Origin of the sequence: Pantoea sp. AG1095, from assembly GCF_003208415.1 — a bacterium.
Classification (GTDB): Bacteria; Pseudomonadota; Gammaproteobacteria; order Enterobacterales; family Enterobacteriaceae; genus Pantoea; species Pantoea leporis.
Genome location: NZ_QKMJ01000013.1, coordinates 1 through 103,954 on the forward strand (window position 1 = coordinate 1; position 103,954 = coordinate 103,954).

General features: G+C 54.4%; 99 protein-coding genes, 1 rRNA gene and 1 riboswitch. Of the genes, 56 read left to right on the forward strand and 44 right to left on the reverse strand.

The window, feature by feature from the left end; translation table 11 throughout:
- The 3 genes from DEU53_RS20160 to btuB all read right to left on the reverse strand — a co-directional run.
- Positions 1 to 214, reverse strand: a 16S ribosomal RNA gene (locus DEU53_RS20160); the annotation flags it as partial.
- A gap of 396 nt (positions 215 to 610) precedes the next feature.
- The gene (murI, locus tag DEU53_RS20165) at positions 611 to 1,462 is read right to left on the reverse strand and encodes a glutamate racemase (protein WP_110868173.1); all 852 of its coding nucleotides are present in this window, start codon (positions 1,460 to 1,462) and stop codon (positions 611 to 613) included.
- Positions 1,407 to 3,293, reverse strand: a complete 1,887-nt coding sequence (gene btuB, locus DEU53_RS20170; protein WP_110868174.1) for a TonB-dependent vitamin B12 receptor BtuB — start codon at positions 3,291 to 3,293, stop codon at positions 1,407 to 1,409. Before btuB ends, murI begins: the two co-directional genes overlap by 56 nt.
- 68 nt (positions 3,294 to 3,361) lie before the next feature.
- Positions 3,362 to 3,544, reverse strand: a riboswitch (cobalamin riboswitch).
- A 112-nt stretch (positions 3,545 to 3,656) separates the two neighbouring features.
- On the opposite strand from btuB, the gene trmA reads away from it, so the two are divergent.
- On the forward strand, positions 3,657 to 4,760 hold the full coding sequence (trmA, locus tag DEU53_RS20175) for a tRNA (uridine(54)-C5)-methyltransferase TrmA (RefSeq protein ID WP_110868175.1): 1,104 nt from the start codon (positions 3,657 to 3,659) through the stop codon (positions 4,758 to 4,760).
- Positions 4,761 to 4,792: 32 nt separating this feature from the next.
- On the opposite strand, the gene DEU53_RS20180 is transcribed toward trmA, so the two are convergent.
- Together DEU53_RS20180 and fabR are read right to left on the reverse strand one after the other, a co-directional pair.
- A complete protein-coding gene (locus DEU53_RS20180) occupies positions 4,793 to 5,149 on the reverse strand; it encodes a YijD family membrane protein (RefSeq protein WP_061720276.1) in 357 nt (118 codons plus the stop codon).
- A gap of 18 nt (positions 5,150 to 5,167) precedes the next feature.
- The gene (gene fabR / locus DEU53_RS20185) at positions 5,168 to 5,812 is read right to left on the reverse strand and encodes an HTH-type transcriptional repressor FabR (protein WP_008109648.1); all 645 of its coding nucleotides are present in this window, start codon (positions 5,810 to 5,812) and stop codon (positions 5,168 to 5,170) included.
- A gap of 194 nt (positions 5,813 to 6,006) precedes the next feature.
- Between fabR and sthA the strand changes: the two genes are divergently transcribed.
- Positions 6,007 to 7,407 (forward strand): Si-specific NAD(P)(+) transhydrogenase, encoded by a 1,401-nt coding sequence (gene sthA / locus DEU53_RS20190; RefSeq protein ID WP_101760632.1) that lies wholly within the window; start codon positions 6,007 to 6,009, stop codon positions 7,405 to 7,407.
- On the opposite strand, the gene oxyR is transcribed toward sthA, so the two are convergent.
- From oxyR to argC, 5 genes are all read right to left on the reverse strand, one after another.
- Positions 7,390 to 8,307 (reverse strand): DNA-binding transcriptional regulator OxyR, encoded by a 918-nt coding sequence (oxyR, locus tag DEU53_RS20195; protein WP_008109652.1) that lies wholly within the window; start codon positions 8,305 to 8,307, stop codon positions 7,390 to 7,392. The genes sthA and oxyR overlap by 18 nt on opposite strands.
- Before the next feature lie 340 nt (positions 8,308 to 8,647).
- Complete coding sequence (argH, locus tag DEU53_RS20200) at positions 8,648 to 10,021, reverse strand: argininosuccinate lyase (RefSeq protein WP_101760728.1); 1,374 nt, start codon at positions 10,019 to 10,021, stop codon at positions 8,648 to 8,650.
- A gap of 75 nt (positions 10,022 to 10,096) precedes the next feature.
- Positions 10,097 to 11,314, reverse strand: coding sequence for an argininosuccinate synthase (locus DEU53_RS20205; RefSeq protein ID WP_101760634.1), 1,218 nt, complete (start codon positions 11,312 to 11,314; stop codon positions 10,097 to 10,099).
- Between the two features lie 14 nt (positions 11,315 to 11,328).
- Entirely contained in the window at positions 11,329 to 12,102 is a 774-nt protein-coding gene (argB, locus tag DEU53_RS20210; RefSeq protein WP_007885411.1) for an acetylglutamate kinase, read from the reverse strand.
- 15 nt (positions 12,103 to 12,117) lie between these two features.
- Positions 12,118 to 13,122, reverse strand: a complete 1,005-nt coding sequence (gene argC, locus DEU53_RS20215; protein WP_110868176.1) for an N-acetyl-gamma-glutamyl-phosphate reductase — start codon at positions 13,120 to 13,122, stop codon at positions 12,118 to 12,120.
- 167 nt (positions 13,123 to 13,289) lie between these two features.
- On the opposite strand from argC, the gene argE reads away from it, so the two are divergent.
- Both argE and ppc read left to right on the forward strand, forming a co-directional pair.
- Positions 13,290 to 14,438 carry an acetylornithine deacetylase gene (argE, locus tag DEU53_RS20220; protein WP_101760637.1) on the forward strand — a complete coding sequence of 383 codons (1,149 nt, stop codon included), beginning with the start codon at positions 13,290 to 13,292 and terminating at the stop codon, positions 14,436 to 14,438.
- Between the two features lie 247 nt (positions 14,439 to 14,685).
- Complete coding sequence (ppc, locus tag DEU53_RS20225; RefSeq protein ID WP_101760638.1) at positions 14,686 to 17,337, forward strand: phosphoenolpyruvate carboxylase; 2,652 nt, start codon at positions 14,686 to 14,688, stop codon at positions 17,335 to 17,337.
- Positions 17,338 to 17,462: 125 nt separating this feature from the next.
- Here the strand turns inward: ppc and metF are convergent, their stop codons facing one another.
- From metF to metB, 3 genes are all read right to left on the reverse strand, one after another.
- A complete protein-coding gene (gene metF / locus DEU53_RS20230) occupies positions 17,463 to 18,359 on the reverse strand; it encodes a methylenetetrahydrofolate reductase (RefSeq protein ID WP_110868177.1) in 897 nt (298 codons plus the stop codon).
- A 218-nt stretch (positions 18,360 to 18,577) separates the two neighbouring features.
- Entirely contained in the window at positions 18,578 to 21,010 is a 2,433-nt protein-coding gene (locus tag DEU53_RS20235) for a bifunctional aspartate kinase/homoserine dehydrogenase II (RefSeq protein ID WP_008109663.1), read from the reverse strand.
- A gap of 2 nt (positions 21,011 to 21,012) precedes the next feature.
- On the reverse strand, positions 21,013 to 22,173 hold the full coding sequence (gene metB, locus DEU53_RS20240; RefSeq protein ID WP_101760640.1) for a cystathionine gamma-synthase: 1,161 nt from the start codon (positions 22,171 to 22,173) through the stop codon (positions 21,013 to 21,015).
- Positions 22,174 to 22,447: 274 nt separating this feature from the next.
- On the opposite strand from metB, the gene metJ reads away from it, so the two are divergent.
- Positions 22,448 to 22,765, forward strand: a complete 318-nt coding sequence (gene metJ / locus DEU53_RS20245; RefSeq protein WP_007885403.1) for a met regulon transcriptional regulator MetJ — start codon at positions 22,448 to 22,450, stop codon at positions 22,763 to 22,765.
- A gap of 77 nt (positions 22,766 to 22,842) precedes the next feature.
- Here the strand turns inward: metJ and rpmE are convergent, their stop codons facing one another.
- Positions 22,843 to 23,058: a 50S ribosomal protein L31 gene (rpmE, locus tag DEU53_RS20250; protein ID WP_007885402.1), complete on the reverse strand. Its 216-nt coding sequence runs from the start codon at positions 23,056 to 23,058 to the stop codon at positions 22,843 to 22,845.
- Between the two features lie 210 nt (positions 23,059 to 23,268).
- On the opposite strand from rpmE, the gene priA reads away from it, so the two are divergent.
- From priA to rraA, 6 genes are all read left to right on the forward strand, one after another.
- Entirely contained in the window at positions 23,269 to 25,467 is a 2,199-nt protein-coding gene (gene priA, locus DEU53_RS20255; protein WP_110868178.1) for a primosomal protein N', read from the forward strand.
- A 166-nt stretch (positions 25,468 to 25,633) separates the two neighbouring features.
- A complete protein-coding gene (cytR, locus tag DEU53_RS20260) occupies positions 25,634 to 26,671 on the forward strand; it encodes a DNA-binding transcriptional regulator CytR (protein ID WP_061720292.1) in 1,038 nt (345 codons plus the stop codon).
- Positions 26,672 to 26,822: 151 nt separating this feature from the next.
- Positions 26,823 to 27,731, forward strand: a complete 909-nt coding sequence (gene ftsN / locus DEU53_RS20265) for a cell division protein FtsN (RefSeq protein ID WP_110868227.1) — start codon at positions 26,823 to 26,825, stop codon at positions 27,729 to 27,731.
- Between the two features lie 89 nt (positions 27,732 to 27,820).
- Positions 27,821 to 28,357 carry an ATP-dependent protease subunit HslV gene (hslV, locus tag DEU53_RS20270; RefSeq protein WP_101760642.1) on the forward strand — a complete coding sequence of 179 codons (537 nt, stop codon included), beginning with the start codon at positions 27,821 to 27,823 and terminating at the stop codon, positions 28,355 to 28,357.
- A 5-nt stretch (positions 28,358 to 28,362) separates the two neighbouring features.
- Positions 28,363 to 29,700, forward strand: coding sequence for an HslU--HslV peptidase ATPase subunit (gene hslU / locus DEU53_RS20275; protein ID WP_007885388.1), 1,338 nt, complete (start codon positions 28,363 to 28,365; stop codon positions 29,698 to 29,700).
- A gap of 154 nt (positions 29,701 to 29,854) precedes the next feature.
- Positions 29,855 to 30,340 carry a ribonuclease E activity regulator RraA gene (rraA, locus tag DEU53_RS20280; RefSeq protein WP_061720294.1) on the forward strand — a complete coding sequence of 162 codons (486 nt, stop codon included), beginning with the start codon at positions 29,855 to 29,857 and terminating at the stop codon, positions 30,338 to 30,340.
- 50 nt (positions 30,341 to 30,390) lie between these two features.
- Here rraA and zapB read toward each other — a convergent pair whose 3' ends face one another.
- On the reverse strand, positions 30,391 to 30,630 hold the full coding sequence (gene zapB, locus DEU53_RS20285) for a cell division protein ZapB (RefSeq protein WP_007885384.1): 240 nt from the start codon (positions 30,628 to 30,630) through the stop codon (positions 30,391 to 30,393).
- A 420-nt stretch (positions 30,631 to 31,050) separates the two neighbouring features.
- Between zapB and DEU53_RS20290 the strand changes: the two genes are divergently transcribed.
- From DEU53_RS20290 to glpX, 3 genes are all read left to right on the forward strand, one after another.
- Positions 31,051 to 31,899 (forward strand): MIP/aquaporin family protein, encoded by an 849-nt coding sequence (locus tag DEU53_RS20290; RefSeq protein WP_061720295.1) that lies wholly within the window; start codon positions 31,051 to 31,053, stop codon positions 31,897 to 31,899.
- 30 nt (positions 31,900 to 31,929) lie between these two features.
- Positions 31,930 to 33,438: a glycerol kinase GlpK gene (gene glpK, locus DEU53_RS20295; protein ID WP_110868179.1), complete on the forward strand. Its 1,509-nt coding sequence runs from the start codon at positions 31,930 to 31,932 to the stop codon at positions 33,436 to 33,438.
- 96 nt (positions 33,439 to 33,534) lie between these two features.
- Positions 33,535 to 34,545 carry a class II fructose-bisphosphatase gene (glpX, locus tag DEU53_RS20300; RefSeq protein ID WP_110868180.1) on the forward strand — a complete coding sequence of 337 codons (1,011 nt, stop codon included), beginning with the start codon at positions 33,535 to 33,537 and terminating at the stop codon, positions 34,543 to 34,545.
- Here the strand turns inward: glpX and emrD are convergent.
- Positions 34,535 to 35,731 carry a multidrug efflux MFS transporter EmrD gene (emrD, locus tag DEU53_RS20305; RefSeq protein WP_110868181.1) on the reverse strand — a complete coding sequence of 399 codons (1,197 nt, stop codon included), beginning with the start codon at positions 35,729 to 35,731 and terminating at the stop codon, positions 34,535 to 34,537. The genes glpX and emrD overlap by 11 nt on opposite strands.
- A 283-nt stretch (positions 35,732 to 36,014) precedes the next feature.
- Here emrD and fpr point away from each other — a divergent pair, with 283 nt between their 5' ends.
- The 3 genes from fpr to tpiA all read left to right on the forward strand — a co-directional run bounded on the left by fpr (position 36,015) and on the right by tpiA (position 38,346).
- On the forward strand, positions 36,015 to 36,761 hold the full coding sequence (gene fpr, locus DEU53_RS20310) for a ferredoxin--NADP(+) reductase (RefSeq protein ID WP_110868182.1): 747 nt from the start codon (positions 36,015 to 36,017) through the stop codon (positions 36,759 to 36,761).
- Positions 36,762 to 36,867: 106 nt separating this feature from the next.
- Positions 36,868 to 37,458 carry a YiiQ family protein gene (locus DEU53_RS20315; RefSeq protein ID WP_110868183.1) on the forward strand — a complete coding sequence of 197 codons (591 nt, stop codon included), beginning with the start codon at positions 36,868 to 36,870 and terminating at the stop codon, positions 37,456 to 37,458.
- Positions 37,459 to 37,578: 120 nt separating this feature from the next.
- A complete protein-coding gene (gene tpiA / locus DEU53_RS20320; RefSeq protein ID WP_008109693.1) occupies positions 37,579 to 38,346 on the forward strand; it encodes a triose-phosphate isomerase in 768 nt (255 codons plus the stop codon).
- Between the two features lie 83 nt (positions 38,347 to 38,429).
- Here tpiA and DEU53_RS20325 read toward each other — a convergent pair whose 3' ends face one another.
- The 5 genes from DEU53_RS20325 to DEU53_RS20345 form a co-directional block, all read right to left on the reverse strand.
- Positions 38,430 to 39,188 carry a CDP-diacylglycerol diphosphatase gene (locus tag DEU53_RS20325; protein WP_110868184.1) on the reverse strand — a complete coding sequence of 253 codons (759 nt, stop codon included), beginning with the start codon at positions 39,186 to 39,188 and terminating at the stop codon, positions 38,430 to 38,432.
- Positions 39,189 to 39,251: 63 nt separating this feature from the next.
- Complete coding sequence (gene hisD, locus DEU53_RS20330) at positions 39,252 to 40,550, reverse strand: histidinol dehydrogenase (protein WP_110868185.1); 1,299 nt, start codon at positions 40,548 to 40,550, stop codon at positions 39,252 to 39,254.
- Complete coding sequence (locus DEU53_RS20335) at positions 40,547 to 41,701, reverse strand: ester cyclase (protein WP_110868186.1); 1,155 nt, start codon at positions 41,699 to 41,701, stop codon at positions 40,547 to 40,549. Before DEU53_RS20335 ends, hisD (DEU53_RS20330) begins: the two co-directional genes overlap by 4 nt.
- A 152-nt stretch (positions 41,702 to 41,853) precedes the next feature.
- Positions 41,854 to 42,822, reverse strand: coding sequence for a nuclear transport factor 2 family protein (locus DEU53_RS20340; protein ID WP_110868187.1), 969 nt, complete (start codon positions 42,820 to 42,822; stop codon positions 41,854 to 41,856).
- Positions 42,822 to 43,889: a LacI family DNA-binding transcriptional regulator gene (locus DEU53_RS20345; protein ID WP_110868188.1), complete on the reverse strand. Its 1,068-nt coding sequence runs from the start codon at positions 43,887 to 43,889 to the stop codon at positions 42,822 to 42,824. Before DEU53_RS20345 ends, DEU53_RS20340 begins: the two co-directional genes overlap by 1 nt.
- A 298-nt stretch (positions 43,890 to 44,187) precedes the next feature.
- Here DEU53_RS20345 and DEU53_RS20350 point away from each other — a divergent pair, with 298 nt between their 5' ends.
- The 8 genes from DEU53_RS20350 to DEU53_RS20385 all read left to right on the forward strand — a co-directional run bounded on the left by DEU53_RS20350 (position 44,188) and on the right by DEU53_RS20385 (position 52,838).
- The gene (locus DEU53_RS20350) at positions 44,188 to 45,423 is read left to right on the forward strand and encodes an MFS transporter (protein ID WP_110868189.1); all 1,236 of its coding nucleotides are present in this window, start codon (positions 44,188 to 44,190) and stop codon (positions 45,421 to 45,423) included.
- Positions 45,420 to 46,721: an amidase gene (locus DEU53_RS20355; protein ID WP_110868190.1), complete on the forward strand. Its 1,302-nt coding sequence runs from the start codon at positions 45,420 to 45,422 to the stop codon at positions 46,719 to 46,721. The genes DEU53_RS20350 and DEU53_RS20355 overlap by 4 nt, the downstream gene beginning before the upstream one ends.
- Positions 46,722 to 46,891: 170 nt before the next feature.
- Positions 46,892 to 48,211: a histidinol dehydrogenase gene (hisD, locus tag DEU53_RS20360; RefSeq protein ID WP_110868191.1), complete on the forward strand. Its 1,320-nt coding sequence runs from the start codon at positions 46,892 to 46,894 to the stop codon at positions 48,209 to 48,211.
- A 10-nt stretch (positions 48,212 to 48,221) separates the two neighbouring features.
- Positions 48,222 to 48,983, forward strand: coding sequence for an SDR family NAD(P)-dependent oxidoreductase (locus DEU53_RS20365; RefSeq protein ID WP_110868192.1), 762 nt, complete (start codon positions 48,222 to 48,224; stop codon positions 48,981 to 48,983).
- A gap of 10 nt (positions 48,984 to 48,993) precedes the next feature.
- Positions 48,994 to 50,175, forward strand: a complete 1,182-nt coding sequence (locus DEU53_RS20370; RefSeq protein WP_158527643.1) for an MFS transporter — start codon at positions 48,994 to 48,996, stop codon at positions 50,173 to 50,175.
- 2 nt (positions 50,176 to 50,177) lie between these two features.
- A complete protein-coding gene (locus tag DEU53_RS20375) occupies positions 50,178 to 50,894 on the forward strand; it encodes an alpha/beta fold hydrolase (protein ID WP_110868194.1) in 717 nt (238 codons plus the stop codon).
- Positions 50,876 to 51,658: an HpcH/HpaI aldolase/citrate lyase family protein gene (locus tag DEU53_RS20380; RefSeq protein ID WP_110868195.1), complete on the forward strand. Its 783-nt coding sequence runs from the start codon at positions 50,876 to 50,878 to the stop codon at positions 51,656 to 51,658. Before DEU53_RS20375 ends, DEU53_RS20380 begins: the two co-directional genes overlap by 19 nt.
- A 10-nt stretch (positions 51,659 to 51,668) precedes the next feature.
- A complete protein-coding gene (locus DEU53_RS20385) occupies positions 51,669 to 52,838 on the forward strand; it encodes a cupin (RefSeq protein WP_110868196.1) in 1,170 nt (389 codons plus the stop codon).
- A gap of 45 nt (positions 52,839 to 52,883) precedes the next feature.
- Here DEU53_RS20385 and DEU53_RS20390 read toward each other — a convergent pair whose 3' ends face one another.
- The 4 genes from DEU53_RS20390 to cpxP all read right to left on the reverse strand — a co-directional run bounded on the left by DEU53_RS20390 (position 52,884) and on the right by cpxP (position 56,809).
- A complete protein-coding gene (locus tag DEU53_RS20390) occupies positions 52,884 to 53,873 on the reverse strand; it encodes a sulfate ABC transporter substrate-binding protein (protein WP_101760661.1) in 990 nt (329 codons plus the stop codon).
- A gap of 146 nt (positions 53,874 to 54,019) precedes the next feature.
- Positions 54,020 to 54,982: a 6-phosphofructokinase gene (gene pfkA, locus DEU53_RS20395; RefSeq protein WP_101760662.1), complete on the reverse strand. Its 963-nt coding sequence runs from the start codon at positions 54,980 to 54,982 to the stop codon at positions 54,020 to 54,022.
- Between the two features lie 209 nt (positions 54,983 to 55,191).
- Positions 55,192 to 56,094, reverse strand: a complete 903-nt coding sequence (gene fieF, locus DEU53_RS20400) for a CDF family cation-efflux transporter FieF (RefSeq protein ID WP_110868197.1) — start codon at positions 56,092 to 56,094, stop codon at positions 55,192 to 55,194.
- A 202-nt stretch (positions 56,095 to 56,296) separates the two neighbouring features.
- On the reverse strand, positions 56,297 to 56,809 hold the full coding sequence (cpxP, locus tag DEU53_RS20405) for a cell-envelope stress modulator CpxP (protein ID WP_101760664.1): 513 nt from the start codon (positions 56,807 to 56,809) through the stop codon (positions 56,297 to 56,299).
- A gap of 150 nt (positions 56,810 to 56,959) precedes the next feature.
- Between cpxP and cpxR the strand changes: the two genes are divergently transcribed.
- The 3 genes from cpxR to trmL are packed head-to-tail and all read left to right on the forward strand — an operon-like array spanning position 56,960 to position 59,540.
- Positions 56,960 to 57,658 carry an envelope stress response regulator transcription factor CpxR gene (cpxR, locus tag DEU53_RS20410; protein ID WP_007885339.1) on the forward strand — a complete coding sequence of 233 codons (699 nt, stop codon included), beginning with the start codon at positions 56,960 to 56,962 and terminating at the stop codon, positions 57,656 to 57,658.
- Positions 57,655 to 59,031 (forward strand): envelope stress sensor histidine kinase CpxA, encoded by a 1,377-nt coding sequence (gene cpxA / locus DEU53_RS20415; protein WP_101760665.1) that lies wholly within the window; start codon positions 57,655 to 57,657, stop codon positions 59,029 to 59,031. The genes cpxR and cpxA overlap by 4 nt, the downstream gene beginning before the upstream one ends.
- Positions 59,032 to 59,066: 35 nt before the next feature.
- Positions 59,067 to 59,540 carry a tRNA (uridine(34)/cytosine(34)/5-carboxymethylaminomethyluridine(34)-2'-O)-methyltransferase TrmL gene (gene trmL / locus DEU53_RS20420; protein ID WP_101760666.1) on the forward strand — a complete coding sequence of 158 codons (474 nt, stop codon included), beginning with the start codon at positions 59,067 to 59,069 and terminating at the stop codon, positions 59,538 to 59,540.
- On the opposite strand, the gene cysE is transcribed toward trmL, so the two are convergent.
- The 5 genes from cysE to DEU53_RS20445 all read right to left on the reverse strand — a co-directional run bounded on the left by cysE (position 59,537) and on the right by DEU53_RS20445 (position 62,650).
- Complete coding sequence (gene cysE, locus DEU53_RS20425) at positions 59,537 to 60,352, reverse strand: serine O-acetyltransferase (RefSeq protein ID WP_007885334.1); 816 nt, start codon at positions 60,350 to 60,352, stop codon at positions 59,537 to 59,539. The two genes, trmL and cysE, sit on opposite strands and share 4 nt — an antisense overlap.
- 69 nt (positions 60,353 to 60,421) lie before the next feature.
- A complete protein-coding gene (gpsA, locus tag DEU53_RS20430; protein WP_101760667.1) occupies positions 60,422 to 61,441 on the reverse strand; it encodes an NAD(P)H-dependent glycerol-3-phosphate dehydrogenase in 1,020 nt (339 codons plus the stop codon).
- Entirely contained in the window at positions 61,441 to 61,905 is a 465-nt protein-coding gene (gene secB / locus DEU53_RS20435; protein ID WP_101760668.1) for a protein-export chaperone SecB, read from the reverse strand. The genes gpsA and secB overlap by 1 nt, the downstream gene beginning before the upstream one ends.
- A 40-nt stretch (positions 61,906 to 61,945) precedes the next feature.
- Positions 61,946 to 62,200 (reverse strand): glutaredoxin 3, encoded by a 255-nt coding sequence (gene grxC, locus DEU53_RS20440; RefSeq protein ID WP_007885328.1) that lies wholly within the window; start codon positions 62,198 to 62,200, stop codon positions 61,946 to 61,948.
- An 18-nt stretch (positions 62,201 to 62,218) separates the two neighbouring features.
- A complete protein-coding gene (locus tag DEU53_RS20445; RefSeq protein ID WP_110868198.1) occupies positions 62,219 to 62,650 on the reverse strand; it encodes a rhodanese-like domain-containing protein in 432 nt (143 codons plus the stop codon).
- A 249-nt stretch (positions 62,651 to 62,899) separates the two neighbouring features.
- Here DEU53_RS20445 and envC point away from each other — a divergent pair, with 249 nt between their 5' ends.
- The 3 genes from envC (at position 62,900) to DEU53_RS20460 (ending at position 66,308) form a co-directional block, all read left to right on the forward strand.
- Complete coding sequence (gene envC / locus DEU53_RS20450) at positions 62,900 to 64,201, forward strand: murein hydrolase activator EnvC (protein ID WP_110868199.1); 1,302 nt, start codon at positions 62,900 to 62,902, stop codon at positions 64,199 to 64,201.
- A 3-nt stretch (positions 64,202 to 64,204) separates the two neighbouring features.
- Entirely contained in the window at positions 64,205 to 65,101 is an 897-nt protein-coding gene (locus DEU53_RS20455) for a divergent polysaccharide deacetylase family protein (RefSeq protein ID WP_110868200.1), read from the forward strand.
- Positions 65,102 to 65,231: 130 nt separating this feature from the next.
- On the forward strand, positions 65,232 to 66,308 hold the full coding sequence (locus tag DEU53_RS20460; RefSeq protein ID WP_110868201.1) for a glycosyltransferase family 9 protein: 1,077 nt from the start codon (positions 65,232 to 65,234) through the stop codon (positions 66,306 to 66,308).
- 94 nt (positions 66,309 to 66,402) lie between these two features.
- Here the strand turns inward: DEU53_RS20460 and DEU53_RS20465 are convergent, their stop codons facing one another.
- From DEU53_RS20465 to rfaD, 4 genes are read right to left on the reverse strand one after another with little or no spacing between them, the layout of a single operon-like run.
- The gene (locus DEU53_RS20465) at positions 66,403 to 67,302 is read right to left on the reverse strand and encodes a sugar glycosyltransferase (RefSeq protein WP_110868202.1); all 900 of its coding nucleotides are present in this window, start codon (positions 67,300 to 67,302) and stop codon (positions 66,403 to 66,405) included.
- Positions 67,303 to 68,265, reverse strand: coding sequence for a lipopolysaccharide heptosyltransferase RfaC (gene rfaC, locus DEU53_RS20470; protein WP_110868203.1), 963 nt, complete (start codon positions 68,263 to 68,265; stop codon positions 67,303 to 67,305).
- 2 nt (positions 68,266 to 68,267) lie between these two features.
- Complete coding sequence (rfaF, locus tag DEU53_RS20475) at positions 68,268 to 69,311, reverse strand: ADP-heptose--LPS heptosyltransferase RfaF (RefSeq protein WP_110868204.1); 1,044 nt, start codon at positions 69,309 to 69,311, stop codon at positions 68,268 to 68,270.
- Between the two features lie 17 nt (positions 69,312 to 69,328).
- Positions 69,329 to 70,261 (reverse strand): ADP-glyceromanno-heptose 6-epimerase, encoded by a 933-nt coding sequence (rfaD, locus tag DEU53_RS20480; RefSeq protein ID WP_101760676.1) that lies wholly within the window; start codon positions 70,259 to 70,261, stop codon positions 69,329 to 69,331.
- Between the two features lie 231 nt (positions 70,262 to 70,492).
- On the opposite strand from rfaD, the gene DEU53_RS20485 reads away from it, so the two are divergent.
- Positions 70,493 to 71,701, forward strand: coding sequence for a glycine C-acetyltransferase (locus tag DEU53_RS20485; protein WP_110868205.1), 1,209 nt, complete (start codon positions 70,493 to 70,495; stop codon positions 71,699 to 71,701).
- Positions 71,698 to 72,726 carry an L-threonine 3-dehydrogenase gene (gene tdh, locus DEU53_RS20490; RefSeq protein ID WP_110868206.1) on the forward strand — a complete coding sequence of 343 codons (1,029 nt, stop codon included), beginning with the start codon at positions 71,698 to 71,700 and terminating at the stop codon, positions 72,724 to 72,726. The genes DEU53_RS20485 and tdh overlap by 4 nt, the downstream gene beginning before the upstream one ends.
- 35 nt (positions 72,727 to 72,761) lie before the next feature.
- Here the strand turns inward: tdh and DEU53_RS20495 are convergent, their stop codons facing one another.
- Complete coding sequence (locus tag DEU53_RS20495; protein ID WP_110868207.1) at positions 72,762 to 73,844, reverse strand: glycosyltransferase; 1,083 nt, start codon at positions 73,842 to 73,844, stop codon at positions 72,762 to 72,764.
- Between the two features lie 205 nt (positions 73,845 to 74,049).
- Here DEU53_RS20495 and DEU53_RS20500 point away from each other — a divergent pair, with 205 nt between their 5' ends.
- Positions 74,050 to 75,015 carry a polysaccharide deacetylase family protein gene (locus tag DEU53_RS20500; RefSeq protein ID WP_110868208.1) on the forward strand — a complete coding sequence of 322 codons (966 nt, stop codon included), beginning with the start codon at positions 74,050 to 74,052 and terminating at the stop codon, positions 75,013 to 75,015.
- On the opposite strand, the gene DEU53_RS20505 is transcribed toward DEU53_RS20500, so the two are convergent.
- Positions 74,996 to 76,027, reverse strand: a complete 1,032-nt coding sequence (locus DEU53_RS20505) for a glycosyltransferase family 9 protein (protein WP_110868209.1) — start codon at positions 76,025 to 76,027, stop codon at positions 74,996 to 74,998. The two genes, DEU53_RS20500 and DEU53_RS20505, sit on opposite strands and share 20 nt — an antisense overlap.
- 166 nt (positions 76,028 to 76,193) lie before the next feature.
- Between DEU53_RS20505 and DEU53_RS20510 the strand changes: the two genes are divergently transcribed.
- The 6 genes from DEU53_RS20510 to coaD all read left to right on the forward strand — a co-directional run bounded on the left by DEU53_RS20510 (position 76,194) and on the right by coaD (position 82,081).
- On the forward strand, positions 76,194 to 77,183 hold the full coding sequence (locus tag DEU53_RS20510; RefSeq protein ID WP_110868210.1) for a glycosyltransferase: 990 nt from the start codon (positions 76,194 to 76,196) through the stop codon (positions 77,181 to 77,183).
- A 73-nt stretch (positions 77,184 to 77,256) separates the two neighbouring features.
- Entirely contained in the window at positions 77,257 to 78,333 is a 1,077-nt protein-coding gene (gene rfaQ, locus DEU53_RS20515; protein ID WP_110868211.1) for a putative lipopolysaccharide heptosyltransferase III, read from the forward strand.
- Entirely contained in the window at positions 78,326 to 79,459 is a 1,134-nt protein-coding gene (locus DEU53_RS20520; RefSeq protein ID WP_110868212.1) for a glycosyltransferase family 4 protein, read from the forward strand. Before rfaQ ends, DEU53_RS20520 begins: the two co-directional genes overlap by 8 nt.
- Positions 79,460 to 79,544: 85 nt before the next feature.
- Positions 79,545 to 80,819 (forward strand): lipid IV(A) 3-deoxy-D-manno-octulosonic acid transferase, encoded by a 1,275-nt coding sequence (waaA, locus tag DEU53_RS20525; RefSeq protein WP_101760684.1) that lies wholly within the window; start codon positions 79,545 to 79,547, stop codon positions 80,817 to 80,819.
- 3 nt (positions 80,820 to 80,822) lie between these two features.
- On the forward strand, positions 80,823 to 81,599 hold the full coding sequence (locus DEU53_RS20530) for a glycosyltransferase family 2 protein (RefSeq protein ID WP_101760685.1): 777 nt from the start codon (positions 80,823 to 80,825) through the stop codon (positions 81,597 to 81,599).
- Complete coding sequence (gene coaD / locus DEU53_RS20535; RefSeq protein ID WP_110868213.1) at positions 81,596 to 82,081, forward strand: pantetheine-phosphate adenylyltransferase; 486 nt, start codon at positions 81,596 to 81,598, stop codon at positions 82,079 to 82,081. The genes DEU53_RS20530 and coaD overlap by 4 nt, the downstream gene beginning before the upstream one ends.
- Position 82,082: 1 nt before the next feature.
- Here coaD and mutM read toward each other — a convergent pair whose 3' ends face one another.
- From mutM to radC, 4 genes are all read right to left on the reverse strand, one after another.
- Positions 82,083 to 82,892 carry a bifunctional DNA-formamidopyrimidine glycosylase/DNA-(apurinic or apyrimidinic site) lyase gene (gene mutM / locus DEU53_RS20540; RefSeq protein ID WP_110868214.1) on the reverse strand — a complete coding sequence of 270 codons (810 nt, stop codon included), beginning with the start codon at positions 82,890 to 82,892 and terminating at the stop codon, positions 82,083 to 82,085.
- Between the two features lie 69 nt (positions 82,893 to 82,961).
- Entirely contained in the window at positions 82,962 to 83,129 is a 168-nt protein-coding gene (gene rpmG / locus DEU53_RS20545; RefSeq protein WP_001051798.1) for a 50S ribosomal protein L33, read from the reverse strand.
- A gap of 11 nt (positions 83,130 to 83,140) precedes the next feature.
- The gene (gene rpmB, locus DEU53_RS20550) at positions 83,141 to 83,377 is read right to left on the reverse strand and encodes a 50S ribosomal protein L28 (RefSeq protein WP_007885297.1); all 237 of its coding nucleotides are present in this window, start codon (positions 83,375 to 83,377) and stop codon (positions 83,141 to 83,143) included.
- A gap of 243 nt (positions 83,378 to 83,620) precedes the next feature.
- Positions 83,621 to 84,277, reverse strand: a complete 657-nt coding sequence (gene radC, locus DEU53_RS20555) for a DNA repair protein RadC (RefSeq protein WP_101760688.1) — start codon at positions 84,275 to 84,277, stop codon at positions 83,621 to 83,623.
- A gap of 185 nt (positions 84,278 to 84,462) precedes the next feature.
- Between radC and coaBC the strand changes: the two genes are divergently transcribed.
- The 3 genes from coaBC to slmA all read left to right on the forward strand — a co-directional run bounded on the left by coaBC (position 84,463) and on the right by slmA (position 86,832).
- Positions 84,463 to 85,683 (forward strand): bifunctional phosphopantothenoylcysteine decarboxylase/phosphopantothenate--cysteine ligase CoaBC, encoded by a 1,221-nt coding sequence (coaBC, locus tag DEU53_RS20560; RefSeq protein WP_110868215.1) that lies wholly within the window; start codon positions 84,463 to 84,465, stop codon positions 85,681 to 85,683.
- Complete coding sequence (gene dut / locus DEU53_RS20565) at positions 85,661 to 86,119, forward strand: dUTP diphosphatase (RefSeq protein ID WP_167391166.1); 459 nt, start codon at positions 85,661 to 85,663, stop codon at positions 86,117 to 86,119. Before coaBC ends, dut begins: the two co-directional genes overlap by 23 nt.
- Before the next feature lie 116 nt (positions 86,120 to 86,235).
- Complete coding sequence (slmA, locus tag DEU53_RS20570) at positions 86,236 to 86,832, forward strand: nucleoid occlusion factor SlmA (RefSeq protein WP_110868216.1); 597 nt, start codon at positions 86,236 to 86,238, stop codon at positions 86,830 to 86,832.
- Between the two features lie 41 nt (positions 86,833 to 86,873).
- On the opposite strand, the gene pyrE is transcribed toward slmA, so the two are convergent.
- Both pyrE and rph read right to left on the reverse strand, forming a co-directional pair.
- A complete protein-coding gene (gene pyrE, locus DEU53_RS20575; RefSeq protein WP_008109749.1) occupies positions 86,874 to 87,515 on the reverse strand; it encodes an orotate phosphoribosyltransferase in 642 nt (213 codons plus the stop codon).
- A 49-nt stretch (positions 87,516 to 87,564) separates the two neighbouring features.
- On the reverse strand, positions 87,565 to 88,281 hold the full coding sequence (rph, locus tag DEU53_RS20580; protein ID WP_101760691.1) for a ribonuclease PH: 717 nt from the start codon (positions 88,279 to 88,281) through the stop codon (positions 87,565 to 87,567).
- 144 nt (positions 88,282 to 88,425) lie between these two features.
- Here rph and DEU53_RS20585 point away from each other — a divergent pair, with 144 nt between their 5' ends.
- Positions 88,426 to 89,610 (forward strand): NupC/NupG family nucleoside CNT transporter, encoded by a 1,185-nt coding sequence (locus tag DEU53_RS20585; protein WP_110868217.1) that lies wholly within the window; start codon positions 88,426 to 88,428, stop codon positions 89,608 to 89,610.
- Positions 89,611 to 89,640: 30 nt separating this feature from the next.
- Here DEU53_RS20585 and DEU53_RS20590 read toward each other — a convergent pair whose 3' ends face one another.
- Positions 89,641 to 90,084, reverse strand: a complete 444-nt coding sequence (locus DEU53_RS20590) for a DUF3574 domain-containing protein (protein WP_110868218.1) — start codon at positions 90,082 to 90,084, stop codon at positions 89,641 to 89,643.
- A gap of 156 nt (positions 90,085 to 90,240) precedes the next feature.
- On the opposite strand from DEU53_RS20590, the gene DEU53_RS20595 reads away from it, so the two are divergent.
- Positions 90,241 to 91,104, forward strand: a complete 864-nt coding sequence (locus DEU53_RS20595; protein ID WP_061720336.1) for a YicC/YloC family endoribonuclease — start codon at positions 90,241 to 90,243, stop codon at positions 91,102 to 91,104.
- A 60-nt stretch (positions 91,105 to 91,164) separates the two neighbouring features.
- Here DEU53_RS20595 and DEU53_RS20600 read toward each other — a convergent pair whose 3' ends face one another.
- Positions 91,165 to 92,094: a haloacid dehalogenase-like hydrolase gene (locus tag DEU53_RS20600; RefSeq protein ID WP_110868219.1), complete on the reverse strand. Its 930-nt coding sequence runs from the start codon at positions 92,092 to 92,094 to the stop codon at positions 91,165 to 91,167.
- A 479-nt stretch (positions 92,095 to 92,573) separates the two neighbouring features.
- On the opposite strand from DEU53_RS20600, the gene DEU53_RS20605 reads away from it, so the two are divergent.
- The 11 genes from DEU53_RS20605 to DEU53_RS20650 all read left to right on the forward strand — a co-directional run bounded on the left by DEU53_RS20605 (position 92,574) and on the right by DEU53_RS20650 (position 103,856).
- Positions 92,574 to 93,101, forward strand: a complete 528-nt coding sequence (locus tag DEU53_RS20605) for a fimbrial protein (protein WP_101760694.1) — start codon at positions 92,574 to 92,576, stop codon at positions 93,099 to 93,101.
- A 72-nt stretch (positions 93,102 to 93,173) separates the two neighbouring features.
- On the forward strand, positions 93,174 to 95,702 hold the full coding sequence (locus DEU53_RS20610; RefSeq protein WP_110868220.1) for a fimbria/pilus outer membrane usher protein: 2,529 nt from the start codon (positions 93,174 to 93,176) through the stop codon (positions 95,700 to 95,702).
- A 72-nt stretch (positions 95,703 to 95,774) separates the two neighbouring features.
- Positions 95,775 to 96,524, forward strand: a complete 750-nt coding sequence (locus DEU53_RS20615) for a fimbria/pilus periplasmic chaperone (RefSeq protein ID WP_146222857.1) — start codon at positions 95,775 to 95,777, stop codon at positions 96,522 to 96,524.
- An 11-nt stretch (positions 96,525 to 96,535) separates the two neighbouring features.
- Positions 96,536 to 97,039 (forward strand): fimbrial protein, encoded by a 504-nt coding sequence (locus tag DEU53_RS20620; RefSeq protein ID WP_158527644.1) that lies wholly within the window; start codon positions 96,536 to 96,538, stop codon positions 97,037 to 97,039.
- Between the two features lie 11 nt (positions 97,040 to 97,050).
- On the forward strand, positions 97,051 to 97,542 hold the full coding sequence (locus DEU53_RS20625; protein WP_110868222.1) for a fimbrial protein: 492 nt from the start codon (positions 97,051 to 97,053) through the stop codon (positions 97,540 to 97,542).
- Positions 97,543 to 98,010 (forward strand): fimbrial protein, encoded by a 468-nt coding sequence (locus DEU53_RS20630; protein WP_110868223.1) that lies wholly within the window; start codon positions 97,543 to 97,545, stop codon positions 98,008 to 98,010.
- 5 nt (positions 98,011 to 98,015) lie between these two features.
- Complete coding sequence (locus DEU53_RS20635) at positions 98,016 to 98,534, forward strand: fimbrial protein (protein WP_158527645.1); 519 nt, start codon at positions 98,016 to 98,018, stop codon at positions 98,532 to 98,534.
- Entirely contained in the window at positions 98,534 to 99,331 is a 798-nt protein-coding gene (locus tag DEU53_RS22965; protein ID WP_146222858.1) for a hypothetical protein, read from the forward strand. The genes DEU53_RS20635 and DEU53_RS22965 overlap by 1 nt, the downstream gene beginning before the upstream one ends.
- Complete coding sequence (locus DEU53_RS20640; protein ID WP_110868225.1) at positions 99,270 to 101,057, forward strand: PglL family O-oligosaccharyltransferase; 1,788 nt, start codon at positions 99,270 to 99,272, stop codon at positions 101,055 to 101,057. Before DEU53_RS22965 ends, DEU53_RS20640 begins: the two co-directional genes overlap by 62 nt.
- A 297-nt stretch (positions 101,058 to 101,354) precedes the next feature.
- Positions 101,355 to 102,278 carry a kdo(2)-lipid IV(A) palmitoleoyltransferase gene (gene lpxP / locus DEU53_RS20645; protein WP_101760701.1) on the forward strand — a complete coding sequence of 308 codons (924 nt, stop codon included), beginning with the start codon at positions 101,355 to 101,357 and terminating at the stop codon, positions 102,276 to 102,278.
- Positions 102,279 to 102,416: 138 nt separating this feature from the next.
- Entirely contained in the window at positions 102,417 to 103,856 is a 1,440-nt protein-coding gene (locus DEU53_RS20650; RefSeq protein WP_110868226.1) for an efflux transporter outer membrane subunit, read from the forward strand.
- The last annotated feature ends 98 nt before the right edge of the window (positions 103,857 to 103,954 follow it).

Below are 103,954 nucleotides of genomic sequence, written 5' to 3' on the forward strand. Positions count from 1 at the left end.
AGGCCCGAAGGTCCCCCACTTTGGTCTTGCGACGTTATGCGGTATTAGCTACCGTTTCCAGTAGTTATCCCCCTCCATCGGGCAGTTTCCCAGACGTTACTCACCCGTCCGCCACTCGTCACCCGAGAGCAAGCTCTCTGTGCTACCGTTCGACTTGCATGTGTTAGGCCTGCCGCCAGCGTTCAATCTGAGCCATGATCAAACTCTTCAATTTAAGTTTGATTTGCTGAAACAAGTTCAGCGGTGCTCATCTGTAAAACGTCATAATGAATTTCATTATGTGTTCACTCGTGAGGCTTTGATATTTTTTTGCGTCCGGAGACGCGGATATCAATCCTGCGAGTGCCCACACAGATTGTCTGATAAATTGTTAAAGAGCATGCCGCGATTTCTCTAGCGGCGCGGGATGCGTATATTACGCTTTCCGCATTCTCAGTCAAGCATTTATTTTTGCTTTTCTGAAGGTTGCCTTGAAGACCACCTCCTGAACACTTCACTTCGTAAGCCGTTGTTCCGTGTCAGTGGAGGCGCAGTATAGGGATTTCTTCGGAGCTGACAAGCGCTAATTTCAAATTAATTTCCGAGTGCTGATTTTTTCGTCGAAACGCCACTAAACTGCTAATTTTTCCAGCAACGGGAAGCCATAACGCTGCAAAATCGGTGACAATTTCGTCACTTCATCATCTATACGCGTACAGAACGCTAAATTCTGACCGGATGAAACCGCCTGCGGTGCTTCATGCTCTAATAACCAGACGGTACGACGCGCAATCGCCGCGCCCGAATCCACCAACCTTGTCCCTTCCGGCAGCACCAGCTGCAGCTCATCACGTAGTAAAGGGAAATGCGTACATCCGAGAACCACGGTATCAGGTGGCTCTTTCATCCGTAGCCAGGGTTGCACAGCACGGCGTACATCAGCGAGCTCAACATCTTCGCCATGCAGCTTGGCTTCCGCCAGCTCCACCAGCTCAGCAGAGCCGAGCATTTCGATTTTGCAGTCACGGGCAAATTGCGCCACTAACTCATGGGTATAAGGACGTTTCACCGTGCCGCGCGTGGCCAGCAATCCCACTACGCCGTTACGCGTCAGACGCGCAGCAGGTTTTATCGCAGGCACCACACCCACAACCGGGAATTCGAAACGTTCACGCAGAGCCGGCAAAGAGATGGTGCTGGCCGAGTTACAAGCAATGATCACCAACGCAAGCGGGAAACGCTGAGTGATAGCCGTCACCACCGCCACCACGCGCTCGACAATAAAGTCTTCGGATTTTTCGCCGTACGGGAAACCTTCATTATCAAAGGCGTAGAGATAGTGAAGATCCGGCAGTAAATGCCGGACCTCATCATAAACGGAGAGCCCACCCACGCCGGAGTCAAACACCAGCACGGTGGGACGCAGATCAGAAGCTGTAGCTGGCGCTGAGGTAATACTCCGTTCCTGGAGTTGGATAGCCATACGCTGTCTCATAATCTTTATCGAACAGGTTGGCAATTCTACCACGAACGGTGAGCTGTGATGTGACCGGATACGAGACCGCGAGATCTACCGTGCTGTAACTCGATAAACGACGCTGCTCGCTGGCATATTCGCTGGTGTTGTTATCGTAGCGCTTACCGAAGTACTGGTAGATGACATCAATATCAAAGTCATACACCGTCATACCCAGCTGATATTTGGCCTGCTCACGCGCACGACGCGCCAGCGTTTCACCATCTGAATCACGACGCGCATCCAGATAACCCAAGGTGATCTGGTGATGAAGGAAGCGGGTATCAAAATCAGCGGTGGCTTCAATACCTTTCAGCGTAACGGCTTTTTCATTGTAATAGCCGCCCTCAAAAGTCACAGGATCAGAAGCATAGGTAATGAGATTGCTGACTTTATTGTGATACGCAGCAACACGCCAATTAACCGGACCGGTTAAACCTTCCAGCGCGGCTTCCCACTGTTTTGATTTCTCAGGATTGAGATCGGGATTAGAGCTAATACCAAAGCGCTTCAGACCATATAGCTGGCCTAACGTCGGCGCCTGGAAACCCGTGCCGTAAGAGAGTGATGCCTTGTAACCCGGCACAAACTCCCAACCCGCAGCCGTTTGCCAGGTGCCATGACGGCCAAAGTCCTGGTTATCATCGCCACGCGCCGAACCTTCAAGCGTAACATTGCCAAACTGCTGCTGAGCCGTCAGGTAAGCACCGGTGTTGTCTTGCTTGTAACCATCTTCATCACGCGGTGCGCCAGAATAAAGTTGTCCAATCGAACTCAGTTTCTGCTGCTGCCAATCCAGACCCGCGCTGACCATGCCATGCCCCACCGCAAAGGTGTTGCCCCATTGCAGGTTGCGCTGCTCCATGTCATCCAGGCTATTGGAATCCGCATAGCGGCCGTCAGACCCAACGTAGTTATAGATTTTGTACTTTTGATAACTGGCGGTCAGCTGCGAGGAGTATTCCTCTTTATTAAAGCGCAGACCGGTATCAAACGAGTGATTATAGATCTGTTGCTCATCCTGACCACCGACATAACCCGCATCGTAATCTGAGTTCGCGGCGTAACCGTAACCCCGGAAGAAGCCAGAAAACGCCTCGTTAAACTTGTGGTCAACGCCAGCCCAGAACGCCTTATTGCGCCAGCCATCACGATCGCGATCGGTCGGAGACGTTGAGCCCGGCTGAACGTTGTAGCCGTTGGTGGCCTGATAAGAGCCCGCCACCGTTACGCGCGTCTGGTCCGTGACATTTTGATTGATGCCGCCGCTGTATTCCTGATAGCCCTTCGAACCAAAGCCAGCCGTCAGCGAGTTTTGATTGTTCGGGTTTTGCGTGATGACATTCACCACGCCGCCAATCGCATCTGCGCCGTAAACCGCAGACCGCGGGCCACGAATGAACTCAACGCGCTGGATGATGGAAACAGGGATTTGGTTGAAGTCAGCAACGCCGGTAATGCCAGGCTTAGAGAACGGCACACCGTCAACCAGAATTAGCGTATGGCGCGCTTCAGAACCACGTACATACATAGAAGCGCTTTGCCCAATGCCGCCGCTTTGCGCGATATCCACGCCCGGCAAGCGGCGTAACACTTCCAGTAGGTTCTTGGATTGCCACTGATCGATCTCATCACGGGTGACAACAGAAGTCGAAGCCAGCACCGACGAGACAGGCTGCGCGAAGCGGTTAGCGGTAACGATTTGCGTATCATCATTCTGCTGCGCGTAGCCAAATTGCGCCCAGAGAGACAACGCCGTTGCACTGAAGGCAAACAGCGAAGCATGTGTTTTTTTCATTGTTATAGCATCCAAAAGACGAAGCAGGATGCCGCACGACTACAACCAATAGCTCGCGATGGTCGTATGTATTGCGACGTCACACCGGCAGGTCTTCGGGCTGAGAATCATAAATGGTGAAAAAACTTCCCATCCGGCAGGACAGTGTTTGTAATTGCCATCACCACGACATTCTTTACCGCTGCGCGTCAGCTCCAGATTCACACTGGATTCCCTTTTAACTCAAGGAGGCCGGCAGGCGCAGTCTACGGCCAGGAAGGCCGGAAATCCAGACTTCCAGCCATCTTGTTTTCCGCAGGGCTGGACATCAGCAGTTGAATGCCTACAATCGCCCGGCAAGCCAGCTTATTACCAGGATTAAAGATGACACCCGAACAGCTCCCGATTGAACAATACGACGCGCAACTGGCGGAAAAAGTCAGCCGCTTACAGGCGATGATGATGCCCTTTGCCGCGCCCGACGTGGAGGTGTTCCGTTCGCCGGTCAGCCACTATCGGATGCGTGCCGAATTCCGCATCTGGCACGACGGAGACGATCTCTACCACATCATCTTTGATCAACAGACCAAGCAACGTATCCGCGTCGATCAATTCCCGGCGGCCAGTGAATTGATCAACCAGCTGATGCCAAAACTGATCGCGGCGATCCGTGACAACCGCACGCTGCGTTTCAAACTGTTCCAGATCGATTACCTGTCGACGATGAGCAACCAGATTGCTATCTCGCTGCTCTATCACCGCAAGCTGGAAGAGGAGTGGACCGCCGCCGCCAGCGCCCTGCGCGACAGCCTGCGTGCCGAAGGCTTTGATGTGCAGCTGATTGGCCGCGCTACCAAAACCAAAATCTGCCTCGATCGCGATTACGTGGATGAGCGCCTGCCGGTCGCGGGGAAAGAGATGATTTATCGTCAGGTGGAAAACAGCTTCACCCAGCCAAACGCGGCGATGAATATTCAGATGCTGGAGTGGGCGCTGGACGTCACGCAGGATTCGCAAGGCGATCTGCTGGAACTCTATTGCGGTAACGGCAACTTCTCGCTGGCGCTGGCGCGTAACTTCCGCAGCGTGTTGGCCACGGAGATTGCCAAGCCGTCGGTCGCGTCCGCGCAATACAACATTGCCGCCAACCATATTGATAATGTGCAGATTATTCGTATGGCCGCTGAAGAGTTTACCCAGGCGATGACGGGCGTTCGCAGCTTCAATCGTTTAGAAGGCATCGACCTGAAGAGCTATCAATGCGAAACCATTTTTGTTGATCCGCCACGTAGCGGGCTGGATGAGGAAACTGTGAAGATGGTGCAGGCCTATCCGCGCATCCTTTATATCTCCTGCAACCCGCAAACGCTGTGCGACAACCTCGCGGTGCTGGGAGAAACGCATGATGTCACGCGTCTGGCGCTGTTCGATCAGTTCCCGTATACCCATCATATGGAATGCGGCGTGCTGCTGACGCGCAAGGCCTAAACAACAACGGGAACCCCAAGGTTCCCGTTTTTTCACTGCTTGCTCTTCGCGCGGCGAAAACGCATACCAATCCAGAACACCAGCGCCACCATCAGAATGGTCGGGATGAAGTTAGAGCCGATATCCGGATATTCAGCCCGCACCAGCGCGCTATAAACCAAAATACCCAGCAGGAAGAACGCCGCCGCCAGTGAAGGCATGCCGTCTGGCATATTGCGGTTGAGATAACGCTGATGCAAACACCAGGCCGCGAGGCCAAGCGCAATCAGCGGGAATATCGAAAAGGGAACAAACGTGCTGAACAGCACCGAAAAGGAGCCGTTGATCGCTAAACCGGTGATAAAAGCCAATAAAAGCGTTCCTTTATCGCGTGGGTTTTGCTCAATCATTTCATTATCCTTATCACATTACTCTTCGGGTTTTTCCAGGGTAACCGCCAGACGCTCTTGCTCCCGGCGATACCAGTAATAAGCGCCTTTGGCGATCATGCGCAGCTGCAGCACTAATCGATCCTCAAGCTTACGGCGCTGCTCAATATCAACGTCCAGCGCTTCGGCACCCGCGCTAAACACAATCGTCACCATGGCTTCGGCCTGCGCTTCGGTGAAGCTGCGCGGCATGCGATTTTCTAATTCAAGATAATCGGCCAGTTCGGCGATGAAGTGCTGAATCTCACGCGCGACTGCGGCACGAAAGGCCGCCGAGGTTCCGGAGCGCTCGCGTAGTAAGAGCCGAAAAGCGTTGGGATTGTTCCCGATGAACTCCATAAAAGTTGCCACCGAGGTTTTGATAATGCTGCCGCCCTTGGCAATACGCTGGCGCGCCTGACGCATTAACTGGCGCAGCATCAAGCCGCTTTCGTCCACCATGGTCAGGCCCAGCTCATCGACATCGCGGAAGTGACGATAAAATGAGGTCGGCGCAATCCCCGCTTCGCGTGCAACTTCGCGCAAACTCAGGCTGGCAAAACTCCTTTCTGCACTTAACTGACTGAAGGCAGCCTCAATCAGTGAACGTCGTGTACGTTCTTTTTGTAGCGCTCTGACGCCCATTTTCCCGGCCTTTTAGGTGATTTGGCAGGCACTATAACAAACTTTTCAGCGTACAGCGGTGCAAACTTTGTGAACGCCTGTGAACCTCACGCTTTGTCAAACTTCAGCAATTTACGCTGTTAGAATTCAGATGTGCGCGGCGAGATGTTAGAATCTCGTTGTAAAAATGTGATAAAAAAATAGGACGTACTGGTATGCAAAAGTCTTACGATTACGATGCCATTGTGATTGGCTCCGGTCCGGGCGGCGAAGGTGCGGCGATGGGGCTGGTGAAGCAGGGAGCGCGTATTGCAGTGATCGAACGCTACCACAACATCGGCGGCGGTTGTACACACTGGGGAACCATCCCTTCCAAAGCCCTGCGTCACGCTGTTAGCCGTATCATCGAGTTCAATCAAAACCCACTTTACAGCGATCACACTCGCCTCCTGCGCTCCTCATTCGCCGACATTCTCAACCACACCGAGAACGTGATCAGTCAACAAACCGCGATGCGTCAGGGCTTCTACGAGCGCAACCGCTGTGAACTTTATCAGGGCGATGCCCGATTTGTTGATGCCAACACCATCGAAGTGGAACAACCCGACGGCACCCGCGAGCGATTAACCGCGGCGAAATTCGTGATCGCCTGCGGTTCTCGTCCGTATCATCCCGCAGATGTCGATTTCACCCATCCGCGCGTTTACGATTCCGACTCCATCCTCAACCTGCATCATGAACCTGGTCACGTCATCATTTATGGCGCCGGCGTAATTGGCTGTGAATATGCCTCGATTTTCCGCGGCCTGAACGTCAAGGTTGACCTGATCAACACCCGCGACCGTCTGCTGGCGTTCCTCGATCAGGAGATGTCAGATTCCCTCTCCTATCACTTCTGGAACAGCGGCGTGGTGATTCGTCACAACGAAGAGTTTGAGAAGATTGAAGGCGTTGATGACGGGGTGATAATTCACCTTAAATCGGGCAAAAAAGTGAAAGCCGATTGCCTGCTGTACGCAAACGGTCGAACCGGTAACACCGATTCACTGGCGCTGGAAAACGTCGGACTGGAAGCGGATGGTCGTGGCCTGCTGAAGGTGAACAGCATGTATCAAACTGCGCTGCCGCATATTTACGCGGTTGGCGACGTGATTGGTTATCCAAGCCTGGCTTCTGCTGCTTACGATCAGGGCCGCATTGCCGCGCAGGCGATCATCAAAGGTGAAGCTACCGCGCACCTGATCGAAGATATTCCAACCGGGATTTACACCATTCCGGAGATCAGCTCAGTGGGTAAAACCGAACAGCAGCTGACGGCGATGAAAGTGCCGTATGAAGTGGGTCGTGCGCAGTTTAAACATCTGGCGCGTGCGCAGATTGTTGGCATGCATGTCGGCAGCCTTAAGATTCTGTTCCACCGCGAAACCAAAGAGATTTTAGGGATTCACTGCTTTGGCGAGCGTGCTGCGGAGATCATTCACATCGGCCAGGCCATCATGGAACAGAAGAACGGCGGCAACACGATCGAGTACTTCGTGAATACCACCTTCAACTATCCCACCATGGCCGAAGCTTATCGCGTGGCAGCGTTAAACGGCTTAAACCGCCTGTTTTAACGAGGTATCCAGATAACCCTTCATGTGGGTTTTGATTGCTTCTGCCAACTGCTCATAGCGGCTGCGCAGAGGCGATCCTGGACGATAGACCAACGCGATGGTGCGCTGCGGCACCGGCTTGTAGCACGGTAAATAGCAGACGCCATCACGTTCGCGTTCATTCGGCACGGACAGCGCAGGTAACAAGGTAATGCCGCTACCGGCGGCAACCATGTTGCGCAGCGTTTCCAGACTGGTGGCGCGGAAATGCGTATCTTCATCGGCACCGGCTTCGAAGCAGAAGCCCATCGCCTGATCGCGCAGGCAGTGCCCATCTTCCAGCATCAGTAATTTCTCACCGGCCAGATCCGACATCGGCACGCGATCGCGATCGCGCCACGGATGATCGGCATACACCGCCAGCGTCATTGGCTCATCAAACAGCGGCACCTCAATAAAGGCTTCACTCTCTTTCACCAACGCCACGATGGCGCAATCCAGCTTGCCGCTGTCGAGCTGTGCCAGCAGTTGCTGCGTCTGCGCTTCATGCAGGTACATTTCGAGTTTGGGGAAGGTTTTGTGCAGCATCGGAATGATGTGCGGCAGCAGATACGGCCCGGTGGTTGGAATCAAACCAATGTGCAGCGGTCCAGACATCGCTTCGCCTTGCTGGCTCGCCATCTCCTTCAGCACTTTCACTTCGCGCAGCACGGTTCGCGCTTGATCCACCAGCAACAGTCCAGCCTGAGTAAACAACACCTTACGGCTGGTTCGCTCCAGCAGCATCACGCCAAGTTCATCTTCCAGCTTACGAATCTGTCCACTTAAGGTAGGTTGGCTGACATGACATGCGTCAGCTGCACGCCGGAAATGGCGATGCTCCGCAAGTGAAACCAGGTATTCGAGATCACGAATATTCATTGAAATCCTCCAAACCACGATAGCCCGTGGCGATAGATAGAATAGCAATGAACGATTGGCCCTATCAAGGCGTGAGCGGGAATAATGCGCGCATCAAATGATCTGGAGCAGAACCTGCAAACTGCTTAAAACCAATCACTGTGCTGGCCGGGAGTGGCCTGCCCTTGATGATGTGCCTATAACAAAATGTAATTCCGAAGCTAGAGGTTGGCGGGCTACCGAAGAGGTGCCCGCTTTTTTTGCTTGTCGCTCGCCTGCTGGATATCAACAGAGCGCGATAAATCGCGCCGCTACGCATTCCTGCATATACCGCAGCGGCGCAATCTAATGCGCATAGCTTTTAACCCAAACGCTTCTGCGCTTCGCTGATGGCGAAGGCGACCTGTTGAGGAGCGACACCACCTTGCGCATTACGCTTATCCAGGCAAGATTGCAGCGACAGAATTGGATACACGTCATCCTCAATCACCGCGCTGAACTGCTTCAACTGCGCCAGAGTGAGCGCTTCCAGCGCCACGCCTTGCTTGATCGCTTCCACCACGGTTTCACCCACAATGTGGTGGGCTTCGCGGAACGGAACGCCTTTTGCCACCAGATAATCGGCCAGCTCGGTCGAGTTGGCGTAGCCCTGCTCAGCGGCTTCCTGGCAACGCGGACGTTTTACCTGAATGCCGTCCAGCACCAGCACCGACATATGCAGGCAGTCGAGCCAGGTATCCAGCGCATCGAACAGCCCTTCTTTGTCTTCCTGCATATCTTTGTTGTACGCCAGCGGCAGGCCTTTCAGCGTCATCATCATGCCGGTCAGCGCACCTTGCACACGGCCACATTTGCCACGGATCAGCTCCAGCGCATCCGGGTTTTTCTTCTGCGGCATCAACGACGATCCGGAAGTGACTTTATCCGACAGCTCAAGGAAGCCCGCTTCACCGGTGTTGAAGAAGATCAGGTCTTCAGCAAAGCGCGACAGATGCACCATGCCAATCGAGGCGTCTGACAGCAGCTCGAGCACGTGATCGCGATCGGAAACGGTATCGAGGCTGTTACGCGTGGCAGAGGCAAAACCTAACCAGCCGGCCAGCTGCTGACGATCGATCTCGTAGGCGGTACCCGCCAGCGCGCCGCAACCCAGCGGACTGACATCCATACGCTTCAGTGCATCCTGCAGACGGCTCTCGTCACGCGCCAGCATCTCAACGTACGCCAGACACCAATGCGCGAACGTCACCGGTTGCGCACGCTGCAGGTGCGTGTAACCCGGCATCACCGCGTCCTGATTGGCTTGTGCCGTGGCGACCAGCGCCGATTGCAGCTCGCGCGTCGCCTCCAGCAGCACGGCAACCTGCTCTTTGCACCACAGTTTCAGATCGGTCGCGACCTGATCGTTACGGCTACGGCCGGTGTGCAATTTCTTGCCCAGCGCGCCGACTTTGTCGATCAGCTTGCCTTCCACCCAGCTGTGAATATCTTCCGCATCGCTTTGCAGAATCTGCTCAGGATTGGCGCGTACCTCAGCCAGCAGTTCATTCAACGCGCTTTCCAGCTGTTGCTGCTCTTCATTGGTCAGCACGTTGACCGTCACCAGCGCTTTTGACCAGGCAATCGAGCCGGTAATGTCCTGCTCGGCCAGACGATAGTCAAAACGCAGCGAGTCGTTGAACTGTTTGAACCGTTGGTCTGCTGCCTGCGAAAAACGTCCGCCCCAAAGTGCCATCTGCATTACTCCTGAATCTGTTATAGAAAAGGCGGCCCGAAGCCGCCCTTGCAAAATATGTCGATTGCCGCGGTATTACTTCTTCTGCTCGTTCAGCGCGCGAATGCGTGAAGAGAGTGAGAACAAGCGGATAAAGCCGCCCGCGTGACGGTGATCGTAAACTTCGTCTTCGCCAAAGGTGGCGAACTCTTCTGAGTACAGGCTGTTAGCAGAGGTTTTCTGAATCGCCGTGGCCTGGCCTTTATACAGCTGGAGTACCACTTCGCCATTCACCTCTTCTGCCAGGGATTCAGCTGCGGCCTGGATAGATTTACGCAGCGGCGCGAACCAGCGACCATCGTAAACCACGTAAGACATTTCATGGCCCAGCTGCTCACGCCATTTGAAGCTATCGCGATCCAGCACCAGTTGTTCAACCGCACGCAACGCGTTAACCATGATGGTGCCGCCTGGAGTTTCGTAGCAGCCGCGGGACTTGATGCCTACCAGACGGTTTTCCACGATGTCGATACGGCCGACGCCGTGTTTGGCGCCCAGCACGTTGAGTTTTTCCAGGCACTGGAACGGGCTAAGCGTCTCGCCGTTCACCGCCACCACGCGACCTTTCTCCACGGTGACCGTGACATTTTCTGGCTGATCGGGCGCTTCCAGCGGATCAACGGTCCACACCCAGCAATCTTTGTTCGGTGCATTGGCTGGGCTTTCCAGCACGCCGCCTTCGGTAGAGATGTGCCATGCGTTCTCATCACGGCTGTAGATTTTTTCCAGCGACGCAGTGGTCGGGATATTGCGTTCTTTCAGGTAATCCAGCAGCGCTTCACGTGAACGCAGGTCCCACTCACGCCATGGCGCAACCACTTTCAGTTGTGGCGCCAGCGCGGTGTAGGTGGTTTCGAAACGCACCTGATCGTTACCTTTACCGGTTGCGCCGTGGCACAGCGCATCTGCGCCCACTTTCAGCGCCAGCTCAACCTGGGCTTTAGCGATAATCGGACGCGCCATAGACGTACCCAGCAGATAAGTGCCTTCGTACAGGGCACCAGTCTGCAGAACCGGATACACGTATTCGCTGATGAACGCTTCACGCAGGTCAACCACGTGGCACTCAGACGCACCTGACTGCAGCGCTTTCTTCTCAACGCCTTCCAGATCGGCTGGATCCTGGCCAATGTTCGCCACGAACGCCACCACTTCACAGCCGCCATAGTTCTCTTTCAACCATGGAATGATGGCTGAAGTATCCAGACCGCCGGAGTAGGCCAGAACGATTTTTTTGATGTTTTGCGTGCTCATGTCTTAATCCTTGATTATGCGAGAATCCGGGTGCCAATCGACACGCCGTTGAAAAGGGTTGGCAGTTGTTCAGCATGACGCCAGCTGGCGATATCGACCGGGCGACCGAGCGTGCGGGCGGCATCAAGCGCCGCGTTCACTTTCACGATCATGCCATCGGTGATGATGCCCTGCGCAATCAGCTGCTCCGCTTTCGCGGCGGTCATCTCTTCGATGCGCTGACCTTTGCCGTCGAGAATACCGCTGACATCAGACAACAGCACCAAATCGGCACCGATGGTCGCAGCCAGCGCGGTTGCCGCCTGGTCGGCGTTGACGTTCATCAACTCACCGCCGTCGGTGATGCCAATCGAGCTGATCACCGGCATGTAGCCCGCCGCCAGCAGCGTGTTCACCAGCGCCGGATTGCCCGGCGTCGCGTTGCCAACGTGTCCCAGCTCTTCATCGAACTGCGCCACGTTGACCAGACCGGCATCGCCGAGGCACAAACCCACCGCGCCGATGCCATATTTCTTCGCCCACGCCAGCAGCGTTTTGTTGGCGGTACCGGCTAACGCACCGGTAATAATGTCAATCTGATCGGCTGGCGTCACGCGCAAACCGTTCTTCTTTTTCACCGGCAGCGCGAGCTTCTTCATCAGCTCGTCCACCACGCAACCACCGCCGTGCACAATGATCAGCGGACGCTGATGTTCATTGCGGTACGCCAGCAGGGCATCAAACAGACGGGCCAGCGCTTCTTCGCTATCCAGCAGCACGCCACCCAGTTTAATGATTAATGGATTCATTGCGTTATCCGTTCGTTAAATCAGAGACAGCGTTTCGGGGAAGCCGAAACGAATGTTTAAACACTGAACCGCCTGCGATGAGGCGCCTTTCAGCAGGTTATCTTCGGCAGCCACCACAATCAGGTGCTCGCCTTGCATGGCGAAGCCGATGTCGCAGAACGGTAAACCGACCACCGCTTTCAGCGCCGGTACGCCTTTGTCATAGACGCGCACCAGCGGTTTGTCGTGGTAAGCGTTATGGAAGGCATCCGCCACATCCTGCTGCGTCACGCCCGCTTTCAGGCGGCAAGTGGTGGTCGATAAAATCCCGCGTGGGAAGCTGCCCAGATGTGGCGTGAAGATCACCGGCGTACCGAGATGCGCCACAATTTCCGGGTGATGACGATGATTAAACAGGCCGTACGGCTGCAAGCTCACTTCACAGAAGCTGGTGCCAACGTTGGCTTTGCGCCCTGCGCCGCTCACGCCGCTGGTGGCATTGATTACCGGCCACTGTGCATCGTTAAGCAGACCCGCTGCGATCAGCGGTTTCAGCGAAAGCTGGGCTGCGGTTGGGTAGCAACCCGGCACCGCAACCAGCTCCGCATCTTTGATTTTGTCGTGCTGCCATTCGGCCAGGCCGTAAACCGCCTTGTCCAGCCAATCCTGATGCTGATGGCTGAAACCGTAATATTGCGTATAGAACGCATCGTCGTTTACGCGGAACGCGCCGGAGAGATCGAACACCACGCAACCAGCTTTGAGGAATTCAGGTGCCAGATCGTGGCTGACTTCGTGAGCCGTGGCGAGGAACACCACATCCACTTTGTCGGCCCATTCAGCGGCGTCGCTCAGCGGCTGCAGCGGCAAATCGACAATGCCTTTGAGCTGCGGATGCAAATCCGACAATAACTTTCCAGCATCCGGGCTTTGCGCTGAAACCGCCAAAGCGGTTATGTTCATATGCGGATGGCGATTCAGGTAGGTGGCAAGCTCTACGCCAGCGTAACCACTGGCACCAACGATCAGCGTATTCAACATCAGGCTGTATACCTTATTACAGTCACGTATCGGGTCGCGGCCTTGCCCCGTTGCCCAGAATGCCGTTTGCAGAAGATTTGATGCTTCACATGCAAGCGACGTTATTGTATTTTTATTCACTATTAATGCATGAATATTGATACATCCTAACCCAAGGACCGTCAACAGTGAAGACAAAATTACCACCTTTTATCGAACTCTACCGCCAGTTGATTGCCACGCCATCAATCAGCGCAACCGATAGCGCACTGGATCAGAGTAATGAAACTTTAATCAATTTGCTGGCCGGCTGGTTCCGCGATATTGGCTTCAGTGTCGAAGTGCAGCCGGTGCCTGGCACGCGGCATAAATTCAACATGCTGGCGCGCAGCGGATTGGGCGCAGGCGGCTTGTTATTGGCGGGTCATACCGACACTGTGCCTTACGATGATGGCCGCTGGACGCGCGATCCGTTCACGCTGACCGAACACGACAACAAGCTGTACGGCCTCGGCACCGCCGACATGAAAGGCTTCTTCGCCTTTATTCTGGACGCGCTGCGTGACGTTGACGTGACCAAACTCAGCAAGCCGCTCTACGTCCTCGCCACCGCCGACGAAGAGACCACCATGGCGGGCGCGAAGTATTTCTCTGAATCCACCCAATTGCGTCCGGATTGCGCCATCATCGGCGAGCCCACCTCACTTAAGCCGGTGCGCGCGCATAAAGGTCATCTGTCGAATGTGATTCGTATTCAGGGGCAATCAGGCCACTCCAGCGATCCGTCACGCGGCGTTAACGCCATTGAACTGATGCATGAATCCATTACCCAGCTGATGCAGCTGCGTAACACGCTGAAAGAGCGTTACAACCACGATGGTTTTGCCATTCCTTATCCAACCATGAACTTTGGTCATATTCATGGTGGCGACGCGGCCAACCGCATCTGCGCCTGCTGTGAATTGCACATGGATATTCGTCCGCTGCCGGGCTTAACCCTGAGCGATTTGGATGGTCTGCTAAATGACGCGCTGGCGCCGGTAAGTGCGCGCTGGCCGGGACGTCTTACCGTGGGCGAGCTGCATCCGCCGATTCCAGGCTATGAATGTCCGGCCGATCATGAGCTGGTGCAAGTGGTGGAGAAGCTGCTGGGCGTGCCAACCGAAGTGGTGAACTATTGCACTGAAGCGCCTTTTATCCAGCAGTTGTGCCCAACGCTGGTATTAGGCCCGGGATCTATCAATCAAGCCCATCAACCTGATGAGTTTATTGATACCGCATTTATCAAGCCGACTCATGCGCTTATCACCCAAGTCGTACAGCATTTTTGTCATTGATGAACAACAAATGGGGCATTTCACTGTTAAATCAGCAAATTGCCCCCTCATTGTTCGGGATTTGATAATAAGAATAACTTATCTCGCTTCGCTGCAAGCAAATTCTTTGAATTTCCGCCATTTAGCAGCACATTTACGTAGATTTAAGGCAATTGACGCGCAGGAAGATACGTGGCTAGATAAAAGACGATGTTATGCCCGTTGGGCGTAAGAGTATTAAAAAAGACGATAAGGGTGTCAGGGTCCAATGAACGAACAATATTCCGCAATGCGAAGTAATGTCAGTATGCTCGGCAAACTGCTCGGGGATACGATTAAGGATGCACTAGGAGAGAACATCCTCGACCAGGTGGAGACCATCCGTAAACTCTCTAAGTCATCCCGCGCGGGAAATGACACTCATCGTCAGGAACTGCTGACCACGCTGCAAAATCTCTCGAACGACGAGCTGCTGCCGGTGGCGCGTGCGTTTAGCCAGTTCCTTAATCTCACCAACGTCGCTGAACAGTATCAAACCATTTCGCGTAGCGGCGATGGCGCGAACCATCCTGAACTGCTGAAAAAGACTTTCGAACGTCTGAAACAGCAAGGCGATATCAGCGAAGCGGCGATCCGCCAGTCGATTGAAGAGCTGTCGCTGGAGCTGGTGCTGACTGCGCACCCCACCGAAATTACCCGCCGCACGCTGATCCATATGCTGGGCGAAGTGAACAGCTGTTTGCAGCAACTCGATCATAGCGATATCTCTGACTACGAACGTACCCAGGTGATGCGCCGTCTGCGCCAGCTGGTGGCACAAGCGTGGCATACCGACGAAATCCGCAAATATCGTCCAACGCCGATCGATGAAGCCAAATGGGGCTTTGCCGTGGTGGAAAACAGCCTGTGGCAAGGCGTGCCAGCCTTCCTGCGTGAGCTGAATGAGCAAGTGGAAGAGACTTTTGGCATTAAGCTGCCGGTCGATTTCGTGCCGATTAAATTTACCTCGTGGATGGGCGGCGACCGTGACGGCAACCCGAACGTCACTGCACCGATTACCCGCCACGCGATGCAGCTGAGCCGCTGGAAGGCCGCGGACCTGTTCCTGCGCGATATCGGCGTGCTGATTTCCGAGCTGTCGATGTCCGAATGCAGCGACGAAGTGCGCGAGCTGTGCGGCGATGCGGAAGCGCTGGAGCCGTACCGCATGGTGCTGAAGCGCCTTCGCGGCCAGCTGATGACCACGCAGGCTTATCTTGGCCGTCGTCTTAAAGGCGAGCGCCTGCCGCGTCCGGCCGATTTGCTGGTCTCTAACGATCAGCTGTGGGATCCGCTGTTCGCTATCTATCAATCTCTGCAGCAGTGCGGCATGGGCATCATCGCCAATGGTCAGCTGCTGGACACGCTGCGCCGCGTGAAGTGTTTCGGCGTGCCGCTGGTGCGCATCGATATCCGTCAGGAGAGCACCCGCCATACCCAGGCGATTGCCGAAGTAACGCGCTATCTCGGCCTCGGTGATTACGAAAGCTGGTCAGAAGCGGATAAACAAGCCTTCCTGATTCGCGAACTGAATTCCAAGCGTCCGCTGTTGCCGCATCAGTGGGAACCGGGCGATGAGACGCGCGAAGTGCTGGATACCTGCAAAGTGGTGGCCGAAGCGCCGCAGGGTTCAATTGCTTCCTACGTGATCTCCATGGCGAAAACGCCGTCGGACGTGCTGGCCGTGCATCTGCTGCTGAAAGAAGCCGGCATTCCTTACGCCATGCCGGTTGCGCCGCTGTTCGAAACCCTTGATGACCTGAACAACGCCAACGACGTGATGACGCAGTTGCTGAACATCGACTGGTATCGCGGCTTTATCAATGGCAAACAGATGGTGATGATTGGCTATTCCGACTCGGCGAAAGATGCCGGCGTGATGGCCGCCAGCTGGGCGCAATATCAGGCGCAGGACGCACTGATCAAAACCTGTGAAAGCGCGGGCATCACGCTGACGCTGTTCCACGGACGCGGCGGCTCAATCGGTCGTGGCGGCGCGCCAGCCCATGCGGCGCTGTTGTCACAACCGCCGGGCAGCCTGAAAGGTGGCCTGCGCGTGACCGAACAGGGCGAGATGATTCGCTTCAAATACGGTTTGCCCGAAGTCACCATCGCCAGCCTGTCGCTGTACACCGGTGCGATTCTGGAAGCCAACCTGCTGCCACCGCCGGAACCCAAGCGCGAATGGCAGGAGATCATGAATGGTCTGTCGGCGCACTCCTGCGCGATGTATCGCGGCTATGTGCGTGAGAATCCGGACTTCGTGCCCTATTTCCGCTCAGCCACGCCAGAGCAGGAGCTGGGCAAATTGCCGCTGGGTTCACGTCCGGCTAAACGTCGCCCAACCGGCGGTGTGGAATCGCTGCGTGCCATTCCGTGGATCTTCGCCTGGACGCAGAACCGTCTGATGCTGCCAGCCTGGCTGGGCGCGGGTGCCGCGTTGCAGAAAGCGATGGATGAAGGTCATCAGGATGAGCTGGAGAACATGTGCCGCGAGTGGCCGTTCTTCGCCACACGTCTTGGCATGCTGGAGATGGTGTTCTCGAAAGCCGATTTGTGGCTGGCGGAGTACTACGATCAGCGTCTGGTGGATAAATCACTGTGGTCGCTCGGCAAGCAGCTGCGCGATCAGCTGGATGCGGATATCAAAGCGGTGTTGACCATCGCTAACGATGCCCATCTGATGGCTGACCAACCGTGGATTGCTGAGTCCATCGCGCTGCGTAACGTTTATACCGATCCACTGAACGTGTTGCAGGCTGAACTGCTGCATCGTTCACGTGCGCAGGAAGAGCGCGGTGATGAGCCAGATGCGCGTGTAGAACAAGCGCTGATGGTGACGATCGCGGGTGTTGCAGCGGGTATGCGTAATACCGGTTAATTTTTCCCCTCACCCTAACCCTCTCCCGCTGGCGGGAGAGGGAACCAATCAAGCACAGGTGTTTCAACATTGCTCCACCTAACCCTTCCCTCGCCCGCTGGCGGGAGAGGGACAGGGTGAGGGCATTAACCTCCCATCGCCGGACGCACACCCAGCGTGTGGCAAATGGCGTAACTCAACTCGGCGCGGTTCAGCGTATAGAAATGAAAATCCTTCACCCCTTCGCGCGACAGGATTTTCACCATGTCCATGGCGACGCTGGCACCCACCATTTTGCGCGTTTCCGGATCGTTATCCAGACCTTCAAACATTGCACTCATCCAGCCCGGCACCCGCACATTGGTCATGGTGGCGAAGCGTTGTAGCTGTTTAAAGTTAGAGACCGGCAAAATACCCGGCACGATCTCCACGTCGATACCGGTTGCGACACAGCGATCGCGGAAGCGCAGGTAGCTTTCCACGTCGAAGAAGAACTGCGTGATGGCGCGGTTAGCACCGGCATCAATTTTGCGTTTCAGGTTAATCAGGTCGGCCTGCGCGCTTTTTGCTTCGGGATGCACTTCCGGATAGGCCGCCACCGAGATGTCAAAATCGCCAACGTCTTTCAGCAGCGCCACCAAATCCGAACCGTACATCTCCGGCTTGCCGCTGCCCGGCGGTAAATCACCGCGCAGGGCCACGATATGACGAATGCCGCTATCCCAGTAATCACGCGCGATACCGCGCAACTCATCACGCGTGGCATCGATACAAGTCAGATGCGGTGCGGCTTCCAGACCGGTACGATCTTTGATGCCTTTGATGATGCTATGTGTACGATCGCGCTCGCCCGAGTTGGCACCGTAGGTGACGGAGACGAATTTTGGCTTCAGGCTGCTCAGTCGATCGATTGAGCTCCACAGGGTTTCTTCCATTTCGCTGGTACGTGGCGGGAAAAATTCGAAAGAGACATTAATTTGCCCGTTCAGCTCAGCCAGGCTCTGGTTCAACGCTTCGCGTTGATTGGCGTGAAAGAAACTCATCCTAATCCCTCGTCATCACATATCGATTATTTTGCGGCCTTCGAACATCCATACGTTTAGACGTCCAGATGCACAAAATGAACGATTCCCACGTTAGCGTCAACTGAAAATTAATGAATAGGCGTGACAAATCTTCACTCAAGGTGAAAGCGTTTCATGATGCGCGGGGGGAAGGTGAAGAATGCAGACGGACGATGCCGTCTGCAGAGTGAGGCAGATTACAGCAGCTGTGCGAGGCGATTGATATCCGATTGCAACGCGCCCGCCGTAACATCACGGCCTGCGCCCGGTCCGCGAATCACCAGCGGATTATCGCGATACCAGCGGCTTTCGATGGCAAACACGTTATCGCACGGCAGCAACGCGGCCAGCGGATGCTCTGGGCGCACCGCTTCCACGCCGACGCGCGCTTTGCCATTGGCATCGAAACGCGCCACGTAACGCAGCACTAAGCCCATCTCTTGCGCCGCTTCCAGACGCTGCAGCATCTGATCATTCAGCTCGTCGGCGTTTTCAAAGAAGTGATCAATCGACTCACCGTCGCAAATTGCCGGCACCAGCGACTCGACACGCACCTGATCCGGCTCGATGTCGTAGCCCGCTTCACGCGCCAGAATCACCAGCTTGCGCATTACGTCCTGCCCGGACAAATCCACACGCGGGTCAGGTTCGGTCAAGCCTTGCTGCCACGCCTGATCGACCAGCTCACTAAACGGCACCGTGCCGTCAAATTGCAGGAACAGCCACGACAGCGTGCCGGAGAAGATGCCGCTGATCGCCAGAATGCTGTCGCCGCTTTCGCGTAAATCGCGCACCGTGTGATTGACCGGCAAACCGGCACCGACGGTGGCGTTATACAGCCAGTGACGACCGGTTTTGGCGAAAGCATCGCGCACCTGACGCCAGCTCTGACCGCTCGACGCACCGGCAACCTTGTTGGCGCTGATAACATGGAAACCGTGACTGGCGAAATCATGATACTGCTGCGCCAGCTGCTCGCTGGCGGTGACGTCCAGCACCACTAAATCATCGAACGGGTGCGCACGCATCCACAGGAACAGCGACTCTTCATCGCGCTCGACCGCTTCATCATCGAAGAACGCCAATGCGCGGCTGGCTTCCAGACCGTCGTAGCTCAGCAAACTGCGGCTGCTGTCTGCCACGCCCGCCAGCACATATTCAAATCCTGTACGTGCCGACAGCGTTTCCTGCTCGCGGGCAAACAGTTCCAGCCAGCGTGAACCGATGTTGCCTTTGCCGAACAACATCAAACCGATGCGTTTTTCTGCGCGGAACAGCGACTGATGCAGTCCCTGAATCAGGTGCTGCGTCGGGCCGACGCGCAGTACCGCTACGATGCTGATGTGATCTTCCGATTGCCAGACAAACTCCACCGGCTGATCTTTGATCTGCTGCCAGAAGCGGTGGCTGTGCAGCGGATTACGCGTCACGCCCGCGCCCACCAGCGCCACCAGCGCTAAGCCGTCGCGCAGCTGCAGATGGCCCGGCAGTGCGGCGTCCTGCAACAGGTTGAAGGCGCTATTCACCACTTCCGAGGTGTAACACAGCTGCAGCAGGCGACGATCGGGATGCACGCCGATTGCCAGCGGACGCAGCTGCGCGCGCTTCAGCAGCAGATCGATCTCTTTCTGCTGGGTTTTGAAATCGTGATTGTCGGGAATTTGAATCTCCACCAGACACACATCATCGTGGCTGGTGACGATTCGCGCGCCGGTGCCGGAGGCTAGCACGCGTTCAATACGCGTCGAGCCTTGCTCAGGTTGATAGCTGCAACGCAGCTGCAAGTCGATGTCGCTGTTGGAAACCGGCTGCAAGGTGCGGGTGTGCAGCACCGGCGCAGCCAGACGCGCCAGCTCGCTGGCTTCATCAAGACGCAGCAGCGGCAGCAGGCACGCATCAGAGACTTTACGCGGATCGGCGCTGTAAACGCCTGCCACATCGCTCCAGATGGTCACGCGACCGACGCCCGCCAGCGCACCAATCTGCGTTGCCGAGTAGTCCGAGCCGTTACGCCCAAGCAGCACGGTTTCACCCGCTTCGCTGCGGCTGATAAAGCCGGTCACCACCAAACGCTTATGCGGATGCTGTGTTAACAGCTCCTGCAGCAGCGGCCAGGATTTGCCTTCATCAACCTGCGGCTGCGCGGCACGTTCAGCACGCAAGAAGTCACGCGCATCCAGCCAGGCGGCTTCGATCTCGCGCTGGCTCAAAACCGCAGCCATCAAGCGCGCTGACCAGATTTCGCCATGCCCCACCACTTCGGCATACACCGCGTCGGTGATGGTGCCATCGAGCAGCGCCGCCAGTCTTTCCAGATCGCGTATAAAGGAAGACGTCAGGGTTTCGGCATATTCAGCAGGCAGCAGCGCAGCAATTAATTCGCTGTGAAAACGCCGTAAAGCCTGTTGCACCTGATGGGCAGATAAGCGATCGCTCTGGCTCAATTTCAGCCAGCTGATCAACTGGTTAGTGGTGCTGCCTGCGGCAGAGACCACCATTAAGTCGCCTGGCTGGCTGTAATCCGCCATAATGCTGGCCACGCGCTGATAGCAACGTGCGTCGGCCAGGCTACTGCCACCAAATTTATGCAACTGCTTGATCGGCGTTCCCGCGCCCACTGAACTCGTCATGATTACTCCTCGGCTGCGATCCGGAATGCATTATCCAGATCGGCGATTAAATCTTCGTGATCTTCAATCCCAACAGAAATACGCAGCAGTGTTTCCGAAATTCCCGCTGCCGCGCGCGCTTCTGCAGACATGCCGGCATGCGTCATGGTCGCGGTATGCGAAATCAAACTCTCTACGCCGCCCAGCGATTCGGCCAGTGTGAACAGCTGCAGCGCTTTCAGGAAGCGGCGCAGGCGAGCCTCATCGGCATCAATTTCGAAACTCAGCATGGCACCAAAACCACGCTGCTGACGTACCGCAAACTCATGACCGGCATTTTCCGGCAGGGACGGATGATACAGTTTTTTCACCAGCGGTTGTTGCTTCAGGTAATCAACTATCGCCAATGCATTGCGTTGTGCGGCGGCGATGCGCGGTGACAGCGTGCGCAAACCGCGCAGCAGCAGATAGCTATCAAACGCGGCGCCGGTTACACCAATATTATTCGCCCACCACGCCAGATCGGTGGCCATCGCTGGATCTTTCGCAATCACCGCGCCCGCCACCACATCAGAGTGACCATTCAGGTATTTGGTGCAGGAGTGAACAACCAAGTCGGCACCCAGCGCCAGCGGGTTTTGCAGCGCCGGGCTGAGGAAGGTGTTGTCTACCACGCTAATGGCGCCAGCTTCACGCGCGGCGGCGCAGATGCTGGCGATATCGACCACACGCAGCAGTGGATTACTCGGGCTTTCAACCAGCACCAGTTTTGGCTTCTCGGCCAGAGCAGCGGCCAGCGCCGCTTTGTCGCCCTGATCGACAAACTTCACGCGATAGGCGCCGCGCTTGCTCAGGCTATCGAACAGACGATAGCTGCCGCCGTAACAGTCATGTGGCGCCACCAGCAGATCGCCCGGCTTCAGGAACACGGTTGTCACCAGATGAATCGCTGACATGCCGGTATTGGTCAATACCGCGCCTGCGCCACCTTCCAGCTCTGCCAGCGCGCGCTGAACCACATCGCGCGTTGGATTACCACGACGTGAATAGTCATGCGCACGCGGCTCATTGAAGTCGAGGAAGTTATAGGTGCTGGAGAGATGAATCGGTGGGACAACGCAGCCATATTGCTCGTCATCATTCAAACCGCTACGTACTGCGATGGTTGCCTGTTTACGCGTCATGGTGCTTACTGTTCCTGAAGAAAAAGAAGAGCAACAGGATAACATTCCGCACATAGACGTCAATACATCTGGACATCTAAATGTCTTTGCGTATAGATTGAGCAAATCATCAATAACCGCTAAAATTGTCCGTCATCGCCTGGTGTTCAGCGCGCTTTCCTTTGCAGAAGCGGTGCTCAAGCATAAAACCTGCGGTTTAAGGGGTCAGGCATCGAAAAATCGGGCATAATCAACGGATTTCCCCATATTCAACTTTTATTGATTAAGGTAACCCATGGCTGAATGGAACGGCGAATATATCAGCCCTTACGCTGAACATGGCAAAAAGAGCGAGCAGGTTAAGAAAATCACAGTTTCTATCCCGCTAAAAGTGCTGAAGATTTTAACGGACGAGCGCACCCGCCGTCAGGTGAACAACCTGCGTCACGCCACCAACAGCGAACTGCTGTGTGAAGCCTTTTTGCATGCTTTCACCGGGCAGCCTCTGCCGAACGATGTCGATTTGCGTAAAGAACGCAGCGATGAGATTCCGGAAGAAGCGAAACAGATTATGCGTGAAATGGGCATCGATCCCGATAGCTGGGAATACTGAAGCCAGAAATAAAAAAACCCAGCCGAGGCTGGGTTTTTTCTTGCTGCCGAATCGCGAAGATTCGACGGCCAAAAATCTTATTTCTTGCTTGCTGGCACGCTGAAACGCTTGTTGAAGCGATCTACACGGCCACCGGTGTCAGCAATACGCTGCTTACCAGTGTAGAACGGGTGGCATTTGCCGCACACGTCCAGGTTCAGACCAGAAGCCATGGTTGAACGGGTGTTGATCACGTTACCGCAAGAGCAAGTCATGGTTACTGCTTCGTACTTAGGGTGAATACCTTGTTTCATGGGAGAACCTCATAAAAGGCCGTGTCGCTCTCCGTGCCAGGCTCAGCCTGCACAGCACCACACGCGGTTGAACATTAAGTGTATGCTCCGACAAGTGATCTCATCGAAGGCGGCATAGTATACAGAAATTAACCGGTTTTAGCAAATAGCCGCTTCCTAATTAGCCGTGTACACTACTTCTCCTTAATTCAGAACCGGATAGAGATTCAGATGCCCGTTGTTCAGGTTGCCCTGCCCGTTCCGCTACCTCGCCTGTTTGATTACTTGCTGCCTGCCGATGCGCCGCAGCCGGTAGCGGGCGCACGCGTGAATGTGCCGTTCGGCAATCGCAAAATGATCGGCATTGTGATTGGCACGCGTGAGACCAGCGATCTGCCGCTGACGCAGCTCAAGCAGATAGAGAGCGTGCTCGACGATCAAAGTCTGTTCTCGCCCGCGCTGTGGCGCATTTTGCATTGGGCCGCCAACTATTATCATTCGCCGCTCGGCGAAGTGCTGAGCCATGCGCTGCCGGTGCTGCTGCGTCAGGGCAAACCCGCGCAGGAAGCGCCGCTGTGGCAATGGGTGATTAATGATGCTGGCCGTGAAGTGGCGATGGAGAGCCTGAAGCGCGCGCCGAAACAGCAGCAAGCGCTGGCGATGCTACGTCAGCGACCGCTCTATCGTCATCAGGTCAGCGAACACGATTTTACCGATGCCGCGCTGCAAGCGTTGCGCGCAAAAGGCTTGTGCGAACTGCGTGAACACACGCCGCAGATGCACGACTGGCGTACCAGCTTTGCCGTCAAAGGGGATCGCCTGCGCCTGAATACCGATCAGGCGATGGCGGTGGGCGCGATGCGCAGTGAAGACGATCACTATGCGCCGTGGCTGCTGGCTGGCATTACCGGCTCGGGTAAAACTGAAGTGTATCTCAGCGTGCTGGAGAACGTGCTGGCACGCGGCAAACAGGCCTTGGTGCTGGTGCCGGAAATCGGCCTGACGCCGCAAACCATCGCCCGCTTCCGTGAGCGCTTTGATGCGCCGATTGATGTGCTGCACTCGGCACTGAATGACAGCGAACGCCTCGCCGTCTGGCTGCGTGCGCGCAGCGGCGAAACCGCGATTGTTATCGGTACACGCTCGGCGCTGTTCACGCCGCTGGCGCGCCCCGGCGTCATCATCATTGATGAAGAGCACGACAGCTCGTACAAACAACAGGAAGGCTGGCGCTATCAGGCGCGCGATCTGGCGGTGTTCCGTGCGCATGAGGAAGATATTCCAATTGTGATGGGTTCCGCCACGCCCGCGCTGGAAACCTTGCACAACGTGCGCGTCGGCAAATATCGCCAGCTCAATCTCACCAAACGCGCGGGCAATGCTAAACCGGCGTTACAGCAGCTGATCGATCTTAAAGGCCAGCAGCTGAAAGGCGGATTGGCGCCAGCACTGCTCGGCAAAATGCGTCAGCACCTGCAGGCCGACAATCAGGTTCTGCTGTTCCTCAACCGCCGTGGCTTCTCTCCGGCGCTGATGTGCCACGATTGCGGCTGGCTGGCCGAGTGCCAGCGCTGCGATAGCTACTACACGCTGCACCAGAACCATCGTCAGCTGCGCTGCCACCATTGTGACAGCCAGCGCCCGCTGCCAAATCAGTGCCCGAGCTGTGGTTCAACGCATTTGATGCCGGTCGGCGTCGGCACCGAACAGCTGGAACAGCAGCTGGGCACGCTGTTCCCCGGCGTGCCGGTATCGCGCATCGATCGCGACACCACCAGCCGTAAAGGCGCGCTGGAGCAGCATCTGGCCGATGTGCATCGCGGCGGCGCGCGCATTCTGGTGGGCACGCAGATGCTGGCGAAAGGCCATCATTTCCCGGATGTCACGTTGGTGTCGCTACTGGATGTTGATGGCGCGCTGTTCTCGGCCGATTTCCGCGCCGCCGAGCGTTTCGCTCAGCTCTACACGCAGGTCGCGGGTCGCGCCGGTCGTGCGGGTAAACAGGGCGAAGTGTTGCTGCAGACCCATCATCCGGAACATCCATTGCTGCAAACATTGCTGCATCGCGGCTATTTCGCCTTTGCCGATCAAACGCTGCTGGAGCGTCAGTCCGTTCAGCTGCCGCCGTGGACCAGCCATGCGCTGTTCCGCGCTGAGGATATGGATAACCAGCAGGCGGCGGAATTCCTCACACAGCTGCGTAATTTGCTGGAAGCCAGCCCGCTTAAAGATGAGGCGATGTGGCTGATGGGGCCGGTTCCGGCGTTGGCACCGAAGCGCAGTGGACGCTGGCGCTGGCAGCTGCTGTTGCAGCATCCGTCGCGCAAACGTCTGCAACAGCTGTTGAGCGGATCGCTGCCGCTGATCGCCACCTTGCCGGCGTCACGCAAAGTGAAATGGACGCTGGATATCGATCCCACCGAGAGCTAAGCCACGCCACAACTGCGAGCCAGATCGAAAAAAGTCGCACAAGTCACAATTTTTATGCAAATTAAGTAACAACCCGACGCGACCTTGGGTTAACAATAGTGCCGACCCGGTTGAAGCCCGGTAATGTCTGAAAATCAATGCGCTGTACCGCGTCAGGAGTTATACGTTGGACCAGAAGCAACCCTCCACCGCCGCCACCATGAAAGATGTGGCCGAGAAAGCAGGCGTTTCAACCGCTACGGTTTCACGTGCGTTGATGAATCCAGAAAAAGTCTCTGCTGCTACCCGGCTCAAGGTCGAAAAAGCGGTGATTGCCGTGGGTTATGCGCCGCACGGTTTGGCGCGCAATGCCAAACGCGGTGAAACGCAAACCATTCTGGTGATTGTGCCGGACATCTGTGATCCCTTCTTCAGTGAGATCATTCGCGGCGTGGAAGTCACCGCTGCGCATGAAGGTTATCTGGTACTGATTGGCGATTGCGCGCATCAGAATAAACAGGAAAAAACCTTTCTGAATTTAATGCTGACGCGACAGATCGACGGCATGGTGCTGTTGGGTTCACAGCTGCCGTTTGAGGCGGGCATTGAAGATCAGCGCAACCTGCCGCCGATGGTGATGGGCAACGAATTTGCGCCGGAGATGGCATTACCCACGGTCCATATCGATAACCTCACCGCCGCTTTTGAAGCGGTGAATCACCTGCTGCAGCTTGGTCATCGCCAAATTGCCTGCATCACCGGGCCAGAACACATTCCGCTGAGCCAGTATCGTTTGCAGGGCTACATTCAGGCGCTGCGTCGCAGCAGCATCGCCATCGACCCAACGATGATTGTGCACGGCGATTTCACCTTTGAAGCCGGCGCGAATGCGCTTAAGCAGTTGATGAGTTTGCCGCAGCCGCCGAAAGCGATTTTCTGCCATAGCGATTTGATGGCGCTGGGCGCGATGAACCAGGCGCGTAAACTTGGCATGCGCATTCCGCAGGATCTGTCGGTGGTGGGCTTTGATGATATCGAACTGGCGCAATACTACGATCCGCCGCTGACCACCGTGGCCCAGCCGCGTTTTGCCATCGGCCGAGAGGCGATGCTGCTGTTACTTGATGAGCTGCAGGGTAAACGCGTGAATAACGGTTCGCGCCTGCTGGATGCGGAGCTGCGCGTGCGCGGCAGTACGGCACCGGCGGCAAAACGGGAAAAATAGTGCGTAGACGCCTGCATTTTCAGCGGATTCTGAAGGCAGACTGTGCTGGTCAAAGTTCCAGCCCTTGCGTAACATGGCGCACTCATTGCCGGGCAATTAACAGCACATTTACATGCCCATTGGCATTTTTTTGAAGGGTAGCAGAACGAAAGTGGCACAGAAAGATTATGTAGGCCGCGGGCGTTCAACAGGGACGCGTCGCAAAAAACCCGCCAGCCGCAGCAAGAAAAGCAAAGGCGGATCAGGCACTTCAAAGCTCATGATGGTACTGGCCGCGGCCGTGCTGGTCACCTTTGCCGGTGGTTTATGGTTTATCTCGCATCATAAGAAAGAAGAGATTGAGGTCATTCCAAACCACAAAGCCAACGGTAACGGCCTGCCGCCGAAGCCGGAAGAGCGCTGGAAGTACATCAAAGAGCTGGAAAATCGCCAAATTACCGTTCCGTCGCCGACTGAGCCTTCGGCTGGTGGCGTGCAATCACAAACTCAGCTGACCGATGAACAGCGCCAGCTGCTGGAGCAGATGCAGGCCGATATGCGCCAGCAGCCGACGCAGCTGAACGAAGTGCCGTGGAACGAACAAACCCCGGCGCAGCGCCAGCAAACGCTGCAGCGTCAGCAGGTGCAGCAACAGCAGGTTCAGCAACAACAACAGCAGCAGTTGCAACGTCAGCAGCAACAGTTACAGCAGCAGCAGCGCCAGCAACAGTTGCAGCAACAACAGGCCGCGCGTCAGCAGCAGCAACAGCAACAGCAAGCTGCGCCGATCACGCGTGAGCCAACGCAGCAAACCAAGCCGCAGGAAACGGCCAAGGCGAAAGCGGAAGCCGCTTCACAACGCTGGATGGTACAGTGTGGTTCGTTCAAAGGTACCGATCAGGCGGAATCCGTGCGCGCCGGTCTGGCATTTGAAGGATTTGAGAGCCGCATTACCACCGGCGGTGGCTGGAATCGCGTGGTGATCGGGCCGTTCAAAGATCGCAGCAGCGCCGACAGCACAGTCAAACGCTTACACAGTTCCGGCCACGGAAGTTGTATTCCCCTCGCTCTCGGGGGTTGAAACCCCTTTTTCCTACCCCATATCTGGTTGCATGATACTCCGCGCCGAGTGCGCGGAGTTCCTTTTCTACTGCAACAAGGGGTCTGCCCGTGACAACAATAGTAAGTGTACGACGCAACGGCCAGGTAGTGATTGGCGGTGATGGCCAGGCTACGCTCGGCAATACCGTAATGAAAGGCAACGTTAAAAAAGTCCGTCGTCTTTACAACGATAAAGTGATCGCCGGCTTTGCTGGCGGTACCGCAGATGCCTTCACCCTGTTTGAACTGTTTGAGCGCAAGCTGGAAATGCACCAGGGCCATCTGGTGAAAGCGGCGGTCGAACTGGCTAAAGATTGGCGTACCGATCGCATGCTGCGCCGCCTTGAAGCGCTGCTGGCGGTGGCCGACGAAAACGCCTCATTAATCATCAGCGGCAACGGCGACGTTATCCAGCCGGAAAATGACCTGATCGCAATTGGTTCTGGTGGGCCTTACGCCCAGGCAGCGGCACGCGCGCTGCTGGAAAACACCGACATTGGTGCACACGATATCGTGGAGAAAGCGCTGAACATCGCTGGCGATATCTGTATCTACACCAACCACAATATTAACTTCGAAGCATTACCGTCTAAGGCTAAGGACTAAACATCATGTCTGAGATGACTCCACGCGAGATTGTCAGCGAGCTTAATCGCTTTATCATCGGCCAGGACGGCGCAAAGAAGGCGGTCGCGATCGCCCTGCGTAATCGCTGGCGCCGCATGCAGCTCGACGAAGAGCTGCGCCATGAAGTGACGCCAAAAAACATTCTGATGATTGGTCCAACCGGTGTCGGTAAAACCGAAATCGCCCGTCGCTTAGCCAAACTGGCGAACGCACCGTTCATCAAAGTGGAAGCCACCAAATTCACCGAAGTCGGTTACGTCGGTAAAGAGGTTGATTCCATCATTCGCGATCTGACCGATTCTGCCATCAAGATGGTGCGCAGCCAGGCGATCGAGAAGAACAAGTACCGCGCGGAAGAGATGGCGGAAGAGCGCATCCTGGATGTGCTGATCCCACCCGCGAAAAACAATTGGGGCCAGGCTGAACAAGCGGCGGAGCCATCGGCAGCGCGTCAATCCTTCCGCAAGAAACTGCGCGAAGGCCAGCTGGATGACAAAGAGATTGAGATCGATCTGGCCGCTTCATCGGCTGGCGTTGAGATCATGGCGCCTCCGGGCATGGAAGAGATGACCAGCCAGCTGCAATCGATGTTCCAGAACCTCGGTGGGCAGAAGCAGAAACCGCGTAAGCTGAAAATCAAAGAAGCCATGAAGCTGCTGATTGAAGAAGAAGCGGCCAAGCTGGTGAACCCGGAAGAGCTGAAGCAGGATGCCATCGATGCGGTTGAGCAGCACGGTATCGTGTTCATCGACGAAATCGACAAAATCTGTAAGCGCGGCGGCCAGAATGCGGGCGGTCCAGACGTGTCACGCGAAGGCGTACAGCGCGACCTGCTGCCGCTGGTGGAAGGTTGCACCGTTTCCACCAAGCACGGCATGGTGAAAACCGACCACATTCTGTTTATCGCTTCCGGCGCGTTCCAGGTCGCCAGCCCGTCAGATCTGATCCCAGAACTGCAAGGCCGTCTGCCGATTCGCGTTGAACTGCAGGCGCTGACCGTTAATGACTTCGAGCGCATCCTGACCGAGCCAAACGCCTCGGTTACTGTGCAGTACAAAGCGCTGATGGGCACCGAAGGGGTCAATATCGACTTCACTGATGACGCAGTGCGGCGTATCGCAGAAGCCGCATGGCAGGTGAACGAGACCACCGAGAACATCGGTGCGCGTCGTCTGCATACCGTGCTGGAGCGTCTGATGGAAGATATCTCCTATGACGCCAGCGATCGTAACGGTGAGTCGATCACTATCGATGCCGAGTACGTTGGTAAGCATCTGGATGAGCTGGTGGCCGACGAAGATCTCAGCCGCTTCATTCTGTAAGCTTCACCCGCGAAATCTCTGCCCGGCCACTGTGCCGGGCTTTTTTTTACGCAGGATATTGATGCAACGCTTTTTTTAGCGGTTGATGATTTTGCCAACAATCGCCAGATAGCGATATACTTAGCGCTCCTGTGGCAAACAGACGAAAACCCTCATGAAATACGATACATCTGAACTCTGTGACATCTACCACGAAGCTGTGAATGTTGTTGAACCGCTTTTTTCGAACTTTGGTGGGCGCAGCTCATTCGGTGGTCAAATCACCACAGTGAAATGTTTCGAAGATAACGGCTTACTCTACGATTTGCTGGAAGAGAACGGTCGGGGTCGCGTATTGCTGGTGGATGGCGGCGGTTCGGTCCGTCGCGCACTGGTCGATGCTCAGCTGGCGAGTCTGGCGGCGCAAAACGAGTGGGAAGGCATTGTGGTGTACGGCTCGGTGCGTCAGGTTGACGATCTCGAAGAGCTGGAAATCGGCATTCAGGCGATTGCGGCGATTCCGGTGGGTGCAGCGGGTGAAGGCATTGGCGAAAGTGACGTGCGCGTTAACTTCGGCGGCGTGACTTTCTTCTCTGGCGACCATCTGTATGCCGACAATACCGGCATCATCCTGTCTGAAGACGCGCTCGACATCGAGTAAGCCGCAACAAAAACGGGTGCCGCGGCACCCGTTGGTTTAAGCATTGACGCTTAAACTTCTTCCATTTTTCCCAGCAGTGCCCGCAGACGATCCTGCCAGACATGCTGCTCTTCTTTCAGATGCTGATTTTCACGCACCAGTGCATCCTGGTTGCCTGAAGCCTGGCTGACTTCGTTTTTCAGCGTGTTGTTTTGCTCTTTCAGCTCTTCAATTTCCATCTGCAGCAGAGTGATGGTATCAATCGCCTGCTGTACTTTCGCTTCCAGTTTCTCGAACACTTCAAATGACATCTTTCTGACCTCTCCTAAATCTTGCAAGGCGTTGATGGGGCTAGTGCATGCCTTATTACAGTGCGCTCAGCCACGATGACTCGATTGTATGTAGCCAAACCCAGCAAGTCCAGCGGCACAAGGCCTGCGAGGGCAGTCTGTAACACTTTTCAGTCTATGCCTAAAAAAATGCGCATCTTCGCGCATCTGTGTGCGCGATCACGTCAGCATCGACCAGTAAAGCGCGGTGAATGGGCCTTAAAGAAACGCAAAAGACGCGAAAACGCGCATTTTTATGACGGAGTACACAGTTTTCAATTTCGCTATTTCTCGTTTATGCTCGTTAACGATAAATTCACATCAACCCTACATTGATAGCTGGGCGACTCATGGATGAGAACAAAAACTGATAAAATTTAACCTCGCTTCAGGAATGCCATTATGAGTCAGACAACTAACACACTAAAAGGTCAGTGCATCGCTGAATTTCTCGGTACAGGTTTGATTATCTTCTTTGGTGCAGGCTGCGTTGCTGCACTGAAACTGGCCGGTGCGTCATTCGGTCAGTGGGAAATTTGTATTATCTGGGGTTTAGCCGTCTCCATGGCAGTCTATCTGAGCGCAGGCGTTTCCGGCGCGCATCTTAACCCAGCCGTTACCGTCGCGCTGTGCCTGTTTGCTAATTTTGAAGGTCGTAAAGTTGTTCCCTATATTCTGGCGCAGGTTGCCGGCGCGTTCTGCGCTGCCGCGTTGGTTTACGGTCTCTACTACAATCTGTTCTTCGATTACGAAGCGGGCCATCAAATGGTGCGCGGCAGTGTTGAAAGCCTCGATCTGGCCGGTATCTTCTCGACTTACCCGAACCCGCACATCAGCGTAGCTCAGGCGTTCCTGGTTGAGATGGTGATTACAGCGGTGTTGATGGCGGTGATCATGGCGCTGACCGATGACGGCAACGGTGTGCCGCGTGGTCCGCTGGCTCCGCTGTTGATTGGTCTGCTGGTGGCGGTCATCGGTGGCTCAATGGGTCCACTGACCGGCTTCGCACTCAACCCGGCGCGTGACTTTGGTCCAAAACTGTTCGCCTTCTTCGCTGGTTGGGGCAACGTCGCCTTCACCGGTGGCAAAGATATTCCTTACTTCCTGGTTCCGATTTTTGGCCCGCTGGTCGGTGCTTGCCTCGGAGCCTTTGGTTACCGTTCGCTGATTGGCCGCCATCTGCCAGTTAACGTCGCGGAAGCCAGCACAGCAGAAAAACCGGTTGCGCGCGCTCAGCAGCGTAAAGCGTAAGTTTCATCGATACCACATCAGGACAGCACAATGACTACTGATAAAAAATATATAGTTGCACTCGATCAGGGCACAACCAGCTCACGCGCCGTGGTGCTTGATCATGATGCCAACATCGTTGCGGTTTCTCAGCGCGAATTTACCCAGATCTACCCGAAAGCGGGTTGGGTTGAACATGACCCAATGGATATCTGGGCGTCACAAAGCTCGACGCTGGTGGAAGTGCTGGCGCACGCCGATATTAACTCCGATCAAATCGCGGCGATTGGTATCACCAACCAGCGTGAAACCGCAATCGTGTGGGATAAAGAGACCGGCAAACCGGTTTACAACGCCATCGTCTGGCAGGATCCGCGCACCGCAGATTACTGTAACAAGCTGAAGAAAGAGGGTCTGGAAGAGTACATCCAGCACACCACCGGTTTGGTGATTAACCCGTACTTCTCCGGCACCAAAGTGAAGTGGATTCTTGACCACGTTGAAGGCGCACGTGAGCGTGCAAAACGCGGCGAACTGCTGTTCGGTACCGTTGATACCTGGCTGATTTGGAAAATGACGCAGGGACGTGTGCACGTCACCGATCACACCAACGCCTCACGTACCATGATGTACAACATCCACAAGCTGGAGTGGGATGAGCGCATGCTGGAGATCCTCGATATCCCGCGTGAAATGCTGCCAGAAGTGAAAGGTTCTTCCGAAGTTTACGGCCAGACCAACATTGGTGGTAAAGGCGGTACGCGTATTCCTATCGCCGGAATCGCCGGTGACCAGCAAGCGGCGCTGTATGGCCAGCTGTGCGTACAACCGGGTATGGCGAAAAACACTTACGGCACCGGCTGCTTTATGTTGATGAACACCGGCACCGAAGCCGTGACGTCTACGCACGGCCTGCTGACCACCATCGCTTGCGGCCCACGCGGCGAAGTGAACTATGCGCTGGAAGGTGCGGTGTTTATCGGTGGTGCGTCGATTCAGTGGCTGCGCGATGAGATGAAGCTGATCAGTGATTCAACCGACTCTGAATACTTCGCGTTGAAAGTGAAAGACACTAACGGCGTATATATGGTGCCGGCCTTCACCGGTTTGGGCGCGCCTTATTGGGACCCGTATGCACGCGGCGCGATTTTCGGTCTGACGCGCGGTGCGAACGCTAACCACATCATCCGTGCCACGCTGGAGTCGATTGCGTACCAGACGCGCGATGTACTGGAAGCGATGCAGAACGATGCTGGCACCCGCCTGCAGTCACTGCGCGTGGATGGTGGTGCAGTCGCCAACAACTTCCTGATGCAGTTCCAGTCTGACATTCTCGGCACGCGCGTTGAGCGTCCGGAAGTGCGCGAAGTTACAGCGCTGGGTGCGGCATATCTGGCTGGCCTGGCCGTTGGCTTCTGGGGCGACCTGGAAGAAGTTCGCGCTAAAGCGGTGATTGAGCGTGAGTTCCGCCCAAGCATCGAAACCACCGAACGTAACGTCCGTTATGCGGGCTGGAAGAAAGCCGTCGCTCGCGCCAAAGCGTGGGAAGACGAAGAGTAACATCCTGCTGACCCGCGGTGCCCTGCCGCGGGTTTTTCCCCCGTCCCGCTTCCCCGCTGTGTTAAACTGCCTGCCTGTTTTTTGTCAGGTGCCACCATGAAACGAGAACTCGCGATTGAATTTTCCCGCGTGACTGAAGCCGCCGCTCTGGCGGGCTATCACTGGTTAGGACGCGGCGATAAAAATGCGGCCGACGGCGCAGCCGTTCACGCCATGCGCATTATGCTCAACACTATTGATATCGACGGCCAGATTGTGATTGGCGAAGGCGAAATCGACGAAGCGCCGATGCTGTATATCGGTGAGAAAGTCGGTACCGGCCGTGGCGACGCGGTGGATATCGCGGTCGATCCGATTGAAGGCACACGCATGACGGCCATGGGCCAGGCCAATGCGCTGGCGGTGCTGGCGGTTGGTGATAAGGGCAGCTTCCTGCACGCACCTGATATGTACATGGAAAAGCTGATTGTTGGACCGGGCGCACGTGGCGCCATCGACCTCAATCTGCCGCTTGATATCAACCTGAAAAACATCGCGCTGGCATTGGGCAAACCGCTCAGCCAGTTAACGGTATCGATTCTTGCCAAGCCCCGCCACGATGCGGTGATTGCCCAGCTGCAGCAGCTCGGCGTGCGCGTGTTCTCCTTCCCGGATGGCGATGTTGCAGCCTCGATTCTGACCTGTATGCCGGATAGCGAAGTGGATGTGATGTACGGCATCGGCGGCGCGCCGGAAGGTGTGGTGTCGGCGGCCGTGATCCGTGCGATGGACGGCGACATGCAGGCACGCCTGCTGGCGCGTCACCATGTGAAAGGGGATAGCGAAGAGAATCGTCGTCTGGGCGAGAATGAACTGCAACGCTGCGCCGAGATGGGCATTGAAGCGGGTCAGGTACTGAAGCTGGATCAGATGGCGCGCAACGATAACGTTATCTTCGCGGCCACCGGCATCACCACCGGCGATTTGTTGAAAGGCATCACGCGTAACGGCAACATCGCCATCAGCGAAACCCTGCTGGTGCGAGGTAAATCGCGCACCATTCGCCGCATCCAGTCAATCCACTATCTGGATCGCAAAGACGCGGCGCTGCATCAATTTATCCTGTAATCGCCTGCTTGCCGCTCTCCGGATGGCGTGAGAGCGGCCACCAGCACAGCAGCATCACCAGCGATGTCACGAACATCAGCATGCCAAGGCTGGATTGATCGTGCTGCGGCAACAGCGCAGAAAGCCAAGCCACCACGCCGGAACCGAGATTCTGCAAGCCTCCGATTAACGCACCCGCGCTGCCCGCCAGCCACGCATATGGCTCCATCGCGCCCGAGGTTGCCAGCGGAAACAGCATGCCCGCGCCAAAGAAGAACAGCGCAGCCGGCACCAGCAACGTCCAGATGTTCATCACGCCAAACCAGGCCGGAACCCACATCAGCAAGCCCGCTAACAGGCAGCTGTTCACGCCGTACCACATCAGCGTGTGCCAGGATTTCTGCTCACGTCCGGCAAACCAGGCACCAAAGAACGCCGCCGGAATCGGCAGGATAAACAGGATGCTGACGGTTAATCCATCCAGCCCCAACACGCCTCCCATCAGCACGCCACAGCTGGCTTCAAACACCGCGATGCCCGCCAGCGCGCCAATCAGTAGCAGCAGATACCGCACAAAGTTGCCGTCGCTCAGCAAAGTGGCATAACGGCGCAGGAACGGCGTGGCGGGCGTATCCGCTGGACGCGTTTCCGGCAGCCAGCGCGCCATCGACGCGGTGACGCCGGCGCACAGCAGCAGCAGGAAGGCGAAACAGGCGTGCCAGCCAAACAGATGCGTCAGCAGCGCCCCAATCACCGGAGCCAGCAGCGGGCTGACCAGAATGCCCATATTAAGCAAGCTGTTCGCCTGGCGCAGTGCGATGCCGGCGTAGAGATCGCGCGGCATGGTGCGCGCCATCACGCCCGCCACGCCGGTACCTAAACCTTGTACCGCGCTGCCCAGCACCAGAATCTCCAACGAGGGCGCGAACATGGCGATCAACGCGCCGACGGCAAAGATCGTCATGCCAATCAGGATCACCGGACGTCGGCCAAAACTGTCCGACAGCGGGCCGTAGATCAACTGCGATCCGCCGTAGGTCATCAGATAGGCGGCCATCACCTGCTGGATCGCCCCGCTGCGCACATTAAGCGTTTCGGCGATGTGGGCCATGGCTGGCACATAGATGGTTTGCGCCATCTGCCCAACCGCCACCAGCACGATCAGCATGAATAACAGAAAGCGATTTTGCGTTTTACTTATCAACATGGAACAAAATGTCTGCCTGAGAAACAAAGAATAAGCAGCACAAAAAAGGCCGCCTCGGATTTATGGCGGCAAAAATATCAGGATTCAGTGACAAATCGAGAGGCGCGGGCAAAGCTGTATGTCTCAAGCCGTCAAGCTGTTTGTCCAGATTGTAAACCGCCCGCTACAGTTGCTGATCTGTGCGCTGCGTTTGTCGCTGAGAGCCCTTTGCCCGTGCATGGACTGGAAATCCGTTAGGCCGATGGCGATGATGTACCTAACTAAACAATATTAAGGAGCCAACATGGCAGAGTGGATCAATGCTGAAGTGAAAGAGGTAAAAAACTGGACCGATGCACTGTTCAGCCTGCGCGTTGCAGCGCCGATTGATACCTTTACCGCGGGACAATTTGCCAAGCTGGCTCTGGAAATTGACGGTGAGCGCGTGCAGCGTGCCTATTCGTACGTCAACGCGCCGCAGGATCCGCTGCTGGAGTTTTATCTGGTCACGGTACCGGAAGGCAAACTGAGCCCGCGTTTGCAGGCGCTGCAGCCCGGCGAGCAGGTGATGATCACCAAAGAGGCGGCGGGTTTCTTTGTGCTCGACGAAATTCCAGATTGCCAAACGCTGTGGATGCTGGCGACAGGCACGGCGATCGGCCCCTATTTATCGATCCTGCAACAGGGCGAAGATCTGGATCGTTTCGACAATATTGTGCTGGTACACGCCGCGCGCTTCGCCGATGACCTGAGCTTCCTGCCCTTGATGCAGGCGTTGCAGCAGCGCTATCAGGGCAAGTTACACATCCAAACGGTGGTGAGCCGCGAAGAGATCGCCGGTTCGCTGCACGGCCGCGTACCGCAGTTGATTGAAAGCGGAGAACTGGAGCGTGCGGTTGGCTTGCCGCTGACGGCAGAAACCAGCCATGTGATGCTGTGCGGCAATCCACAGATGGTGCGCGATACCCAGCAGCTGCTGAAAGATACGCGTGAGATGCGCAAACATTTCAAACGCAAACCCGGCCACATGACCAGCGAGCATTACTGGTAATCGGCGCGGAGCGAATAATCTGAGATTTTTCCCAGTGTGGGTTTTGACTTTGCCCGGTAAAAACCGTTCTAATCGTGGGCTAAGTGAATGATTTAGGGCCGAAGCAATGAACAACCTGCCAGTCGCGCTGCTGCTTGGCCTCGCACTGACATTTCCCGCCTGGGCGGACGATGCAGCCGCGTTGGATCGTAACGATCATCTGCCTGCAGCGCCCTATCTGCTCGCGGGTGCGCCGACGTTCGATATGACCGTTGCTCAGTTCCGTGAGAAGTACAACGCTGCTAATCCCAATGCATTGCTGCAGGAGTATCGCGCGATTGATAGTCGCGGCGATAAAAGCAATCTGACGCGTGCCGCCAGCAAAATCAGCGAAACGCTGTATGCCTCAACCGCACTGGAGCAAGGCACCGGCAAAATCAAAACCCTGCAAATCACCTGGCTGCCGGTTCCCGGCCCCGATATGAAAGCCGCGCAGGCTCGCGCCATGGATTACATGACCGCCCTGCTGCGCTTCTTCATTCCCGGCTTGTCGCCTGAAGAGGGGCGTAAAAAACTCGATTCCCTGCTGAGCGCCGGTAAAGGTGCGCGCTATTTTGCCCGCACCGAAGGTGCATTGCGTTTCGTGGTGGCAGACAACGGCGACAAGGGTTTGACCTTCGCCGTTGAACCGATAAAACTGGCGCTCGCGACGCCCTGATCGCACCGGCAAAAATGACGAAAAGCAAAGCCAGCAACACATTTGATCTCTATACTGTCTCGCAGACATCGCTGCCCGATGGCAGCGCTATTTCATGAATCGCGTTATGCGGAGGAAAGAATGCGACATCCACTGGTTATGGGTAACTGGAAACTGAACGGTAGCAAGCAGATCACCAAAGAGCTGATTGAAGGCCTGCGCAAAGAGCTGTCTGGTGTTGATGGTTGTGGCGTCGCGATTGCACCGCCAGCCATCTATCTGGACCTGGCGAAACACGCCATTTCCGGTAGCCACATTGCTCTGGGTGCTCAGAACGTTGACGTTAATCTGTCTGGCGCATTCACTGGCGAAACTTCCGCAGACATGTTGAAAGACGTTGGCGCGAAATACATCATCATCGGCCACTCTGAGCGCCGCACCTACCACAAAGAGAGCGACGAGTTCATCGCGAAGAAATTTGCCGTAGTGAAAGAAGCGGGTCTGGTGCCGGTTCTGTGCATCGGTGAAACTGACGCAGAAAACGAAGCGGGCAAAACGGAAGAAGTGTGCGCACGTCAGATCGACGCCGTGCTGGAAACGCAGGGCGCCGCGGCGTTCGAAGGCGCAGTCATCGCTTATGAGCCGGTTTGGGCTATCGGTACCGGAAAATCAGCTACGCCAGCGCAGGCTCAGGCGGTGCATAAATTCATTCGTGACCACATCGCGAAGAAAGATGCGGCTATCGCTCAGCAAGTGATCATTCAGTACGGCGGTTCGGTCAACGACAAAAACGCCGCTGAGCTGTTCACCCAGCCAGATATCGATGGCGCGCTGGTTGGCGGTGCTTCACTGAAAGCGGATGCTTTTGCGGTAATCGTGAAAGCGGCAGCAGCAGCGAAAAACGCGTAACTTAGCGTTTAGATGCAGATTAAGGCGGCTGATTAGCCGCCTTTTTTATTGGCCGCTATTAATTGCGTCCCTACGAAAAAGAGTTATTGCGGCAATATGCTGCAGTTATGATCCTGCAGCTCTTCCGCCGAACCGCTGTTCAGCTTCAGCCAGTTACGTTCCAGCGCCAGCAGCGCTAAACGGCCATCCGGCAGCTGTGCCAGCGCCAGGCCATATTTCCCCATCTCGCTGCGCGCATGCGGCACTTCATCCGCCAGACGGATAAACGCACTCTGCTGCGACAGCTCTTGCTTAGAAAGCGCCCGCACTAGATAACCATGCTTGCGCAGCGTTTCACTCTGCCACTGTGCATTCAGTCTCGGTGCCAGCGCATCCAGCTGCTGGCGCACATCCGGACGCAGACAGGAAATATGAATATGCAGCTGATTCTGCGTACGCCCGTATTGCGCATTGATGGCCAGCGACAGCGCGCTATCGGGAATGGGCGCGCCGTGCCTTTGCGCCAGTAATCCGCGCTGTTGCCAGGCTTCGGCAAACAGATTTGGTGTAGCAGGTTCAAGAATGATGGGACTTTCCATGCCGGTGATTTTTTCGACCGGCATCAGCAGATACTGCAACGGCCCGTTGAGATCTTTCAGCGTGACGTAACCCTGCGCGCTATTCACCTGCTGGCACGGCGCTGGGTTGCCCGTCGCCGCCATATTCGGCACGCACTTTTCGCTGATGATCTGCCATAAGGCGTTGGCGTTTTTATGGAAATGGATGGCGCCGGCGATCAGTCCGACAATCAACAGCACCAATAAAGCGGTAAGTAACTTCAGGGTACGACGACTGCCCTGCATAGCCCGATTCCTCTGTTCATCACCTGCCAGCATCCTCGCCTGGCAGGTGATGAAAGTCACGGACTAATCCTCCGCGCCACGCAGGATGGCGTCGAGTTTTTCTGGCTGCAAACGAATCTGCGCCGCACGACGATGCGCCTGCATCCCTTCGGTACGGCTCTGGCGCACCGCAGGAGCAGCGATGGCGACGATACCCTGATCGTCAATCCATTGATGCGTGCAGGTTTTCAGATACGCACCGACCCACAATCCGCCGGTGTAACGTGCCGCCGCCATGGTGGGCAGCGTGTGGTTGGTGCCGCAGCATTTATCAGAAAACACCACGCTGGCGTTTTGCCCGATAAACAGCGATCCGTAATTGCGGATGCGCGCCGCCAGCGCATGGGGATCGCGCGCATGGATTTGCAGATGCTCAGTGGCGATCTCATCGGTGTACGCCACCATCGCATCCTCGTCGGCACAGAGAACAATTTCGCCCTGACGCTGCCACGCCTCACCAGCCGTTTTCGCCGTCGGCAAGGATGCCAGCTGCGCCTCAATTTCCCGCAATGTTGCATGCGCCACGCGTTCGCTGGTGGTCGCCAGCCCAACACGCGTGCGCACGTCATGCTCCGCCTGCGCCAGCAGATCCGCTGCCAGCACGCGCGGATCAGCACTGTCATCGGCGACGATAAAGATTTCGCTCGGCCCCGCCAACGCATCAATACCCACTTTGCCAAATACCTGACGCTTCGCCTCATTGACGAAAGCGTTGCCCGGCCCGACGATCTTGTCCACCGCCGGCAGCGATGCGGTGCCGTATGCCATCGCGGCAATGGCCTGCGCACCACCAACTTTGAAAATGCGGTGCGCTCCGGCCAAGTGGCAAATTGCAATCATTGCCGGATGAGCGCCCGGCGGCAGACAGGCGATGATGTTATCGCAGCCCGCCACCACCGCTGGCACGATAGACATCACCGGCGCGGAGAGGATCGGATAGCGTCCGCCCGGCACATAGCAGCCCACGGTTTCAATCGGGATGATGCGATGCCCCAGATGAACGCCCGGCAACGTCTCAATCTCCAGCGGCTGCAAGGTGGCGCGCTGCGCTTCGGCGAAGCGGCGCACCTGCGCAATGGCAAACTCACTGTCCTGGCGGGTTTGATCGGCGAGTTGCGCCAGCGCCTGCTCGATCTCTGCTGCCGAAACTTCCAGCTGCTCCGGCGCGACACCATCAAATTTCTGCGAGTAATCACGCAGTGCCGCGTCTCCGCGCTGACGCACGTTGCTAATAATGTCGCTCACGGTGGCGATCAGGCTGGCATCCGCCTGCGCATCCTCGCCCGCGGCTTGCTTGATAAACTGCACGCGTTGTTTGCTCATGCTTCCGTCTCCGCCAGTTGTCCCAGTTTGATCTGCGCCAGCATCGCCAGGTGATCGTAAACCACCCATTCATCAACAATTTTGCCGTTTACTACGTGATAGTGGCTCATGCCCATCACCAGCAGACGCTGTCCCGTCGGTTTACCCAATTCGCCGTAGCCAAGATGATGCCCTTCCATTACCCAGCGCACCGCCACTTTGGTGCCGCCCTCTTCACATGGATTGGAGCAGATATGCTGCGGCATCCATGCGCCGTCTGGGATCATGCCGATCAGCGCCAGCGTCTGATGGATCACCGATGCCTGACCATATAACTCTTTCATCAGTGGGCCGTGCCACTGCACATTGCTGGCGTAAACCTCTTTCACTTTGCCCAGCATGCGTTTGTTGTAAATCTCGTGCAGCCAGCCCAGCACCTGTGCTTCGGTATCACTGTGCGCCAGCGTGTAATCCGGATCGCTTTCTGGCGGATACTGGCCGAGCAGACGACGGTTTTCGCCAATCTCCGTCAGTCGGAAACCCTTATCAAACTGCTCTTTCGCCATGTTGTACGCGATCTGGTCGGTATCCAGCCCCAATTGACGCATCAGCGACATGTTGTCGCTCACCACCCATTCGCGGTAAATCTTGTTTTCCAGAATCATGCAGTCCGCCACGGTGCGCGTGGTGAAGGTGCGGTTGGTGGGTTTACCGTATTGGCTTGATTGTGTATGGCGGCCGCTACCGGTGACCAGATGCGAGGTGTAGAAGCCGTCCACGTCGTTGCCGTTCCAAATCACCTGCGTTGCCATGCCGCGGCGTTCCGGGAAGGCGACCAAACGTTGCAAGGTATCGAGCACCACTTGTTCACGGGTATAAATGGTGCCCAATGCGTTGTATAACACGCAGTTATGGGTGTAATGGCTGTAGATCAGCCCGACATCGCGCTCATCCCAGATCTTGTGGGTACAACGCACAATGTAATCAACGATATCGGTATAGCAGGGATCGAAACCGCGCATTGGCTGCACCCGCGCACGGTTTTCTGGAACCAGATCGACAAAATCCCGTCGCTCAACCTGCAAAACCGGTTCGGCCTGGGTGCGTGCTGAGGTTTTTTCTGCGCTCTTTTCACTGGCGGTGGCTTTATTAGCCGTATCCGTTGTAGACATAAACACTCCTGCTTTTGACGAATTAAGGGTGAGCGCGGTCCTCGCAATCAAGCGCTGCCGATTCACCCGGCTGAATTCAGGGTGCAGAACGCCGTCGGTAATTAAGGGATTAATTACCGTGACGTGATGCGTTATTTAAAAGTGCTGATTAATCAGCTGAGTAGCTGTAACCAGATTGAGAGTTCATCAATACCTAAATATTCCCGCATGATGACGCCATCACGTAATTCCAAATGAGAAATACCGGAAATACACACTGGCTTGCGCGACGGCGGACCAAACTTTCCGTAGCCGTCATGCCAGCTCAACAGTGACCAGCGCAGGCTGATGCGCACCGGTTCGTTGGCATCGCGGCGCACCACCAAATGATGCAGCTGCGTTTCGCTGTCAGCGAATGAGGCGCGATAGCCGGAAAGGAAGCTGCCAATCTCCTGCTCGCCGGTAAAGCTGCTGTGGCCCGGTCCGTGCAAGGTGGCGGCGGGATGATAAACACCTGGCACCACACCGCTGTTGCCGCCGGCCCACATGCTGAGATAGCGCTCAATCAAACCCGCGATGGTTCCTTCGGCATCATCGCCATCCGGGCCGCCAGCCCAACGCGCTTCCAGCTCTTCGGGCGCGGGCATCTCCAGCCCTTGTTGCTGGCGCATCTGCGTTAGATGCTGGGCAAACTCCGCCACGTTGGTACCAATCTGCGCAAGAATGCCCGCGCGATCCTGCAGCAGCCACTCTTGCTCCACCAGCCCATCACGACAAATACGATCGGCGAAAGTACGTACCCAAACCGTTTTGCCACTCGGCGCGCCAAAGAAGCCTTCGCCCAGATGCTGAATACGTGCCTGCGTGCGCTGCGAGGCGTACCAACAGGTATCGCCTTCACGCGCGGTGAGAATATCTTCGGTCAGCACCTGACGCTGCGGGAAGCAATGTAACGCTTCCAGCGTCAAACGCATGAAATCGCTGAGTTCGGTCAGGCGCTTTTCCGGCGTGTGAAATACCACCGGCGTGGCGTAGAAATCAGCCAGCTGCCCGATATCCTTCTGCTCCCATACCACGTGGGTTAACGTCAGAATAAACTGCTGAATAGAATCAAACTGGGGACTGAAACCCGGCAATCGCATTACTCAACCTCCTCTGAACGAAATAGCAGCTGGCCGTTCTCTTCTACCACGCCGTGACGCGGACGCCGCGCGGAGTGGCGTACTACCAACGTGCCGGGAATAACAATTTGCTCGGGTGCCATCACCGCGCTGTCGATTTGCTGCATTAGCAGGCCAATGGTGCGTTGCACCATCACTTCAACCGGCTGACAGATAGACGTCAGCGCATACGAAGGCCAGCCCGCTGGACCAACATCGTCATAACCCACCACCGACACATCCTGCGGAATGCGCAGACCAAACTCGTAACGCGCCACATCCATAACCGTCAGCGCCATATGATCGTTGACGGCAAACACCGCATCGGGCGGCGTGCCGCTGCTGAACAATTGACGCGCCGCCTGTGCGGTTTGCTCGCTGTCGTTTTGACCCGCTAACACCGTGACGTCGATGTTGCGCGCGCGCAATGCCTCGCGAAAACCGTCCAGCCGTAGCTGATTTACCGAAGCGTTGTCCGCGCCGGTAATGCAGGCAAAGCATTGATGTTCGCCTGCCAACAGAAATTCGGCGATCTGACGTGCGGCGGCACGGTTATCGGTATTCACGCTTGACGCCATTTCGCTTTCGGCGGTGCGGTTGAACAGCACCACCGGAATGCCCGCGCCGTGGCACTCTTCGGATAAGGCATCGGATAACGCGCCGGATGCCAGCACAATGCCATCCACGCGGTACTGCATGATCTGATCGAAAATGCGGTCAACATTGCTATCCCGATCGCTGACGAACAGCAGCAGATGGTAGTTAAGCGCATCCAGTTCACGCCCCAACGCTTCCAGCACATGGGGATAAAACGGATTATCGAAACAGGAGATCACCACACCAACGATGCGCGAACGTGCGGTGTTCAGCGATCGCGCCAACGCGTTGGGTCGATAACCCAACTCACGGGCAGACTGCAGCACCTTTTCACGCGTGGCCGGTGAAATACTGGCGCCCGGCGTGAAGGTACGCGAGACCGCAGACTGTGAAACGCCGGCGTGCTGCGCAACGTGTTGTGAGGTCACTGGACCGAAGGTCTTACGTTTCATGGCGTTATCTTCCTGTTTAGCACACTGATGCACGGGTGACTGCCGGGCATTGTAGCCAATTTCATCAACCGGACTCACCTGCTTCGGTGTGTGTTTTTTACTCTTACACCTTTTTTGCATGCGTATGCAACACTCAATAACTTTTTTTTCACATTGCCAAGCATGCGCTTTACAAACATGAAATCATTTCGTAACTTCGCCCGTTGAATACGTATTCAATGCATGCAACATAACCGACCCGGACTCAGGATGAAACCCGCGTTTTTAGTCACTTATCTGCGTTGATAAGAGGTTTAACATGTTTCGAGCACTGTTTAGCCGTCCCGAGCTGTTGACGTTTTTCACCATGAGCGTGCTGTTTTTTATCTGCATTCACGGCTTCGATGCCTTCATGGCGCCTTACATGGTGAGATTAGGCATTGAACCGCAAACCATCGGCATGATTATGGGCGCCTCTGGTTTGGCGTCGCTGTGCATCCGTTTTCCGCTCAGCGTCATCTCTGACGTGATGAAAAATCGCAAAGTGTTTATGCAGTTCGCCCTGCTGCTGCCGGTGATTGCCTGGCCGCTGGCGTGGATGTTCCCCGCTGCGCTGACATTCTGGCTGGCCAAGCTGGCCTGCGGCATCGCTGCCGCGAGTTGGGTGCTCTATAACATCATTTTCATCCGCTATTTTCCTCGTGATGACGCGCCGGCTGCGGTGGCGCTGTTGGCATTGGCCGGGCCGATTGGCGTGTTTATTAGCAATGCCATTTGCGGTGCCGTTGCCCTATGGCTGGGCAGTACGCAGGCGTTTTTTGTGCCGGCGATTGCCGGTTGCCTGGCGCTGCTTCTCAGCCTGCGCGTTCGTGAAGAGGAAGATAGCCACAAAGCGCCGCACCTCAAAGCCTGTATCGACAGCGCTAAACGCCAGCTAGCGGACCGCTCAATTTGGTTTATTGGGCTGCTGGCGACGGTGGTGATTTTGGTCCCGTTTGCCACTCGCGACACGCTCACGCCCATATACGCTCAGCAGTTAGGTGCCAAGGCGGGCACGCTGGCAGTGCTGAGTAATATCCACTTGTTGTTTTATGGTGTGGCCGTGGCATTGTGCAGTTCCGTGTTTTATCAGCGGCTGGGCTTGGTTAACACCGCGCTGGTGGGCATCGGATTACAAATCATCTCGTCAATTTTCGTCCCTTTGACCAGCAACATGTGGCTGATTTACCTGTGGCAAGGTCTGGCCGGTTTTTCCTTTGGCATGGCGTTTGCCGTGTTTATGTCCTTGAGCGTGGTTAACACTTCGGAACATGAACAAACCACCCGGATGGGTCTGTTTCAAACCATCTATTCGTGCGGCATGTTTTTCGGCCCGGTGTTGATGGGCGTGTTGTTGCAACACGTCAATGTCTACGCGGGTTATTGGGTGATTGGTGGCTTGTGTCTGATCGCTGGCGTGTTAACACCGCTAGCGGCAAAACGGGTGCAGCAGCGTCAGTTGCCGCCAGCGGCACGTAAAGCGAGCGGCATGCTGTCGCAGGATGCGGTGAAATGAGTGCCGCGCGCCTGCAACCGCAGCGCAACAGTGCGGAAGAGGTTGAACGCCGCTTAGCCGCTATCAACGCAGGTCGCGCGCTCAACGCGATTATCAGTATTAATCCCCAGGTGATGAAAGAGGCACAGCGCTGCGATCGCTTATGGCGTAGCGGCGCGCCGGTTGGCGTGCTGCACGGCATTCCGCTGGTGATAAAAGATAATATTGATTGCGTCGGCATGGCTACCACGCTCGGCTGCCGGGCGCTGGCCGAAGCACAGCCACGTGAAGATGCGCGCGTAATTGCACGCCTGAGAACTGCGGGTGCGCTGATTCTCGCCAAAGCGAATCTGTCTGAGTTCGCCTTTGACGTACGTTCGCGCAGTTCGCTCGGCGGCGATGTGCGCAATCCCCTGAATCCACAGCTGACCGCCGGTGGCTCAAGCGGCGGCAGCGCAGCGGCGGTGGTGGCCGGTATGGCGGATGCGGCACTCGGCAGTGATACTGGCGGATCGATTCGCATTCCCGCGGCATGGACCGGTCTGGTGGGACTGCGTCCGGCATTTCGCCGCCGCCAGCTGCGCGGCGTCGCACCGCTTTCGCTCAGCAAAGACACCGTTGGGCCGATGACATGGTGCGTGGATGATGCGGCGCTGCTGCATCAGGTAACGCATGGGCTGCCGGTGCGCCCGCTAGCGCAGCGAACCTTGCGGGGTGTGCGGCTGGGTATGATTAACGATCTGTCAGGCGATGATGACGCGCAACGTCAGGCATTAGCACTGGCTTTCTCTCGTCTGCGGCGGGCAGGCGCCACACTGATTCCGCTGCGGTTACCGCTATCATCGCGCGTGGCGCAGGAACCTTGTCTCAGCCTGCGCGAATTCCATCCGGCGATGTCCCGCTGGCTAAGCAAAATGGACCATGCGCCTGCTTCGCTTTCGGATCTGCTGGCACGAGGCGAACATCTCGCCGAGTTCGATGAACTGCTGCAATTACACCTCACGCGCAGCGCGCTGGTGTGTGCCGCATGGCGCGAGCAACGCCGTTTTCAACGCCATTTGCGTCAGCAACTGCAACAGCAGATGCAGGATCAGCGGCTGGAGGCGCTGATTTATCCCACCAGCCAGCGCACTCCGATTTCACTGGAGAAGATGCCGCCGGGCTGGGCGCCGGAGCTGGCGGCCATCAGCGGCTTACCCGCCGTAACGTTGCCGTTTGGTCAACTAGCTAACGGTTTGCCGCTGGGGCTGGAACTGCTCTATCCAGCGCCTGATGAAGAAGCATTGCTGGCGCTCGCTTTGGCGATAGAGCGACTGTAAAACCAGAAAATTCATCATGTTAATCCCCGTTCTGCGGGGCTTTCTGCTGCCTGCAATTTGAAAAAACTGCGCACATTCTCACTTTTCATTTTTTCCCCTTTCAGCCTCTTTACGCTCTTTGCATACGTATGCAAATCTGATTAACAGCAATCAATGATGAGGAAAAGAGCATGGCAATCTGGTTAAAACAGGCGGCAGCGAAAGCAGAACGCCCACAGCAGCAACAGCGCGTTCGCAGCGATGTGGAAGCAGTGCTGGCGCAAATTGAAGCGCGCGGCGATGACGCGGTGCGCGAACTCTCGATTAAGTTCGATGGCTTTGCCCGCGATGATTTCCGCTTAACGCCGCAGGAGATCAATGCCTGCCTGCAACAGCTGACCAAACAAGATATTCGCGACATCGAATTCGCTCAGGAGCAGGTGCATAACTTCGCTCAGGCGCAAAAAAATTGCCTGACCGATTTGGCGATTGAAACGCGTCCGGGCGTGATACTTGGCCATCGCAACATTCCCATCAGCAATGTTGGCTGTTACGTGCCGGGCGGTAAATACCCGCTGCTGGCTTCGGCGCATATGTCGATCATTACCGCCAAAGTCGCAGGCTGCGATCGCATCGTGAGCTGCGCCCCGCCGTTTCACGGTAAACCGGCTGCAGCCATTGTTGCGGCGCAGTCGATGGCCGGCGCCGACGAGATCTATGCGCTCGGCGGCATTCAGGCGGTGGGCGCCATGGCGATTGGTACTGAGCGGATTGCGCCGGTAGATATGTTAGTCGGGCCGGGCAACGCGTGGGTGGCCGAAGCCAAACGCCAGCTATTTGGCCGCGTTGGCATCGACCTGTTCGCTGGCCCGACCGAAACGCTGGTGATCGCCGATGACAGCGTTGACGGTGAACTCTGCGCAACCGATCTGCTCGGCCAGGCGGAACATGGCCCCACCTCACCCGCGATTCTGCTGACCTGCTCGCGCCAGCTGGCGCAGGAGACCGAGCGCTATATTCACCAGCTGTTGCTGCAACTGCCTACCGCCGATGTGGCGCAACAAGCCTGGCACGACTATGGCGAAATCATTCTCTGTGCCGATCACGACGAGATGCTGGCAGAAGCCAACCGCATCGCTTCTGAACACGTGCAGGTGATGACCGATCGCGATGACTGGTATCACCAGAACATGCGCAATTACGGCGCGCTGTTTCTCGGGCCGCATACCAATGTGGCTTATGGCGACAAGGTGATCGGCACCAACCATACGCTGCCCACGCTGGGTGCATCGCGTTATACCGGCGGCTTGTGGGTGGGCAAATTTATGAAAACCTGCACCTGGCAGCGCGTCACCAGCGATGCGGCTTCGGCAGAAATCGGCGCTTACTGCTCGCGCCTGGCGCTGCTGGAGGGCTTTGCCGGTCATGCTGAACAGGCCAATATCCGCGTGCGCCGCTACGGCCAGCAGGAAGTGGCCTACGCCGCACCCGCGCCGGTTACGGTGAAATAAGGAGGCGCGCATGGTTCCGACTACCCCTTCATTTCGCCTGGATGGACAGCGCGCGCTGGTGACCGGCGGCTCGCGCGGTATCGGTTTTGCCGCCGCTATCGCGCTGGCCGACGCCGGAGCGCAGGTGTGGATTGCCGCGCGCGACGCCGATCGCCTGGCGCACGCCGTGCAGCAGGCGGCGAGCGCCGGCCTGACATTGCATCCGCTGCCGCTCGACGTCTGCAACACGCGCGCGGTGCGCCAGGCACTACACGATTTGCCGAGCTTTCATGTGCTGGTCAACAGCGCCGGGCTGGCGCGCCATCAGCCGTTTAGCGAGGTCAGCGAAGCCAACTTTGATGCGGTGATGGACGTCAACCTGCGCGCCACGTTTTTCCTGTCGCAGCAGGTCGCGACCGGCATGCAGGCCGCCGGACACGGCGGCAGCATTATCCATCTCTCTTCGCAGATGGCGCACGTCGGCGGCCCGCAGCGCAGCGTCTACTGCGCATCAAAAGCGGCGCTGGAAGGGCTGACGCGTGCCATGGCGCTGGAGTTGGGACGCGATGGCATTCGCATCAACACCTTGTGCCCCACCTTTATCGAAACCGAACTGTCGCAGGCCTCGCTGGCAGATGAAGCGTTTCGCCAGCAGACGCTGCGCCGCATTCAGATTGGTCGTCTTGGCACGCTGGAAGATGTGATGGGGCCGGTGGTGTTTCTGGCATCACCGGCCGCAGCGTTGATCACCGGCAGCGCGCTGAAGGTGGATGGCGGCTGGACGGCTTATTGAGGAACTCATTATGAAAGCGTTATTGCGTCGTGATGTGCTGCTGTTTTTCATTATTAGCTTGCTGTTTTTTATCAGCATTCACGCCTTTGATCCGTTTCTCTCCCCCTACATCATGTCGCTGAATGTCGAGGCGCGCGTGATGGGAATCATCATCGGCGCGACCGGATTGGCCTCGATGCTGTTGCGTTTTCCGACCGGCATTCTGTCGGACCGCTTTCGCCGCCGCAAACGCATTATCCAGATTGGCTTATTGTTTACGCTTATCGCCTGGCCGGTGGTTTACCTTTGGCCGACACCGGAAACACTGTTTATCGCCAAGCTCGCCGATGGCGTCACCAGCGCGACGTGGGTGGTGTATAACGTGATGTTTGTGGCTTACTTCCCGCCGCTGGAAGCCGCCGCCGCGATCGCCATGCTGAGCGTCACCTCGCCGGTAGGCACTTTTATCGGGATTTCGGTGGCGGGATTTATTGCCCGTCATTTCGGTGCCGAATCGAGCTTTTTGGTGGCGTCCGCTGCCGCGCTGCTGGCTTTTTTGCTGACATTCTTTATCCGTGAAAAACGCCCGGAAGCGATGCCCACGGCGCAACGTCTCTCTGCGGTTCGCACTCAGCTGCGTGATCCTTCGGTGTGGTATCTCGGCGGACTCTGTGCACTGGTGATGATGGTGCCATTTGCCACGCGCGACACGCTGACGCCGCTACTGGCAGAAGGCTTTGGCATGGCGGCCGCTTCGCTGGCGACGCTAAGCGGCATCCATCTGTTCTTTTATGCGCTGGCCACCGCGCTGTGCGCGCCCTTCTTCTATCGCCTGCTGGGCTTACGCAACACGGCAATTATCGGCGGCGTGCTGCAAGGGGCCGTAGCGATAGCCATGCCTTACGCGCCCAATATCTGGCTGCTGTATGGCTTGCAGGCGCTGGCGGGCTGTGCCTTCGGCATGATCTCCACCGTGCTGAATTCGCTGATCGTCACCCGCACGCCCGCCTGGCAGCAATCCACTCGCGTTGGGCTATATCAAAGCATCTACTCCGCCGGGATTTTCTTTGGCCCGGTGCTGGTCGGCTACATCAAATATTACTTCGCGATGCAGCAGGGCTTTATGGTGATTGGCATTATTTCATTGCTGTCGCTGCTGCTGGTGCGCCATGTGATGCGGATGGTGAATGCCCGTCCTGTGGCGGAGGGCTAATCATGTCACTGCCTTTGGTGTTACTGGGCGGTACCTTGTGCGACGGCGCGTTGTGGCAACCGCTTTGCCGCCATCTACCGCCGCAGCCGATGATCATTCCCGAGATGAGCGGTGCTGACAGCGCCGAACAGCTCGCGGCGCAGCTGCTAACTGACTTGCCGGCGCGCTTTTTACTGGTGGGATTCTCGCTGGGTGCGCTGGTGGCGCTGGAGATGCAGGCGCAAGCCGCGCAACGCATCGCGGGCCTCGCGCTGCTGGCGGTGAATCCGTTGGCGGATGCGCCGGTCAACGCTGCAGGACGTATTGCCTTGCTTGATCGAGCTGCGAAAAACGGTATGCGATCGGTGATTGAGCAACTCTGGCCGCGCTATGTGCATGCATCACGGCTGGCGGATCGCGAGCTGCTTGGCGCGCTGGTGACGATGGCAGAACGCAGCAGCGTTGAGCGCTTTCGTCAACAGACCGCCATCGCCCTACAACGTCGCGATTTACGGCATACCTTACCGGCGCTGCAGGCACCGCTGTTGATCCTCAACGGCGACAGCGACGCCATCTGCACCCCCGAACACCATCACCTGCTTGTCAAAGCGGCTCCCGCCGCACGCCACATCACGCTTGAGCAGTGCGGACACTTTCTGCTGCTGGAGCAGCCGCAAGCCTGTGCCCGCGCGCTGCAAACCTGGATTAAGAGGAGTGAATTATGCGTATCAACCCTTTAAAACAACGCCGTGAACCGATTATTAACGGCTGGCTGGCGATCCCCAGCAGCTACAGCGCCGAGATTGCCGGACATCAGGGCTTTGATGCCGTCACCGTTGACCTGCAACATGGCCTGATCGATTTCGCCGCAGCACTCAGCATGTTGCAGGCGCTATCCTCCACACCCGCGACGCCGCTGGTGCGCGTCTCGCACAACGAGCCGGCGCAGATTATGCGCATGCTGGATGCCGGCGCCTACGGCATTATCTGCCCGATGATCAATGATGCCGCCGAAGCGCAGCAGTTTGTCGATGCCTGCCGCTATGCGCCGCAAGGTTCGCGCTCGTTTGGTCCAGCGCGTGCGCTGCTGTATGGCGGCAAAGATTATCCGCAGCATGCTAACCAGCAAATTCTGACGCTGGCGATGATTGAAACACGCGCGGGGTTGGCCAATCTTGATGCCATTCTCGACGTCGAGGGATTGGACGGCGTGTTTATCGGCCCCAACGATCTGTCTCTTACGCTCACCGGCCAGGCCAGCGCCGAATCGCAGCATCCTGAGATGTTAAATGCCATTGAACGGGTACTGAGCCGCACCCGCGCCCGCCACAAACTGGCCGGTATTTTTTGTACCAGCGGAGAAGCCGCCGCACAGCGCATCGCACAGGGCTTTCAGTTGGTGACCCCCGCCAATGATGTGATGCAGCTAACGCATGCCGCACGCCACGCTGTCGCCACCGCGCGCGGTGAGGCATTGCCTGTTCGTTCTGGTTCGGGTTATTGAGGAGAAGAAGATGAAACAGCAAACATTGTCCGCTACAGCAGCACGTGCGCGCCTGATCGCGCCGCAAGATATGGTGTCGTGCAATCTGGCGTTTATCGACTGCAAACTGCCGGGTTCGCATCTCAAGCAGAATTACTCATTTATCGGGCCGGGCGTGACGCAGTCGTCTGAGCAGGTGATCAATATTCCTGAAGCGCACGGTTTTAATATTGGCGCGGCGGCGATGCCAAAAGGCGTGACCAATAATCTGCATCTGCATTTCACTGCCGAAGTCTTCCTGATCCATGAAGGCCGCTGGCGTTTCCGCTGGGGGAATAAAGGCGAAGAGTCGCTGGAGCTCGACGCTCCGGCGATTGTCAGCCTGCCAACATGGATTTTCCGTGGCTTCACCAATGTGTCGGCTACCGATACCGATGGCTGGGTATTTACCGTGCTGGGCGGCGATAACACCGGCGGCATTATCTGGCATCCCGATGTGATGTCGGCGGCGGCGGAATATGGACTCTATCTCAGCCCCAATAACATGCTGATCGATACCTCAACCGGCGCGGCGATCCCGCCGGTTGCAGAGCGTATGCCGCCGCTGCCCGAGGTGGAGATGGCGCAGTTACAGCATTTTACGCCCGAGCAGATGGCGCAGTTTGCCGTCACCGGTGAGCAGCGCGCCTGGAGCGATCACGCGCTACTGGATGCCATGTTGCCGGGTCACGGTGCGCGTATGGCACCCGTCATCGGCTATGGCATCAATCAGGATCGTCAGGTCGCTCCACCCATCAACACGCCACACGGCTTCTCGGTAGAGTGGCTGGCTTTGCCACAAGCGGGCGAGATGGGTACGCACCGCTGCGCACAGGTGCAAGTACTCATGGTGTTTAAGGGCACGCTTACTGTGACCTTCAATCGTGATGGTGAAGAAGTGACGATGACCGCGCCGGAGCGTTCGGTGATTTCCGTGCCGGCAGGCAGCTGGCGTCGCTATCAGGCACCCGATCATGCGTGTGAAGTGGTGATTACCACTGCGGGTGACGGACGGAAAAAACTGGAATGGGATAAAGCGATTGTCGATGCCGCCGCTGCTTTAGGTTGGGGGCTGGATCCAGATGGCTATCTGGTACGTCAGGCATTGTTGCCGCTGGTGGCGCAGCGTGCCGGACGGCGGTTGGCGACGCAAGAGGCGTAATCGTATGTAAAAAGGTCGCCATAAATGGCGACCTGACGATGTACGTTATGGCTTCATCACCTGGTCGTAGCTGCCACCATCGGCGAAGTGGGTTTTCTGGGCTTGCGTCCAGCCACCAAATTTGTTGTCGATAGTGAACAGTTTTACCGGGGCGAATTTATTGGCAAATTTCTCCGCAACGGCTTTATCACGTGGACGATAGAAATTTTCCGCCGCGATAGTCTGACCTTCCGGCGAGTAGAGATACTTGAGGTAATCTTCGGCTACTTTGCGGGTGCCCTGCTCGTCGACCACTTTATCCACTACCGAAACCGTTGGCTCCGCCAGAATCGATTCGCTTGGGGTGACGATCTCAAACTTGTCTTTACCCAGCTTATTTACCGCCAGATAGGCTTCGTTTTCCCACGCTATCAGCACATCGCCAATGCCGCGTTCCACGAAGGTGTTAGTGGCACCACGTGCGCCGGAATCCTGCACTTCTACGTTCTTAAACAGCGATTTCACGTAAGCCAGCGCTTTGGCTTGATCGCCGTTGTTCTGATCCAGCGCCCAGCCCCATGCAGCCAGATAATTCCAGCGTGCGCCGCCTGACGTTTTCGGGTTTGGCGTGATGACGGAAACGCCCGGTTTGATCAGATCTGGCCAATCATGAATGCCTTTCGGGTTGCCTTTGCGCACCAGGAACACGATGGTTGAGGTGTAGGGTGCGGAGTTGTCCGGCAGGCGCTTAATCCAGTCTTTATTGATACGACCTCGGTCAGCAATAGCATCGACATCAGATTGCAGCGCCAGCGTAACCACATCAGCACGGATGCCATTGATCACTGAGGTTGCTTGTTTACCTGAACCGCCGTGCGACTGGCGAATCACCACATTGTCGCCGGTTTCCTGCTTGTAATGCGCGCTAAACGCTTTGTTGTACTGCTCGTACAGCTCACGGGTTGGATCGTAAGAGACGTTTAACAGCTGAATATCCTTTGCCAGAACACTGGTTGAAGCCAGTAACAGGGTGACACCAATACTCCACTTATTCATTGCTTGCTCTCCCGAGGTCGTTATAGAACAAGACTGACACAAACTTATCCACGGATTAAAGAATTAAAAATAAGCTGTTATAACCGCACGGAATATGATCAGGCATAAAAAAGGCGCGAATCGCGTCGCGCCTTGGTGCTGAATAATCAGTAGAGTTTTTTCGCGGTATCCAGCCAGTCGCGTTTGAATGGACGCTTCATATTTTCAATCGCATCGATGATGTCGTGATGCACCATCTTCTCGTTCTGAATACCGACGCAGCGGCCGCCGTAGCCTTGTAGCAGCAGCTCGATGGAGTAGGAACCCATGCGCGAGGCCAGAATGCGGTCATAGGCACAAGGTGCGCCGCCACGCTGAATGTGACCGAGAACGGTAGCGCGGGTTTCGCGTTTGGTTTCAGCTTCGATGAAGTGCGCCAGATCGTCGATATCGCAGATGTGCTCGGTGATCGCCACGATGGCGTGCTTTTTACCTTTGGCAATGCCGGCTTTGATTTCAGCAACCAGCTCTTCGCGGGTATACGGGATTTCAGGCAGCACGATAAACTCGCAACCACCGGCAATCGCTGCCGCCAGGGTTAAATCGCCGCAGTAACGGCCCATCACTTCCACGATGGAGATACGCTGGTGGGAAGATGAGGTGTCACGCAGGCGGTCAATCGCTTCAACCACGGTTTCCAGCGCAGTGAAGTAACCGATGGTGTAATCAGTACCTGCTACGTCGTTATCAATGGTGCCAGGCAGGCCGATGCACGGGAAGCCCATTTCAGTCAGGCGCTTAGCACCCATGTAGGAACCATCACCGCCGATAACCACCAGCGCATCAATACCACGCTTTTTCATGTTATCAATCGCGGTCTGGCGCACTTCATCGTTGCGGAATTCTGGGAAGCGGGCGGAACCGAGGAAGGTGCCGCCGCGGTTGATCATGTCTGACACGCTGTAGCGGTCAAGGTTGATCATGCGATCTTCGTACAATCCCAGATAGCCGTCGTAAATACCAAAAACTTCCAGTCCTTCACTCAGCGCGGAACGTACAACTCCGCGAATGGCTGCGTTCATGCCTGGGGCGTCGCCGCCGCTGGTCAGTACTCCGATTTTTTTGATCATGACAACCTCTGGATTGTTCAAAAACTAAGGATTATTCCTGCCATGTGTCCGGCGTGGACCAGCTCGCGATCGCATGGCTTAATAGTTGCAAAATAGTATATCAAACGCTTGATGCTGAATTGATTCAGGTCAGACAAGTTTTCGCTAATTTTTTACAGAGTTGTTAGCGTTACGTCACTTTTTTTGTGTAATTGCATGATTTTAAGTCGCTAACCTTGAAAAAATCCATGTTGATTGCTCGGCACAACAGAACAGGGATCTTGATGGATGATGACGTCTGAGCCGGGAAACCTCTTGAGTAACGCCTGCTCAATTTGATCGGCCACCTGATGGGCCTGCACCAGCGGCAGCTGATCTTCCATCTCCAGATGCAGCTGGATAAAACGCGTGGGGCCCGATTGTCGCGTGCGTAATGCATGCGCGCCGCGTACGCCCGGCCAGTTGGTCACCACGTTGATAATCTCCTGCGTTTCATGCTCGGGCAAAACACGATCCAACAGCGCCTGTACCGCGTCATAACCCATCCGCAACGCGTTATAGAGAATGTAAACGCCGATGCCGAGCGCGAACAACGCATCCGCCCGTACAAAACCATAGCTGCTCAAACCGAGGGCGACCAATATTGCGCCGTTCATCACCACGTCAGATTGATAGTGCAGCATGTCTGCGCGAATCGCCTGGCTGCGCGTGCGTCGCACCACCCAGCGCTGGAAGGCAACCAACGTCAGGGTTGAAAACAGCGCAATCACCGTCACCACAATGCCCACCAGCGGCGCATGTAAGGTTTCGGGCGAGGCCAGATGCTGAATGCCGGTGAGAAACAGAAACAGCGCCGAGCCGGAGATAAACATGCTTTGCGCCAGCGCGGCCAGAGATTCGGCTTTACCGTGGCCGAAGGTGTGATCGTCATCGGCCGGCTGCAGTGAATAGCGCACCACCAGCAAATTGGTGAGTGAAGCGGCGATATCCACCAATGAATCCACTAACGCCGCCAACATACTGACTGAACCGGTATGCCACCAGGCGAAAATTTTTACGATTAACAGCAATGTCGCCAGCGTAGTTGCCGCCAGCGCCGCCCGATTAACTAACTTTGCATAGGAAGAATCCATGCTATGCCTCGTCGGATCGCACGCCTTATAGGTGCGGCCTTTAGGTCTCAAGATGGCTAAAGTTTATCATCGGCATAAGTGTGCTGCGTGATTGAATTTTAAGGCAATGATGTTAGAGAGAAATGACAGGCAAAAAAAACCCCCGCATCATGCGGGGGAAGACAGGGATGGTGTCTATGGCAAGGAAAACAGGGATACTATGTTACTGGTTACTGCTGGTACTACTCACTGCTTGCAGCGGTGATGATGGCTGCAATCCTGAGAGCCGACGAACTTCAGCTAATCGTCGCTCATAATTTTTCTGCAATGTCGCTTGCTGTGCAGGCGTTAGCAGGTGATACATCTGATTACGAACCCGAGCCATCTCGACTTGCTGTTCTACCGCTGCGCGGGCTTGTTTCTCTGCCTGCTGTCGGATAGCCGATTCGTTAAATTTGTCTGCAATGACAAGGTCATGCATAGTTTCTATATCTTGAACGCTGATTGTTGGGCGTTCGTGTCGCGCTTGCTGCATCAGGTCTCGCATCTGTTGCCGCTGTTGTTCAGTCAGCTCAATGCCATCGAACATGTAGCTTTGCGGATTTTGCGTCATACTGCCTGTCGTCAATCCGCTGTTCGGATGCATCTCATCAATCGTCGTCGTGTCTGCTGCTTCGGCGCTGGCGTGACTGAGAACCATCGCTGAGGCAATGACGACGGCGGTTAAGTAGCGCATCGTTAACTCCCAGTTCGTTCCGTTTTGCGATTCAACGAGAGCCAGTGTACGGCGGTGGCTGCAAACATCCGTCAGGGGGTGTAAAAGTACGTAAAGCGTTGGATTGCAAGTCAAGGAACACGGTATTTTGCCTGCGGAGGGCAATAAAAAATGAATAAAATCCTGTTGGTTGATGACGACCGCGAATTAACTTCGCTGCTTAAAGAACTGCTTGAGATGGAAGGTTTTGAAGTCATTGTGGCAAGCGATGGTGAGCAGGCGCTTAACCTGCTAGACAACACCGTGGACTTGCTATTGCTTGATGTGATGATGCCGAAGAAGAACGGTATCGACACTTTGAAAGAACTACGCCAACAGCACCAAACTCCGGTCATTATGCTGACTGCACGTGGCAGCGAACTGGACCGCGTTCTGGGCCTCGAACTGGGTGCAGATGACTATCTGCCTAAACCGTTTAACGATCGTGAACTGGTAGCGCGTATTCGTGCCATTCTGCGCCGTTCAAACTGGAGCGAGCAGCAACAGCAGCACGATAACAGCTCACCAACGCTGGAAGTCGACTGCCTGCGCCTGAATCCGGGTCGTCAGGAAGCCAGCTTCGACAGCGAAACTTTGGACCTCACCGGCACCGAGTTCACCCTGCTCTATTTGCTGGCACAGCATCTGGGTCAGGTGGTATCGCGTGAGCACCTTAGTCAGGAAGTGTTGGGCAAACGTCTGACACCGTTTGACCGCGCTATCGATATGCACATTTCTAACCTGCGTCGTAAATTGCCGGAACGTCGTGATGGTCATCCGTGGTTTAAAACCCTACGCGGACGCGGCTATCTGATGGTTTCGGCATCATGATTGGAAGTTTAACCACCCGCATCTTCGCCATCTTCTGGCTCACGCTAGCGTTGGTGTTGATGCTGGTTCTCATGGTGCCTAAACTCGATTCGCGCCAGATGACCGCGTTACTGGAAAGCGAGCAACGTCAGGGCACCATGATTGAACAGCACGTTGAAGCGGAGCTGTCTCAGGATCCACCCAACGACTTAATGTGGTGGCGTCGCCTGTTCCGCTCCATCGACAAATGGGCGCCGCCTGGTCAGCGTTTGTTATTGGTGACCAGCGAAGGCCGGGTGATTGGCGCGCAGCACAATGAAATGCAGATCATCCGCAACTTTATTGGGCAGTCGGATAACGCCGACCACCCACAAAAGAAAAAGTATGGCCGCGTGGAGATGGTTGGACCTTTCGCGGTCCGCGATGGCGAAGACAACTATCAGCTTTACCTGATTCGTCCTGCCACCAGCTCGCAGCTCGATTTCGTTAATCTGCTGTTTGACCGCCCGCTACTGCTGCTGATTGTCACGATGCTGATCAGCTCGCCGCTGCTGCTGTGGCTGGCGTGGAGCCTGGCGCGCCCCGCGCGCAAACTTAAATATGCGGCGGATGAAGTGGCAAGCGGCAATTTGCGCCAGCATCCGGAACTGGAATCGGGGCCGCAAGAGTTTCTGGCTGCGGGTTCCAGTTTCAACCAAATGGTGAGCGCGCTCGAACGCATGATGACGGCGCAACAGCGTCTGCTATCCGATATCAGCCATGAATTGCGTACGCCGTTAACTCGCTTGCAGCTGGCAACCGCGCTCCTGCGTCGCCGTAACGGTGAAGGCAAAGAGCTGCAGCGCATTGAAACGGAAGCGCAGCGTCTGGATGGCATGATTAACGATCTGCTAGTGCTGTCGCGAACGCAGCACAATAACGCGCTGGTTAGCGAAGCGATGAAGGCCAATCAGCTTTGGAATGGCGTGCTGGAAGATGCCAAATTTGAAGCCGAGCAGATGGGCAAACTGATGGAAGTGCCCTATCCGCCTGGCCCGTGGCCGCTGTACGGTAATCCCCATGCGTTGGAGAGTGCGCTGGAAAATATCGTGCGTAATGCGCTGCGCTATTCGAATTCGCACATCAGCGTCAGCTTCTCGGTAGATATTGCGGGCATCACCATTCATGTCGATGATGATGGTCCAGGAGTCAGCCCAGAAGATCGCGAGCAGATTTTCCGTCCGTTCTACCGCACCGATGAGGCGCGCGATCGTGAGTCAGGCGGCACCGGATTAGGCCTGGCGATTGTCGAAACCGCCATCCAGCAGCATCGCGGCTGGGTTAAAGCGGATGACAGCCCGCTCGGCGGTTTACGCCTCACGCTGTGGCTGCCGCTGTACTCCGCCCGTCAATAATTTGTTATGCTTCGGCCCTCGTTTCTGGGGGCCTTATGCTAAACATTGTCTTATTTGAACCTGAAATTCCGCCAAATACCGGCAACATCATTCGCTTGTGCGCAAATACCGGTTTCCAGTTACACCTGATTGAACCGCTGGGCTTTGCCTGGGATGACAAGCGCCTGCGCCGCGCCGGGCTGGATTACCACGAATATACCGCCTTAAAAAAACACGCCAATTACGCAGAGTTTCTGGCAACAGAAACGCCACAGCGCATGTTCGCCCTCACCACCAAAGGAACGCCTGCGCACAGCGCGGTGAGCTATCAGAAGGGTGATTATTTGGTGTTTGGTCCGGAGAGTCGCGGTTTACCCGCAGAAATTCTCAACGCGCTACCCGCTGAGCAGAAAATCCGCATTCCGATGATGGCGGAGAGCCGCAGCATGAACCTGTCTAATGCAGTATCAGTGGTGGTGTATGAAGCGTGGCGCCAACTCGATTATGCTGGCGCACTGATCAAAGGCTAGATGCCGTCGCCGTACTCAAAGCCTGCGCCGTTGAAGTGCTGATCCATATCCATCGACGGTTTATCGCTGGTCGGTTTACCGACAATGCGCGCTGGTACGCCGGCCGCCGTGGTATGCGGCGGTACAGGCTGCAGGACAACCGAACCGGCTCCGATTTTTGCGCCGCGCCCCACTTCAATGTTGCCCAGAATCTTGGCGCCGGCGCCAATCATCACACCTTCACGGATCTTCGGATGGCGATCGCCGCTGGTTTTACCAGTACCGCCGAGCGTCACCGATTGCAGAATTGAAACATCATTTTCAATGATTGCCGTTTCGCCGATGACAATGCCGGTAGCATGATCAAGCATGATGCCGCGACCAATGCGTGCCGCCGGGTGAATATCCACGGCAAATGAGACGGAGATTTCGTTCTGCAGATAGACAGCCAGCGCGCGGCGGCCCTCTTTCCACAGCCAATGGCCGATGCGATAGGCCTGCAAGGCGTGGAAACCTTTGAGGTAAAGCAGCGGCGTAGAGTATTTATCAACGGCGGGATCGCGCTGGCGTACAGCCTGAATATCGTAGGCCGCAGAGACAATCATCTCCGGGTCTTCACGATAGGCTTCTTCCACGATTTCGCGAATAGCGATAGCGGGCATGATCGGGTTCGCCAGCTTGTTAGCGAGCATGTAACTGAGCGCGCTGCCGAGGTTTTCGTGTTTGAGCAGTGTCGCATGGTAAAAGCTGGCCAGCATCGGTTCACAGTCGGCCAGGGCTCTGGCTTCGGCTTTGATATGGTTCCAGACCAGTTCTAACTCTTCAGACGACATTGCTGTTTGCTCCCGATAAAAAAAGCGCCTGATGGGGCGCTACAGGTGGTGACGCTGGCGCATCCTGCTTTAGCTTTGGCTGTTTTCGTCCTTCCTTGCACGGCCAAGTAAGGTCAATGCTGCCTCTCGCGCTGATTTTCCGCAATAGAGCACCTGATAAATCTGCTCGGTAATCGGCATTTCTACGCCGACGCGCGCGGCCAATGCTTTGACTTCTTTGGTGTTTCTGTAGCCTTCTACAACTTGTCCGATAATGCGTTGCGCCTCGTCTACGCTCTCGCCTTGCCCCAGCATCATGCCGAAACGACGGTTGCGCGACTGATTATCGGTACAGGTCAGCACCAGATCGCCTAAACCGGCCATGCCCATAAAGGTGGTGGCATCGGCGCCCAGCGCTGCGCCAAGACGGCTCATTTCCGTCAGGCCGCGAGTGATCAAGGCGGTACGCGCGTTGGCACCAAAGCCAATGCCGTCAGAAATCCCCGCACCAATCGCAATCACGTTCTTCACCGCGCCGCCTAACTGCACGCCGATGAAATCCTGATTGTTGTAGACGCGGAAACTTTTGCCGCAGTGCAGCTTCTGCTGCAGGTCTTCAGCGAACTCCGCATCGGTGGATGCCAGTGCGATGGCCGTTGGCATGCCGGCTGCCAGCTCTTTGGCAAAGGTGGGTCCGGAAATCACCGCGAGTGGAATCGCATCGCCGAGGATTTCACGCGCCACATCCTGCAGCAACCGGCCGGTCTCTTTTTCCAGCCCCTTAGTCGCCCAGACAATCCGCGAATCGGCACGCAAATGCGGCTTAAGCTGCGTCAGTACGTCGCCAAATACATGGCTCGGCACTACGACCAGCAGATCGCGACTGGCGTTAACCACGGTTGCCAGATCGGCTTCAGGAACAAGATTATCAGGGAAAGGGACATCGGGCAGGAAAGCGGCATTGCAGCGGTCAGCTTGCAGCTGCGCCACGCTTTGAGGATTGTGGCCCCAGAGCAGAACCGGATGGCCGTTGCGGGCCAGCGTGATGGCCAATGCGGTGCCGTACGAGCCGGCACCGATGACGCTAATTGAAGCGTTGAGTGTAGTCATCAGGCATCCTGATGTGGCGCTTCGCCTTCACCTTGCTGCTGCAGATAGTTCATGAACAGCGCATCAAAGTTCACTGGCGCCAGGTTGAGCTGCGGGAAAGTACCACGAGACACAAGGCTGGTTACGCATTCGCGTGCATACGGGAACAGAATGTTCGGGCAGTACGCGCCGAGGCAATGCGCCATCTGCGTGCCTTCGATACCGCTAATGGTGAAAATGCCCGCTTGCTGTACTTCACACAGGAATGCGGTTTCTTCGCCAACGGTTGCCGTTACGGTAACGCGCAGAACGACTTCAAAAACGCCATCAGCTAACTGAGAAGAGGCGGTGTCCAGATCCAGCTTCACTTCCGGTTCCCACTCTTTCTGGAAAACCTGCGGTGCATTTGGCGCTTCGTAAGAAACATCTTTGGTGTAAACACGTTGAATCTGGAACTGCATTTCGCTGCTGCTTTGCTCTGACATGTGACTAAATCCTGTGAGTTAAAATTGTCTGACCGAAAAGTTATGCCTGGAGTAAAGGATCAAGTCCCTGACGCCCATCCAGCGCGTAAAGATCGTCACAGCCGCCAATGTGCTGCGCATCAATAAAAATCTGTGGCACCGTAGTGCGGCCGCTGCGTTGAATCATCTCTTCACGTTTCGCCGCGTTCCCGTCAATGGGAATCTCCTGGAACGACACGCCTTTCTGATCCAACAACGCCTTTGCACGGTGGCAATAAGGACAAGTGACTTTGGTGTAGATCTCTACATTCGCCATACGGTTACCTCTGAGAAGTTATTTACCGCGCACCAGTGGCAGATTTTCACCACTCCAGCCGCTCACGCCATCTTTTAGTACGGAGACTTTTTCAAAACCCGCTGCGCTCAATTTCGCTGCAGATTCACCCGCACTTTGACCGGTCGCGCAAACTACAATTATGTGCTGTGACTTGTGCTTTTCCAGCTCGCCAAAGCTCTCTTTTTTGATGTCTGCTGCCGCTACGTTGATAGCCCCAGAAATGTGTCCTTTGCGGTAATCGTCACGTGAACGCACGTCTACCACCACCGCGTCCTCTTTGTTTATCAGGTGGGTAGCTTCACCACGGCTGATAGTTTTTACTTTAGAGAACATACCTTTAACGGTGGTCACAATCACGAGAACGAGTAAAGCGACCCATGCCAGACTGAGGATGGGGTGATTGCTTGCAAAGTGCATAATTTCTTGCATGAGGGGTAACGACTCCAAACCGGGCTGATAAGCTAAAACAAGGGTTCTGAGTATACCTGCGCCACTTCGCATGTACAGTCGCTAAGGGGACAGAGTTACGATTTGTGCGTCATTTTCCAAAAAAAGTGTTCTAATCCCAAAATTAAGACAAAGTTTATGCCGGTAAGCTCGGCACAGACATTTTTAGTAAAGTAAAACCCGGCCGGGCTAACTGGTAAGCGGCTGTTCATCGTGGAATAATTATCGACTATGAAGGGAAAAGCGACCGTTACACACACAAGGACCCGTTACAACGGCACTGCGCTTCCGTTGTCATTTCGCTGGTCCGAAATCTCCCTGAGTCTGCTTCTGGCGGGCACATTATTACTTCCTGCCGCTGCACGCAGTGCGGATGACAGTAAAACGCAGTTGAAGTCCATTCAGCAGGACATTGCCGAGAAAGAAAAGAGCGTTAAAGCGCAGAAAGTGCAGCGCAGTAAGTTGTTGGATCAGCTGCAAAGCCAGGAAAAAGTGATTGCGCAGGCCAGCCGTCAGCTGCGCGAAACGCGTAACAGCCTCAGCACGCTTGAGGGTGAAATCGCGCAGGTCACCTCTTCTATCTCGCGGCTGGAAAAGCAGCAAGCACAGCAGGAAAAACTGCTGGCACAACAGCTTGATGCCGCCTTCCGTCAGGGACAACATAATGGTCTGCAGTTGCTGCTCGGAGGCGAAGAAGCCCAGCGCAGTGAGCGTATTCTTGCCTATTTCGGCTATCTCAACGCCGCACGCCAGAAAAACATCGACGACCTCAAGCAAACCCAGCAGCAATTAGCGGAACAGCGTCAATCATTGCAGGGCAAACAGGAGCAGCAAAAAACGTTGTTGGCCCAGCAGCAGACGCAGCAAAGCAAGCTGGAAGTCGCCAGCGCGGCGCGTAAGAAAACGCTCACCATACTGGAAAGCTCGCTGGAGAAAGATCAGGCGGACCTGGTTGAAATGCGTGAGAACGAAAGCCGCCTGCAAAGCAAAATCGCTAAGGCAGAGCGTGAAGCACGCGAACGTGCGGAACGTGAAGCGCGCGAGGCGGAAAAAGTGCGTCAGCGTCAGGCGCAGGCGAAAGCCAAAGGATCAAGTTATCAGCCAACGCAGAGTGAGCGCGAGCTGATGGCGCGTACCGGCGGATTAGGCAAGCCCGGCGGGCAAGCGGTTTGGCCGGTACGGGGACGTATTGAACATCGCTTCGGTGAATCGATGCAGGGCGAATTACGCTGGAAAGGCCTGGTGGTCGATGCGCCAGAAGGTACCGAAGTGAAAGCCATCGCTGATGGACGCGTATTGATGGCCGACTGGCTGCAAGGCTATGGTCTGGTTGTCGTTCTGGAACACGGTAAAGGTGATATGAGCCTTTATGGCTACAACCAAAGCGCACTGGTGAGCGTGGGTGCTCAGGTGAAGGCAGGACAGCCTATCGCCCTTGTGGGCACCAGCGGCGGCCGCGGCACGCCTTCGCTCTACTTTGAAATCCGACGCCAGGGACAGGCCGTCAATCCACTACCGTGGTTAGGAAGATAAGTTTTGTTTCAACCCTCTAAGCTTTCGGCCGCCCTGTGCGGCCTGTTTCTGTCACTTTCCGCCCATGCGGGAAAACTCTCCATCGTGATCGATGACTTTGGTTATCGGCCAAAAGAAGAGAATAAAGTGCTGCAGATGCCCACCGCGATTTCCGTTGCGGTCCTGCCGAATGCGCCCCATGCGCGTGAGATGGCCACCAAAGCGCATCAGGGTGGTCGCGAAGTGCTGATCCACCTGCCGATGGCACCGCTTAGCAAACAGCCGCTGGAGAAAGACACGCTGACGCCCGAGATGAGCAGCACGGAAATCGAGCGGATTATTCGAGAAGCCAGCGGCAAAGTGCCTTTTGCGGTTGGCCTGAATAACCATATGGGCAGCAAAATGACCTCCAGCCTGCCCGGCATGCAGAAAGTGATGCAGGTGCTCAATCACTACAACTATTACTTTCTCGATAGCATGACGATTGGCAATAGTCAGTCGATCCCAGCCGCGCAAGGTACCTACGTTAAAGTCCTGAAACGCCGCGTGTTCCTTGATGATAGTCAGGATGAGGCTTCAATCCGCGCGCAGTTTACCCGCGCGGTGAAACTTGCGCAGCGCGATGGTTATGCCATTGCGATTGGTCATCCGCATCCGACGACGGTGCGCGTCTTGCAGCAGATGCTGCCGACATTGCCAGCCGATATCACGCTAGTGCGGCCAAGCCAGTTGCTGAATGAGCCGCTGCATCAGGGTACGACTCCGCCGCCATCCAAAACCCAGCCGCCACGATTCCGTGCGCCAGGCGTGTGTAAGCCGGGCAAACCGTTGCCGCCCGTGCCGCAGCACTATGCCGTTGAGTTGATCAGTGAAAGCATTGTGCAAAGCCCATTGTTCAAGCATTTAGAGTCTTTGTTCTAAATTAAGTCAAAGTGCAAACCGGCCTTAACGTTAGCCTCTATACGGGGCTGATGTTTTTTTCGTTATAATGGCGAAATTATTTTTTGCTATGGCTGTCGAATAGTCAGATTCTCTAGGGTAAGCCGTATTAATGAAAAAGCGTTGGAAAATAAATCTAATTAACTCCGTGCTGAGTCTGCACGCTAAACTGAGCCAAATCGACAGAAATAAGTCCCCGCTGAGCGCGACCCATGAGTTCGAGCGCATCGTTATTTTTTCGACGACGGCATTAGGTGACCTGCTGTTTAACACACCAGCAATAAAAGCGATTAAGCGCCGTTATCCATCCGCCAAAATCATGCTGGTTTCCAGCGATAAAAACCGCGATCTGGTTGAAGACAGCGAATGGTTTGATCAAGTGGCTATTTGGGACAATAAAATTGTCCGCGCGCCTAATCTGATCAGGAAACTACGCCGCTTCAAACCTGACCTAACGCTGCTACTGCACTCCAGCTTAGGCTACGATATTCTTTGCGCGCGGTTAAGCGGCTCAAAATATCTGGTTAGAGATAATTTCGGTAGCGATAATCCTGTATTTAATCATTGGCTTGATCTCTACTCACCGCGAGCAGAATCACACATTATTCAACGTAAACTGAATCTTATTGGTTCATTAGGCTGTGACACCACTGATATCCGCATGGAATTTCCTATAAAAGTTGATGATGGTCACCAGCAGGAAAGCTCAACCATTGTCGGTTTTCAAATGGGCGCATCAGGTGATAACCGTCGCTGGCCCGTGGAACACTTTGCACAATTGGCAGAGCGTATTTTTAGCCACAGTCCAGAATCCACTTTGGTTCTGACTGGAGCCGGCCAGGATCGCCCGATCGAAAGCGCCTTCTTTGCACTACTGCCAGAAAAGTATCATCATCGGGTCACTTCATATATTGGCAAAACGCGTCTGCCCGAACTGCTTCAGCTTATTAAGCGAATTGATGTATTGATAACGGGCGATACGGGACCATTACATATTGCTGTTACCGCGCAAACGCCGACGGTAAGTCTGTATGTGGGTGCCAATCCTCGCCATACTGGACCTTATCAGGATCTGGATATTCACCAGATAATCCGTATTGAGCCTGAGGAAAATGATGACCCACAATTTCCTATGCGGAAAATCAATGTGGAACAGGTCTATAACGCAGTGTTGAAAACGTTAAATTGATAATATATACCAGGTTTTAATGTGAAGCCTGGTATAGTTTTTTAGAAATTAGAAAAATAAAAAAGAATAAATAGATTTCAGGTTGTGATCTATTTTAAAAAATAGCTTCTGGTGTAGCCTTCTCAAAAATATTCTCATCAAGAGCACTTTCTAATGAAAGGTTATACGCTTTAATCCCCGCTCGTTCTAATTCCCGGCTTGCATGGATAAAGGCGGGTTTAATAACCGCGCTAAAGTTAGATTCAAGTAGGCTTGGAAGCTTATCATTGTCGCTTTCATAAAAGCGCGGCGCTGAAAAATTATTCATATCAACGCCAGCTAATAAAATACGACTGGCACCCAGCCAGACGGATATCTGCAAGGCCCAATAAGCAACCGTGCCGGCATCGAAAACCCCCTGACAAATATCCCAGGAAAAACCAGAGATGAATGGCGTTTCAGAGAGTGAGATCCCCATTTTCCCCTGATAATTGAGGGCATACTCTTCAGGGCGAACGATACCTCTGAATACTTTAAAGCTGAGATCTTCAATAATTGCCAGGCGGCACTTAACGTCCCGTAAATCAGCGCGCTGCAAGATATCATTGAAGCAGTGCACGGTTGTAAACAGAACCAGCTTTTCATCATTAATAATATCTGTGACAAGATCGAATCTTTTATCGATAAATCCCCGATCGACGATGACATAATATGCAAAGGTAATTCTATCGCGCAGATTATAGGCGCCATTAACGCCCACGAATGTGGTGCTGGCAAGTTTCTCAATGTCTAATGATTTAACCGAAGGGCCAGTAGCCAGGATTGTCACATCTCCCGTTATCGTGGCACGCAATGCGATGAGATCCTCAATCTTAACTTGCTTTCCCCAGTAGCTTAACCGCTGAATATTATCGGTTTTGGCTCGGCGAATCTTAATATGGGGCCACAAGTTTTCGTTATGTCTCAATGCCCTTGCATGAGTATAACGATAGATTTGTTTAAAAATTGAGGTCATTCAGAGCAGTTCCTTCAATTTTTCCATAACCATCTCGGCCGTAATTGCCTGCATGGTACCATCGCTTGCTTTTAATTCATGCTGATTCTTGCCATACCCGCCAATCAGTCCCGGATCGGTGGGACCAAATAGCGTGATATTCGGACGATCCAGCGCCGCCGTCAGATGACTTAAACCGGTATCTACCGACACCACCGCGCGCGCGCCAGCTAATTCTTGCGCTACCTGCTCCAGCGTTAACTTAGGCAATACCTCAACATGGTCGAAGCCTTCGGCCAGACGCTGTGCGCGTTGATGTTCATGCTCTGCGCCCCACGGCAATTTCACGCGCAATCCTGTTGGCTGAACTAACTCAATCAGCGCACGCCAGTGTGACTCCGGCCAATGTTTGTTATCACGCGTGGTAGCATGCAGAAACACCAGATAAGGCTGCGTGTCATTGGGCAGCGTAGAGCGGAAATGGCCGGCAATCGCGTAGTCGCCCTGCGTTGCAGGCTTTTCATAGCCGAGACTTTTGGCAAACAGCTCGCGCGTACGTTCGACGGCATGCTGTTGCTTGTTGATTTCATGGCGTTTGTCATACCACCAGCTGGCGAAAGGTTCGCGTGCGCTGCGGCTGTCCTGCCCGTGCTTCTCGCCTTTTGCCAGGCGCGTTACCAGCGCGGCGCTTTTGATCAAACCTTGTGCATCCAGCACCACATCATACTGACGCGATTGCAGCTCACGCTTAAATTGCACACGCTCTTCACGCTGCTGGCTACCGAACCAGTGCTTGCGCCAGCGGCGAATCGCCACTGGCAGCACTCTATCCACCGCCGGATGCCAGGCGGGGATTTGAGCGAAGTTTTCTTCAACCACCCAATCAAACTTGATGCCTGGAATCGCCTGCATCGCATCCGTGAGCGCTGGCAAGGTATGCAGCACGTCTCCCATCGAGGAGGTTTTAACAATCAAAACGTGCATCTTTACTCCTGCACCGGATGCAACAGCGCGCTCAGTTCCTGATGGACGCGCGCTGGCTGAATATCAATCAGGCTCTGGTGATAACCTTGCTCGGCATCACCTTTGCGGACTTTGTGATAGCCGGTGATCAAACGAATAATGCGCGCGTGCTGAGATAACGGCGGAGTGAAGTCCGGGCTGCTTGGGCCATACAGCGCCACCAGCGGACGATTAAGCGCCGCAGCGATATGCATCAGGCCGGAATCGTTACTGACCACCGCCACACAGTTCGCCAGCAGAATCACGGCTTGCTCGAGTTGCGTCTCACCCGCCAGATTTTTGCAGTGCGCACGCGCCGCTTCTGATAGCGTCTGCACAATGGTGTCGCCGGTTTCGCGATCTTTCGCCGAACCGAACAGCACCACCTGATAACCTTCGCCAATCAGCTGCTCTGCCAGCGCGGCATAATGATAATGCGGCCAGCGCTTCGCCGGGCCAAACTCTGCGCCCGGACAAAATCCAATCACTGGACGATCGGCGGACAGCACAAATTGCGCCGCCGTCATCCGCTTTTCATCGTCATCGACGCGCAACTGCGGCCACAGCAATGGCTGCGGCAACTGCTGCGCGGAAGCAACCGGTTTGTCATAGCCGAGCGCCACATAGCGCTCAACCATCAACGGAAAGGCCGCTTTGTCCAGCACGCGGACATCATTCAACACGCCATAGCGCATCTCGCCGCGCCAGCCGGTGCGACGTTTGATCCCGGCGAAAAACGGCACCAGCGCAGATTTAAAGGAGTTCGGCAGCACATAGGCGCGGTCATAGCCGCTGGCCTGCAGGGTTTTCCCCAAACGACGACGCTCGCCCAGCGCCAATGCGCCGTGGCCGAGCGGCATCGCCAGCGCCTGATTCACTTCCGGCATACGCGACAGCAATGGGCGGCACCAGGCCGGCGCCATCACGTCGATCACCGCTTCAGGATGCTCAGCCTTGAGCGTGCGATAGAGACTTTGCGACATCATCATATCGCCGACCCATGATGGGCCAATAACCAGAATTTTCATCGCTGCTGCCGGTTTCCTTATACGTTACGGTTCAGCCAGGCCATGTATTCGCCCACGCCTTGCGCAACGGTTTTGAACGGCTTGTCGTAACCGGCTGCACGCAGATTGGTGAGATCGGCTTGGGTAAACGCCTGATAACGGCCTTTCAGCTTGTCCGGGAACGGAATGTATTCAATCTGGCCTTTCTGATGGAAGTTCAGCACCGCATCCGCCACTTCCTGGAAAGATTCAGCACGGCCTGTTCCGCAGTTGTAGATACCGGAAACGCCGTTTTCCCAGCACCACAGATTTACCGCAACCACGTCATCAACATGGATGAAGTCGCGGCGGAAATCGTCGCTGCCTTCGAACAGTTTTGGATTTTCACCGTTGCTAATTTGCGTATTGAGGTGGAACGCGACGCTCGCCATGCCGCCTTTGTGGCCTTCACGCGGACCGTACACGTTGAAGTAACGGAAGCCGCACACCGGTGAGTCTGCTTCAGGCAGAATCTGGCGCACGTAGTGATCGAACAGCATTTTTGAGTAGCCGTACACATTCAGCGGCTGCTCGTACTGGCGCTCTTCGATGAAGTTCTCATTGCGGCCGCCGTAAGTGGCAGCAGATGAGGCGTAGAGGAACGGGATTTCGCGCTCGAGGCAGAAGTGCAGCAGATCTTTGGAGTACTGATAGTTGTTATCCATCATGTACTTGCCATCCCACTCGGTGGTTGCGGAACACGCACCTTCATGGAACACGGCTTCGATGGGGCCGAGATCTTCGCCAGACATGATGTAGCTGAGGAATTCCTCTTTATCCATGTAATCGGCGATGTCGAGATCCGCCAGATTCACGAACTTGGTGCCATCCTTCAGATTATCCACCACCAAAATGTCGGTCAGACCACGGTCGTTCAGCGCTTTAACAATGTTGCTGCCAATCATGCCAGCGCCACCGGTTACGATAATCATATGCTTTGCCTTTAAAGAGTTGGGGGGAAACAGGAGGTTTCACCCACGAATGCCTATCATCATAACATTTCAGCCAGACGCAGGCAGCCAGATGACGCCGTATGCGCTGCACAATTCCTGTTCGCAGCGTGAACTATGCTGCAAAACCGAGATATTGATGGCTGAAATGTCGTTGATTCGCTTTTCGATCAGTAATATGTGCCAAATATTTGCTATCTGAGGAGCATAATCATGTCCAGTCAGTTTTATTCGCAAATTCGTCAACAACTTGAGACAACACGTCAGGACGGATTGTTCAAACAAGAACGCACCATCACGTCGGCGCAGCAGGCAGAAATCAACGTAGCTAACAGCCCGCCCGTCATCAACTTCTGCGCCAATAACTATTTGGGTTTAGCTAATCATCCGGCATTGATCCAGGCGGCGAAAGACGGCATGGATACGCACGGTTTTGGCATGGCCTCGGTGCGCTTCATCTGCGGCACGCAGGACATCCACCAGCAGCTGGAACACAAGCTGGCCGCGTTCCTCGGCATGGAAGACGCGATTCTGTTCTCGTCCTGCTTTGATGCCAACGGCGGCCTTTTTGAAACGCTGCTCAGCGCCGAAGACGCGATTATTTCAGATGCCCTTAATCACGCATCGATCATTGATGGCGTGCGTTTGTGTAAAGCGCAGCGCTATCGTTACGCCAATAATGACATGAGTGAGCTGCGTGCGCGTTTACAGGAAGCACGCGACAAAGGCGCGCGCCACATCCTGATTGCCACCGATGGCGTGTTCTCGATGGATGGCGTGATTGCCAATCTGCAGGGCATTTGCGATCTGGCCGATGAGTTCGATGCGCTGGTGATGGTCGATGATTCCCATGCGGTGGGCTTTGTGGGTTCTGCCGGACGCGGCACGCACGAATATTGCGGCGTGATGGATCGCGTCGACATTCTGACCGGCACGCTGGGTAAAGCGCTGGGTGGCGCATCGGGCGGCTACGTGGCGGCGAAAAGAGAAGTGGTTGAGTGGCTGCGTCAGCGCTCGCGTCCGTATCTGTTCTCCAACTCGCTGGCGCCTGCGATTGTGGCTGCCTCGCTGCGCGTGCTGGAGCTGCTGAGTGAAGGTGACGGTTTGCGCCAGCGTCTGTGGGAAAATGCCCGCTTCTTCCGCGAGAAGATGACTGCCGCAGGCTTCACGCTGGCCGGCGCCGATCACGCCATCATCCCCGTAATGCTGGGCGATGCCAAAGTGGCGCAGCAATTTGCCAGCCTGTTGCAGCAGGAAGGAATCTACGTCACAGGCTTCTTCTATCCGGTGGTACCGCAAGGTCAGGCACGTATCCGCACGCAGATCTCTGCCGGACATACGCAGGCGCAGCTGGAACACGCCGTGGCGGCCTTCACCCGTATTGGTCAACAGCTGGGCGTTATTTCAGGAGCAGGGAAATGAAAGCACTCGCCAAATTAAAAGCCGAAGAAGGCATTTGGATGGTCAAGGACGCGCCAATACCTGAACCCGGCCATAACGACCTACTGATTAAGATTCGTAAAACCGCTATCTGCGGTACCGACGTGCACATCTACAACTGGGATGACTGGTCGCGCAAAACCATTCCGGTGCCGATGATCACCGGCCACGAATATGTGGGTGAAGTGGTGGGAATGGGCCAGGAAGTTAAGGGCTTTGCCGTTGGCGATCGTGTTTCCGGTGAAGGCCACATCACCTGCGGCCATTGCCGCAACTGCCGCGCTGGACGCACGCATCTGTGCCGCAACACGGTAGGCGTTGGCGTTAATCGTCAGGGCTGCTTTGCCGAATATCTGGTGATTCCGGCGTTTAATGCCTTCAAAATTCCCGACAACATTTCTGACGAACTGGCGGCGATTTTCGATCCCTTTGGCAATGCGGTGCACACTGCGCTGTCGTTCGATCTGGTGGGCGAAGATGTGCTGATCTCCGGTGCCGGGCCGATTGGCATCATGGCGGCGGCGGTGTGCAAGCACGTCGGCGCGCGCCATGTGGTGATCACCGATGTCAACGACTATCGCCTCGATCTGGCGCACAAAATGGGAGTAACGCGCGCCGTCAACGTGGCGCAGGAAAATCTGCGTGATGTGATGGCCGAACTTGGCATGACCGAAGGTTTTGATGTCGGTCTGGAGATGTCTGGTGCGCCACCGGCGTTCCGCACCTTGCTGGAGGTAATGAACCACGGTGGTCGCATCGCGCTGCTGGGCATTCCGCCGGGCGAGATGTCCATCGACTGGAATCAGGTGATCTTTAAAGGCTTGTTCATCAAAGGCATCTACGGCCGCGAGATGTTCGAAACCTGGTACAAGATGGCGGCGCTGATTCAGTCCGGCCTCGATCTCACGCCTATCATCACCCATCGCTATCACATTGATGAGTTCCAGCAGGGCTTTGATGAGATGCGCTCGGGAAGATCCGGCAAAGTGGTGTTGAGCTGGGATTAAGCACTCATAAAAGGGAGCAATGCTCCCTTTTATGATTATTCAGCCAGCGCCAGATAGCGCTGGCAAATCACTTTGGTATCAAAAGCAGCGAACTCATCAGCATGGAGCTGAGGCGGAGCCTGATAAATCTCCAGCATCTTTTCTGCCACTGATTCAGGTGTTAAATCCGCCAGTCCGCGCGCCAAATCGCCTTGTAGTAACGAAGCTGGCCCACCCGGACAGCGCGTACTCACCACCGGCGTACCGCACAGCATCGCTTCAATCAGGACATTACCAAAACCTTCGCTGTCCGAGCTGACTATCAGCATTGTTGCCCGGCTAATCCACGCATAAGGATTGAGCGTAAATCCCTGAAAGATGACGCGATCCGCAATACCCAACTGCTGGGCCAGCGTCTGCAGCGCAGCTTTACGCTGCGGTGATCCCTGGCCTAATAACACCAGCGGCAGCGGTATGTTGCTCAGTGCATAGGCTTGCAACAAGCGATCATGACGTTTGGTTTCGTGAAATCGCCCCACATGCACCAGAAATCCCTGCGGCGGCACATCAGCCGGCTCGGCTGCACGTTGCTTAATATCTTCGATATCGAACGGATTACCAATCACGGCCTCGCGCGCCGGCGTAACCGCAAAAGCAGTCTTTAGGTCTTCCACCACCGCAGCAGAGACGCCAATCACGTTGCGTGCCTGATAGACACGGTGAATTTTGCGTGCTTTTAACCAGCGCGATAGTCCCGCACGATGGCCCAGATAGGAGGCGGAGAATACACCGTGTAGACAAAACCAGGTTTTACGAGGCAAGAGCGTCCGACAACGGCGCACAATACGATCGGTTTTGTGTAAATGAGATACCACTAAATCGTACTTACCGGCGATCTGCTCCGCCCGCAGAACAGCGTCATCCAGCAATCTGGCGCGACGCGTTAATTCGGTCAGCTTGCGCCAGGGCTGACGATTCGTATCCTGGATGACCTGATAATCAACGCCGTCAGGCAAAGGGTAATCGCATACTTTGCGCAGCGAAAACAGCGACACCCGATGTCCCAACTCAAGCATACCGGTCACCAACGTCAGCACGACTTTTTCGGCTCCACCGCCCGGTAAACCATCAATCACCATCAGTATGCGCTTTGACAAAATGCTCCACCTGTCTGATTTTAAAACTCTGTTTGACTAAATATTGCCGCGTGAATCTTAACGCAGTCTGCTAGCAAATCCGATTTTTCACGGCGCTATTTTCGCTCTAAGCATCCGCAGCAATTAGTTTTGCGTCACTGAAAAGCACAGCGTAACATTGCGATTTTATTGGCCTCAGGCGGCAAACATGACCCGGCATGCTTTCCTTATTACCATAGACACCGAAGGCGACAACCTTTGGCGCAATCATCGCTCCATCACCACTGAAAATACCGGCTATTTGCCACGCTTTCAGGCTTTATGTGAGCGCTATGGTTTTAAACCTACCTGGCTAACCAACTATGAAATGGCAACGGATCCTGCTTTTGTCGAATTCGGCAAAGATGTGATTGCACGCAAGCAGGGCGAAATCGGCATGCATCTTCACGCCTGGAACAGCCCACCGGAAGCGCCACTCACCGATGATGACTGGCGCTGGCAACCTTTTCTGATTGAATATCCCGATGCAGTACTGCGGGATAAAGTTGCTTATATGACTGATCTGCTGGAGGAGAAGTTCCAGACAAAAATGCTCAGCCATCGTGCCGGACGCTGGGCTTTTGATGAGCGCTATGCGGCGATCTTAACTGAACTGGGCTATAAGGTAGACTGCTCCGTCACACCGCGCGTTAACTGGGCCTTCACCCGTGGTGCGCCGCAGGGGAAAGGCGGCACGAACTACACTCACTTCCCGCATAAACCTTATTTTATCGATCCTGACGACATCTCACGCAGCGGTCGCTCCTCGCTGCTCGAAATCCCCATGAGCATTCAATACAAGTATTCACCGCTGATGAATACGGTCAAACAGGGTCTGTACCGCTTACGCGGCAAACAAAAGAGTCCTGCCGTTTATTGGTTACGTCCATCAGGCGGGAATCTGGCTGACATGAAACGCGTGGTTGAAATGTCGCTGGCCGAAGGCCAGGATTACGCCGAGTTTATGCTGCACAGCTCAGAATTTATGCCTGACGGCAGTCCAACGTTCAAAAACCAACAGGATATCGAGCGACTGTACGAAGATTTAGAAGCGTTGTTTAGCTGGTTAGCCCCCCGCTTCGTCGGACAAACACTGTCGGAGTATCACGACAACTTCAAACTGCAACAGGCTTAACGCTGAGTTGTTGCCATGCTTCCCATACTGCTTCTGGCGAGACATCCTGACATTCGCCTGAAGCGGTCTGCATGATCCGATATTCCCCTGACCACGGATGCCACTGGCTGGCATTGGTATCACCAAAAAACACCACCTGCTTTTTGTGCAGCCCGGCGGCAAGATGCATCTGCCCGCCATCGCTACACAGAATCTGCTCACAGCGATCAAAACCCGCCACCAGTTCGCGCACAGATGCGGTGGGATAGCGCGCCACCCGCGGCGAATTGACCAACTGCATCAGCTCATCGGTGCGTGCTGCATCGCCTTTATCATTGAGATCGAGCGTTCCCTGCGGCGACCAGAATACCAGCACGCGCGCCTGCTCATCTTCCAGCAGCTTATTGATAAAAGCCGCATAGGATTCCGCCGGCCAGCGGCGCTTTGGGCTGCGACTACTGATGTGCACGCCATAAACCTTGCCCAATGAGGGGAACAAAGCGCTGATGCGTTTGCCAGCTGCTTCACGTTCGCTGGTGGAGAGATAGAGATTCACAGCGGGTATAGCAGGCGGCGTGCTGGTTAGCGCAGAGAGATAAGAGTAGGTGTGTTCAACCTGATGCTCGCCGTGGAAATCACTTTTCTGGAACGGATGATCAAGCTGTGCGTCATTCTGAGCCGCGCCAATCACATTCCCTGCACCGGCCATTTTCGCCAATCGCAGACTGTATTTACACGGCACAGGATTCGCCAGAATGGTCGCATCAAAGCGCGTTTTACGCAGCGCCAGCATGACCTTTATTCGCTGCCAATAGACACCTAGCGTGGTTTCGTTTTTAGCGCGGTGCTTAGCTTTCTTGTAAACATACAGGCGATCAACATGCGGATTATGGCTCACCACATCCTCAGCAACTTTGTTTACTAACAAGGTAAGTTTTGCCTCGGGAAAGGCCCGTTTTAATCCTTCCAGTAGCGGGGTGGTACACACCATGTCGCCAATGTTATCGCGCCTAATCACGAGAATATTTTTCATGCTGATGCCCAGATTGAGGAGCGTTGTCTCGCTTATCCACTAAGACAAACTCAAAAAAAAATGCGGAAAACCAGGGAACAAAAGGCTTTTGACCATTAATGTGCAAAAAGTTCTGAATTCCCTACTAATAATTGATGTAATAAATTTGTAAATTATTAGATGAACAATGTCGCAAACTATCCCTTTGCTCTCGGTCATCACGCCCCTGTTCAACGCTGGTGTGATGTTTGAGACGTTTATGAATTCGCTACTGGCTCAAACTCTCACCTCACTGGAAATTATCATTGTCGACGATGGTTCCACTGACGGTTCGGGGGAGCGTGCTGATGCTTATGCGCAGCAGCATCCCCATGTTCGCGTTATCCATCAGACCAATGGCGGCGTATCGCGCGCGCGCAATGCGGGCTTAGCGGTGGCGCGCGGTAAGTACGTTTCGTTTCCGGATGCTGACGACACCATGGATGCCGCGATGTATCAAACGCTGGTTGAGATGGCGGAGCGCGACAATCTGGATGCCGCACAGTGCAACGCGGAATGGTTTTTCAAAGCCAGCCAGCAAGTAAAACCGCTGATTCCGCTCGATCGCCTCACCAGCACCGAGGTACTGAGCGGCCCTGAGTGGCTTAATAAGGCGCTGCAAACGCATCGCTACATGCATGTGGTTTGGCTGGGCATTTACCGCCGAGAGTTGATCGAACAGCTCAAACTCTACTTTGAACCCGGCCTGCATCATCAGGACATTCCATGGACCACCGAGTTCATGCTCAACGCACAACGTGTGCGTTACACCGATAAAGTGTTGTATTGCTACTACATGCATGATGCTTCCATCAGCAACCGTAAGCGCACCGGCCAGCGTAATGTGGAATATCAGCGTCACTACCTGAGAATCGCGCAGGTGCTGGAAGAGCTCAATGCACGCTACCGTCATAAGGTAAAAATCTACCCGGCATTTCACTACCAGATTACGCATGAGGCGCTCAGCGTCTGCCACTGTATCCGACGCGAACCCGAAGAGAGCGCACGTCAGGCGATGATTGCCGATTTGTTCGCTACGCAAACTCACCGGCGCATGCTGCGTAACGCGCGCGGTATAAAGCAATGGTATCAACTGCTGCTATGGCTAAGCCGGATTTACCGCTGGCGCAAGAAATAAGCGCCGCGTCCGGCTTTCACGCCTTTGGGGTTTGCCTTACAATCAGCTGACTGAATTCTGAGATCATTTGAGTATGGCAAGCCCGATTCCAGACCAATTTGCACCGAAAAATATTCTGCTGATCAAGCTGCGTCATCACGGCGACATGCTGCTGACCACGCCCGCGATAAACGCGCTGCGCCAACGCTATCCTCAGGCGAACATCGACGTTCTGCTCTACAAAGAAACCTGTCCAATGCTGGAGGCGCACCCGGCCATTCGCCAGTTGCACATCATTGATCGCAACTGGAAGAAGGAAGGCGGCTGGCAGAAATTCCGGCATGAAATGGCCCTGCTTTCCGCGGTGCGCGCGTGCCATTATGACCTGGTGATTAACCTCGCCGATCAGTGGCGCAGCGCCATCATTACCGGATTCTCTGGCGCGCCGGTGCGTATCGGTTTTGCCTTCCGCAAACGTGATAACGCCTTATGGCGCTGGATGCACAACCATCTGGTCAGTACGGAAGATCATCATCAGCTGCATACGGTTGAACAGAATATGGCCGCGCTCAAGCCGCTGGGCATCAGCGCCGCCGGCGCAAAAGCCTCGATGCATTTCAGCACAGCCGATCAACAAAAAGTGCAGGATGTACTGGCTCATCATGCGGTGAAAATGCCGTTTGTTGTGCTGCAACCCACTTCACGCTGGCTGTTCAAATGCTGGGAAGATGAAAAAGTCGCACAGCTAATTGATGCGCTCGCTGCCGAAGGCCGCACCGTGGTACTCACGGCGGCGCCGGACCAGAAAGAAATGGCAATGATCGCCAATATTCAATCGCTGTGTCGCAGCCACAACGTGGTGTCGCTGGCGGGAGAATTATCCTTGCCGCAGCTGGCGGCGCTGATTGATGCGGCACAGCTGTTTATCGGCGTAGATTCTGCGCCGATGCACATGGCCGCCGCGCTGGAAACGCCGTGTCTTGCGCTGTTTGGACCCACCAAGCTGCAACACTGGCGTCCGTGGGGCGATCACAATCGCGTGATTTGGGCCGGTGATTATGGCCCGCTACCCTCGCCAGACGACATCGATACCAACACGCAACAGCGCTATCTTTCTGCCATTCCCGTTGAGGATGTGGTGGCTGCCGCCCGGAGTTTTTTGCATGAGTAAGTTACGCCTGGCGATTGTCCGGCAGAAATACCGCCCAGACGGCGGCGCCGAACGCTTTATCTCGCGTGCGCTGGAAGCGCTGGACGGTGAGCAGCTCGATCTCAATATCATCACTCGCAGCTGGCAGGGCACGCCGAATCCGGCCTGGCATCTGCACATCTGCAATCCAGCGAAATTCGGTCGCATCTCGCGCGAGCGCGGTTTTGCGCGTGCCGCGCGTGAATGCTGGGAACGCGAAAAGTTCGATATTGTGCAAAGCCACGAACGCATCGCCGGTTGCGATATCTTTCGTGCGGGTGATGGCGTGCATCGCATCTGGCTGGAGCAGCGCGCGCGCATCGTGTCGCCGTGGCAGCGCTTAAGCGCCCGCCTCAGTCCTTATCATCGTTATGTGTTACAGGCAGAAGCCGACATGTTCAACGCGCCATCGTTGAAAGCGGTGATCTGTAATTCAGAGATGGTGAAGCAGGATATTTTGCGTCACTTCTCTCTTGATGCCAGCAAGATCCATGTGATTCACAACGCCATTGATAGCCAACGCTTCCAGCCAGCTAGCGAAGCGCTGCGTCATGCGGCACGTCAGCAGCTCAAACTGCCGCAAGATGCCACGGTGATGATTTACGTGGGTTCGGGCTTTGAGCGCAAAGGCTTAAAAGCGGCGATTGAAGCGGTGGCGAAAAGCGATCGCTATCTGGTGGTGGTCGGCCAGGATAAGCAGCTGTCGCGCTATCAGCAGCTGGCAAACCAGCTCAATTGCCTTGATCGCTTACGCTTCGTCGGCGTGCAGCAGGATGTGCAACCGTTCTACCATGCAGCCGATGCGCTGCTGCTGCCCACGCTTTATGATCCCTTCCCAAATGTGGTGCTGGAAGCAATGGCTTGCGGCCTGGCGGTGATCACCAGCACCGGCTGCGGCGGCGCAGAGTTTATCACTGCGGGTCAGGAAGGTTTTGTCTGCGATGCATTAGATATCAACGCGTTAAACGAAGCCGTACTGGCAACACCGGCGCTTACGCACAATTCTGCCATGGGCGAAGCCGCACGTCGCAGAATTGAACCTTATGGTCCGCAGCGGCTGGCGCAAGCGCTGACCTCACTGTATCAGCAAGTGCTGCAGACCAGCTGACGAAGTGGTATGAGCAGGCGGTTAATTTCTGATAACATGCCGCCTTTCATCTGTTTTTTGACGCGATTCTGTCGTAACGGTAACTATGACGACTCTATACACAGCCTTGCTCTACCTGATTCAGCCACTAATCTGGTTGCGCCTGTGGCTGCGCGGTCGAAAAGCACCGGCCTATCGTAAACGCTGGGCAGAACGCTACGGCTATTGCAGCGGAAAAGTGCTGCCACATGGCATTGTGCTGCACTCGGTTTCCGTCGGCGAGACGCTGGCGGCAGTGCCTCTGGTGCGCGCGTTGCGCCACCGCTATCCAACGCTGCCGATTACCGTCACCACCATGACGCCAACCGGCTCCGAACGTGCGCAGTCCGCGTTTGGCAAGGATGTGCACCATGTTTACCTGCCCTACGATCTGCCTGGTTCGATTAACCGTTTCCTCGATACCGTCGATCCGCGACTGGTGATCATCATGGAAACCGAGCTGTGGCCAAACATTATCCGTATTCTGCATCAGCGCAAGATTCCGCTGGTGATTGCCAACGCGCGCCTGTCTGAGCGCTCGGCCAAAGGCTACAAAAAGCTCGGCGGCTTTATGCGCGACCTGCTGCAGCGCATCACGCTGATTGCCGCGCAAAACGCCGAAGATGGCGACCGTTTCCTCAGCCTTGGCCTGAAACGTTCGCATCTCACCGTTACCGGCAGCCTCAAGTTTGATATCTCCGTAACGCCAGAGCTGGCGGCAAAAGCGGTCACGCTGCGTCGTCAGTGGGCGTCGCGTCGTCCGGTGTGGATCGCCACCAGCACTCACGAAGGCGAAGAGGCAATTGTGCTCGATGCGCATCGACGTCTACTGCAGCAGTTCCCCGATCTGCTGCTGATTTTGGTGCCGCGCCATCCGGAACGTTTCAAAGATGCCTGCGATCTGACACAAAAACGCGGCTTCAGCTTTATCCTGCGTAGCAGCGGCGAAATTCCATCAAGCTCCACGCAAGTGGTGATTGGCGACACCATGGGCGAACTGATGATGCTGTACGGCATCGCCGACCTCGCCTTTGTTGGCGGCAGCCTGGTTGAGCGCGGCGGCCACAATCCGCTGGAGCCGGCCGCGCATGCTATTCCGGTGCTGATGGGCCCGCACATCTGGAACTTCAAAGATATCTGCGCCAAGCTGCAGCAGGCCGAAGGGCTGATTACCGTTACTGACGTGGTATCGCTGCAGAAAGAAGTCGCTAACCTGCTGCAGGATGACGATTATCGCCGCTATTACGGCCGTCATGCTGTGGAAGTGCTGCATCAAAATCAGGGCGCATTACAGCGTCTGCTACAGTTACTCGAACCTCACTTACCGCCGCGAGCTCACTAATTCATGTCGCAACGCCAACGTCTCTCCGTGGTGATGATCGCCAAAAACGAAGCTGAACTGCTGCCGGAGGCGCTGGCTTCTGTCAGTTGGGCAGATGAGATTGTGGTGCTCGATTCCGGCAGCAGCGACAACACGATGCAGGTCGCTCGCGAACAGGGCGCGCAGGTTTTCCAGGCTGAAGGCTGGCAGGGATTTGGCAAGCAGCGCCAGCGCGCGCAGGCCCATGCGCAAGGCGAGATGATTTTGATGATCGATGCCGACGAGCGCGTTACACCCGAATTGCGTCGCGCTATCGAGCAGGTTCTCGCACAGCCCGCCTCGGACAACGTTTACAGCCTCGGTCGCAGCAACCTGTTTCTCGGCCGCTTTATGCGCCACAGCGGCTGGTATCCCGATCGCGTTATGCGCCTCTATCCGCGCAAGTTCAATTACAACGACAATCTGGTGCATGAATCACTGGAGACGCAGGGTGCGCCGGTAGTGAAGCTGGCGGGCGATCTGCAACATCTCACCTGTCGTGACCTGATGGCGTTTCAGCGTAAGCAGATGAACTATGCCGAAGCCTGGGCAAATGAGCGTTTCCAGCGCGGCAAACGCTGCGGCTTGTTCTCGATCTTTAGCCACACGCTCGGCGCATTTGTTAAAACCCTGCTGCTGCGTGCGGGTTTTCTCGATGGTAAACAGGGCTGGATTCTGGCGGTGGTTAATGCGCAGTACACTTTCAACAAATACTCGGCGCTCTGGGCGCTGCATCACACCTCAACACAAGGTCGCGTATGAGTACGAAAGCGATTTATCCCGGCACCTTTGATCCCTTCACGTTGGGTCATCTGGATATTGTGACGCGTGCAGCGAAGATGTTTGACCGCATCGTCGTGGCGATTGCCGCCAGCCCGAGTAAAAAGCCGCTGTTTAGTCTCGATGAGCGCGTGGATATGGCGCGTCAGGTGACGGCACATCTGCCGAATGTCGAGGTGATCGGGTTTAGCGACCTGATGGCGAACTTTGCTCAGGCGCAGAATGCCAATGTGCTGGTGCGTGGATTGCGTGCGGTTTCGGATTTCGAATATGAGCTGCAGCTGGCGCAGATGAATCGTCATCTGTTGCCCACGCTGGAGAGCGTGTTTCTGATGCCGTCAGAGGGTTTCTCGTTCGTCTCTTCTTCGCTGGTCAAAGAAGTCGCGCGCCATGCCGGTGACGTGCAGGCATTTCTGCCTGCCGTTGTGCATAAGGCGTTACTGGCGCGACTGGCACAGCCTTAACTCAGTGCTGGCAGCGTGGACACCAGAAGGTGCTGCGCTGACCATGTTTGCCGCTGACAATCGGCGTACCGCAGGCACGGCAAGGTTCGCCGGCGCGGCCATAAACCTGCAACTGCTGCGCGAAGTAGCCGGGTTTACCGTCCGTTTGCAGGAAATCACGCAGCGTGGTGCCGCCCTGCTCAATCGAGCGTAACAACACCGCTTTGATGGTGTTAACCAGCAGCTCGACCTCTTCCTGACTCAAACTCATTGCCGAACGATCGGGCAAGATCCCGGCAGTAAACAGCGATTCGCTGGCGTAGATGTTTCCGACGCCCACCACCACTTTGTTATCCATCAGCCACTGTTTAATCACGGTGCGTTTGCCGCGTGACTTTTCAAACAGATAGGCACCATCAAATTCGCTGCTGAGCGGTTCCGGACCGAGATGGGCCAGCACGCTGCTGCCTGCGAGGTCATTGCTCCACAGCCAGGCGCCAAAGCGACGTGGATCGGTGTAGCGCAACACTTTGCCGTTGCTCATCACTAAATCGACATGGTCATGTTTGGCGGCCGGTTGTTCGCCGGGTAGCACGCGCAGACTGCCGGACATGCCGAGGTGAATGATGATCCAGCCATGCGGTAGTTCGAGCAGCAGATATTTAGCGCGACGCTGCACGCTCAATACGGGTTGGTCGCTCAGCGCGTGGATTTCATGCGAGACCGGCCAGCGCAAACGTGAATTGCGCACCACCGCATGCAGAATCGTGGCACCCACCATGTGGGGTTCGATACCGCGACGACTGGTTTCTACCTCAGGTAATTCAGGCATCTCATCTCCTCAACGAATCGCAGAAACAAAAAACCCGGCCGAAGCCGGGTTTTTCACAGAACACTAAAATTACTTAATTTTAGCTTCTTTGTAGATCACGTGCTGACGTACAACCGGATCGAACTTTTTCAGTTCTAATTTCTCTGGTTTAGTACGTTTGTTCTTCGTGGTGGTATAGAAGTGACCTGTACCAGCAGAGGAAACCAGCTTGATCTTCTCACGAATACCTTTAGCCATGATTCAGTTCCTTAGTACTTCTCACCACGGGCGCGGATTTCGGTCAGAACCGTATCGATGCCCTTTTTATCAATAACACGCATACCTTTAGCAGATACACGCAGAGTAACGAAGCGCTTTTCGCTCTCAACCCAGAAACGGTGAGAGTGCAGGTTCGGCAGGAAACGGCGTTTCGTCGCGTTCATTGCGTGGGAACGGTTGTTACCCGTTACCGGACGCTTTCCAGTTACCTGGCAGACTCGTGACATTTCTATTCTCCAAAAATCAAATCAGCTCGAGCTTTAAAAACTAGGTTTTGGCCGCCTCGTCAGGCCTTAGCCCGCCCAGGCGAGTTCCATGTGAACCCGCTAAGCTGGCCCAAACGCCAAACCCGAGATTCTCAAAGGTGGCGTAGTATACGCCGCTCAGCCCGAGTGCTCAAGTCCCGAACAGATAAAGATCCCTCTGGATCGCGCAAAAATGCCCTATTTCTGTTCAGTTGAATCGATGAATTACAACCAACCGCGCTCGGCGAAAGAGGTAAACTCGCCGTGACCGATCACCAAATGATCAAGTAAACGGATATTGAGCAGCGCGCACGCTTGCCCGACTTTTCCGGTAATATCGCGGTCGGCGCGACTGGGTTCAGCGATTCCCGACGGATGATTGTGCGCCAGAATCACCGCCGCCGCGTTAAGTTTCAGCGCTTCGCGCACGATTTCGCGCGGGTGAACTTCCACGCTGGCAATCGAGCCGGAAAACATCTTCTGCGCCTGCAACACGCGGTGCTGATTATCGAGGAACAGCGCCATAAACACTTCGCGCTCCTGATGCGCCAGCACGCTTTGCAGGTAATGGCGTGTCACCTGCGGATTCTCCATCACGTTTTCCCGCGCCAGCTGGCTGGCAAAAAATCGCCTTCCCAGCTCGGCGATGGCATACAGCTGCGTCATTTTGGCACTACCCACGCCTTTAATCTGCCCGAGTTCCTCTTTGCTGGCCGTCATAATGCGATAGAGCGAACCAAACTCGTTCAACATCTGATGCGCCAACAGCAGCACGCTGGTGCCGCTGATGCCGGTACGCAAAAAAATCGCCAGCAGCTCAGCATCACTCAACACTTCAGCGCCCATTAACATCAGTTTTTCCCGTGGTGCAAGTTCCGTCATGACCATCTCCTCCCTGCAATGCGGCGATTCTGCGCGTCAGCCACCGTCAGCGCCAGCACGCGCTGAACGATTTCAGAGCCAGCTCGCAAAGGCCGCAGGCAGTGAAAAGGCGCACTGTGGATTTTGTGATAAAGTTGCCTGCATCTGCCGCCCCTGACGCGGCAATTTGCTTTGAGGCGAACAACATGACGGGATTAGCTGGAAAGAAAATTCTGCTGGGCGTGAGCGGCGGCATTGCTGCATACAAAGCGCCGGAGCTGGTGCGTCGGCTGCGCGATCGCGGTGCTGATGTGCGCGTAATGATGACCGAAGCGGCCAGGGCCTTTATTACTCCGCTGAGCCTGCAGGCGGTTTCCGGTTATCCGGTATTTGATGATTTGCTCGACCCGGCAGCCGAAGCGGCGATGGGCCATATTGAACTGGCGAAATGGGCCGATTTAATTGTGCTGGCGCCGGCTACCGCCGATCTGATTGCCCGCGTCACTGCCGGCATGGCGAATGATTTGGTCACTACCGCGAGCCTGGCAAGCGCAGCGCCGGTTGCCATCGTCCCGGCCATGAATCAGCAGATGTACCGCGCGCCGATCACGCAAGATAACCTGCAGCGTCTGCAGCAGCGCGGCATGCTGATCTGGGGCCCCGACAGCGGCAGCCAGGCGTGCGGCGATGTGGGTCCCGGCCGCATGCTCGATCCGCTGGCGATTGTGGCGCACGCGCTTGAATGGGCTGCGCCCGTCAACGATCTGCAACATCTCAGCATTATGATCACCGCCGGTCCAACCCGCGAAGCGCTGGATCCGGTGCGTTATATCAGCAATCACAGCTCGGGCAAGATGGGCTTTGCGATTGCTGCGGCTGCGGCCAAACGCGGTGCGAAGGTGACATTAGTTACCGGCCCGGTGGCGCTGCCAACGCCAGTTGGCGTGCAACGCGTGGACGTCGACAGCGCGCTGGAGATGGAAGCGGCGGTGATGGCGCAAATCCAGCAACAACATATTTTCATTGCCAGCGCAGCCGTGGCAGACTACCGGGCGGCTAACATTGCCGCAGAGAAAATCAAAAAGCAGGGTGGCGACGATAGCGTCACGCTGCAGTTGGTGAAGAACCCCGATATTGTCGCGGGCGTCGCGGCGCTGCAGGAAAATCGCCCTTATGTTGTGGGATTTGCTGCCGAAACCCAGAATGTGGAAGAATACGCGCGGCAAAAACGGGTGCGAAAAAACCTGGATCTGATTTGTGCCAACGATGTGGCGCAGGCGGGTCAGGGCTTCAATAGCGACACCAATGCTCTTCACCTTTTTTGGCAGGAAGGAGAAAAAGTCTTACCGCTCAGTGATAAGACGCTCCTTGGCCAACAATTAATAGACGAGATTGTCAGCCGTTATGATGAAAAAAATCGACGTTAAAATTCTTGATGCACGCGTGGGCAACGAATTCCCGCTGCCGACTTATGCAACCTCTGGTTCCGCAGGCCTCGATTTACGCGCCTGCCTGGATGATGCGCTGGAAATCACACCAGGCATGACCACGCTGGTTCCCACCGGTTTGGCGATTCACATTGCCGATCCTGCTCTTGCCGCCGTGATTCTGCCGCGCTCCGGTCTTGGCCATAAACATGGCATCGTGCTGGGTAATCTGGTTGGTTTAATCGACTCCGATTATCAGGGCCAACTGATGGTTTCCGTGTGGAACCGCGGCCAGGACAGCTTCACGCTGCAGCCAGGCGACCGTTTAGCACAGCTGGTCTTCGTGCCGGTCGTGCAGGCCGAATTTAACCTGGTGGAAGATTTTGACACCAGCGACCGCGGCGCAGGCGGCTTCGGTCACTCAGGCCGCCAGTAATACGCGACACTTTTCGCTTAGCCATCTTTTTATTTCTTGTCGCCACAGGCCGCTATGTCTGTGGCAGATGAGGCAGTATTGCCTGTTTTTGGTGAATTTCAGGGGTGTTGAAGGTCATGGCAGAAAAAAAAGTCGCGAAACGGAATCGTCGCGAAGAGATTTTGCAGGCGCTGGCGCAAATGCTGGAGTCGGGCGATGGCAGTCAGCGCATCACCACCGCGAAGCTGGCCGCTAATGTCGGCGTGTCGGAAGCGGCGCTTTATCGCCACTTTCCCAGCAAAACGCGCATGTTTGACAGCCTGATCGAGTTTATTGAAGACAGTCTGATTACCCGCATCAATCTGATCCTGAAAGATGAAAAAGAGACGCTGACGCGCCTGCGTTTAATCGTGCAGCTGATTCTGGGATTTGGTGAGCGTAATCCGGGGCTGACGCGTATTTTGACCGGCCACGCGCTGATGTTTGAACAGGATCGCCTGCAAGGGCGTATTAATCAGCTGTTTGAGCGTATTGAAGTGCAGCTGCGTCAGGTGATGCGCGAGAAGAAAATGCGTGATGGTGAAGGTTTCCAGAACGACGAAACGCTGCTGGCGAGCCAGTTACTGGCGTTTTGTGAAGGGCTGTTGTCGCGCTATGTGCGCTCGGAGTTTCGGTTTCGTCCGACCGTGGATTTCGATAGCCGCTGGCCGCTGATGGCTGCACAGTTGGTTTAAAAGACCAGGTCGGCATAAATGCCGACCTCATTACCGAATAATTAAATCCCGTACTCTTTACGATACGCGCGCACTTTCGCCAGATGGTCAGCCATCTCCGGCTTCTCTTCCAGGTAATCAATCAGCTCAGCCAGGGTAATAATCGCCGTGACTTTGCACTTATAGTCACGTTCCACTTCCTGAATCGCCGAAATATCGCTGCGACCGCGTTCCTGACGATCCAGCGAAATCAACACGCCCGCCAATGTCGCGTTATGTGCACTGATGATATCCATTGATTCACGAATCGCGGTACCGGCAGTGATCACATCATCCACCAGCATCACTTTGCCTTGCAGCGGGCTGCCCACCAGCAAACCGCCTTCGCCGTGATCTTTGGCTTCTTTGCGGTTGAAGCAGTAAGGCACGTCACGTTCATGATGATCGGCCAGCGCCACCGCGGTAGTGGTGGCAATTGGGATGCCTTTGTACGCCGGGCCAAACAGCAGATCGAAATCAACGCCGCCATCAACGAGCGCCTGCGCGTAGAAACGGCCTAACAGCGCCAAATCGCGACCGGTATTAAACAGACCGGCATTGAAGAAATAGGGGCTTTTACGTCCCGATTTCAGGGTGAACTCACCAAACTTCAGCACCCCTTTGTTCAGGGCGAATTCAATAAACTGACGCTGCCAGGCTTTCATTTCTCACTCCTCAAATAAAGAAAAGGCGACTCTATGGTCGCCTGTTACATCAATTAGTTAGCGCCGCTTTCTGCGCCTGAATCAACTGCTCAATGCCGCCTCGCGCCAGCGCCAGCAGCTGCAGTAACTCGTCGTGGCTGAAGGGCTCACCTTCTGCGGTGCCCTGCACTTCAATCATGCGGCCGTCTTCGGTCATCACCACGTTCATGTCAGTTTCTGCGGCGGAATCTTCCACATACTCCAGATCGCACAGCGCTTCACCGCCGACGATGCCCACAGAAATCGCCGCCACCATGCCTTTCAGCGGGCTGGCTTTCAGCTTGCCCGCCGCCACCAGCGCATTCAACGCATCGGCCAGCGCCACGCAGGCACCGGTAATGGATGCAGTACGCGTACCGCCATCGGCCTGAATCACGTCGCAATCCAGCGTGATGGTGAATTCGCCTAGCGCTTGCAAATCCACTGCTGCACGCAGTGAACGGGCGATCAGACGTTGAATCTCCAGCGTACGTCCGCCCTGTTTGCCTTTGGCGGCTTCACGCGCCATGCGGCTGTGGGTCGAACGCGGCAGCATGCCGTATTCCGCGGTGATCCAGCCTTGACCTTTGCCTTTGAGGAAACGCGGCACGCTCTCTTCGACGGTTGCGGTGCACAGCACTTTGGTTTCGCCGAATTCAACGAGCACAGAGCCTTCTGCATGTTTGGTGTAGTGACGAGTGAGTGTGACGGGACGTGTTTCAGATGCACTACGGCCTGCTGGACGCATGGTTTCTCTCCGGCTTGCTTAGGTTTGGCTGCGCATTATACGGACTTCAGCTGCGGCTGTCCCGCCCGCGATCGCCACAATCCTGGATGAAATTCTCTGGTGGCTGTGGCTAAATGCGCGTTTCCTCCCTTAAAAAGATAAATGATGATCGCGATACTCCATTTCCTGCTGGCGCTGGTGGTGATATTTGCCCTTGCGCTGTTGGTCAGCCACGACCGCAAACGCATTCGTCCCCGCTTTATTATTCAGCTGCTGGTTGTCGAAGCCGCGCTGGGCTGGTTCTTCCTGCACTCGGCGGGCGGACAATCGGTGGTCACTGCGGTGGGCGGCTTCTTTGAAACCTTATTAACCTACGCCGCGCAAGGAACCAACTTTGTCTTCGGCAATATGGCAGATCAGGGATTAGCCTTTATTTTCCTCGGCGTGCTCTGCCCGATTGTGTTTATTTCCGCACTGATCGGCATTTTGCAGCACTGGCGCATTCTGCCGCTGCTGATTCGCGCCGTAGGCACTCTGTTGTCAAAAGTGAATGGCATGGGCAAGCTGGAATCGTTTAACGCCGTCAGCACCTTGATTCTCGGCCAGTCGGAAAACTTCATTGCCTATAAAGGCATTCTCGCCGATATTTCCGCGCCACGCATGTACACCATGGCGGCGACGGCGATGTCGACGGTTTCGCTGTCGATTGTTGGCGCGTATATGTCGATGATTGATGCCAAATATGTGGTTGCGGCGCTGCTGCTTAATATGTTCAGCACCTTTATTATCCTGTCGATCATTAATCCCACCCGCCCGGAAAACGAAGAGCAGATTGCGCTGGATAAGCTGCATGAAGATCAGAGCTTCTTTGAGATGCTGGGCGAATACATTCTCGCCGGCTTTAAAGTGGCGATGATCATCATGGCGATGCTGATTGGCTTTATCGCGCTGATTGCAGCAATCAATGCGCTGTTTTCTGCGGTATTTGGCTACAGCTTCCAGCAGCTGCTTGGCTACGTTTTCTATCCATTTGCGTGGCTGGTTGGCATTCCCTCCGCCGATGCTTTGCAAGCGGCGAGTATTATGGCCACCAAACTGGTAGCGAATGAATTTGTCGCGATGATCGAGCTGAAGAAAGTGGCGGCTGAAATGACGCCACGCGGACTGGGGATTCTGTCAGTGTTCCTGGTGTCGTTCGCTAACTTCGCCTCAATCGGCATCGTTGCCGGTGCGATTAAAGGCCTGAACGAGAAACAGGGCAATGTGGTTTCCCGTTTTGGCTGGAAGCTGGTGTATGGTTCCACGCTGGTGAGCTTGCTCTCGGCCGCGTTCGCCGGGCTGTTTATCTGATAACGCATGGCGGCTGCATGGCCGCCATTTTTAAAACGCCACGCACACCAGCGAATCAACCCGCATCACCGATTCCTGCTCGAAACGCTGTTTATAAACGTCACGAAGCTTATTGATGCTGTCAGAACTCGCCACATCCGGAGTGTGAATCAGCATCAACGCTTTGCTGTTTTCCCGCGCCAGCTTACCGTTCTCGCCCAGCCACTGACCTTTGGCGTCATATACCGATAAACCGTCTTTGAAACGCGGCGTCACATCGTTATCGACAAACTGCTGCCATTCGCTGCTGCTGACGATGCCACCTTTCGGTTTATTCATGCCAAACCACAACGTAGTTTGCATCATCACGTCACCAGAACCGCATACCGCAACTGGCGCGGTGTTGGGCGGGATCTGATGCATTTTCGTCGACGGAGCCTGACAGCCAGCGAGCAGTAAGGTTAATAAAGCAGGAAGAGCCAGAGAGCGGAACATCACTTCATCCTTTTAAGCGAACCAGCGCTAAGCATAAGTGTCTGTCGGTAAAAGAGGTAATTTTTTGTTATTCACGCTTAAGTGCGCTTATGCCTGTTAGCGTCGAGGCTGCCTCGCTATACTTCACCCAACATTTCTGAAAAAGAGAAGACGATTATGATCCGCAGTATGACCGCTTACGCCCGCCGCGAAGCCAAAGGCCACTGGGGCAGCGCCGCCTGGGAAATCCGTTCGGTTAACCAGCGCTATCTGGAAACCTATATCCGTCTGCCGGAGCAATTTCGTGGCCTGGAGCCGGTCATCCGCGAGCGCATCCGTAATCGCCTGACGCGCGGTAAAATCGAATGCAACCTGCGTTATGACGCCGATGCCAGCGCACAAGGCGAACTGCAGCTGAATGAATCACTGGCCAAACAACTGGTGCAGGCCGCCAATTGGGTGAAGATGCAGAGTGATGAAGGCGCGATTAATCCGCTGGATATTCTGCGCTGGCCGGGCGTGATGTCTGCGCAAGAGCAGGATCTCGATGCCATCAACGCCGAACTGCTGGTGGCGCTGGATGGCGCGTTAGATGACTTTATCGAAGCGCGTGAAAGCGAAGGCACCGCGCTGAAAGCGATGATTGAACAGCGTCTGGAAGGCGTATCGCACGAAGTCAGCAAAGTGCGCGCGCAGATGCCAGAAGTGATTAAATGGCAGCGCGAGCGTCTGGTCACCAAGCTGGAAGAAGCCGAAGTGCAGCTGGAAAATAATCGCCTGGAGCAAGAGCTGGTGATGATGGCGCAGCGCACCGATGTGTCTGAAGAGCTGGATCGCCTGGATGCGCACGTTAAAGAAACCTACAACATCCTGAAAAAGAAAGAAGCCGTTGGCCGCCGCCTCGACTTTATGATGCAGGAGTTCAACCGCGAGTCGAATACGCTGGCTTCGAAATCAATTAATGCCGAGATCACGACATCAGCGATTGAGCTGAAAGTGTTGATTGAACAGATGCGTGAACAGATTCAGAACATCGAGTGATCACGCCCTCCATTAATAACGTCAAGTCCGTCATCCTACGGGCTTGACGATTAATGCGGGTTAGCGATTTATTGAGCGTGCCATGCGCGTGTAAGTATGCCGGATACCGCGAATGGCAATGCTGTAAGCCATGATATTTTCAGGCAATGCCATCCCGATGTAACCGGTGTCACCAATATGATGAAGATCTGCGCCCGCCATCTTACTCATTAACGCGATTTGACGAATGGTATTCACATCTGCCCCCTCTTGCGATGTCCCGATCGCGGTCATCGCCAAAGCGCCATGCGAATGAATACATTCAATCAGTGAGGCAACTTTCTGCTGACTCATACCCGGTAGTGTGCCGGGTGCAGGCACCAACACCACATCAACCCCTTGCTGCACGAACTCAGCAATATCTTGCTCGGTGAGGATGTCGCTGCCACTCTCCTGAACAATGCCAGCACCATGCATCTTACCGGTGATAATGAGTGCGCTGTTACCAACCGCCTCGCGGATCATTTTCGCCGCTTTAGCCAGCGCACGATTGCTCACACCGTTATTAGGATTGCCCGTGAGAACCAAAATTTTGGCTCCCATTTGCACCAAACGGCAGGCGTTCTCCGCTGTTGCCGCGCGCCCTGGCACCATTTGTAATCCATCAAGATGCGTGGCATCAAAATCAGGATCTACCGCTTCAAGATTGACCCCAATAATACGCCCGGTCAGCCGGCATAATTCATGTAATGTTTGTTCCGGCGCAATGTTTGCGGGCATGCCATGAATAATAGGGTTTTCACTGTCGAACATGTTGATCAATACAATATCAGCACCCTGAGAGGCCGCCAATTCGGCGTTAGTAATATTATGCAGCAAAGGTGAAGTCATGCCGATAGTTTCGCTGACTACCACCCGTCCTTCGCTGGCACGCACAGCATATATCAACGCATCTTTATCCATCGGCAGCAGCTCGGAAGCTGAGCAATCCAGCAAACGTTTATGTGTCATAGAATTTATTCTCTTTGGTAAGCATCAGGTTAAGATCGGGAAATTATGCATAAAATAACAGTTAGGGATCCAAAAGATATCCGCCCTGATCAACTCTTTGTAAATATCCCCTGTACCAGGTAGCGAAAGCTATACATGAAAAAAATGTTCATCATCAGGCAACGCCTTATTTCATTTTAAATAAGACATTTTCATTTCCGTGTATAAGAAATGTCTCTAATTTTGAAATTTCCTCCTTAATATCTCTAGCACAAAACTTATTAATGCCCTAAGGATGAAAAGAAAAAGACCCTGTTTTTCTGAATATTACTCGTGATCGTAATATTTTACTTTTCCTATTAATTTTTTCGAGAAACCTGTCGCCCTTCAATTCGTGCACATGCAATGGATCGTTTAAGGAAAGCGAATTTTATGCTCATCACTATCGCGGTTCTTTTCCTTTGCGCCTTCAAACACCCATATAGGAACAGGTAAATATTATGAGATTTAACAAGATGTCAGTCGCACTCGGCTTGGGATTGATGATGACCGCCAGCCTGGCTAACGCTGTAAATAGCCAGGGTGCAGGTACTGTCACCATTAAGGGCTCAATTATTGATGCACCTTGTTCAATCAACCCAGGCTCGCAGGATCAAACCATTGATCTGGGTCAGGTATCGAAAAAGCAGTTGGCAGCGGGTGGTAAATCAACACCGGTACCCTTCAACATCAAACTGGAGAATTGCGATTTCACCGCAGGTAAAGATGTGAGTGTGACCTTTACCGGCCAGGCCTCTGCTGCCGTACCGACCCTGATTGGCATGACCGGTACCGCTAGCGGTGCCAGCATTGGCCTGACAGATGGCTCAGGCCAGCTAATTAAATTGGGCCAGCCATCAACTATGACTCTGCAGAATGGTAGCAACACTTTGTCGTTCTCTGCATATCTGCAGGGTGATGGTGCCTCTGCAACCATCACACCGGGGGTATTTCAAAGCACCGTCGACTTTAGCCTGGATTATCAGTAATCGTTTTCCACGCTAATTAGAGACATGCGTAATCTGCGCATCTCTTGTTTATTTCAACAGGGTGTTAGTAGTATGTCAGTCCATACCAGGAACTCATTTCCTTTTCAAAATAACTGGCGCTTACGCCCGTTAGTAATTGCTTTATCATTGGCTTTTTTTAGCAGTGCTATTAGCGGTGCATTAGCAGAGGAAGTTGAGTTTAATCTGGACAACATGGATATTTCCGACCGGGAAAACATTGATATGAGTCAATTTTCCCGGGCAGGATATATGATGCCTGGTCAATATGACATGGCAATCAAAATTAATGACAATGAATCACCCACCGAGGAGGTTACTTTTTTACCGTCTGAACATGATGAAAACGAAACTGTCGCCTGCTTAACACCAAAAATGATGGCAGGCTTCGGTTTAAAGAAGTCATGGTTAGATAAAGTTACCTACTGGAATAATGAAAAATGTGCCCGGCTTGATATCATGCCGGGTATCATTTTGCGTCCTGATCTCGCGTCATCAACGCTCTACATGAGTGTTCCTCAGGCATATATTGAATATCAAACGGCTAACTGGGATCCCCCTTCACGCTGGGACGAAGGGATTGCTGGATTTATTGCGGATTATAACACCAATTTTAATTACTCCTCCCCGGCACAAGGCAGTGAATCACGCGAATTAAGCGGTAATGGCGTGGTAGGTGTCAACGCCGGTCCCTGGCGTATGCGTGCGTTCTGGAATGGTACTCATTACACTGCCAATAACACTAAAACCTCTACTTTTAACTGGAATCAATATCAGGCATTTAGGGCAATCAAACCTTGGGGCGCAAAATTAATTATTGGTCAGAATGACCTCGCCAGTGATGTGTTTGAAAATGCACGCTATGTTGGCGCCAGCCTTATTAGTGATGATGGCCAGTTACCCCCCAATTTGCGTGGATACGCACCGGAGGTCCGTGGCGTGGCGAAGACCAATGCAAAAGTCACCATTAGTCACGCTGGACGTGTGTTATATGAAAGCCAGGTGGCTCCCGGTCCTTTTATTATTCAGGACTTGAGCGACTCTATTACTGGCACGCTGGATGTCAAAGTTGAAGAGCAAGATGGCAGCATTCAGACCTTTCAGGTCGAAACCGCATCTGTTCCCTATCTTAGTCGCCCTGGACAGGTTCGCTTTAAGGCGGCGGTAGGGCAAACGACAGACGATAGATTTCATCTGCAGAATGAAAGGTTAATGGCAGGGGAATTCTCATGGGGTATTAGTAACGGTTGGTCGCTGCTCGGGGGTGGATTATCCTCTGGAAAATATCATGCCGCGTCGTTGGGTGCAGGGCGTGACCTCTTATCGTTTGGGGCCCTGGCACTCACCGCAACCCAATCTTATGCAAAGCTGCCTAATAACCAAACGCGCTCTGGCGGCTCCTATAGCCTGAGTTATTCTAAACGCTTCGAAAACTATGACACGCAGGTTACCTTCGCAGGTTATCGCTTTACGGAGAAGAGCTATCTTAGTCTAAATCAATATCTTGAGGCGAGCCGTAAGCATTTGGTTATTCGTAATAATGCAGCGAATAAGCAGACCTATACCGTTTCACTTAATAAACAATTCCGTACACTCGGCGTCAGCGCATTTTTAAATTATAACTATCAGACTTACTGGAATCGTCAGGCGACCAGCCGCTGGAATATGTCGTTTGCGCGTTATTTCGATGTGGGAAATTTTAAAAACGTCAGTTTCAATCTCTCCGCCTATCGCGCACAAAATTCAGGTATACAAGATGACGGAGTGTTCTTAAGCCTGAACGTGCCTTTCGGGACCTCATCGGGCTTGAATATCAATGCACAAAATTCAGATGCCGGCCAAATCAATAGCCTGAGTTGGTATAACCGCATGGATGAACGCAACAGTTATCGCTTAGGCGCCAATGTCGATCGCCAACAACGAAGCGCTTATAGTGGCTACTACACCCATACCGGCGATAACACGCTAACGAACTATAGTGCCAGTTATAAACCCGGTCAGTATCGCTCCGCAGCCCTGTCCATGCAGGGAGGATTAACGGCCACAGCACATGGAGCAGCATTACATCGCACCATAATACCTGGAGGCACGCGTCTGATGCTGGATACTGAAGGTATTAGCGATGTGCCCATTAAGTCTTCCGGTGCGGCCACTCATAGCAACAAATTCGGAAAAGCGGTACTGGCGGATGTCAGTAGCTATATACGTAATCAGGCACAACTGGATATCAACCAACTCAACGATGACATTGAAGCGGAGTCGCCCGTTTTGCAATTAACCTTAACCGAAGGCGCCATTGGCTATCGTCGCTTTCGATTAATTAAAGGTCAAAAGCTAATGGCGGTTATTCGCCTAAGTGATGGCAGTTATCCGCCGTTTGGCGCGAGCGTATTAAGTAAAGGGCGTGAGACCGGCATTGTTGATGAGATGGGCAGCGTCTGGCTTAGTGGTGTAAACCCTGAAATGCTGATGGATGTCCGCTGGAACGGCAATATTCAATGCCAAATTACCTTCCCAAAAGTATTACCCATTGATGAGAGTGGAGAAACAAACCTGCTGCTTCCGTGTACAGAAAAAGAATAATTTTTGCGCATTAAAGTTTGTTGAGTATCTGTCGCTCTATTACCCCAGACATATAGAGTGAGTATTAATTTTATGAACCTGAAGGCTTCTCTCGCTACCGTGGCGATGCTGTTTGGCGCTATGATTTTTTCACAAAGCACGCTGGCTGCTGTTGCATTGGATCGCACCCGCGTCATTTATGACGGCGCTGAACGCTCAATCAGTTTGAATATCAGCAATGAAAATAAAGCGCGTCCGTATCTGGCGCAAAGCTGGCTGGAAGATGAGCAAGGAAAAAAAATAAAGTCGCCGCTTATGGCGCTCCCTCCAGTTCAGCGTATTGAGCCGGGTCATAAAAGCGCGATTAAAATCCAATCTTTACCTGCCGCAAAATCATTGCCTCAGGATCGTGAATCTTTGTTTTACTTTAATTTGCGCGAGATTCCGCCACGCAGTGAAAAACAAAACGTATTACAAATTGCGTTACAGACCCGCATCAAACTCTTTTATCGCCCAGTAAAATTAATGATCGATCCACGAGCTTCAATCAAACCCGTACAAAATCAACTCACGTTGAAAAAAAACGGTGATCAATACACGGTGATAAATCCTACCGGATATTATGTCACGCTGATTACTGCAGCCAGTCATGTTGATGGTAAAGAAGAAAGTGATTTTAAACCGATCATGATTCCGCCACAGGGCAGTGCCGCTATTAACGTAAAAGCCAGTAAGTTAGGTTCGCATCCGGTATTAAGCTATATCGACGATTTCGGCGGTCGGCCAAAATTGACATTCAGTTGCAAAGCCAATGTGTGCCGTGTAACTGATAGCCGCGAATAAGCATGAACAGCATGAAGTGGCTGGTCATCTTCTTCGCACTGCTGCACTGCGAAATGCTCTTCTCAGCGCCGATCGCGCCGCATGAAGAAATTATCCCCGGCACGAATAGATATCCAATTAATGTGTCGGGGATTATCGTCAGCTCCCAATGTACTTTGAATGGTGATCGAGAAAGTCGTGTTAACTTCGGCGATATCATCATTCAACTAATTGATGGTATCCGGTTCAGTAAATCGGTGCCATTCACCGTCACGTGTCCGGGAGCTTTCAACGGGGAGCAGGAAGTTTTTATCTCAGCTACAGCGGCGGCGTTTGATAATAATGTCATTTCTACCACCAACGCCAACGTGGGCATCAAATTAATATTAAACGGTAAAGACATTGAAATAAATAAAGCACACAACATTGATTGGCGAATATCAAACACATTGATTGCCGTGCCGGTTAAAAACAAGGTCAAAGTCACAGCGGGTAACTTTACTGCAACCGCCACCATGGTATTGAATGTTCGTTGAGGAGACACGGAATGCAGATTATAAAAATAATGCTCTGTCCACTGATCATTGCATTTGCGTTGCATAGCACGTTGTCTAATGCCAATGCAGGCGTCAACTTTTCAGGAAAGCTGATTAACGTCCCGTGTAAAATTGACAATAATAAAGATATCGATGTCAACTTTGGCGACAGTGTGGATATTAATGAAATAGATGGTCTGAAATACACTGAATTGCTGACGCTGTCGATTAAGTGCGATGAAAACTATTCCGAAAATCTTTACTTCCGTGTATCGGGTAGCGCAGCAACATTTGATAAAGCAGCAATACGCACTAACATCACCAACGTTGGGATAAAATTCATCAATGGTAAAGATGGCACACCACTCGAAATAAACAAAAAATACAATTACGTGCAGACAGGGGATTTTTCTCTAAAGGTGGTTCCTGTTAAAAAATCTGGTTCAATACCCTTGCCAGGTAAGTTAACAATAAGTGCTCAACTGATTGTCGAGCCTCAGTGAATGAAAACTGCAATACTCATACTGTCACTCTTTATTTATTGTTGTAATTCACACGCTGTGAAAATAAATTTTTCAGCCACACTGATCAGTATTAATTGCGTAATAAACAATGACAAACCGGCAGACGTTGATTTTGGTGATGCAGTAGGAGTAAATCATATTGATGGTGTGAGATATCAACAGCGTGTTCCCATCAGCATCGTATGTCGGACCCCGCCGGGAAAACAGCTGGAACTGGCATTTTTGGGCATAACCAGCAATTTTGATGCCAGCGCATTATTTACAGGGATTGATGATTTAGGTATCAGGATAATGCAAAATAATCAACCGGTTATAATTAATCAGCGCTTTACGCTTGATGATGTTACGCAGCCAATATTTTATGCCGTTCCGGTAAAGCGAGCTGGCAGCGCTCTTAAAAGCGGACGTTTTAAAGCGCTCGCAACGCTTGTTATTAAATACGAGTAATGATTATGCGCTTCCATATTATGTTAATAATAGCTCTGCTATCGACATGTTCTATAAACGCCTTTGCAGCTGCTGACTTTTCTTTTAAGGGCGGATTGGTGCAGGAACCCTGCATACTTGACCCCAACAGCAGTGATATTGTTATTGATTTTGGCAGCGTCATTAATAAATTTCTTTATCGCTACCAGCGTACCGCGGGTATTCCCATAACGCTTAATTTACAGGGTTGCGATACCTCAACAACCAATAAACTCTCAATCACCTTTAAGGCAACAGAAGATGCACAGCAAGCGGGCATGATGGCACTTGATCCATCCAGTACCGCAAAAGGTATCGCCATTGGCATTGAAGAAAAAGGTATTTTTATTACGATAAACAAAAGCGTCGAGAGGATTTTCCATTCTGGTGACAACAAAATTGTCTTTGACTTATTCCTGTCTGCTAATCGTGAAAGCATTAAAAATAACGAATTACAACCCGGGACAATCAATGCCAGCGCAACTGTAGAACTGGAGTATCACTAATGAGCATTTTTAAACTCATCTTTTATTTTATTTGCATAATTACTCCTGCATTAGCACAAGCCACGATCATCAGCCATAATACTTTTCTTTCCTGGATTGGGCAATATACTACCTTTCGTGTGTATGTTTATCACTGGGATGAAGATAGCCCTTTGAAAAATCCGTGTTATAAGCAGCCGGGCTGTAAGATCGCATCTTTTCCGGAAAATAATGGGGTTCCCGCAGACATTCATGCGCCAAATGTCTTATCTGCAGAAAACTATGCAACCATTGGAGAACTGGGAAAAGCGTATAAAGCTAAATACCCTTTATCGACAGAACATACCTTCCAAATAGACGGCAGGTCAGCTGAATACAATTGTTTCCGATTGGCAGCATTTCAAAATGATTGGCGTGATGCAACCTTCCTGCCTGATAATATCTGTATCAAGCATCATAAATATCCCGTCAGCTGTTCACTTTTGGGTGATACTAATCTCTATCACGGCTATGTTTCTGATAAAAGCATAAACGGTAATACTGCTCAAACGCAGTTAACACTCTCCTGTAGCTCAGCGACAACGGCACAAATTTACGCGGTAGGGTTTAACACCAATATTGTCTCACTCCGTTCGGATAACAGTTTGCAGACTGAATTAAAAGTCAACGATCAAGATGCTTCTGAAGGCATTGAGCTTAAAGTAAATTCAGCCGACTCGCTGGCAACATTTACGCTTAGCTCAACGCTGCGTACTCATGGAGCAGTCGCACCTGGCGCATTTAATGGTGCCGGCACGCTCATCATTTCCGCTTATTGATTTGAAGAAAAACATGTTTTTTATCCCTAATTTTCGCAAGCCCCCATTTACTACATTACTTATGTCATTGGTCGTGGCGAGCGACTTACTATTGATGCTGCAAGTTTACGTTGCCAATATGGGCGGTTCAGGTTTTCGCCTGCCGCAAAATCTTATTACGCTCATTTTTATGGGCATTTGTATTTTTATTGTGGCAATAAAATGCCTCTTTTCGACCCCCTCGACGGACGGGGTGCGAGTGGCAAAGGTGACACCAATATGGCTGCTAGCGTTTCTGCTCCTTAGCCAGCCCATACTCTATACGTTTTACGGCAATCATGATGTGACCTTACTCCCTCAGCTAACTGCCTATGCTCTGGCATTGCTGTTTTACCTGGCCATGCTACAAATCCCCCTTTCGCCAAACGTTAAAAGGCTCTGGCTGGTATGCATTATTACTGCGGCCGTGGCGCAAGCGATGCTGGCGCTATGCCAACTCTTCATGACGGGGGCAAATAACTGGATGGAATTTCCGGCAGATGGCACCCGCGTCTATGGCATTTTCCAGCAGGTAAATTTACTGGGTAGTTTTCTGGCTACTGGCTGGACGTTAGCGCTGTATTTTAGCTTTAAGGTGCGTCATGGCGGGCTTCGTTTACTATTGGCAGCGATCATGGCTGTATTGCTGGTGATTTTAACGATCATCCAGTCTCGCGTTGCCTGGCTTGGTGCGTCGGCCAGTAGCGCTTTACTTATCTGGACATTCCGCCGGCATCGCCATTGGCGGCAACACCTCTTGATTGGCTTACCGATTGCATTAGCAATTGTGATAGCTTGCCAGACCCTGCTCGCGTATGCCCCCATGGCGGGATTACAAAAAGTGGATAAAACCCATTCAACGGCAGGCCGTGTGCAGATGATCACGCACAGCCTGCATATGATCGCCGAACGTCCTTTACGTGGTTGGGGTGCCGGTCATTTTGAGCACGATTATCTGCTGCACGTACGTGAGGAAACGGCGCATCCGTTGAATTCTCGTCCCCCAACGCACCCGCATAATGAAATCCTGTTTCAGTGGGTGGAAAATGGCGTTATTGCGCTGGCGGGAGTGGCACTAATAATTTGGGCATGGTTCAAGCCCGTCGTAACCGGTAGCCCTCATGCAAGGCGACGCGCCTTTACGTTTTGGGCGATGACCTTACCTATCGTGACCCATCTGCTTTTTGAGTATCCACTCTACCAGTCCGCGCCGCATGGTCTGGTATTACTACTGCTAATCCGTCTGATGCAATCTGAGTCAGATCTGCAAAGCCTGACTCTGCGCCCGTTGGCGCATTACGCTGCGGCTGGGTTTGTCACCCTTTTTGCTCTCGCATTGATGGTTTTTGCGGCAACAGGTTTGCACACCAATGCCATCCTGACGCAAATTGAGCGCAACAGGTTTGCTGATTTTTCCCATGCTCAGCAACTTATCAATCCTTACGTCCAATGGGAGCGCTATCAGTTTGATGCAAACCTTCATCGTCTAATGACGTTCAACAGCACAAAAGATGTCGGACAATTAATCCAATTCAAAGTGTGGGCAAGGGAATACCTGACAAAGCACCATGATGCCAACGTTACCTATTCACTGCTTAAAATTGCCATGTTGCAGGGAGACATGGAATGGCAACAGAGACTGCATCAGCGCGGTCATCGGCTTTTTCCTGAAGACAAACGCTTTAATCTTCCTGAACAAAGTAAATAAAGCGTAAAGATTAGTGTGTCCTTATTAACAGACAGTTCTTAATCCACTACGTGATGGCTATTTTGACTTCTTTAGGATGAGTTTACCCTGCTGTTTTTAAAGGGAATGAATAAAAGGTGATAGAATAAGGCCGTTCTAACCATGAATGTGCTCAATCCTGAGGATTGCAGAGATTGGGTAACATTGACGGCACTTTTTGCTAAAGTGCTGGTCGTAATCAATACAGTTGTACCGCTCCAGGAACTCAGGGACCCTTTTTCTTCGTGCGATACATTTTTTCCCCGACATGAAGGCGTTATGACGAAATCCAGGCAGTTCCGTTCCAAACTTCTGCATCCCCGTTATTGGTTTACCTGGTTTGGGCTAGGTGTGCTGTGGCTGCTGGTGCAACTTCCTTACCCCATTCTGATCCGGCTTGGTGCTGGCGCTGGCAAATTGTCGCGTCACTTCCTGAAGCGCCGCGAACGCATCACCCGTCGCAATATCGAGCTGTGCTTCCCCAATATTAAGGAAGAGAAAATCGAGGCGATGATCGCCGGCAACTTCGAATCGCTAGGAATGGCGCTGGCAGAAACCGGCATTGCCTGGTTCTGGTCTGATGCACGCGTGCGTCGTTACTTCGAAGTGCATGGTCTGGAAAACCTGCAGCACGCACAAAGCCACCAGCGTGGTGTGATGGTCATCGGTGTGCACTTTATGTCGCTGGAGCTGGGCGGCCGCATTACCGGTTTATGCCAGCCAATGATGGCGATGTATCGTCCGCACAATAATCAGGCGATGGAGTGGGCACAAACCAAAGGTCGCATGCGTTCGAATAAAGCGATGATCGATCGTCGCGATTTGCGCGGCATGGTGCAGGCGCTGAAAAAAGGCGAAGCGGTCTGGTTCGCACCGGATCAGGATTACGGCCCCAAAGGCAGCGTGTTTGCTCCGCTGTTTGCGGTGAAACAAGCGGCGACCACCAACGGCACCTATGTTTTGTCTCGTCTGGCAAAACCGGCGATGCTGACCATCGTATTGATTCGTAACCAGGATAAGAGCGGTTATCAGCTGATTATTCAGCCTGAACTGGAAAATTATCCGTATGAAGATGAAGCCGCTGCCGCTGCTTACATGAATCGCGTGATTGAAAATGAAATTCTGCGCGCGCCCGACCAATATCTGTGGCTGCATCGTCGCTTTAAAACCCGTCCGCCGGGTGAAGCGTCTCTCTATATCTAATCTCTTGATGCAGCAGGTTTTCGCCTGCTGCTCATTTTCTCTGCTCACATTTAACAACCATTCTTAACGAAAAACAGGTTTGTCAAAATCTGCCCCGCCTCTTGTAATGGTCGCCTTCACCTCTCTTTGACCAGAACCATGACACAGCACTTTCACTGCAAATTTCTCGCGCTGGCCGTTGCCACTGCGCTGCTGGCCAGTTGTGCCAATCCACACGGCTTACACCCCAAAAACACGCTGCTTGATGCTAACGCTCTGCAAGCCAGTCAATCCCTGAAAAACGCGCATTTCAGCGCCGCGAATTGGCCAAAAAGCGCATGGTGGCAAGGTTTTAACGATGCTCAACTCAATCGACTGATTGATGATGCGATGGCATCGAACCCGGATTTGCAGGTAGTCAACGCGCAAGCGGATAAAGCCAATGCACAAGTGATTGCCGCCGATGCCGAACGCTATCCGGATGTCGATCTCAACGCGGGCATTACGCGCTCGCGTGTGGCAAAAGTGGATGATCCGCTGCTGGAGGGGAAAAGCTATAGCACGCTGCGCACCGCTAACGTTGGCTTGAGCTACACCTTCGATTTATGGGGCGGCAAAAAAGATGCCGCTGAAGCCGCATTGGGGCAAGCACGTGCCAGCGAGTTGGATCGTCAGGCCAGTCAGTTAACGCTGGCCGCGAACGTGACGCGAGCGTGGAACAACCTTAATCTCGCCTGGAATAATGCCGAACTGGCGCAGCAGAATGCCGAGCGTGCGGCGGGTATCGCCAAAATTCAGCAGCAATATGTCAGCGCTGGACTCACTTCCGATTACCAATATAAGCAGGCGCTGTCGCAGCAGAAAACCGCGCAAGCCGAATTGACGCAAGCTCAACAACAAGTCACCGATGCCGGTATTCAGCTTTCGACGCTGATAGGTAAAGGCCCGGATTACTGGCACCAGCTAAAACCGGCGCAGATGAATGTGCCGGTCGCCGCCATGCTGCCAAACGCCATTCCGGCCGAACTGCTGGGTCGTCGTCCGGATGTGGTGGCCGCGCGCTGGCGCGTTGAAGCGGCATCAAAACAGATCGCCGCCAGCAAAACCGAGTTCTATCCCAACATCAATTTGGTGGCCGAAGCCGGCACCAAATCACTGCTCGGCGATGCCTTCTTTGGTGCGCCAAGCCGCTTCTTTAATGTGGGACCGAGTTTGTCATTGCCGATCTTTGACGCGGGCAAACGTCGCGCCGATTTAGCAGAGAGCGACGCCGATTACGATCTGGCGGTAGCGCAGTACAACAAATTGCTGATTAGTTCACTGGGCAATATCAGCGACACCATTACTCAGTTGCAGTCGATTCAGGATCAGCTGGCGCAACAGGAAAGCGCTAACCAGCTGATTCACAGCGCGTGGGATGATTTGCATCGTGAATACGCAGCGGGCCTGCGTCCTTATCTTGATGTGCTGACAATCCAAAATCAGCTGATCGAATCCGACCAAAAAATGGTGGCGCTGAAGGCGCAGCAAATTAACCTTGCGGTGGTTTTGATTGAGGATTTGGGCGGCGGATTCCAGAGCGGCAGCTCTAAGGTTTGAAACGGTCGCCATGAATGAACTGAACCCCATAACCTGGACCGTTTAGTTAAAGCGCTGCGTAATGCTGAGTCCTGTACGCTACCGGACTCAGCCCACCC

Excerpts from the sequence above, each read along its gene's own strand:
- murI (WP_110868173.1), bottom strand. The coding sequence starts at position 1,462 with ATGGCTATCCAACTCCAGGAACGGAGTATTACCTCAGCGCCAGCTACA.
- sthA (WP_101760632.1), top strand. The coding sequence starts at position 6,007 with ATGCAAAAGTCTTACGATTACGATGCCATTGTGATTGGCTCCGGTCCG.
- DEU53_RS20345 (WP_110868188.1), bottom strand. The coding sequence starts at position 43,889 with ATGAAACGTAAGACCTTCGGTCCAGTGACCTCACAACACGTTGCGCAG.
- priA (WP_110868178.1), top strand. The coding sequence starts at position 23,269 with ATGCCCGTTGTTCAGGTTGCCCTGCCCGTTCCGCTACCTCGCCTGTTT.
- hslU (WP_007885388.1), top strand. The coding sequence starts at position 28,363 with ATGTCTGAGATGACTCCACGCGAGATTGTCAGCGAGCTTAATCGCTTT.
- DEU53_RS20520 (WP_110868212.1), top strand. The coding sequence starts at position 78,326 with ATGAGTAAGTTACGCCTGGCGATTGTCCGGCAGAAATACCGCCCAGAC.
- DEU53_RS20290 (WP_061720295.1), top strand. The coding sequence starts at position 31,051 with ATGAGTCAGACAACTAACACACTAAAAGGTCAGTGCATCGCTGAATTT.
- coaD (WP_110868213.1), top strand. The coding sequence starts at position 81,596 with ATGAGTACGAAAGCGATTTATCCCGGCACCTTTGATCCCTTCACGTTG.
- DEU53_RS20350 (WP_110868189.1), top strand. The coding sequence starts at position 44,188 with ATGTTTCGAGCACTGTTTAGCCGTCCCGAGCTGTTGACGTTTTTCACC.
- DEU53_RS20495 (WP_110868207.1), bottom strand. The coding sequence starts at position 73,844 with ATGGTGATTGATGGTTTACCGGGCGGTGGAGCCGAAAAAGTCGTGCTG.
- pyrE (WP_008109749.1), bottom strand. The coding sequence starts at position 87,515 with ATGAAAGCCTGGCAGCGTCAGTTTATTGAATTCGCCCTGAACAAAGGG.
- DEU53_RS20335 (WP_110868186.1), bottom strand. The coding sequence starts at position 41,701 with ATGTCTACAACGGATACGGCTAATAAAGCCACCGCCAGTGAAAAGAGC.
- dut (WP_167391166.1), top strand. The coding sequence starts at position 85,661 with ATGATGAAAAAAATCGACGTTAAAATTCTTGATGCACGCGTGGGCAAC.
- rfaC (WP_110868203.1), bottom strand. The coding sequence starts at position 68,265 with ATGCACGTTTTGATTGTTAAAACCTCCTCGATGGGAGACGTGCTGCAT.
- DEU53_RS20315 (WP_110868183.1), top strand. The coding sequence starts at position 36,868 with ATGAACAACCTGCCAGTCGCGCTGCTGCTTGGCCTCGCACTGACATTT.
- rfaF (WP_110868204.1), bottom strand. The coding sequence starts at position 69,311 with ATGAAAATTCTGGTTATTGGCCCATCATGGGTCGGCGATATGATGATG.
- mutM (WP_110868214.1), bottom strand. The coding sequence starts at position 82,892 with ATGCCTGAATTACCTGAGGTAGAAACCAGTCGTCGCGGTATCGAACCC.
- DEU53_RS20235 (WP_008109663.1), bottom strand. The coding sequence starts at position 21,010 with ATGACGAGTTCAGTGGGCGCGGGAACGCCGATCAAGCAGTTGCATAAA.
- hisD (WP_110868185.1), bottom strand. The coding sequence starts at position 40,550 with ATGAGCAAACAACGCGTGCAGTTTATCAAGCAAGCCGCGGGCGAGGAT.
- DEU53_RS20465 (WP_110868202.1), bottom strand. The coding sequence starts at position 67,302 with ATGACCTCAATTTTTAAACAAATCTATCGTTATACTCATGCAAGGGCA.
- glpX (WP_110868180.1), top strand. The coding sequence starts at position 33,535 with ATGAAACGAGAACTCGCGATTGAATTTTCCCGCGTGACTGAAGCCGCC.
- coaBC (WP_110868215.1), top strand. The coding sequence starts at position 84,463 with ATGACGGGATTAGCTGGAAAGAAAATTCTGCTGGGCGTGAGCGGCGGC.
- DEU53_RS20380 (WP_110868195.1), top strand. The coding sequence starts at position 50,876 with ATGCGTATCAACCCTTTAAAACAACGCCGTGAACCGATTATTAACGGC.
- rfaD (WP_101760676.1), bottom strand. The coding sequence starts at position 70,261 with ATGATTATCGTAACCGGTGGCGCTGGCATGATTGGCAGCAACATTGTT.
- rph (WP_101760691.1), bottom strand. The coding sequence starts at position 88,281 with ATGCGTCCAGCAGGCCGTAGTGCATCTGAAACACGTCCCGTCACACTC.
- DEU53_RS20375 (WP_110868194.1), top strand. The coding sequence starts at position 50,178 with ATGTCACTGCCTTTGGTGTTACTGGGCGGTACCTTGTGCGACGGCGCG.
- DEU53_RS20595 (WP_061720336.1), top strand. The coding sequence starts at position 90,241 with ATGATCCGCAGTATGACCGCTTACGCCCGCCGCGAAGCCAAAGGCCAC.
- slmA (WP_110868216.1), top strand. The coding sequence starts at position 86,236 with ATGGCAGAAAAAAAAGTCGCGAAACGGAATCGTCGCGAAGAGATTTTG.
- DEU53_RS20610 (WP_110868220.1), top strand. The coding sequence starts at position 93,174 with ATGTCAGTCCATACCAGGAACTCATTTCCTTTTCAAAATAACTGGCGC.
- DEU53_RS20180 (WP_061720276.1), bottom strand. The coding sequence starts at position 5,149 with ATGATTGAGCAAAACCCACGCGATAAAGGAACGCTTTTATTGGCTTTT.
- DEU53_RS20630 (WP_110868223.1), top strand. The coding sequence starts at position 97,543 with ATGAAAACTGCAATACTCATACTGTCACTCTTTATTTATTGTTGTAAT.
- DEU53_RS20205 (WP_101760634.1), bottom strand. The coding sequence starts at position 11,314 with ATGAGCACGCAAAACATCAAAAAAATCGTTCTGGCCTACTCCGGCGGT.
- cpxP (WP_101760664.1), bottom strand. The coding sequence starts at position 56,809 with ATGCGCTACTTAACCGCCGTCGTCATTGCCTCAGCGATGGTTCTCAGT.
- zapB (WP_007885384.1), bottom strand. The coding sequence starts at position 30,630 with ATGTCATTTGAAGTGTTCGAGAAACTGGAAGCGAAAGTACAGCAGGCG.
- rpmG (WP_001051798.1), bottom strand. The coding sequence starts at position 83,129 with ATGGCTAAAGGTATTCGTGAGAAGATCAAGCTGGTTTCCTCTGCTGGT.
- DEU53_RS20340 (WP_110868187.1), bottom strand. The coding sequence starts at position 42,822 with ATGCGATTGCCGGGTTTCAGTCCCCAGTTTGATTCTATTCAGCAGTTT.
- DEU53_RS20635 (WP_158527645.1), top strand. The coding sequence starts at position 98,016 with ATGCGCTTCCATATTATGTTAATAATAGCTCTGCTATCGACATGTTCT.
- trmA (WP_110868175.1), top strand. The coding sequence starts at position 3,657 with ATGACACCCGAACAGCTCCCGATTGAACAATACGACGCGCAACTGGCG.
- metB (WP_101760640.1), bottom strand. The coding sequence starts at position 22,173 with ATGACGCGTAAACAGGCAACCATCGCAGTACGTAGCGGTTTGAATGAT.
- lpxP (WP_101760701.1), top strand. The coding sequence starts at position 101,355 with ATGACGAAATCCAGGCAGTTCCGTTCCAAACTTCTGCATCCCCGTTAT.
- fabR (WP_008109648.1), bottom strand. The coding sequence starts at position 5,812 with ATGGGCGTCAGAGCGCTACAAAAAGAACGTACACGACGTTCACTGATT.
- DEU53_RS20590 (WP_110868218.1), bottom strand. The coding sequence starts at position 90,084 with ATGTTCCGCTCTCTGGCTCTTCCTGCTTTATTAACCTTACTGCTCGCT.
- secB (WP_101760668.1), bottom strand. The coding sequence starts at position 61,905 with ATGTCAGAGCAAAGCAGCAGCGAAATGCAGTTCCAGATTCAACGTGTT.
- cysE (WP_007885334.1), bottom strand. The coding sequence starts at position 60,352 with ATGTCGTCTGAAGAGTTAGAACTGGTCTGGAACCATATCAAAGCCGAA.
- argH (WP_101760728.1), bottom strand. The coding sequence starts at position 10,021 with ATGGCACTTTGGGGCGGACGTTTTTCGCAGGCAGCAGACCAACGGTTC.
- DEU53_RS20510 (WP_110868210.1), top strand. The coding sequence starts at position 76,194 with ATGTCGCAAACTATCCCTTTGCTCTCGGTCATCACGCCCCTGTTCAAC.
- DEU53_RS20620 (WP_158527644.1), top strand. The coding sequence starts at position 96,536 with ATGAAGTGGCTGGTCATCTTCTTCGCACTGCTGCACTGCGAAATGCTC.
- envC (WP_110868199.1), top strand. The coding sequence starts at position 62,900 with ATGAAGGGAAAAGCGACCGTTACACACACAAGGACCCGTTACAACGGC.
- DEU53_RS20500 (WP_110868208.1), top strand. The coding sequence starts at position 74,050 with ATGACCCGGCATGCTTTCCTTATTACCATAGACACCGAAGGCGACAAC.
- rpmE (WP_007885402.1), bottom strand. The coding sequence starts at position 23,058 with ATGAAACAAGGTATTCACCCTAAGTACGAAGCAGTAACCATGACTTGC.
- metF (WP_110868177.1), bottom strand. The coding sequence starts at position 18,359 with ATGAGTTTCTTTCACGCCAATCAACGCGAAGCGTTGAACCAGAGCCTG.
- pfkA (WP_101760662.1), bottom strand. The coding sequence starts at position 54,982 with ATGATCAAAAAAATCGGAGTACTGACCAGCGGCGGCGACGCCCCAGGC.
- emrD (WP_110868181.1), bottom strand. The coding sequence starts at position 35,731 with ATGTTGATAAGTAAAACGCAAAATCGCTTTCTGTTATTCATGCTGATC.
- rraA (WP_061720294.1), top strand. The coding sequence starts at position 29,855 with ATGAAATACGATACATCTGAACTCTGTGACATCTACCACGAAGCTGTG.
- tdh (WP_110868206.1), top strand. The coding sequence starts at position 71,698 with ATGAAAGCACTCGCCAAATTAAAAGCCGAAGAAGGCATTTGGATGGTC.
- radC (WP_101760688.1), bottom strand. The coding sequence starts at position 84,277 with ATGACGGAACTTGCACCACGGGAAAAACTGATGTTAATGGGCGCTGAA.
- tpiA (WP_008109693.1), top strand. The coding sequence starts at position 37,579 with ATGCGACATCCACTGGTTATGGGTAACTGGAAACTGAACGGTAGCAAG.
- DEU53_RS20650 (WP_110868226.1), top strand. The coding sequence starts at position 102,417 with ATGACACAGCACTTTCACTGCAAATTTCTCGCGCTGGCCGTTGCCACT.
- trmL (WP_101760666.1), top strand. The coding sequence starts at position 59,067 with ATGCTAAACATTGTCTTATTTGAACCTGAAATTCCGCCAAATACCGGC.
- DEU53_RS20530 (WP_101760685.1), top strand. The coding sequence starts at position 80,823 with ATGTCGCAACGCCAACGTCTCTCCGTGGTGATGATCGCCAAAAACGAA.
- DEU53_RS20445 (WP_110868198.1), bottom strand. The coding sequence starts at position 62,650 with ATGCAAGAAATTATGCACTTTGCAAGCAATCACCCCATCCTCAGTCTG.
- DEU53_RS20460 (WP_110868201.1), top strand. The coding sequence starts at position 65,232 with ATGAAAAAGCGTTGGAAAATAAATCTAATTAACTCCGTGCTGAGTCTG.
- DEU53_RS20625 (WP_110868222.1), top strand. The coding sequence starts at position 97,051 with ATGCAGATTATAAAAATAATGCTCTGTCCACTGATCATTGCATTTGCG.
- rfaQ (WP_110868211.1), top strand. The coding sequence starts at position 77,257 with ATGGCAAGCCCGATTCCAGACCAATTTGCACCGAAAAATATTCTGCTG.
- DEU53_RS20355 (WP_110868190.1), top strand. The coding sequence starts at position 45,420 with ATGAGTGCCGCGCGCCTGCAACCGCAGCGCAACAGTGCGGAAGAGGTT.
- DEU53_RS20600 (WP_110868219.1), bottom strand. The coding sequence starts at position 92,094 with ATGACACATAAACGTTTGCTGGATTGCTCAGCTTCCGAGCTGCTGCCG.
- DEU53_RS20365 (WP_110868192.1), top strand. The coding sequence starts at position 48,222 with ATGGTTCCGACTACCCCTTCATTTCGCCTGGATGGACAGCGCGCGCTG.
- oxyR (WP_008109652.1), bottom strand. The coding sequence starts at position 8,307 with ATGAATATTCGTGATCTCGAATACCTGGTTTCACTTGCGGAGCATCGC.
- rpmB (WP_007885297.1), bottom strand. The coding sequence starts at position 83,377 with ATGTCACGAGTCTGCCAGGTAACTGGAAAGCGTCCGGTAACGGGTAAC.
- fpr (WP_110868182.1), top strand. The coding sequence starts at position 36,015 with ATGGCAGAGTGGATCAATGCTGAAGTGAAAGAGGTAAAAAACTGGACC.
- grxC (WP_007885328.1), bottom strand. The coding sequence starts at position 62,200 with ATGGCGAATGTAGAGATCTACACCAAAGTCACTTGTCCTTATTGCCAC.
- btuB (WP_110868174.1), bottom strand. The coding sequence starts at position 3,293 with ATGAAAAAAACACATGCTTCGCTGTTTGCCTTCAGTGCAACGGCGTTG.
- argB (WP_007885411.1), bottom strand. The coding sequence starts at position 12,102 with ATGAATCCATTAATCATTAAACTGGGTGGCGTGCTGCTGGATAGCGAA.
- gpsA (WP_101760667.1), bottom strand. The coding sequence starts at position 61,441 with ATGACTACACTCAACGCTTCAATTAGCGTCATCGGTGCCGGCTCGTAC.
- waaA (WP_101760684.1), top strand. The coding sequence starts at position 79,545 with ATGACGACTCTATACACAGCCTTGCTCTACCTGATTCAGCCACTAATC.
- metJ (WP_007885403.1), top strand. The coding sequence starts at position 22,448 with ATGGCTGAATGGAACGGCGAATATATCAGCCCTTACGCTGAACATGGC.
- DEU53_RS20385 (WP_110868196.1), top strand. The coding sequence starts at position 51,669 with ATGAAACAGCAAACATTGTCCGCTACAGCAGCACGTGCGCGCCTGATC.
- ppc (WP_101760638.1), top strand. The coding sequence starts at position 14,686 with ATGAACGAACAATATTCCGCAATGCGAAGTAATGTCAGTATGCTCGGC.
- DEU53_RS20390 (WP_101760661.1), bottom strand. The coding sequence starts at position 53,873 with ATGAATAAGTGGAGTATTGGTGTCACCCTGTTACTGGCTTCAACCAGT.
- fieF (WP_110868197.1), bottom strand. The coding sequence starts at position 56,094 with ATGGATTCTTCCTATGCAAAGTTAGTTAATCGGGCGGCGCTGGCGGCA.
- DEU53_RS20585 (WP_110868217.1), top strand. The coding sequence starts at position 88,426 with ATGATCGCGATACTCCATTTCCTGCTGGCGCTGGTGGTGATATTTGCC.
- DEU53_RS20505 (WP_110868209.1), bottom strand. The coding sequence starts at position 76,027 with ATGAAAAATATTCTCGTGATTAGGCGCGATAACATTGGCGACATGGTG.
- DEU53_RS22965 (WP_146222858.1), top strand. The coding sequence starts at position 98,534 with ATGAGCATTTTTAAACTCATCTTTTATTTTATTTGCATAATTACTCCT.
- hisD (WP_110868191.1), top strand. The coding sequence starts at position 46,892 with ATGGCAATCTGGTTAAAACAGGCGGCAGCGAAAGCAGAACGCCCACAG.
- glpK (WP_110868179.1), top strand. The coding sequence starts at position 31,930 with ATGACTACTGATAAAAAATATATAGTTGCACTCGATCAGGGCACAACC.
- DEU53_RS20615 (WP_146222857.1), top strand. The coding sequence starts at position 95,775 with ATGAACCTGAAGGCTTCTCTCGCTACCGTGGCGATGCTGTTTGGCGCT.
- DEU53_RS20605 (WP_101760694.1), top strand. The coding sequence starts at position 92,574 with ATGAGATTTAACAAGATGTCAGTCGCACTCGGCTTGGGATTGATGATG.
- cpxA (WP_101760665.1), top strand. The coding sequence starts at position 57,655 with ATGATTGGAAGTTTAACCACCCGCATCTTCGCCATCTTCTGGCTCACG.
- DEU53_RS20485 (WP_110868205.1), top strand. The coding sequence starts at position 70,493 with ATGTCCAGTCAGTTTTATTCGCAAATTCGTCAACAACTTGAGACAACA.
- DEU53_RS20325 (WP_110868184.1), bottom strand. The coding sequence starts at position 39,188 with ATGCAGGGCAGTCGTCGTACCCTGAAGTTACTTACCGCTTTATTGGTG.
- DEU53_RS20640 (WP_110868225.1), top strand. The coding sequence starts at position 99,270 with ATGGAGCAGTCGCACCTGGCGCATTTAATGGTGCCGGCACGCTCATCA.
- DEU53_RS20370 (WP_158527643.1), top strand. The coding sequence starts at position 48,994 with ATGAAAGCGTTATTGCGTCGTGATGTGCTGCTGTTTTTCATTATTAGC.
- cpxR (WP_007885339.1), top strand. The coding sequence starts at position 56,960 with ATGAATAAAATCCTGTTGGTTGATGACGACCGCGAATTAACTTCGCTG.
- argC (WP_110868176.1), bottom strand. The coding sequence starts at position 13,122 with ATGTTGAATACGCTGATCGTTGGTGCCAGTGGTTACGCTGGCGTAGAG.